Annotated in this window: 111 protein-coding genes, 5 tRNA genes, 2 other RNA genes and 1 riboswitch (2 of these 119 running past the window's edge); of the genes, 86 read left to right on the top strand and 32 right to left on the bottom strand. The window is 51.8% G+C overall.

All coding sequences use genetic code 11. From position 1 onward, the window contains the following. From ybgI to nei, 18 genes are all read left to right on the top strand, one after another. Positions 1 to 279: the final stretch of a radiation resistance protein YbgI gene (ybgI, locus tag QEN31_RS15910; RefSeq protein ID WP_000798844.1), read on the top strand. It extends 465 nt beyond the left edge of the window; 279 of the gene's 744 nt are visible here — the last part of the coding sequence; the start codon falls outside the window, past its left edge; its stop codon occupies positions 277 to 279. A gap of 15 nt (positions 280 to 294) precedes the next feature. After that, complete coding sequence (gene pxpB / locus QEN31_RS15905) at positions 295 to 951, top strand: 5-oxoprolinase subunit PxpB (RefSeq protein WP_001188371.1); 657 nt, start codon at positions 295 to 297, stop codon at positions 949 to 951. Beyond that, positions 945 to 1,877: a 5-oxoprolinase subunit PxpC gene (gene pxpC, locus QEN31_RS15900; RefSeq protein ID WP_000932044.1), complete on the top strand. Its 933-nt coding sequence runs from the start codon at positions 945 to 947 to the stop codon at positions 1,875 to 1,877. Before pxpB ends, pxpC begins: the two co-directional genes overlap by 7 nt. Then, entirely contained in the window at positions 1,867 to 2,601 is a 735-nt protein-coding gene (pxpA, locus tag QEN31_RS15895; protein ID WP_001017922.1) for a 5-oxoprolinase subunit PxpA, read from the top strand. The genes pxpC and pxpA overlap by 11 nt, the downstream gene beginning before the upstream one ends. 323 nt (positions 2,602 to 2,924) lie before the next feature. Then, positions 2,925 to 3,056, top strand: coding sequence for a hypothetical protein (locus QEN31_RS15890; protein ID WP_001521652.1), 132 nt, complete (start codon positions 2,925 to 2,927; stop codon positions 3,054 to 3,056). A gap of 59 nt (positions 3,057 to 3,115) precedes the next feature. Beyond that, positions 3,116 to 3,682, top strand: coding sequence for a tyrosine-type DNA invertase (locus QEN31_RS15885; RefSeq protein ID WP_000824704.1), 567 nt, complete (start codon positions 3,116 to 3,118; stop codon positions 3,680 to 3,682). A 459-nt stretch (positions 3,683 to 4,141) separates the two neighbouring features. Further along, positions 4,142 to 4,477, top strand: coding sequence for a hypothetical protein (locus QEN31_RS15880; RefSeq protein WP_001182680.1), 336 nt, complete (start codon positions 4,142 to 4,144; stop codon positions 4,475 to 4,477). Position 4,478: 1 nt separating this feature from the next. Next, entirely contained in the window at positions 4,479 to 5,219 is a 741-nt protein-coding gene (locus QEN31_RS15875; RefSeq protein WP_001194237.1) for a hypothetical protein, read from the top strand. A gap of 285 nt (positions 5,220 to 5,504) precedes the next feature. Then, positions 5,505 to 6,656, top strand: a complete 1,152-nt coding sequence (glf, locus tag QEN31_RS15870; protein ID WP_001524621.1) for a UDP-galactopyranose mutase — start codon at positions 5,505 to 5,507, stop codon at positions 6,654 to 6,656. Next, positions 6,653 to 7,549 carry a glycosyltransferase gene (locus tag QEN31_RS15865; protein ID WP_000973922.1) on the top strand — a complete coding sequence of 299 codons (897 nt, stop codon included), beginning with the start codon at positions 6,653 to 6,655 and terminating at the stop codon, positions 7,547 to 7,549. Before glf ends, QEN31_RS15865 begins: the two co-directional genes overlap by 4 nt. Before the next feature lie 12 nt (positions 7,550 to 7,561). Then, the gene (locus tag QEN31_RS15860) at positions 7,562 to 8,695 is read left to right on the top strand and encodes a glycosyltransferase family 4 protein (RefSeq protein ID WP_064239923.1); all 1,134 of its coding nucleotides are present in this window, start codon (positions 7,562 to 7,564) and stop codon (positions 8,693 to 8,695) included. 128 nt (positions 8,696 to 8,823) lie between these two features. Beyond that, the gene (locus QEN31_RS15855; protein WP_000998823.1) at positions 8,824 to 9,594 is read left to right on the top strand and encodes an ABC transporter permease; all 771 of its coding nucleotides are present in this window, start codon (positions 8,824 to 8,826) and stop codon (positions 9,592 to 9,594) included. A gap of 3 nt (positions 9,595 to 9,597) precedes the next feature. Continuing rightward, the gene (locus tag QEN31_RS15850) at positions 9,598 to 10,308 is read left to right on the top strand and encodes an ABC transporter ATP-binding protein (protein WP_000702849.1); all 711 of its coding nucleotides are present in this window, start codon (positions 9,598 to 9,600) and stop codon (positions 10,306 to 10,308) included. Positions 10,309 to 10,401: 93 nt separating this feature from the next. After that, complete coding sequence (locus QEN31_RS15845; RefSeq protein ID WP_000273746.1) at positions 10,402 to 12,180, top strand: glycosyltransferase; 1,779 nt, start codon at positions 10,402 to 10,404, stop codon at positions 12,178 to 12,180. Between the two features lie 192 nt (positions 12,181 to 12,372). Further along, entirely contained in the window at positions 12,373 to 13,206 is an 834-nt protein-coding gene (locus QEN31_RS15840; RefSeq protein ID WP_001667936.1) for a glycosyltransferase family A protein, read from the top strand. Between the two features lie 57 nt (positions 13,207 to 13,263). Continuing rightward, positions 13,264 to 15,159, top strand: coding sequence for an HAD family hydrolase (locus QEN31_RS15835; protein WP_010988981.1), 1,896 nt, complete (start codon positions 13,264 to 13,266; stop codon positions 15,157 to 15,159). 67 nt (positions 15,160 to 15,226) lie between these two features. Then, positions 15,227 to 15,364: a hypothetical protein gene (locus QEN31_RS15830; protein ID WP_001519950.1), complete on the top strand. Its 138-nt coding sequence runs from the start codon at positions 15,227 to 15,229 to the stop codon at positions 15,362 to 15,364. A gap of 48 nt (positions 15,365 to 15,412) precedes the next feature. Continuing rightward, on the top strand, positions 15,413 to 16,204 hold the full coding sequence (gene nei, locus QEN31_RS15825; RefSeq protein WP_001113970.1) for an endonuclease VIII: 792 nt from the start codon (positions 15,413 to 15,415) through the stop codon (positions 16,202 to 16,204). Between the two features lie 54 nt (positions 16,205 to 16,258). Here the strand turns inward: nei and QEN31_RS15820 are convergent, their stop codons facing one another. The 3 genes from QEN31_RS15820 to QEN31_RS25445 form a co-directional block, all read right to left on the bottom strand. Beyond that, complete coding sequence (locus tag QEN31_RS15820; RefSeq protein ID WP_001122057.1) at positions 16,259 to 17,305, bottom strand: AbrB family transcriptional regulator; 1,047 nt, start codon at positions 17,303 to 17,305, stop codon at positions 16,259 to 16,261. A gap of 136 nt (positions 17,306 to 17,441) precedes the next feature. Continuing rightward, entirely contained in the window at positions 17,442 to 18,725 is a 1,284-nt protein-coding gene (locus tag QEN31_RS15815; RefSeq protein WP_000785811.1) for a citrate synthase, read from the bottom strand. A gap of 225 nt (positions 18,726 to 18,950) precedes the next feature. Then, positions 18,951 to 19,082 carry a hypothetical protein gene (locus tag QEN31_RS25445; protein WP_418142699.1) on the bottom strand — a complete coding sequence of 44 codons (132 nt, stop codon included), beginning with the start codon at positions 19,080 to 19,082 and terminating at the stop codon, positions 18,951 to 18,953. Between the two features lie 382 nt (positions 19,083 to 19,464). On the opposite strand from QEN31_RS25445, the gene sdhC reads away from it, so the two are divergent. The 28 genes from sdhC to pnuC all read left to right on the top strand — a co-directional run bounded on the left by sdhC (position 19,465) and on the right by pnuC (position 43,185). Further along, the gene (gene sdhC / locus QEN31_RS15805) at positions 19,465 to 19,869 is read left to right on the top strand and encodes a succinate dehydrogenase cytochrome b556 subunit (RefSeq protein ID WP_000263340.1); all 405 of its coding nucleotides are present in this window, start codon (positions 19,465 to 19,467) and stop codon (positions 19,867 to 19,869) included. Beyond that, positions 19,863 to 20,210, top strand: coding sequence for a succinate dehydrogenase membrane anchor subunit (gene sdhD, locus QEN31_RS15800; protein WP_000254356.1), 348 nt, complete (start codon positions 19,863 to 19,865; stop codon positions 20,208 to 20,210). The genes sdhC and sdhD overlap by 7 nt, the downstream gene beginning before the upstream one ends. Continuing rightward, positions 20,210 to 21,976 carry a succinate dehydrogenase flavoprotein subunit gene (gene sdhA, locus QEN31_RS15795; protein ID WP_000775561.1) on the top strand — a complete coding sequence of 589 codons (1,767 nt, stop codon included), beginning with the start codon at positions 20,210 to 20,212 and terminating at the stop codon, positions 21,974 to 21,976. The genes sdhD and sdhA overlap by 1 nt, the downstream gene beginning before the upstream one ends. A 16-nt stretch (positions 21,977 to 21,992) precedes the next feature. Further along, a complete protein-coding gene (gene sdhB, locus QEN31_RS15790) occupies positions 21,993 to 22,709 on the top strand; it encodes a succinate dehydrogenase iron-sulfur subunit SdhB (RefSeq protein ID WP_001537859.1) in 717 nt (238 codons plus the stop codon). A 525-nt stretch (positions 22,710 to 23,234) separates the two neighbouring features. Next, positions 23,235 to 26,036, top strand: coding sequence for a 2-oxoglutarate dehydrogenase E1 component (gene sucA / locus QEN31_RS15785; RefSeq protein ID WP_001181501.1), 2,802 nt, complete (start codon positions 23,235 to 23,237; stop codon positions 26,034 to 26,036). 14 nt (positions 26,037 to 26,050) lie between these two features. Then, positions 26,051 to 27,259: a 2-oxoglutarate dehydrogenase complex dihydrolipoyllysine-residue succinyltransferase gene (gene odhB, locus QEN31_RS15780; protein WP_000099858.1), complete on the top strand. Its 1,209-nt coding sequence runs from the start codon at positions 26,051 to 26,053 to the stop codon at positions 27,257 to 27,259. Between the two features lie 141 nt (positions 27,260 to 27,400). Beyond that, positions 27,401 to 28,567, top strand: a complete 1,167-nt coding sequence (sucC, locus tag QEN31_RS15775) for an ADP-forming succinate--CoA ligase subunit beta (protein WP_001048590.1) — start codon at positions 27,401 to 27,403, stop codon at positions 28,565 to 28,567. Then, positions 28,567 to 29,436: a succinate--CoA ligase subunit alpha gene (sucD, locus tag QEN31_RS15770; RefSeq protein ID WP_000114631.1), complete on the top strand. Its 870-nt coding sequence runs from the start codon at positions 28,567 to 28,569 to the stop codon at positions 29,434 to 29,436. The genes sucC and sucD overlap by 1 nt, the downstream gene beginning before the upstream one ends. Positions 29,437 to 31,018: 1,582 nt before the next feature. Continuing rightward, the gene (gene cydA, locus QEN31_RS15765) at positions 31,019 to 32,587 is read left to right on the top strand and encodes a cytochrome ubiquinol oxidase subunit I (RefSeq protein WP_064240008.1); all 1,569 of its coding nucleotides are present in this window, start codon (positions 31,019 to 31,021) and stop codon (positions 32,585 to 32,587) included. A gap of 15 nt (positions 32,588 to 32,602) precedes the next feature. Further along, positions 32,603 to 33,742: a cytochrome d ubiquinol oxidase subunit II gene (gene cydB, locus QEN31_RS15760; protein ID WP_000568258.1), complete on the top strand. Its 1,140-nt coding sequence runs from the start codon at positions 32,603 to 32,605 to the stop codon at positions 33,740 to 33,742. Between the two features lie 14 nt (positions 33,743 to 33,756). Beyond that, positions 33,757 to 33,870 carry a cytochrome bd-I oxidase subunit CydX gene (cydX, locus tag QEN31_RS15755; RefSeq protein WP_000270278.1) on the top strand — a complete coding sequence of 38 codons (114 nt, stop codon included), beginning with the start codon at positions 33,757 to 33,759 and terminating at the stop codon, positions 33,868 to 33,870. Beyond that, a complete protein-coding gene (ybgE, locus tag QEN31_RS15750; RefSeq protein ID WP_000148790.1) occupies positions 33,870 to 34,163 on the top strand; it encodes a cyd operon protein YbgE in 294 nt (97 codons plus the stop codon). Before cydX ends, ybgE begins: the two co-directional genes overlap by 1 nt. A gap of 228 nt (positions 34,164 to 34,391) precedes the next feature. Then, complete coding sequence (gene ybgC, locus QEN31_RS15745; RefSeq protein WP_001046240.1) at positions 34,392 to 34,796, top strand: tol-pal system-associated acyl-CoA thioesterase; 405 nt, start codon at positions 34,392 to 34,394, stop codon at positions 34,794 to 34,796. Beyond that, positions 34,793 to 35,485, top strand: a complete 693-nt coding sequence (gene tolQ / locus QEN31_RS15740; RefSeq protein ID WP_000131318.1) for a Tol-Pal system protein TolQ — start codon at positions 34,793 to 34,795, stop codon at positions 35,483 to 35,485. Before ybgC ends, tolQ begins: the two co-directional genes overlap by 4 nt. A gap of 3 nt (positions 35,486 to 35,488) precedes the next feature. Beyond that, entirely contained in the window at positions 35,489 to 35,917 is a 429-nt protein-coding gene (tolR, locus tag QEN31_RS15735) for a colicin uptake protein TolR (protein WP_000124676.1), read from the top strand. A gap of 64 nt (positions 35,918 to 35,981) precedes the next feature. After that, a complete protein-coding gene (tolA, locus tag QEN31_RS15730; RefSeq protein ID WP_000030589.1) occupies positions 35,982 to 37,160 on the top strand; it encodes a cell envelope integrity protein TolA in 1,179 nt (392 codons plus the stop codon). Between the two features lie 123 nt (positions 37,161 to 37,283). Then, positions 37,284 to 38,576, top strand: a complete 1,293-nt coding sequence (tolB, locus tag QEN31_RS15725) for a Tol-Pal system beta propeller repeat protein TolB (RefSeq protein WP_001562341.1) — start codon at positions 37,284 to 37,286, stop codon at positions 38,574 to 38,576. 34 nt (positions 38,577 to 38,610) lie between these two features. Continuing rightward, a complete protein-coding gene (gene pal / locus QEN31_RS15720) occupies positions 38,611 to 39,135 on the top strand; it encodes a peptidoglycan-associated lipoprotein Pal (RefSeq protein WP_001176621.1) in 525 nt (174 codons plus the stop codon). Between the two features lie 9 nt (positions 39,136 to 39,144). Then, positions 39,145 to 39,933: a cell division protein CpoB gene (gene cpoB, locus QEN31_RS15715; RefSeq protein ID WP_000097552.1), complete on the top strand. Its 789-nt coding sequence runs from the start codon at positions 39,145 to 39,147 to the stop codon at positions 39,931 to 39,933. 164 nt (positions 39,934 to 40,097) lie between these two features. After that, positions 40,098 to 40,173 (top strand) — tRNA-Lys (locus QEN31_RS15710). 131 nt (positions 40,174 to 40,304) lie between these two features. Continuing rightward, positions 40,305 to 40,380: transfer RNA gene (locus tag QEN31_RS15705), tRNA-Val, on the top strand. 3 nt (positions 40,381 to 40,383) lie between these two features. Continuing rightward, positions 40,384 to 40,459 (top strand) — tRNA-Lys (locus QEN31_RS15700). Between the two features lie 49 nt (positions 40,460 to 40,508). Further along, positions 40,509 to 40,584, top strand: a tRNA-Lys gene (locus QEN31_RS15695). 134 nt (positions 40,585 to 40,718) lie between these two features. Continuing rightward, a tRNA-Lys gene (locus tag QEN31_RS15690) sits at positions 40,719 to 40,794 on the top strand. A 29-nt stretch (positions 40,795 to 40,823) separates the two neighbouring features. Then, positions 40,824 to 40,949: non-coding RNA, RtT sRNA (locus tag QEN31_RS15685), on the top strand. Positions 40,950 to 40,978: 29 nt separating this feature from the next. After that, positions 40,979 to 41,103, top strand: a non-coding RNA gene (locus QEN31_RS15680) — RtT sRNA. A gap of 294 nt (positions 41,104 to 41,397) precedes the next feature. Then, the gene (nadA, locus tag QEN31_RS15675) at positions 41,398 to 42,441 is read left to right on the top strand and encodes a quinolinate synthase NadA (protein ID WP_000115347.1); all 1,044 of its coding nucleotides are present in this window, start codon (positions 41,398 to 41,400) and stop codon (positions 42,439 to 42,441) included. A gap of 24 nt (positions 42,442 to 42,465) precedes the next feature. Further along, positions 42,466 to 43,185, top strand: a complete 720-nt coding sequence (gene pnuC, locus QEN31_RS15670) for a nicotinamide riboside transporter PnuC (protein WP_064239919.1) — start codon at positions 42,466 to 42,468, stop codon at positions 43,183 to 43,185. Here pnuC and zitB read toward each other — a convergent pair. Together zitB and QEN31_RS15660 are read right to left on the bottom strand one after the other, a co-directional pair. Then, complete coding sequence (zitB, locus tag QEN31_RS15665) at positions 43,182 to 44,120, bottom strand: CDF family zinc transporter ZitB (RefSeq protein ID WP_000951241.1); 939 nt, start codon at positions 44,118 to 44,120, stop codon at positions 43,182 to 43,184. The two genes, pnuC and zitB, sit on opposite strands and share 4 nt — an antisense overlap. Before the next feature lie 110 nt (positions 44,121 to 44,230). Continuing rightward, a complete protein-coding gene (locus QEN31_RS15660) occupies positions 44,231 to 44,617 on the bottom strand; it encodes a YbgS-like family protein (RefSeq protein WP_001623199.1) in 387 nt (128 codons plus the stop codon). 319 nt (positions 44,618 to 44,936) lie between these two features. Here QEN31_RS15660 and aroG point away from each other — a divergent pair, with 319 nt between their 5' ends. After that, positions 44,937 to 45,989 (top strand): 3-deoxy-7-phosphoheptulonate synthase AroG, encoded by a 1,053-nt coding sequence (gene aroG, locus QEN31_RS15655; RefSeq protein ID WP_001109234.1) that lies wholly within the window; start codon positions 44,937 to 44,939, stop codon positions 45,987 to 45,989. 93 nt (positions 45,990 to 46,082) lie between these two features. Here aroG and QEN31_RS15650 read toward each other — a convergent pair whose 3' ends face one another. Continuing rightward, entirely contained in the window at positions 46,083 to 46,628 is a 546-nt protein-coding gene (locus QEN31_RS15650) for a FumA C-terminus/TtdB family hydratase beta subunit (RefSeq protein ID WP_000970374.1), read from the bottom strand. 14 nt (positions 46,629 to 46,642) lie between these two features. Further along, positions 46,643 to 47,488, bottom strand: coding sequence for a fumarate hydratase (locus QEN31_RS15645; protein ID WP_000086830.1), 846 nt, complete (start codon positions 47,486 to 47,488; stop codon positions 46,643 to 46,645). 129 nt (positions 47,489 to 47,617) lie between these two features. On the opposite strand from QEN31_RS15645, the gene QEN31_RS15640 reads away from it, so the two are divergent. Then, positions 47,618 to 48,508 carry a LysR family transcriptional regulator gene (locus tag QEN31_RS15640; protein ID WP_000405924.1) on the top strand — a complete coding sequence of 297 codons (891 nt, stop codon included), beginning with the start codon at positions 47,618 to 47,620 and terminating at the stop codon, positions 48,506 to 48,508. Here QEN31_RS15640 and QEN31_RS15635 read toward each other — a convergent pair whose 3' ends face one another. Beyond that, a complete protein-coding gene (locus tag QEN31_RS15635) occupies positions 48,509 to 49,492 on the bottom strand; it encodes a LysR family transcriptional regulator (RefSeq protein WP_021294400.1) in 984 nt (327 codons plus the stop codon). Positions 49,493 to 49,714: 222 nt separating this feature from the next. Here QEN31_RS15635 and QEN31_RS15630 point away from each other — a divergent pair, with 222 nt between their 5' ends. From QEN31_RS15630 to QEN31_RS15600, 7 genes are all read left to right on the top strand, one after another. Next, positions 49,715 to 50,983 carry an SLC13 family permease gene (locus tag QEN31_RS15630; RefSeq protein WP_000074128.1) on the top strand — a complete coding sequence of 423 codons (1,269 nt, stop codon included), beginning with the start codon at positions 49,715 to 49,717 and terminating at the stop codon, positions 50,981 to 50,983. Positions 50,984 to 51,032: 49 nt separating this feature from the next. Continuing rightward, complete coding sequence (locus QEN31_RS15625; RefSeq protein WP_001736189.1) at positions 51,033 to 51,275, top strand: oxaloacetate decarboxylase subunit gamma; 243 nt, start codon at positions 51,033 to 51,035, stop codon at positions 51,273 to 51,275. A 15-nt stretch (positions 51,276 to 51,290) separates the two neighbouring features. Continuing rightward, positions 51,291 to 53,066 (top strand): sodium-extruding oxaloacetate decarboxylase subunit alpha, encoded by a 1,776-nt coding sequence (gene oadA / locus QEN31_RS15620; RefSeq protein WP_099949691.1) that lies wholly within the window; start codon positions 51,291 to 51,293, stop codon positions 53,064 to 53,066. Between the two features lie 12 nt (positions 53,067 to 53,078). After that, on the top strand, positions 53,079 to 54,380 hold the full coding sequence (locus tag QEN31_RS15615; protein WP_076735466.1) for an oxalacetate decarboxylase subunit beta: 1,302 nt from the start codon (positions 53,079 to 53,081) through the stop codon (positions 54,378 to 54,380). 118 nt (positions 54,381 to 54,498) lie between these two features. Further along, on the top strand, positions 54,499 to 55,197 hold the full coding sequence (locus QEN31_RS15610) for a triphosphoribosyl-dephospho-CoA synthase (RefSeq protein WP_017441912.1): 699 nt from the start codon (positions 54,499 to 54,501) through the stop codon (positions 55,195 to 55,197). A gap of 379 nt (positions 55,198 to 55,576) precedes the next feature. Continuing rightward, positions 55,577 to 56,656, top strand: coding sequence for a FecCD family ABC transporter permease (locus QEN31_RS15605; RefSeq protein WP_000128327.1), 1,080 nt, complete (start codon positions 55,577 to 55,579; stop codon positions 56,654 to 56,656). Further along, positions 56,656 to 57,432 carry an ABC transporter ATP-binding protein gene (locus QEN31_RS15600; protein WP_001214707.1) on the top strand — a complete coding sequence of 259 codons (777 nt, stop codon included), beginning with the start codon at positions 56,656 to 56,658 and terminating at the stop codon, positions 57,430 to 57,432. Before QEN31_RS15605 ends, QEN31_RS15600 begins: the two co-directional genes overlap by 1 nt. 90 nt (positions 57,433 to 57,522) lie before the next feature. Here QEN31_RS15600 and gpmA read toward each other — a convergent pair whose 3' ends face one another. From gpmA to modE, 8 genes are all read right to left on the bottom strand, one after another. Next, a complete protein-coding gene (gpmA, locus tag QEN31_RS15595) occupies positions 57,523 to 58,275 on the bottom strand; it encodes a 2,3-diphosphoglycerate-dependent phosphoglycerate mutase (RefSeq protein ID WP_000301554.1) in 753 nt (250 codons plus the stop codon). Between the two features lie 223 nt (positions 58,276 to 58,498). Beyond that, a complete protein-coding gene (galM, locus tag QEN31_RS15590) occupies positions 58,499 to 59,539 on the bottom strand; it encodes a galactose-1-epimerase (RefSeq protein ID WP_000931428.1) in 1,041 nt (346 codons plus the stop codon). Continuing rightward, complete coding sequence (galK, locus tag QEN31_RS15585) at positions 59,533 to 60,681, bottom strand: galactokinase (RefSeq protein ID WP_001049356.1); 1,149 nt, start codon at positions 60,679 to 60,681, stop codon at positions 59,533 to 59,535. The genes galM and galK overlap by 7 nt, the downstream gene beginning before the upstream one ends. Positions 60,682 to 60,683: 2 nt before the next feature. Further along, positions 60,684 to 61,730, bottom strand: coding sequence for a galactose-1-phosphate uridylyltransferase (gene galT / locus QEN31_RS15580; RefSeq protein WP_000187471.1), 1,047 nt, complete (start codon positions 61,728 to 61,730; stop codon positions 60,684 to 60,686). A gap of 10 nt (positions 61,731 to 61,740) precedes the next feature. Then, positions 61,741 to 62,757, bottom strand: a complete 1,017-nt coding sequence (gene galE / locus QEN31_RS15575) for a UDP-glucose 4-epimerase GalE (RefSeq protein ID WP_001265465.1) — start codon at positions 62,755 to 62,757, stop codon at positions 61,741 to 61,743. Between the two features lie 222 nt (positions 62,758 to 62,979). Further along, positions 62,980 to 63,888, bottom strand: coding sequence for a DUF2167 domain-containing protein (locus QEN31_RS15570; protein ID WP_000885517.1), 909 nt, complete (start codon positions 63,886 to 63,888; stop codon positions 62,980 to 62,982). 170 nt (positions 63,889 to 64,058) lie between these two features. Then, a complete protein-coding gene (gene modF / locus QEN31_RS15565; RefSeq protein WP_064239885.1) occupies positions 64,059 to 65,534 on the bottom strand; it encodes a molybdate ABC transporter ATP-binding protein ModF in 1,476 nt (491 codons plus the stop codon). A 67-nt stretch (positions 65,535 to 65,601) separates the two neighbouring features. Continuing rightward, positions 65,602 to 66,390, bottom strand: coding sequence for a molybdenum-dependent transcriptional regulator (gene modE / locus QEN31_RS15560; RefSeq protein WP_001147418.1), 789 nt, complete (start codon positions 66,388 to 66,390; stop codon positions 65,602 to 65,604). 128 nt (positions 66,391 to 66,518) lie between these two features. Here modE and QEN31_RS15555 point away from each other — a divergent pair, with 128 nt between their 5' ends. The 4 genes from QEN31_RS15555 (at position 66,519) to modC (ending at position 69,359) form a co-directional block, all read left to right on the top strand. Then, positions 66,519 to 66,668 carry an AcrZ family multidrug efflux pump-associated protein gene (locus tag QEN31_RS15555; RefSeq protein ID WP_000891513.1) on the top strand — a complete coding sequence of 50 codons (150 nt, stop codon included), beginning with the start codon at positions 66,519 to 66,521 and terminating at the stop codon, positions 66,666 to 66,668. Positions 66,669 to 66,835: 167 nt separating this feature from the next. After that, complete coding sequence (gene modA / locus QEN31_RS15550) at positions 66,836 to 67,609, top strand: molybdate ABC transporter substrate-binding protein (RefSeq protein WP_000951416.1); 774 nt, start codon at positions 66,836 to 66,838, stop codon at positions 67,607 to 67,609. Continuing rightward, positions 67,609 to 68,298 carry a molybdate ABC transporter permease subunit gene (gene modB / locus QEN31_RS15545; protein ID WP_099949690.1) on the top strand — a complete coding sequence of 230 codons (690 nt, stop codon included), beginning with the start codon at positions 67,609 to 67,611 and terminating at the stop codon, positions 68,296 to 68,298. Before modA ends, modB begins: the two co-directional genes overlap by 1 nt. A 2-nt stretch (positions 68,299 to 68,300) precedes the next feature. Next, the gene (gene modC, locus QEN31_RS15540) at positions 68,301 to 69,359 is read left to right on the top strand and encodes a molybdenum ABC transporter ATP-binding protein ModC (RefSeq protein WP_000891710.1); all 1,059 of its coding nucleotides are present in this window, start codon (positions 68,301 to 68,303) and stop codon (positions 69,357 to 69,359) included. Here the strand turns inward: modC and QEN31_RS15535 are convergent, their stop codons facing one another. Continuing rightward, positions 69,360 to 70,178: a pyridoxal phosphatase gene (locus QEN31_RS15535; RefSeq protein ID WP_099949744.1), complete on the bottom strand. Its 819-nt coding sequence runs from the start codon at positions 70,176 to 70,178 to the stop codon at positions 69,360 to 69,362. Positions 70,179 to 70,341: 163 nt separating this feature from the next. On the opposite strand from QEN31_RS15535, the gene pgl reads away from it, so the two are divergent. Continuing rightward, positions 70,342 to 71,337, top strand: coding sequence for a 6-phosphogluconolactonase (gene pgl / locus QEN31_RS15530; RefSeq protein WP_000815468.1), 996 nt, complete (start codon positions 70,342 to 70,344; stop codon positions 71,335 to 71,337). 143 nt (positions 71,338 to 71,480) lie between these two features. Here pgl and QEN31_RS15525 read toward each other — a convergent pair whose 3' ends face one another. Then, entirely contained in the window at positions 71,481 to 72,764 is a 1,284-nt protein-coding gene (locus QEN31_RS15525; RefSeq protein WP_001094776.1) for a putative acyl-CoA thioester hydrolase, read from the bottom strand. Positions 72,765 to 73,001: 237 nt separating this feature from the next. On the opposite strand from QEN31_RS15525, the gene hutI reads away from it, so the two are divergent. From hutI to hutH, 5 genes are all read left to right on the top strand, one after another. Then, a complete protein-coding gene (gene hutI / locus QEN31_RS15520; protein ID WP_099949689.1) occupies positions 73,002 to 74,225 on the top strand; it encodes an imidazolonepropionase in 1,224 nt (407 codons plus the stop codon). After that, positions 74,222 to 75,163, top strand: coding sequence for a formimidoylglutamase (gene hutG / locus QEN31_RS15515; protein ID WP_064239886.1), 942 nt, complete (start codon positions 74,222 to 74,224; stop codon positions 75,161 to 75,163). Before hutI ends, hutG begins: the two co-directional genes overlap by 4 nt. A gap of 44 nt (positions 75,164 to 75,207) precedes the next feature. Next, complete coding sequence (locus QEN31_RS15510; protein ID WP_000287407.1) at positions 75,208 to 75,933, top strand: histidine utilization repressor; 726 nt, start codon at positions 75,208 to 75,210, stop codon at positions 75,931 to 75,933. A gap of 196 nt (positions 75,934 to 76,129) precedes the next feature. Then, on the top strand, positions 76,130 to 77,815 hold the full coding sequence (gene hutU / locus QEN31_RS15505; RefSeq protein WP_001115209.1) for a urocanate hydratase: 1,686 nt from the start codon (positions 76,130 to 76,132) through the stop codon (positions 77,813 to 77,815). A 1-nt stretch (position 77,816) separates the two neighbouring features. Beyond that, on the top strand, positions 77,817 to 79,337 hold the full coding sequence (gene hutH / locus QEN31_RS15500) for a histidine ammonia-lyase (protein ID WP_064239888.1): 1,521 nt from the start codon (positions 77,817 to 77,819) through the stop codon (positions 79,335 to 79,337). A gap of 84 nt (positions 79,338 to 79,421) precedes the next feature. Here hutH and QEN31_RS15495 read toward each other — a convergent pair whose 3' ends face one another. Together QEN31_RS15495 and bioA are read right to left on the bottom strand one after the other, a co-directional pair. Continuing rightward, positions 79,422 to 79,898: a kinase inhibitor gene (locus QEN31_RS15495; protein ID WP_000767419.1), complete on the bottom strand. Its 477-nt coding sequence runs from the start codon at positions 79,896 to 79,898 to the stop codon at positions 79,422 to 79,424. A gap of 57 nt (positions 79,899 to 79,955) precedes the next feature. After that, positions 79,956 to 81,245 (bottom strand): adenosylmethionine--8-amino-7-oxononanoate transaminase, encoded by a 1,290-nt coding sequence (gene bioA, locus QEN31_RS15490; RefSeq protein WP_000205518.1) that lies wholly within the window; start codon positions 81,243 to 81,245, stop codon positions 79,956 to 79,958. A gap of 86 nt (positions 81,246 to 81,331) precedes the next feature. Between bioA and bioB the strand changes: the two genes are divergently transcribed. The 7 genes from bioB (at position 81,332) to slrP (ending at position 90,373) form a co-directional block, all read left to right on the top strand. After that, positions 81,332 to 82,372, top strand: coding sequence for a biotin synthase BioB (gene bioB / locus QEN31_RS15485; RefSeq protein ID WP_000090729.1), 1,041 nt, complete (start codon positions 81,332 to 81,334; stop codon positions 82,370 to 82,372). Further along, entirely contained in the window at positions 82,369 to 83,526 is a 1,158-nt protein-coding gene (gene bioF, locus QEN31_RS15480; protein WP_000118953.1) for an 8-amino-7-oxononanoate synthase, read from the top strand. The genes bioB and bioF overlap by 4 nt, the downstream gene beginning before the upstream one ends. Continuing rightward, positions 83,510 to 84,265 (top strand): malonyl-ACP O-methyltransferase BioC, encoded by a 756-nt coding sequence (bioC, locus tag QEN31_RS15475; RefSeq protein WP_000079909.1) that lies wholly within the window; start codon positions 83,510 to 83,512, stop codon positions 84,263 to 84,265. Before bioF ends, bioC begins: the two co-directional genes overlap by 17 nt. Further along, the gene (gene bioD / locus QEN31_RS15470) at positions 84,258 to 84,944 is read left to right on the top strand and encodes a dethiobiotin synthase (RefSeq protein ID WP_000167222.1); all 687 of its coding nucleotides are present in this window, start codon (positions 84,258 to 84,260) and stop codon (positions 84,942 to 84,944) included. The genes bioC and bioD overlap by 8 nt, the downstream gene beginning before the upstream one ends. A 650-nt stretch (positions 84,945 to 85,594) precedes the next feature. Next, on the top strand, positions 85,595 to 87,616 hold the full coding sequence (gene uvrB, locus QEN31_RS15465; RefSeq protein WP_000042502.1) for an excinuclease ABC subunit UvrB: 2,022 nt from the start codon (positions 85,595 to 85,597) through the stop codon (positions 87,614 to 87,616). 308 nt (positions 87,617 to 87,924) lie between these two features. Further along, on the top strand, positions 87,925 to 88,098 hold the full coding sequence (locus QEN31_RS15460; protein ID WP_001616936.1) for a hypothetical protein: 174 nt from the start codon (positions 87,925 to 87,927) through the stop codon (positions 88,096 to 88,098). Positions 88,099 to 88,105: 7 nt separating this feature from the next. Further along, complete coding sequence (gene slrP, locus QEN31_RS15455) at positions 88,106 to 90,373, top strand: SPI-1 type III secretion system effector E3 ubiquitin transferase SlrP (protein WP_000481998.1); 2,268 nt, start codon at positions 88,106 to 88,108, stop codon at positions 90,371 to 90,373. Positions 90,374 to 90,464: 91 nt separating this feature from the next. On the opposite strand, the gene yvcK is transcribed toward slrP, so the two are convergent. Next, positions 90,465 to 91,373: a uridine diphosphate-N-acetylglucosamine-binding protein YvcK gene (yvcK, locus tag QEN31_RS15450; protein WP_001246037.1), complete on the bottom strand. Its 909-nt coding sequence runs from the start codon at positions 91,371 to 91,373 to the stop codon at positions 90,465 to 90,467. Positions 91,374 to 91,637: 264 nt separating this feature from the next. After that, positions 91,638 to 91,782, top strand: a riboswitch (molybdenum cofactor riboswitch). On the opposite strand from yvcK, the gene moaA reads away from it, so the two are divergent. The 9 genes from moaA to QEN31_RS15405 all read left to right on the top strand — a co-directional run bounded on the left by moaA (position 91,770) and on the right by QEN31_RS15405 (position 97,279). Beyond that, entirely contained in the window at positions 91,770 to 92,759 is a 990-nt protein-coding gene (gene moaA / locus QEN31_RS15445; RefSeq protein ID WP_000168180.1) for a GTP 3',8-cyclase MoaA, read from the top strand. Its footprint overlaps the riboswitch before it by 13 nt. 21 nt (positions 92,760 to 92,780) lie before the next feature. Then, positions 92,781 to 93,293, top strand: a complete 513-nt coding sequence (moaB, locus tag QEN31_RS15440) for a molybdenum cofactor biosynthesis protein B (RefSeq protein WP_000084604.1) — start codon at positions 92,781 to 92,783, stop codon at positions 93,291 to 93,293. 2 nt (positions 93,294 to 93,295) lie between these two features. Next, entirely contained in the window at positions 93,296 to 93,781 is a 486-nt protein-coding gene (gene moaC / locus QEN31_RS15435) for a cyclic pyranopterin monophosphate synthase MoaC (RefSeq protein ID WP_000080897.1), read from the top strand. Next, positions 93,774 to 94,019: a molybdopterin synthase sulfur carrier subunit gene (moaD, locus tag QEN31_RS15430; RefSeq protein WP_000598596.1), complete on the top strand. Its 246-nt coding sequence runs from the start codon at positions 93,774 to 93,776 to the stop codon at positions 94,017 to 94,019. The genes moaC and moaD overlap by 8 nt, the downstream gene beginning before the upstream one ends. A gap of 1 nt (position 94,020) precedes the next feature. Continuing rightward, positions 94,021 to 94,473, top strand: coding sequence for a molybdopterin synthase catalytic subunit MoaE (gene moaE, locus QEN31_RS15425; protein WP_001209384.1), 453 nt, complete (start codon positions 94,021 to 94,023; stop codon positions 94,471 to 94,473). 47 nt (positions 94,474 to 94,520) lie between these two features. After that, on the top strand, positions 94,521 to 95,225 hold the full coding sequence (locus QEN31_RS15420) for a Bax inhibitor-1/YccA family protein (protein ID WP_000373611.1): 705 nt from the start codon (positions 94,521 to 94,523) through the stop codon (positions 95,223 to 95,225). Positions 95,226 to 95,371: 146 nt separating this feature from the next. Further along, complete coding sequence (locus QEN31_RS15415; RefSeq protein WP_000529050.1) at positions 95,372 to 96,079, top strand: Bax inhibitor-1 family protein; 708 nt, start codon at positions 95,372 to 95,374, stop codon at positions 96,077 to 96,079. Between the two features lie 23 nt (positions 96,080 to 96,102). Beyond that, positions 96,103 to 96,711, top strand: coding sequence for a hypothetical protein (locus QEN31_RS15410; RefSeq protein WP_077905105.1), 609 nt, complete (start codon positions 96,103 to 96,105; stop codon positions 96,709 to 96,711). Positions 96,712 to 96,718: 7 nt separating this feature from the next. Further along, positions 96,719 to 97,279, top strand: coding sequence for a hypothetical protein (locus tag QEN31_RS15405; protein WP_001052196.1), 561 nt, complete (start codon positions 96,719 to 96,721; stop codon positions 97,277 to 97,279). 2 nt (positions 97,280 to 97,281) lie between these two features. Here QEN31_RS15405 and QEN31_RS15400 read toward each other — a convergent pair whose 3' ends face one another. The 3 genes from QEN31_RS15400 to QEN31_RS15390 are packed head-to-tail and all read right to left on the bottom strand — an operon-like array spanning position 97,282 to position 100,240. After that, complete coding sequence (locus tag QEN31_RS15400; protein WP_001129817.1) at positions 97,282 to 98,244, bottom strand: lysylphosphatidylglycerol synthase transmembrane domain-containing protein; 963 nt, start codon at positions 98,242 to 98,244, stop codon at positions 97,282 to 97,284. Beyond that, positions 98,244 to 99,485, bottom strand: a complete 1,242-nt coding sequence (gene clsB, locus QEN31_RS15395) for a cardiolipin synthase ClsB (protein ID WP_064239889.1) — start codon at positions 99,483 to 99,485, stop codon at positions 98,244 to 98,246. The genes QEN31_RS15400 and clsB overlap by 1 nt, the downstream gene beginning before the upstream one ends. Continuing rightward, positions 99,482 to 100,240 (bottom strand): endonuclease/exonuclease/phosphatase family protein, encoded by a 759-nt coding sequence (locus QEN31_RS15390; RefSeq protein ID WP_020839465.1) that lies wholly within the window; start codon positions 100,238 to 100,240, stop codon positions 99,482 to 99,484. Before QEN31_RS15390 ends, clsB begins: the two co-directional genes overlap by 4 nt. Before the next feature lie 132 nt (positions 100,241 to 100,372). On the opposite strand from QEN31_RS15390, the gene QEN31_RS15385 reads away from it, so the two are divergent. Next, positions 100,373 to 100,783, top strand: a complete 411-nt coding sequence (locus QEN31_RS15385) for a YbhQ family protein (RefSeq protein ID WP_000871970.1) — start codon at positions 100,373 to 100,375, stop codon at positions 100,781 to 100,783. Here QEN31_RS15385 and QEN31_RS15380 read toward each other — a convergent pair. The 5 genes from QEN31_RS15380 to cecR all read right to left on the bottom strand — a co-directional run bounded on the left by QEN31_RS15380 (position 100,745) and on the right by cecR (position 106,488). Then, positions 100,745 to 101,851: an ABC transporter permease gene (locus QEN31_RS15380; RefSeq protein WP_000469050.1), complete on the bottom strand. Its 1,107-nt coding sequence runs from the start codon at positions 101,849 to 101,851 to the stop codon at positions 100,745 to 100,747. The two genes, QEN31_RS15385 and QEN31_RS15380, sit on opposite strands and share 39 nt — an antisense overlap. 115 nt (positions 101,852 to 101,966) lie before the next feature. After that, positions 101,967 to 103,097: an ABC transporter permease gene (locus tag QEN31_RS15375; protein WP_000045765.1), complete on the bottom strand. Its 1,131-nt coding sequence runs from the start codon at positions 103,095 to 103,097 to the stop codon at positions 101,967 to 101,969. After that, positions 103,090 to 104,826 (bottom strand): ATP-binding cassette domain-containing protein, encoded by a 1,737-nt coding sequence (locus QEN31_RS15370; RefSeq protein WP_001287616.1) that lies wholly within the window; start codon positions 104,824 to 104,826, stop codon positions 103,090 to 103,092. Before QEN31_RS15370 ends, QEN31_RS15375 begins: the two co-directional genes overlap by 8 nt. Further along, a complete protein-coding gene (hlyD, locus tag QEN31_RS15365) occupies positions 104,819 to 105,814 on the bottom strand; it encodes a secretion protein HlyD (RefSeq protein ID WP_000743434.1) in 996 nt (331 codons plus the stop codon). The genes QEN31_RS15370 and hlyD overlap by 8 nt, the downstream gene beginning before the upstream one ends. Then, positions 105,814 to 106,488, bottom strand: a complete 675-nt coding sequence (cecR, locus tag QEN31_RS15360; RefSeq protein WP_001025254.1) for a transcriptional regulator CecR — start codon at positions 106,486 to 106,488, stop codon at positions 105,814 to 105,816. Before cecR ends, hlyD begins: the two co-directional genes overlap by 1 nt. Before the next feature lie 229 nt (positions 106,489 to 106,717). Here cecR and rhlE point away from each other — a divergent pair, with 229 nt between their 5' ends. The 3 genes from rhlE to ybiB all read left to right on the top strand — a co-directional run bounded on the left by rhlE (position 106,718) and on the right by ybiB (position 111,435). Continuing rightward, positions 106,718 to 108,079, top strand: coding sequence for an ATP-dependent RNA helicase RhlE (gene rhlE / locus QEN31_RS15355; RefSeq protein WP_000007065.1), 1,362 nt, complete (start codon positions 106,718 to 106,720; stop codon positions 108,077 to 108,079). 207 nt (positions 108,080 to 108,286) lie between these two features. Next, a complete protein-coding gene (dinG, locus tag QEN31_RS15350; protein WP_001218630.1) occupies positions 108,287 to 110,431 on the top strand; it encodes an ATP-dependent DNA helicase DinG in 2,145 nt (714 codons plus the stop codon). A gap of 29 nt (positions 110,432 to 110,460) precedes the next feature. Next, positions 110,461 to 111,435 carry a DNA-binding protein YbiB gene (gene ybiB / locus QEN31_RS15345; RefSeq protein ID WP_327258339.1) on the top strand — a complete coding sequence of 325 codons (975 nt, stop codon included), beginning with the start codon at positions 110,461 to 110,463 and terminating at the stop codon, positions 111,433 to 111,435. Positions 111,436 to 111,590: 155 nt separating this feature from the next. Here the strand turns inward: ybiB and ybiJ are convergent, their stop codons facing one another. Both ybiJ and QEN31_RS15335 read right to left on the bottom strand, forming a co-directional pair. Then, entirely contained in the window at positions 111,591 to 111,851 is a 261-nt protein-coding gene (gene ybiJ, locus QEN31_RS15340) for a DUF1471 family protein YbiJ (protein WP_000849089.1), read from the bottom strand. A 284-nt stretch (positions 111,852 to 112,135) separates the two neighbouring features. After that, a complete protein-coding gene (locus tag QEN31_RS15335) occupies positions 112,136 to 112,402 on the bottom strand; it encodes a DksA/TraR family C4-type zinc finger protein (RefSeq protein WP_000146330.1) in 267 nt (88 codons plus the stop codon). A 204-nt stretch (positions 112,403 to 112,606) separates the two neighbouring features. Between QEN31_RS15335 and rlmF the strand changes: the two genes are divergently transcribed. Beyond that, complete coding sequence (rlmF, locus tag QEN31_RS15330; RefSeq protein ID WP_001275962.1) at positions 112,607 to 113,533, top strand: 23S rRNA (adenine(1618)-N(6))-methyltransferase RlmF; 927 nt, start codon at positions 112,607 to 112,609, stop codon at positions 113,531 to 113,533. Here the strand turns inward: rlmF and ybiO are convergent. Continuing rightward, on the bottom strand, positions 113,530 to 114,435 hold the 3' end of the coding sequence (gene ybiO, locus QEN31_RS15325) for a mechanosensitive channel protein (RefSeq protein ID WP_058653247.1). 1,317 nt of this gene lie beyond the right edge of the window; the window shows 906 of its 2,223 coding nt (coding positions 1,318-2,223); its start codon lies off the right edge, out of view; the stop codon is at positions 113,530 to 113,532. The two genes, rlmF and ybiO, sit on opposite strands and share 4 nt — an antisense overlap.

The following is a 114,435-nucleotide window of genomic DNA, read 5'->3' as shown; positions in this document are numbered from 1 at the left end:
TGGTGCGGCGATACCGGGCCAGAGAATGTGCAGCGTGTCGCCTGGTGTACCGGCGGCGGACAAAGTTTTATTGATAGCGCCGCCCGCTTCGGCGTGGATGCTTTTATTACCGGCGAGGTGTCTGAACAGACCATTCATTCCGCACGCGAACAGGGGCTGCATTTTTATGCCGCCGGGCACCATGCCACTGAACGCGGCGGTATTCGCGCCCTGAGCGAATGGTTGAACGAAAACACGGCGTTGGATGTGACGTTTATTGATATCCCTAACCCGGCATAACTGAGAGGTAATAAAGTGCAGCGAGCGCGTTGTTATCTGTTAGGCGAAACGGCAGTCGTCCTGGAACTTGAACCGCCGATTACGCTGGCGAGCCAGAAACGCATCTGGCGTCTGACGCAGCGTCTGGTCGATATGCCGAACGTGGTGGAAGCCATTCCCGGGATGAACAATATCACCGTGATCTTGCGGGAACCGCAAACCCTGGCGCTGGATGCGATTGAGCGTCTGCAGCGCTGGTGGGAAGAGAGCGAGGCGCTGGAGCCGGACTCGCGTTCGGTTGAGATCCCGGTGATCTATGGCGGCGCAGGCGGGCCGGATCTGGCGGCGGTGGCACGGCACAGCGGTTTGAGTGAAAAGCAGGTCGTGGAGCTACATGCCTCCGTTGAGTATGTCGTCTGGTTTTTAGGCTTTCAGCCTGGCTTTCCCTATCTTGGGAATTTACCAGAACCGCTCCATATGCCCAGACGCGCGGAGCCGCGCCTGCAGGTTCCGGCCGGTTCTGTCGGCATCGGCGGCGCGCAGACGGGTATTTATCCATTATCCACGCCGGGCGGCTGGCAGCTGATCGGCCTCACGCCGTTGAAGTTATTCGATCCGATGCGGGAGCCCCCGGTTCTGCTACGCCCTGGCGATAGCGTACGCTTTGTGCCGCAAAAGGAGGGAATATGCTGAATATTATTCGCGCGGGGATTTATACCTCCGTGCAGGATAGCGGGCGTCACGGCTTTCGTCAGTCGGGGCTGAGTCACTGCGGTGCGCTGGATAAACCCGCCTTTCAGACCGCTAATCTCCTGGTCGGGAACGATGCGAATGCCCCGGCGCTGGAAATCACTCTCGGTCAACTGGTTGTCGAATTTGAAAATGAGACCTGGTTCGCTCTTACCGGCGCAGGCTGCGAGGCGCAGTTGGATGATCAACCGGTCTGGACCGGCTGGCGATTGCCGGTAAAAGCGGGTCAGCGTCTTACGCTGCATCGACCGCTTCACGGGATGCGTAGCTATCTGGCGGTGGCGGGCGGTATTGCTGTGCCGGAGGTGATGGGATCGTGTAGTACCGATCTGAAGTCCGGCATCGGTGGGCTGGAAGGACGGCTGCTAAAAGATGGCGATCGGCTGGCGACGGGTAAACCATCGCGACAGTTTAGCGGGCCGCAGGGCGTGAAGCAGTTACTGTGGGGGAATCGCATCCGTGCGCTACCGGGGCCGGAATACCGTGAGTTCGATCGCGCCTCGCAAGAAGCGTTCTGGCGTTCGCCGTGGCAGCTCAGTCCGCAAAGTAATCGCATGGGCTATCGTTTGCAGGGACAATCGTTAACGCGGACAACGGATCGCGAACTGCTGTCGCACGGTTTGCTGCCCGGTGTCGTGCAGGTGCCTTACAACGGCCAACCTATTGTGTTAATGAATGATGCCCAGACAACTGGCGGCTATCCGCGCATTGCCTGCATCATCGAGGCAGATATGTACCATCTGGCGCAGATCCCGCTAGGACAACCGATCCATTTTGTGCAATGTTCGCTGGAAGAGGCGCTCAACGCGCGCCGCGAGCGTCAGCGCTATCTGGAACAGCTTACCTGGCGACTTCAGCATGAACATTGATTTAAATGCGGATGTGGGCGAAGGTTGCGCCAGCGACAGCGAATTATTAACGCTGGTCTCCTCCGCCAATATCGCCTGTGGTTTTCACGCCGGTGATGCGCAAACCATGCTGACCTGTGTGCGCGAGGCGCTGAAAAACGGCGTGGCGATCGGCGCGCATCCCAGCTTTCCGGATCGGGATAATTTTGGGCGGACGGCGATGGTTTTGCCGCCGGAAACGGTATACGCCCAGACGCTGTACCAAATCGGCGCGCTGGGGGCGATTGTCCAGGCGCAAGGCGGCGTGATGCGCCATGTCAAACCGCACGGTATGCTCTATAACCAGGCGGCGAAAGATCCTCATCTGGCACAGGCGATTGCGAAAGCGGTACACGACTATGATCCGTCACTGATACTGGTTGGACTGGCGGGAAGTGAGCTGATCCGGGCCGGTGAGCGCCATCGCCTGGTGACGCGGCAGGAGGTGTTTGCCGATCGCGGCTATCAGGCCGACGGTAGCCTGGTGCCGCGCATGCAACCTGGCGCGCTGATTCACGATGAAGAGCAGGCGCTGGCGCAAACGCTGGATATGGTACAAGCCGGGAGAGTGAAAAGCGTTACTGGCGTGTGGACGACTGTCACGGCGCAAACGGTGTGCATTCATGGCGACGGCGAGTATGCGCTTGCATTCGCTCGCAGGCTACGCGCCGCGTTCAATGCGCGTAATATACACGTTATTGCCTGAGAGCCCGACGATTGAAGCTATTATATTACGGCTGCTAAAAATTATCGTGTTCTGTTCTCTTAATGTCAGGAAGAGGGATTTATTCAATACTATATAAATCCCCTTATAATATATTATTTTAAAAATAACCAAGTGATGCTGTAATAGCCAGTATGATGAGCTTATTGCTGTTAGCAGCAGAGTTTTTGAAAATCATTATGATATTGTTAGCTATCGCCATCTAATCAAACCTCCGGGGCGGGTAAACTACCTGACTCTTTATTACCCCTTTCTGATTGATTTACCTCACGATAGCCTCATTTTTAGCATTTATATTCCTCATCATGACGACTTATCAGGAGATTGAAGCCAGATTGATTCGCTGTTTCACTATCACGTCATGGATAGCGTGCCAGATTGCCAGCTATATGGATTTTAAGCTGTTTACGCATAGCAACTTTTTTAGCGAAAATTAAACTCATCTGATCAGTGATTTTTTAGTATATTACTCATTTTGTTATGATGGATTTGTTTTGTGAAAAGAAAATATCTTACGCAAGAAGAGATTGAAAAACTGCTGTCAGCGACCGACAGAATGCCCTTCCCGGAAAGAAACCGCTGCTTAATCCTGATGGCGTTTATTCACGGCTTCCGGGCCAGTGAGCTGCTGGGGCTGCGCTTGTCGGATATTGATCTTGCAGGAAGACAGCTTTATATCCGGCGCCTCAAAAATGGCTTTTCAACGTGTCACCCCCTCCTTCCCGATGAGTATAACGTACTGAAAAGCTGGCTCAGGGCCAGGAAGTATCTTGAGAAAGGGGCTGACGGAGACTGGCTGTTCCTGTCGCTACGACGGCATCCGCTCAGCAGGCAACAATTTTTTTACATACTTCGTGAGGCAGGGCGGTTGGCCGAATTAACGATAGCGCCACATCCTCATATGCTGCGACATGCCTGCGGCTACGCCCTTGCTGATAAAGGGATTGATACACGACTCATACAGGACTATCTGGGGCACAGGAATATCCAGCACACCGTAAGATACACCGCAAGTAACGCCGGGCGTTTTCATGGAATATGGCGAAAAAAACGTCGAGTATAACCGTACGTTCTGATTCAAAAAGTTAAGTCCGCTTCGCGCTTTCATCATCCTCTCAGATTTACCCCTTCCACACAAGAGTCATGCAATCGTAATCTCTTGCTTATTAAGGAGTTATCCATATAACAATAAAAAAACTAAGGGAAAATTCACCTGGTCCAACCAGCACTATGCTGTATCCATTTTTGTCCTGCCTGCACAAAATGTTAATTTTAAGTATTAAAAAAACGTATTAAATAATATTTAATGCTGATTAATTATCATATCAAAGAATTAAATCCTTTATTTTACTTTTTGAATCATATTGTTAAATCACAGAGAAATCTGTTCAGGGAAAGCTGATTTACATAATCAACATATAAATCAATAGATTACTGTGTTTTCTATTTGTCATTTTGTACTCCGCACAGGGCAGAATTACCCTGCGGCAGGAGCATTTACTACCAGGGGGACTGACGGCCTGTGCAGCCGAAAAGCAGAACCGGACAGGGTGTCAGAGTGCTGTGTTTAGATAGGGCCAGACGTCATTTTTCATACAGACATGGAATGGCTCCCGGTCCACGAAAGGGTGCGGACATGTTGTTTCCACAACACGAAGCTGCCGTTGCTGGCGCAGTGCCGGGTCGGCAATGGCCAGAGGAGAACAATCTGATGACGCAAGAATATGCGGAAATATCCACCGGAAGGGGGGGCACCAGTAAGTGCCGGTACAGTATGGGGGCGAAAATATTTTTGCTCCTGCTGGCGGTCTCCACCGTCGCAGCGTTGTTCAGCCTGTATCAGGTTCTGACGTACTGATATGCAGACGTTAACCAGAGTACTGCCGCCTCTCCGGCTGATTATGTTTTGTCAGTCAGGCGAAAATCCTGCGCAGTTTCCGGATACCGGTGGCCTTTGCGTGGAGGACTGCGTTCGTCTCAGGACACCAGAAGGGCTGCTGGATCGGTTGCGTCGGTGGCCCGGCGCGATGGTGATATCCGCCGGACGGCCATCAACCCAGCTTCTGCTGTGGCAACAGGTTTTTCAGCGTTATCCGCGGACAGTGGTTTTTTGCAGCAGTAACGCGTTTTTACCGGTTGACGTCAGCGTGGAAGGTTACTTCCGCCATCTGAGGCTGATTAAACGCGCCATGTCGGTAAGGGTTCTGGCCAGAATGGCTGAGCTTGCCATATGGTCATCACTACAGACATCGCCTTACGAGGAGGAGATGAAAAGCGCGTTGAGCGTGCCGGAGCTGGTGATGGAGATAAACAGCCGCACGCTGGTCAGGTTACTGTCAGAGCGTCTGCCAAAACAGGGACGGCGGGTGCTGGGATTACTGTTGTCAGGCTGTAGCCCGGAAATGACGGCCCGTATGCTGGGAACCGGCGTGAGGCAGGTCTGGCTCGCGGAGCAGACGCTGAAACAACGCTGGGATATCCCGACAGGAGTACCGCTATCTGATGCGGTAAGAATAAGGATACCGGACGTCGGTCCGGACATCAGTCAACAGAGTGGGTTGGTAAAAACTGGGGCCGGTAACGCACCGGATTTATGCTGACAGCATATTTACATCATGCCGCGCGGTATTCAGACCCATAATGTTGCGTTCTGAATGAGTTATCTTCACAAAATAAATATGGCAATCATCGTTGTCCGGAAATACCGCATAACGTGTGACATTAATGAATCTGTAATCAGTGCGAGGGTTTACGCGCTGTGGCGGTAGCGTGGAATTATCTGGATGCGTTGAGTAAATTTCACTTTACCCTTCTGATATAAATGAAAATGGTTCTGGATAAACTATCTAATATTATCTGTGTCTGCGAACAGAGTGACAAAAATAATGCAACGTAAAAAGATACTAATTGTAGGTGCGGGCCTTTCAGGCGCAGTAATAGCACGCCAGTTAGCCGAGCAGGGACATGTAGTCAATATTATTGATCAACGTTCGCATATCGGTGGTAACGCTTATGATGCCCGAGATGAGCACACGGGTATTATGGTGCACGTTTATGGTCCTCATATTTTTCATACTGATAATGAAACTGTATGGAATTATGTAAATAAATACGCTGAGATGATGCCTTATATCAATAAGGTTAAGGCCACAGTAAATGGTCAGGTATTTTCTCTACCTATCAATCTTCATACCATCAATCAATTTTTTGGTGTCGCCTGCTCACCTGATGACGCCAGGAAATTACTGCTTCAAAAATGTGATAGCACCATTCTGGAACCACAAAATTTTGAGCAACAGGCCTTGCGTTTCATTGGTAAAGAGTTATATGAAGCCTTTTTTAAAGGTTATACCATTAAACAATGGGGGCTTCATCCTTCCGCGTTACCCGCTTCTGTATTGAAACGTATCCCTGTTCGTTTTAATTATGATGATAACTATTTCAATCATAAGTTTCAGGGAATACCAAAATTTGGTTATACACAAATGGTCAAGTCCATTGTCGAACACGAAAATATCGCTGTTGAACTATGTCGCTCCTTCACTCAGGAAATGCGGACAAATTATGATCATGTTTTTTTCAGTGGCGCGCTGGATGCCTTTTACTCCTGTCAATATGGCCGACTGGAATATCGTACATTAGACTTTAAAAAAATAATTTGCCAGAGTGATTATCAAGGATGCGCAGTAATGAATTATTGTTCAATAGATACTCCTTATACTCGGATTACTGAGCACAAATATTTTTCTCCGTGGGAGAGACATGAAGCTTCAATATGTTATCAAGAATATAGTCGGGAATGTGAAGCTGGTGATATACCCTACTATCCTGTTCGCAGGGCAGATAAAATGGATTTACTGAATAAATATCTGTCGCGGGCTAAAAAAGAAAAAAATATTACTTTCATTGGTCGTCTTGGCACTTATCGTTATCTCGATATGGACATCACGATAGCTGAAGCATTACAGACGGCGGACGTATACTTAACGTCGCTATATGAACAAAAAGAAATGCCAGCTTTTACAGTTACCGTTTGATGAAGTGTACAGCGCTAATCGTAACTTTTAATCGTCTTGAAAAATTAAAAAAAAGTGTGCGAGAGACTGTTAAGGCGGGTTTTTCCTCTATTGTTATCGTTAATAATGGCTCAAGCGACGGTACCAGGGAATGGCTTTCTTCATTAAGTGAACCTGGCATCACGATACTTAATCTTAAAGATAATCTTGGTGGTGCTGGCGGATTTAAAGTAGGTAGTCAATATATATGCTCATATAGTAATGCCGATTGGGTATTTTTCTATGATGATGATGCTTACCCGGAAATTAATATTTTAAAGCATTTCTCGTTATTAGATACATCAAGTTACCGTATATTTGCGTCGCGAGTTCAGGACACCTATGGGCGGTCTTGTCGGATGAATTTGCCTTTCATTAGGGTCCCATCTACGGTGTTTGAGACTATTTATTATGCGATGCGCCCAGAGAGGTTTTCTCCAGTAAGAACTCAGGTTACTGATGTTCAAACTGTGTCATTCGTTGGTATGATTATTGATCGAAAGGTATTGAATAACCATCTTAACGATATCCATGATGAACTTTTCCTTTATTATGATGATTTTTTCTTTGGTTATAAGCTAGTATTGTCCGGGCAGAAAATTCGTTACTCCCCAGAAATTAAATTTATTCATGATATCTCTATTCATGGAAGGTGTATCTGCCCCGAATGGAAAGTATATTATCTTTGTAGAAATTTGTTGCTGCTGAGAAAACTTTTACCCGTTCCCAGGATATTCAGTGTTCTTTCTATAGTATTACGCCTCTCTAAATATCTCGCCATATTACCATGGCAGCGTAAGAAATTTCGTTATCTATATTTTATCTGGCAGGGAATACTTCATGGACTTAAAGGTATTAGTGGGAAATATCATTAGCAGGACGAAGAGATGAAAAGGTTATGTTATTTTGTGAATTCAGACTGGTACTTTGATTTACACTGGACAGAACGTGCGATAGCGGCAAGGGATGCGGGTTATGAAATTCATATCATAAGTCATTTTATTGGTGAAGAGATTATAAAAAAATTCAAAACGCTTGGTTTTATTTGTCACAATGTGTCTCTTGTTGCTCAGTCATTTAATATGTTTGTTTTTTTTAGAGCATTCCTTAACGCTCGGAAAATTATTAAGGAGATTAATCCTGACTTATTGCATTGTATTACGCTCAAACCTTGCCTGATTGGTGGAGTTAGCGCCAGAAGAAGTAATAGTCCAGTTGTTATCAGCTTTGTCGGACTTGGTCGAATCTTTTTATATAATACCGTGCCAATGAGAATATTGCGTGCGTTAACCGTTTTGGTTTACAAATATATTGCCGGTAATAAGCGTGGTGTTTTTATTTTTGAACATGATAAAGATCGACGAAAAATATCGCATTTAGTAGGTATTGATTATCATAAAACTATCGTTATCGAAGGTGCTGGAATTAACCCGGATATTTATAAATTCTCTATAGAGAAAAAACATGAGATACCGATAGTCCTTTTTGCAAGCCGAATGTTATGGAGTAAAGGTCTTGGCGATCTCATTGAAGCAAAAAAGATCCTCAGACAAAAAAATATTCATTTTGTTTTAAATGTTGCAGGTATATTGGCCGAGGACGATAAAGATGCTATCCCTTTGGAGCTCATTCATCACTGGCATAATGAAGGACTAATTAACTGGCTGGGACGCTCTTCGAATGTATATGAGCTTATTCAGAAATCGAATATCGTTGCATTACCATCTATTTATCCGGAAGGAGTACCACGGCTTTTATTAGAGGCATCATCTGTAGGACGTGCATGTATTGCTTATGATACCGGCGGATGTGATAGCTTAATTATTCATAACTATAATGGGTTGATCGTGAAAAGTAATTCAGCTCAGGAGTTAGCGGTAGAATTAGAGTATTTGTTAAAAAATCCACAGATTCGCTTAGAGATGGGGGCGAATGGAAGAAAACGTGTAAAGGAATTGTTTTCCAGCATATTAGTCATTAATAAGACATTGCAAATTTATAAAGACACTATTGGTTGCTAACACCATAAAGTGCTTATGAAGTAGGTCAGTGTTTAGATAAATAGTATGTAAATATTATAGAAAATAAATAAGTTATATTTTCATATCGTTAAAGAATAAGTTCTTCAGGTAAAGGTGACACGGAAACAATGAATGATTTGAAAGAAGCTCTGGCCAGGCACCAACTTTGGATTTCGCTAGGTTGGAATGATGTCCTGGGACGATACCGGCGATCGGTGTTAGGGCCTTTTTGGATAACGATTTCGATGGGGGTCACCATATCAGCAATGGGACCTCTTTACGGTTCGCTGTTCAGTTCTGGTTCCGAAAATTTTATCATGCATCTTACTTTAGGTATGATCTTTTGGGCCTTTCTATCAGCAACTATTAATGAATCATGTGGAATATTTAATGAGTCCGCATCAATTATTAAACAGTCTGACCTTCCGCTATATTTATATATATTACGTGTTTTCTATCGGCAGTTTATGATTATGTTGCATAATTTTATCATTATACCTTTCGTGATTTTTTTTACCAATACATCGGTAAATCTTGATATTCTCCTTTTTATACCTGCAATTGTAATAACATCCATCTCATTAATTTCTACAGGTATGATTCTCGCCATTTTTTGCACAAGATATCGTGATATGGGACCGGTTGTTCAAAGTGTGGTAACGTTGTGTTTTTTTATAACTCCCATCATTTGGACATCGGAACAATTACCAAAGGGAAGAAAGGAATTTGTTGATTATAATATTTTTTATTACTTTATGGAGATGCTCAGGAAACCATTAATGGGAACTGTACCAGATGTAACTATATGGTTTTACACAATAATAACCTCTATTATTATGTTGATGGTCTCAACCTTAGTGTTGACTAAATATCGCTCAAGAATCGTATACTGGTTATAATTAATGAAAATCTCTTGCAAAAACGTTGGCGTAATACTCCCTATATTTAACTCCAGCCACCGTTCATTTAAAAAAACTTTTCTACAGGCTGCTTCAGGTGGACGAATTGGCTCATCGAATACCGGGATTATTGAAGTAGAGGCATTAAAAAAAATTGATTTTACGCTTACCGAAGGTAACCGTCTTGCGCTTATCGGACACAATGGTTCGGGCAAAACCACTCTTCTGAGAGTACTTGCAGGGGCCTATAAACCAACTTCAGGGAAGTATGAATGTATCGGTCGAGTCACCAGCCTCATTGATCCCATGATGGGAATGGATGGTGAGCTTACAGGCCTGGAAAATATAAAACTGAGGGGACTATTTCTCGGTCTGTCAAAAAATGAAATAAAAAATATTACAGAAGATGTCATCGAGTTCAGCGAGTTAGGTGATTTTATTAAAATCCCCGTTAGAACGTATTCTAGTGGTATGGTTCTGAGGCTTGGTTTTTCTATTTCTACTGCAATTAATCCTGAAATTTTACTGATGGATGAATGGATGAGCGTGGGTGATAGTGATTTTAAAAGAAAAGCAGAGATGAGATTAAATAGCTTTATCTCTAAAGCGGGCATTATGGTAATGGCCACTCACGATGATGAACTGGCTAAATCTGTATGTAATAAGTTCATCAGGCTTGAGCACGGTGAGATAGTTAGCAAAGGCGGATTTTAATATTCTTATTGCAGTATTTATATCACTACGCGGTGAGTAATTTACTATTTTATAATAGCGTTACCCCAGATAATATAAATTTATAGGTTCGTTATGTATTTTTTACTTCAAAAAGTAATTTTACCAAACATTGATCTATGCACGGAAGAGCAGCTTTATTTCAGAACTCAGGGCGGGAAGTATAACTATACCTCACGTAACTTACTTGTTCCGCGTCATAAGGTTGCATATTTTGATACTTTTTTTAATGCATTCTCAATTAAGAAATGGAAAAAATATACAACCTTAACATCACTTTTTTTGCGGGTTAATATAATTGGTCGCGGAACTATAACTGTAAGGCATAAAGAGAATGGTGTCATTAGAGTATTAAAGCAAATTGATTTTAACTCGTCATGTAATATTAGTGATGAGATTGAAATTGATATATCAAAAATAAATTTTGGATATATCTATGTGGAGTGGCAATCAGACGAAGACTCTGTTTTAAATGGATTTGAATTTCTGACTAAAGATCATGTTAGTAAATCATCTATGGCTTTAGTTATAACAACTTATAATAGAAAAGAAGCTGTTACTAAAACAATCAATAGAATTAATAAAACACTCTTAACCCAGAGCGAATTTAAAGATCGTTTTAAATTGATTGTCGTTAATAATGGCGAGGCGATTAATCACCCGTCAGGAAACGGCATTATGGTTATCAATAATGAAAACCTCGGTGGGTCAGGCGGGTTTATGAGAGGTTTGATAGAGGCAGGGAAAATCAACGATATCAAACATGTCATATTTATGGATGACGACGGCTCATGTGAAATTGAATCGATTTGTCGAACTCATGCTTTTTTACTGATGGCTAAAGACAAAAATACAGTTGTTACTGGCTGTATGCTTTTTGAAGATAACCCGGCAATCATACATGAATCTGGTGCCATATGGCATAGAGATTTTTTACATTACCCGGATAAACATTATCTGGATGCTCGGGAAATAGATTCTTTAGATACTTTTGATAATGAAAGAAAAATAGGCTACGGTGGATGGTGGTTTTTTGCCTTTAATATTAACGCTATTGAATATTACTCATTTCCTTTCTTTGTTCGTGGTGATGACCTGCTATTTGGATATATGCATAAAAAACATAATATTGTCACACTTAATGGTGTGGCTTCGTGGCAAATGGATTTTGAAAGAAAAATATCGGTTCTAAATAGCTATTTGAACTTCAGGACTGTTGCTGTACCTGCATTAATTAGTAAAAGAAAGTTTGCTGCACTACTGTTAAGTGTTTTCTTTGTGCGGGAAGTCTTTCTTGCGAGTTTTTCATGCCGCTATGAACTTGCCAGAGCAATGATTATGTCATATAACGATTGTCTTTCTGGACGGGAGTTTTGGGAAGATAATGTAGATCTTCTGGAGATAAGAAAAAGAATTAATGCAATAACTCATAATGAAAAATTCAATGTAGAAGGTATTGATATTGTTAATGGTTGTGTTGATTACCCATGTTCTGGTAAAGAAAAAGCCATCTACAAATTTTTTAGATGCATAACCCTTAATGGACACTTAATTCCAGCTTTCTTTTTAATTAAAAAACCAATCGTGGTTGATTATCGTCATTATCACCCTACTAAGTTTTCATTCCGGAGAATTACTATCTATCATTTAAATATAGAAAATGGCAAATTATTAAAACTTACCCACTCAAAAATGGAGTTTTTTAAAGTTATTATTAATGGTTTGTTTACGGCAGTCAAAAATTTTTATCGGTTTAAATCTGCAAAAAAAGAGATGAAAAATAGTTTGCCCTATCTTACCTCAAAGCTCTTTTGGTATAAAAAATTCAATAAAAAATCTGAAGATAAATATTAAACATGATGTAAGTGGTGTTGATGAGAATTATACCGATTTTTTAATTATATGACTATGATAATCTTAGGTATGGTTCTGTTGCTACACCTTATCTGGTGTCAGTCTAATAAAATATTATAATCCTTACCCAATGTCAGCATTTATTCATAGGGTGTTAATTTTTATATATACCGTAAAACGCGAAATCAGAATATGGAAAAGAGTCTTTTAGTTATTGTCCGACATAAACCTGGGCGTACTCGTCTATTAATGCGGGCCTTGCAATCCATTAATGACCAGACGTTCAAAAAAATAAATATCATCATTTTCTGCATGGAGGAAGAATTGAAATGTCACAATGTGGATGATTTTTATCTGAAAGAACTGTCAAATATATATAGTGTTATCTACGACGAAAGCTGTATCTTTAATGCTATTAAGATGTCTGAATCTAATTATTTATGCTTTATGGATGATGACGATTCTTGGGCCCCTGAATATGTGTCAAGGCTACTCAGTGTTTTGGCGAATATACAGTCAACGTATTCATCTGTAAATGCAATAGCATGCCATACAAATAAAGTTGCTGAGATTGCGGAAAATAATAGAATAATTATAAATTCAACGCAACCATGGAACCACTATTTAAATGCTGGCCCTGTTAGTTTTGATGTTATTTATTACAGGAATTCTATTCCACTTTCCTCGTGTTTATTCGATAAAAATTCTGTTATCGATATGATTGAAAGTCATAAATTATCCTCTCCTGCATTTTTCTGGCCTTTTTTTATTCATTACCTTGCAGAAAATGATGTTTGGATCTTACCTGAAGCACTGGCATTTTATCATTTCAGAGAAAATGATGACTTTGAATTTGGCAATTATACCGTAATTAACAATGAGTTATTTGATATAGAATGCAAAATTGCAGAAAATAAAATGATGAGAAGTATTGATGACTCATCATTGCTCAATGTGTTACTTTCAAATATTGCTAACAATAGTCTTTTTCATAAAATTTCTTATATTGAAAATAAGATTAAATAAAATATGGATATGAACTTTAAAAAATACAAGACCGTAAGCTTTGATATCTTTGATACATTGGTTAGCCGGAGGATTTACCGTCCCAGAGATTTGTTTTCATTAATGCAATCAACTTTAGCAACTGAGAAATTTTTTATATCAGCGTACGAGATTGGTATTATTGATAATTTCCCAGAGATAAGAGTTCAGGCGGAAGTAAGTGCCAGAGAGAATAGGGTCAGGCGTTTTGGCGGCGAGCCGGAAATACTTATATCTGAAATATACGATGAAATTTTAAAAAAGCATCCGCAGCTTTCACCAGCGACAGTAAAAAAGATAATCGATCTGGAAATACAAATGGAGAAGATTGTTTTATATAAAAATGCGCGTGGAAGCTGTTTGTTTGAAAAGGCTATTAGTGATGGTTGCAAAGTCATTTTAATTAGTGACATGTACCTTCCATCAGCAATATTAAAGGAGTTGTTAACATCATGTGGCTATGATATCAGTAACATTCCAGTTTATTCATCTGGCGAAGAGCGGTACTCTAAAAATAGTGGTAAATTATTTTCAATAGTCAAGAAAAATGAAAATGTAGATATTGCATCGTGGATGCATGTTGGCGACAATGTTCATGCTGATATTCTGAATGCTAAAAAACTCGGCATAAATACTCTCCATGCTGATTGGTCAGAGTATAATCATGGGATATCTAATCATTGGAAAGCTAAAGATATTATTGGTGAATCTATTTGTAAGACTTTATTACTTAAACAAGTTTCTGCTTTCCATCAAAATGATCCTTTAAACGAGATAGGATTTAAAGTATTTGGTCCATTATTATTAGGTTATGTATCCTGGTTAGCGAATCAGTTAAAGATTCATAAAATTGATAAAGCGCTTTTTTTAGCACGCGATGCTCACTTAATCTATAAAATTTATAATGAATACTTTTCAGAAGAACATGTAAAATGTGAATATTTATATATATCCCGCGCATCAGCTTATATGGTGGGGATGACTGATTGGCCGATGCACAGGATTTGGCATCTTTTTGGTGGTAAGAATAAGAAAAGTATTAAAAAGATACTTGCTATCGCGGGGTTAGATGCGAGTGAGCATATTTCAGATATACATCATGTTGGTTTTCCTGACGAGGAGTATATTCCTGTTTCAGGAGAGGAACATAAGGTTCACTGGCTTATAAATAAATTATTTCCATATATTTTATTAAAAAATACTCAGCACAGGGAAGTTTACGCTGATTACTTTAAAACGGCCTGTGAAGGTTATAAAAATATAGCACTTATCGATGTAGGATGGATGGGTAATATTCAATCAGTATTTGCTCGTTCTTTAGGTGCGCAATGGGCAGAAAAACAAATACATGGGTTTTATTTGGCAACTTTTGCTGGCGCCAATGATAACCGATCTATTTATAATAAGATGTTTGGTTGGCTAACCAACTATGGCCATCCCAACGATAAGTGTGATCTTTTCTTATCAGGAGGGGTGGAAATAATGGAGTTCGCTATGGCTGACAATACTGGGTCAACAATTGGCTATAAAAAAACGGATAATGGAATAATTCCTGTACGTGAAGATAGCAGTGGTTCTGAAATTGAGTATTTAAAAAAAGCAGCAAGATTGCAATCAGGGATTATTTCTTTTTTTGAGTACGTCAAACCGCTCATACAAAAAGGAAATTATGCAGCACTTAGTAGTGTTGTATTGTCAGAACCTTTTTTTGAATTGATAGCCAGACCCTCAAGCGCTCAACTGGACGCCTTATCTTCCCTCACACATTCAGAGTCCGCGGGATCTAACGCAGAAAGAATCGTGCTAGCCAAGAAACTGCCTTTAAAGGATAAACTTTTTCCCGGAGAAAATTATATCAAAGAGTTGAATGCCAGTTATTGGAAAGAAGGCTTTAAAAGGATCAACAGAAAAAAATTTTGGGCAAAATATAACTAAGCGTCATTTAATTCCGGTAGGCAGACAATCATTATTGGGCGCTCGCCCGACAAGGGCTGAGTCGATTATGCCCTGGCGCGATCATGTTAACCCTGACGGGGAAGTGGTCTCGTGCTGCGATAATGTTATTATCACTGGATACCACCGCCTGTTTGTCCATCCGCTGTGGATGTTCATTATGGTGTTCGATGTGCATTCCAGATAGTCAGAGGCGGTGTAGTCCATTAATCAACTGTTAACAAAGGATATTATCATGCCTGAAGGCCCGGAAATTCGTCGTGCGGCGGATAATCTGGAGGCGGCAATCAAAGGCAAACCCTTAACCGATGTCTGGTTTGCCTTTGCACAGTTAAAACCGTATGAATCGCAGCTTACCGGTCAACTTGTTACCCGGATAGAGACGCGGGGAAAAGCGTTATTGACCCACTTTTCAAATGGCCTGACGCTCTACAGCCACAACCAACTCTATGGCGTATGGCGGGTGATCGATACTGGTGAAATACCGCAGACCACGCGTATATTGCGCGTCAGGCTACAAACGGCGGATAAAACTATTCTGCTTTATAGCGCGTCTGATATCGAAATGCTGACAGCAGAGCAGCTCACGACGCACCCCTTTTTACAGCGAGTCGGTCCGGATGTGCTGGACGCGCGTCTCACTCCGGAAGAGGTTAAAGCTCGATTGCTGTCGCCGCGTTTTCGCAACCGACAATTTTCCGGGCTGTTGCTGGATCAGTCCTTTCTGGCGGGACTGGGGAATTATCTGCGCGTTGAAATCCTCTGGCAGGTAGGATTAACCGGACAGCATAAAGCGAAAGATCTCAACGAGGCGCAACTGAATGCGCTTTCTCACGCGCTGTTGGATATTCCGCGCCTTTCCTACACTACTCGCGGTCAGGCGGATGAGAACAAGCATCATGGCGCACTGTTTCGCTTTAAGCTTTTCCACCGTGACGGCGAAGCGTGTGAGCGGTGCGGCGGCATTATTGAAAAGACAACACTGTCCTCACGCCCGTTTTACTGGTGCCCGCATTGCCAGAAATAGCCGGAACCGACATCGGCGAGCGGCTATTGCCTGATGGCGCGACGCTTATCAGCCCTACAAAGGTTGTTTGGGCGCATAGGTTGATATAAAACGGGCCACTGCTGGCCCAGTTAACAGAATGCTGAACAGCCGTAGGGTTTGCATTGCCATGATGAGCGCCATATCGGCACTGCTTCCTGCCGCGATCGCGGCAACCGTATCCAGACCACCGGGACTGGTGGCAAGATAAGCCGTCATAAAATCAATCTGCATGTAGTAAGCCATTCCCCACGCCATCGCGGCGCAAATCGCCATCAGCGCGAAAATTGACAATAAGATTTGCGGCAATGGCCGCAGCGCCATAAAAAACACCTGTCTGTCAAAACCCAGCCCAATACGCCAGCCTATCGCCATATACGCCACGGCCAGCAGCCATTCGGGTAATTCAATCTCAATGATGCCTTGCGAATGGAGAAGCGCGCCTGCCAACATGGGGAGCAGCATCGTGCCGGAAGGGATACGCATCAGGCGACCGGCAATGCCCGCCACGATCGCTAATAACAGCGTCGTCAATACATTACCGCTAAGCGGCGGAAACCAGATCACCTGTTGGCTGACCGCTGCCGCGCTGTCGCCGAGTATCAGGCGTGTCACCAGCACCGCCGCGCCAGCCACAAACAGTACCCGTAGATACTGCATAAACGCCACCAGGCGGATATCCGCCCCGTAATCTTGCGCCATCGCTACCATTGCCGCCGCGCCGCCCGGCGAAGACCCCCATGCGCCGGTGTTGCCGGGCAGTGAGCTGTAACGTACCAGCAGCCAGCCGACTACCGCGCTGGAAAGCAGCGTCACCAGCAACACTAAAAGCACGACCGGCCAGTAGAGGGCGAGGGTGGTCAATATCGAACCGGTTAGATTTTGGGCGATCATACAGCCGAGAATTGCCTGCGCGGCGAGAAAAATACCGCGCGGAAGTTGTAGCGTACTACCTCGCAAACTCAACACGATACCCGCAATCATTGGACCGAGCAGCATTGCCGCCGGAAGGTGCAGATAGAGAAAAATAAGGGAAATGAGCAGCGATAACAGGAACAACAAAAACCACTGCAGAATCGGCATTCCATGCTCCCTGAATGATATTTAGCGAAACCTTAATTAATCATAGAGAGTAACGGGGTAAGAATAAAATAATGAGGATAAGAAAAAAGGGAAAATGTACCGGATGGCGAGGGTTGCGTCGCCATCCGGTTGTCAATTAACGCTTCAGCGCCGATTTAAAATCGCGTTTATCGTAGCCGGTATACAGCTGACGAGGACGGGCGATTTTCATGCCGTCAGTGTGCATTTCATTCCAGTGTGCAATCCAGCCAACGGTACGCGCCATGGCGAAGATCACGGTGAACATGGAGGACGGAATGCCCATCGCTTTCAGAATGATGCCGGAGTAGAAGTCTACGTTCGGGTACAGTTTCTTCTCGATGAAGTACGGGTCGTTGAGCGCAATGTGCTCAAGCTCCATCGCCACTTCCAGCAGATCGTCTTTGGTGCCCAGCTCTTTCAGCACTTCGTGGCAGGTTTCACGCATCACGGTGGCGCGCGGATCGTAGTTTTTGTAAACACGGTGACCGAAGCCCATCAGGCGGAAAGAATCATTCTTGTCTTTCGCACGGCGAACAAATTCCGGAATGTGTTTAACAGAGCTGATTTCTTCCAGCATTTTCAGCGCGGCTTCGTTGGCGCCGCCGTGCGCGGGTCCCCACAGGGAGGCGATCCCGGCGGCAATGCAGGCGAATGGGTTGGCGCCGCTTGAACCTGCGGTACGTACCGTTGACGTTGAGGCGTTCTGCTCATGGTCAGCGTGCAGGATCAGAATACGGTCCATCGCGCGCTCTAGTACCGGATTCACTTCATAGGTTTCACACGGCGTGGAGAACATCATGTTCAGGAAGTTACCGGCGTAGGAAAGGTCGTTGCGCGGATAAACAAACGGCTGACCGATTGAATATTTGTAACACATCGCCGCCATGGTCGGCATTTTGGACAGCAGGCGGAACGCCGCGATTTCACGGTGGCGCGGATTGTTCACATCCAGCGAGTCGTGGTAGAACGCTGCCAGCGCGCCAGTGATCCCGCACATTACCGCCATCGGATGTGAGTCGCGACGGAAAGCATGGAACAGGCGAGTGATTTGCTCATGGATCATCGTATGGCGGGTGACTGTCGTTCTGAACTCGTCATACTCTTCCTGCGTCGGTTTTTCGCCGTACAGCAGGATGTAACAGACTTCCAGATAGTTGGAATCGGTAGCAAGCTGGTCAATCGGGAAACCGCGATGCAACAAAATGCCTTCGTCGCCGTCGATGAAGGTGATTTTAGATTCGCAGGATGCGGTAGAGGTGAAACCAGGGTCAAAAGTAAAAACTCCTTTTGAACCGAGACTACGAATATCAATAACATCTTGACCGAGTGTACCTTTTAGCACATCCAGTTCAATAGCAGTGTCACCAGTAAGGGTGATTTTTGCCTTTGTATCAGCCATTTACGGTCTCCTTAGCGCCTTATTGCTTAAGACTGCCGGAACTCAGACTTGCCTTCTCCACGTCATCTTCCTCGTCGTTAGTGCAGGGAAGATTCTGTGTATGCATCAATCAACCGTTACCAGTTTGTTATTTGGCTCGCCGCTCTGTGAAAGAGGGGATGACCTGGGTACAGAGCAATGGGCGCTTGCAGGTAACGACTTGATTAATTTCGAATTAGCAGCAAATCAGGAACGTAGCAATCCGAGTAATGTAACCTGTCTATCACTAATAACTGTCCTGAAAGAATGGGTCAATATCATTGTACTGTTGCATAACTTATTAACAGGTGAAAGAGTGACCCCATAACTTTTACGCATTATATGCTTTTTCTGGTGTCGTTTGTAACAATTTTGTTTAATGTTTGTCAAATCAGATGATTGAAAATTAAAAAAATGTTGTTATCGTGACCTGTGTCACTGTTCAGGATAAAACCCGACAAACTATATGTAGGTTAATTGTAATGATTTTGTGAACGTCCTATACTGCCGCCAGGTCTCCGGAATACCCTGCAATCCCGAGCCACCCAGCGTTGTAACGTGTCGTTTTAGCTACTGGAAGCAGTGTTTTACATGACGCGCAGTTATAGAAAGGACGCTGTCTGACCCGCACGCAGACCGGAGGAAGGAAATCCCGTCGTCTTTCTGGCTACAGGTAGATTCACCTCTGTAACCGAAGTCTTAAGGGAATAATAAGAACAGCATGTGGGCGTTATTCATGATAAGAAATGTGAAAAAACAAAGACCTGTCAATCTGGATCTACAAACGATTCGGTTCCCCATCACAGCGATAGCGTCCATTCTCCATCGCGTATCCGGTGTGATTACTTTCATCGCCGTCGGCATACTACTGTGGCTACTGGGCACCAGCCTCTCTTCTCCGGAAGGATTCCAGCAGGCCGCCGACATCATGGACGGCTTCATCGTTAAATTTATCATGTGGGGCATCCTTACCGCGCTGGCGTATCACGTCATCGTGGGAATTCGTCACATGTTAATGGATTTTGGCTATCTGGAAGAAACATTCGAAGCGGGTCAACGCTCTGCCAAAATCTCTTTTGTTATCACTGTCGTGCTTTCACTTCTCGCAGGAGTCCTCGTATGGTAAGCAACGCCTCCGCATTAGGACGCAATGGCGTACATGACTTCATCCTGGTCCGTGCTACCGCTATCGTTCTGACGTTATACATCATCTACATGGTGGGTTTTTTCGCCACGAGCGGCGAACTGACCTTTGAAGCCTGGACCGGTTTCTTCTCATCGGCCTTCACCAAAGTCTTCACCCTGCTGGCGCTTTTTTCCATCTTGATTCATGCCTGGATCGGCATGTGGCAGGTGTTAACCGACTACGTTAAACCACTGGCAGTGCGTCTGATACTGCAACTCGTTATCGTTGTTGCGCTGGTGGTTTACGTCATCTATGGATTTGTTGTGGTGTGGGGTGTGTAATGAAACTGCCAGTCAGAGAATTTGATGCTGTTGTGATTGGTGCCGGTGGCGCAGGTATGCGCGCGGCGCTGCAAATTTCCCAGAGCGGCCAAACCTGTGCGCTGCTCTCGAAAGTCTTCCCGACCCGTTCCCATACCGTTTCCGCGCAGGGCGGTATCACCGTGGCGCTCGGCAATACCCATGAAGATAACTGGGAATGGCACATGTACGACACCGTAAAAGGGTCGGACTACATTGGTGACCAGGATGCCATCGAATATATGTGTAAGACCGGACCGGAAGCGATTCTGGAACTGGAGCACATGGGGCTACCGTTCTCCCGTCTTGATGATGGACGTATCTATCAGCGCCCGTTCGGCGGCCAGTCGAAAAACTTTGGCGGCGAGCAGGCGGCACGTACCGCGGCGGCGGCTGACCGTACCGGTCACGCCTTGCTACATACGCTGTATCAACAGAATTTGAAAAACCACACCACGATTTTCTCCGAATGGTATGCGCTGGATCTGGTGAAAAACCAGGATGGCGCGGTGGTGGGATGTACCGCACTGTGCATCGAAACCGGTGAAGTGGTGTACTTCAAAGCCCGCGCGACGGTGCTGGCGACCGGCGGCGCAGGCCGTATCTACCAGTCCACCACCAACGCTCACATCAACACCGGTGACGGTGTCGGTATGGCGCTGCGTGCCGGTGTCCCGGTGCAGGACATGGAAATGTGGCAGTTCCACCCGACCGGCATCGCCGGGGCGGGCGTGCTGGTGACAGAAGGCTGCCGCGGCGAAGGCGGTTACCTGCTGAACAAACACGGCGAGCGCTTTATGGAGCGTTATGCGCCGAACGCCAAAGACCTTGCGGGTCGTGACGTGGTGGCGCGTTCCATCATGATCGAAATCCGTGAAGGCCGCGGCTGCGACGGTCCGTGGGGGCCGCACGCTAAACTGAAACTGGATCACCTGGGTAAAGAGGTGCTGGAATCTCGCCTGCCGGGTATCCTGGAACTGTCCCGTACTTTCGCCCACGTTGACCCGGTGAAAGAGCCGATTCCGGTTATCCCGACCTGCCACTACATGATGGGCGGTATTCCGACTAAAGTGACCGGTCAGGCGCTGACCGTGAACGAGCAGGGCGAAGACGTGGTCATTCCGGGGCTGTTTGCGGTAGGCGAAATCGCCTGTGTATCGGTTCACGGCGCCAACCGTCTGGGCGGTAACTCACTGCTGGATCTGGTGGTCTTTGGCCGCGCGGCGGGGCTGCATTTACAGGAATCCATCGCCGAGCAGGGCGTGCTGCGCGACGCCAGCGAGTCTGACGTTGAAGGTTCTCTGGAGCGCCTGAATCGCTGGAACAATAACCGCAATGGCGAAGATCCGGTGGCTATCCGCAAAGCGTTGCAGGAGTGTATGCAGCATAACTTCTCCGTATTCCGTGAAGGCGACGCGATGGCGAAAGGGCTTGAGCAGTTGAAAGTGATCCGCGAGCGTCTGAAAAACGCCCGTCTGGATGACACGTCCAGCGAGTTTAATACCCAGCGTGTGGAGTGTCTGGAGCTGGATAACCTGATGGAAACTGCCTACGCCACTGCCGTATCAGCCAACTTCCGGACGGAAAGCCGCGGCGCGCATAGCCGCTTCGATTTCCCGGAGCGTGATGATGCCAACTGGTTGTGTCATACCCTGTATCAGCCGCAAACGGAATCCATGACGCGCCGAAGCGTCAATATGGAACCGAAACTGCGTCCGGCGTTCCCGCCGAAGATTCGTACTTATTAATTGCGGAGACAGGATGATGAAACTCGAATTTTCGATTTATCGTTATAACCCGGATGTCGATAACGCTCCGCGTATGCAGGATTACACCCTGGAAGGCGAAGAAGGGCGCGACATGATGCTGCTGGATGCGTTAATCCAGCTTAAAGAAAAAGATCCCAGCCTTTCTTTCCGCCGTTCCTGCCGCGAAGGTGTGTGTGGTTCTGATGGTTTGAATATGAACGGTAAGAATGGTCTGGCCTGTATTACCCCTATTTCGGCGCTGACTCAGCCGGGTAAGAAGATTGTGATTCGCCCGCTGCCCGGTTTGCCGGTGATCCGCGATTTGGTGGTAGACATGGGGCAATTCTACGCACAATATGAGAAGATTAAGCCTTACTTATTGAATAATGGGCAAAATCCACCGGCACGTGAGCATTTACAGATGCCGGAGCAGCGTGAAAAACTCGATGGGCTGTATGAATGTATTCTTTGCGCCTGTTGCTCAACATCCTGCCCGTCATTCTGGTGGAACCCGGATAAGTTTATCGGTCCGGCGGGGCTGCTCGCGGCGTATCGATTCCTGATCGATAGTCGTGATACCGAGACTGACAGTCGTCTGGAAGGGATGAGCGATGCATTCAGCGTATTCCGCTGTCACAGCATTATGAACTGCGTCAGTGTATGTCCTAAGGGACTGAACCCGACGCGCGCTATCGGCCATATTAAGTCGATGCTGTTGCAGCGTAGCGCGTAAGTAGTTGTAGTGGTTGCCGGATGGCGACGTACCGTCTTATCCGGCCTACGGGTTACGTATTCTGTAGGCCTGATAAGCCAGGCGCCATCGGGCAATAGAAGTGCAGGAAACCTCTAAAAACTGCCATATGATTAGTAATAATCGAGATGTTCAGAGCGAGACAAGGCGCGGTCTGAACGAATCTTCGGGAGCATAGTTAACTATGTGACCGGAGTGAGCGAAGGCCGCAAAGCAGTCGTAGCCTGAACAGCGAAGATTATTAGACAGTTTTTAAAGGTTCCTTAGCGGACGCAGATGACACGACAGTCCGCAACAAGTGAACCCCGGCACGCATACAGCGTATGCGTGGTTAGTATCCACGGCGAAATACTCGTCATAGTTCACGTTGCATGTGCGTTGGCTGCACTTGCTCACCCCGGTCACTTACTGGATGTAAGCTCCCTGGGATTCGCAAGCTTGCCGCCTTCCTGAAACGTGACCTATTTAGAGTATTAAATAAGCAGAAAAGATGCTTAAGGGATCACGATGCAGAACAGCGCTTTGAAAGCCTGGTTGGACTCTTCTTACCTCTCTGGTTCGAATCAGAGCTGGATAGAACAGCTCTATGAAGACTTCTTAACCGATCCTGACTCGGTAGACGCTAACTGGCGTTTGACGTTCCAGCAGTTACCTGGTACCGGAGTCAAACCGGATCAACTCCATTCAAAAACACGTGAATATTTCCGGCGGCAGGCGTTGGCTGGCTCACGTCACTCTTCTACGATTTCCGACCCTGACACCAATGTGAAGCAGGTTAAAGTCCTGCAGCTTATTAACGCTTATCGTTTCCGTGGCCATCAGCATGCAAACCTCGATCCGCTGGGTCTTTGGAAACAAGAACGCGTGGCGGATCTGGACCCTTCTTTCCATGATTTGACCGAGGCCGATTTCCAGGAAACCTTCAATGTCGGCTCCTTTGCCAGCGGCAAAGAGACGATGAAGCTGGGCGAGCTGCTCGACGCGCTCAAACAGACCTACTGCGGCCCGATTGGCGCTGAGTATATGCACATCACCAGCACCGAAGAGAAACGCTGGATCCAACAGCGCATCGAATCCGGTCGTGCGGCCTTTAGCGCTGACGAGAAAAAACGCTTCCTGAACGAACTGACCGCCGCTGAAGGGCTGGAACGTTATCTGGGCGCCAAATTCCCGGGTGCGAAACGTTTCTCGCTTGAGGGGGGAGATGCGCTGATACCCATGCTGAAAGAGATGGTTCGCCATGCGGGTAACAGCGGCACTCGCGAAGTGGTGCTGGGGATGGCGCACCGCGGTCGCCTGAACGTGCTGATCAACGTACTGGGTAAAAAACCGCAGGATCTGTTCGACGAATTTGCCGGTAAGCATAAAGAACATCTGGGTACCGGCGACGTGAAGTATCACATGGGCTTCTCGTCAGATATCGAAACCGAAGGCGGTCTGGTTCACCTGGCGCTGGCGTTTAACCCATCGCACCTGGAAATTGTGAGCCCGGTGGTGATGGGCTCCGTGCGTGCCCGTCTGGACCGACTGGACGAACCGAGCAGCAACAAAGTGTTGCCGATCACTATTCACGGCGACGCCGCGGTGACCGGCCAGGGCGTGGTTCAGGAAACCCTGAACATGTCGAAAGCGCGCGGTTACGAAGTGGGCGGTACGGTACGTATCGTTATCAACAACCAGGTGGGTTTCACCACCTCTAACCCACTGGATGCGCGTTCAACGCCTTACTGCACCGATATCGGTAAAATGGTCCAGGCGCCGATTTTCCACGTCAATGCGGACGATCCGGAAGCCGTCGCTTTTGTGACCCGTCTGGCGCTGGACTTCCGTAACACCTTTAAACGTGATGTGTTCATCGATCTGGTGTGCTACCGCCGTCACGGCCACAACGAAGCCGACGAGCCAAGCGCAACCCAGCCGCTGATGTACCAGAAAATCAAAAAGCATCCGACGCCGCGTAAAATCTACGCCGACAAGCTGGAAGCGGACAAAGTCGCGACGCTGGAAGATGCCACCGAAATGGTTAACCTCTATCGCGATGCGCTGGATGCAGGCGAATGCGTGGTGAAAGAGTGGCGTCCGATGAATATGCACTCGTTCACCTGGTCGCCGTATCTAAACCACGAATGGGATGAAGCATACCCGAACAAGGTAGAAATGAAGCGTCTGCAGGAGCTGGCAAAACGTATCAGCACCGTGCCGGAAGCCATTGAAATGCAGTCTCGCGTGGCGAAAATTTATGGCGACCGTCAGGCAATGGCGGCAGGCGAGAAATTGTTTGACTGGGGCGGCGCGGAAAATCTGGCTTACGCCACGCTGGTCGATGAAGGCATTCCGGTGCGCCTGTCCGGGGAAGACTCCGGTCGCGGCACCTTCTTCCATCGTCATGCGGTGATCCACAACCAGACGAACGGCTCAACGTATACGCCGTTGCAGCATATTCACAGCGGTCAGGGACAGTTTAAAGTCTGGGACTCCGTGCTGTCTGAAGAAGCGGTACTGGCTTTTGAATACGGTTATGCCACGGCGGAACCACGTACCCTGACTATCTGGGAAGCGCAGTTTGGCGATTTTGCCAACGGCGCGCAGGTAGTGATTGACCAGTTCATCTCCTCCGGCGAGCAGAAATGGGGCCGGATGTGCGGTCTGGTGATGCTGTTGCCGCACGGCTATGAAGGGCAGGGCCCGGAGCACTCTTCCGCGCGTCTGGAACGTTATCTGCAACTTTGCGCCGAGCAGAATATGCAGGTTTGCGTGCCGTCCACCCCGGCGCAGGTCTACCATATGCTGCGCCGTCAGGCGCTGCGCGGGATGCGTCGTCCGCTGGTGGTGATGTCGCCGAAATCGCTGCTGCGTCACCCGCTGGCGGTTTCCACGCTTGATGAACTGGCGAACGGTTCCTTCCAGCCGGCCATTGGCGAAATTGACGAGCTGGACCCTAAAGCCGTAAAACGCGTGGTAATGTGTTCTGGTAAGGTTTATTACGACCTGCTGGAACAACGTCGCAAAAACGACCAGAAAGATGTCGCTATCGTGCGCATCGAACAGCTCTATCCGTTCCCGCATAAAGCGGTGCAGGAAGCGCTGCAACCATACGCTCACGTCCATGATTTTGTCTGGTGCCAGGAAGAGCCGCTCAACCAGGGCGCATGGTACTGCAGTCAGCATCATTTCCGTGAAGTGACTCCGTTTGGGGCCGCTCTGCGTTATGCAGGTCGCCCGGCCTCCGCCTCTCCGGCGGTAGGGTATATGTCCGTTCACCAGAAACAGCAACAAGATCTGGTTAATGACGCGCTGAACGTCGATTAAATAAAGGATAAATAATGAGTAGCGTAGATATTCTTGTTCCCGACCTGCCTGAGTCCGTAGCGGACGCGACCGTCGCCACCTGGCATAAAAAACCGGGCGATGCGGTTGTTCGTGACGAAGTGCTGGTAGAAATCGAAACTGACAAAGTGGTACTGGAAGTACCGGCATCAGCGGACGGCATTCTGGATGCGGTTCTGGAAGAGGAGGGGACGACTGTCACCTCTCGCCAGATCCTGGGTCGCCTGCGTGAAGGAAACAGCGCGGGTAAAGAGACCAGCGCGAAATCTGAAGAGAAAGCGTCTACGCCGGCACAGCGCCAGCAGGCGTCGCTGGAAGAACAAAACAACGATGCGCTCAGCCCGGCGATCCGTCGCCTGCTGGCTGAACACAATCTGGAAGCCAGCGCCATTAAAGGCACTGGTGTGGGTGGGCGTCTGACCCGTGAAGATGTGGAAAAACATCTGGCGAAAGGCGAGTCTAAAGCACCCGCTGTTGAACCTGCAGCACAACCCGCTCTGGGCGCGCGCGGCGAAAAACGCGTGCCAATGACCCGCCTGCGCAAGCGCGTGGCCGAGCGTCTACTGGAAGCGAAAAATTCCACCGCCATGCTGACGACCTTCAATGAAGTCAACATGAAGCCGATTATGGATTTGCGTAAGCAGTATGGCGAAGTGTTTGAAAAACGTCATGGTATCCGCCTGGGCTTTATGTCCTTCTACGTGAAAGCGGTAGTGGAAGCGCTGAAGCGTTATCCGGAAGTGAACGCCTCTATCGACGGCGATGACGTGGTGTATCACAACTACTTTGATGTGAGCATGGCGGTGTCTACGCCGCGCGGCCTGGTCACGCCGGTCCTGCGTGACGTGGATACGCTGGGCATGGCTGACATCGAGAAAAAAATTAAAGAACTGGCTGTCAAAGGCCGCGACGGCAAGCTGACCGTAGAAGACCTGACCGGTGGTAACTTTACCATTACCAACGGCGGCGTATTCGGTTCGCTGATGTCTACCCCGATCATCAACCCGCCGCAGAGCGCGATTCTGGGAATGCATGCTATTAAAGACAGGCCGATGGCGGTGGATGGCAAGGTGGAAATCCTGCCGATGATGTACCTGGCGCTCTCTTACGATCATCGCCTGATCGATGGTCGCGAATCCGTGGGCTTCCTGGTCACCATCAAAGAGTTGCTGGAAGATCCGACCCGTCTGCTGTTGGACGTGTAGTCAGCAAGAGCATCACCTGCTACCTGTAGGCCGGATAAGGCGTTCACGCCGCCATCCGGCGATGGTGTAATGCCTGATGGCGCGCAGCTTTCAGGCCTACAGGTCTAAAGATAACGATTACCTGAAGGATGGACAGAACACATGAACTTACATGAATATCAGGCAAAACAACTTTTTGCCCGCTATGGCTTACCGGCGCCGGTGGGTTATGCCTGTACTACTCCGCGTGAAGCCGAAGAAGCCGCGTCTAAAATCGGCGCTGGCCCGTGGGTAGTGAAATGTCAGGTTCACGCTGGCGGCCGCGGCAAAGCGGGCGGTGTGAAGGTAGTAAAAAGCAAAGAAGAGATTCGCGCCTTCGCGGAAAACTGGCTGGGCAAACGTCTGGTGACCTATCAAACAGACGCTAATGGCCAACCGGTAAACCAGATTCTGGTTGAAGCGGCGACCGACATCGGCAAAGAACTGTACCTCGGCGCGGTAGTTGACCGTAGTTCTCGTCGCGTGGTCTTTATGGCGTCTACCGAAGGTGGCGTAGAGATCGAAAAAGTCGCGGAGGAAACCCCGCATCTGATCCATAAAGTCGCGCTCGATCCGCTGACCGGCCCGATGCCGTATCAGGGACGGGAACTGGCGTTCAAATTGGGTCTGGAAGGTAAACTGGTGCAGCAGTTCACCAAAATCTTTATGGGTCTGGCAACCATTTTCCTTGAGCGCGACCTGGCGCTGATCGAAATCAACCCGCTGGTGATTACTAAGCAGGGCGATCTGATTTGCCTCGACGGCAAGCTGGGCGCTGACGGCAACGCGCTGTTCCGCCAGCCGGATCTGCGTGAAATGCGTGACCAGTCTCAGGAAGACCCGCGTGAAGCGCAGGCAGCGCAGTGGGAACTGAACTACGTCGCGCTGGACGGCAACATCGGTTGCATGGTGAACGGCGCGGGTCTGGCGATGGGCACCATGGACATCGTTAAGCTGCATGGCGGCGAACCGGCTAACTTCCTTGACGTGGGCGGCGGCGCAACCAAAGAGCGCGTCACCGAAGCGTTTAAAATTATCCTCTCGGATGACAACGTGAAAGCGGTTCTGGTTAACATCTTCGGCGGTATCGTCCGTTGTGACCTGATTGCCGACGGTATCATCGGCGCGGTGGAAGAAGTGGGCGTGAACGTTCCGGTGGTGGTGCGTCTGGAAGGCAACAACGCCGAACTCGGCGCGAAGAAACTGGCTGACAGTGGCCTGAATATTATTGCAGCGAAAAGTCTGACGGATGCAGCTCAGCAGGTTGTTGCCGCAGTGGAGGGGAAATAATGTCCGTTTTAATTAATAAAGATACCAAGGTTATCTGCCAGGGCTTCACCGGTAGCCAGGGGACTTTCCACTCCGAACAGGCGATTGCTTACGGTACGCAGATGGTGGGCGGCGTAACGCCGGGCAAAGGCGGCACCACGCATCTGGGGCTGCCGGTGTTCAACACCGTGCGCGAAGCGGTAGAAGCTACCGGTGCGACCGCATCCGTTATCTACGTCCCGGCGCCGTTCTGCAAAGACTCCATCCTGGAAGCGATTGACGCAGGCATCAAACTGATTATCACCATCACCGAAGGTATTCCGACGCTGGATATGCTGACCGTGAAAGTGAAGCTGGACGAAGCAGGCGTGCGCATGATCGGCCCGAACTGCCCAGGTGTGATCACCCCGGGCGAATGCAAAATCGGCATCATGCCGGGTCACATTCATAAGCCGGGTAAAGTGGGTATCGTTTCCCGTTCCGGCACGCTGACCTACGAAGCGGTTAAGCAGACCACCGACTACGGTTTCGGCCAGTCCACCTGCGTGGGTATCGGCGGCGACCCGATTCCGGGCTCTAACTTTATCGATATCCTGAAACTGTTCCAGGAAGATCCGCAGACTGAAGCGATCGTGATGATCGGTGAGATCGGCGGTAGTGCAGAAGAAGAAGCGGCGGCTTACATTAAAGACCACGTGACCAAGCCGGTTGTTGGCTATATCGCGGGTGTTACCGCGCCGAAAGGCAAGCGTATGGGCCACGCGGGCGCCATCATTGCCGGTGGTAAAGGCACTGCGGATGAAAAATTCGCAGCGCTGGAAGCCGCGGGCGTGAAAACCGTTCGCAGCCTGGCCGATATCGGCGAAGCGCTGAAAGCAATTATAAAATAAAACTCGCTGTTCCTGCGGGAACAGATAAATGTCCGTTTTCGACATGGTTGGCCACCTTTACGGTGGCCTTTTTTATGGCTTTATTGTTTGTGGCAAAGTACGGGTGAAGCATCCGGGATATAAAATTATTGGCTTTGTAAATACTGAACTATAGGAAAATAATGCCTCATTAAAAAAACATGGTGGAGTCTAAAAATAATTGATAATAACCGTCTGGCAGCGGCAGTAAATTTACTCAGTTTGCTGGTTAACTCTTTTGCAGCAAATACAGATGCTGTCTTAGTGAAATACCTGCCGACCTCATCGGAGACGGATTATGCGCTTTCCGCCATGAAAAAAACGCATTGCAGCATTACACTATGTTGATGCTAACTTCTATAGTAAATTGACGCTTGACTCTGTGGCCGCGCATGTTTGCCTGAGCGCGAACTACACGTCTCCTCAGATGTATCGCGCTTACACAGACTGCTTGTTTAATGGCAGAATAAAACAGCTATTTTAATCATAAGGGTACCGGCATTATTTTCCTGAAGTATTAAAGATATCGTTTAATAAATTATGTGAACTTTTGCTGGTTAAAAGAGGTCAACTTGAAAAATTATTAAGAACTTATTGACACTATGCGTTCGTGATTAATCATGTTTAAAGGGTATTTATAGCTGCGAATAAACAGAATTATCACTATGAGTGACGTAGAAATTGAGGGTAAATCTGTGAAGGTGATAACAGAATCTTCACTATAATAATTATAGAGAGGCAAATACGGTGTTATTGAAATAAAGAAAAAGTAGCGAATAAAATGTTTGTTTCTGGCTATCTGGAAAGCTTATTAGCGATAATTAAGACGATAACCTGGCAAGATGATCCTGGCCATTAGTCGTCGGGAAAGGGAAGTTGGGACAGGGTAATCCCGGTGGGATGATGGCGCGTGTGCAATGAGATAGTTTCTTTGCGGTGTTAATTATAAGTAAAATAAAAATAGACTAAATGTATAAAATAATAAGTGTTGATAACCTGCAGAAAAAATCTGTGAGCTATTTAGCAATAATTGAACATCAATGTGGAATGTTTTTTACTGGATGCGGGGCAGTAAAAAACGCACAAAATGTTTAGCCTTATCGAATAAGCCTCTTTTTACAGGGGGTTTGAAATTACTCTTTGCAAAAACAAAAAGTTAACAAAAAATTCACCATGCATTCAATGAATAAACATTATTAACATTAACTTCAAAAATTGATTTTAATCAATATTTAAATGTTGGAAAAGAGCATCAAAACTGGTTAAATTGTCCGTGATCAAATTCCCTGAAAAGCGATAGATTAGCCATAAATTGATCGCTGTCGAAAAAAGCAAATCTGACCCACTAAAAACCTGTTTATTGTAAGGGTTTTACGGCGTAATATATTTGCGGGATCAATTTGGGTTTTTTATTAACATGTTTGTAACTTTTCATCATTACTGTTTCCTTCCCGAGGGGATAGTACGATGGAAGGCCGCAAATAAATTTGTATTGGGGCATGCGTGTGACCCTTTCTAACGGGGTTCACTCTCGGAGTCTTCATGCGATGAGCAAGGAGTCATGATGTTAGATATAGTCGAACTGTCGCGCTTACAGTTTGCCTTGACCGCGATGTACCACTTCCTGTTTGTGCCGCTAACGCTCGGTATGGCGTTCCTGCTGGCCATTATGGAAACGGTCTACGTCCTTTCCGGCAAACAGATTTATAAAGATATGACCAAGTTCTGGGGCAAGTTGTTTGGTATCAACTTCGCTCTGGGTGTGGCTACCGGTCTGACCATGGAGTTCCAGTTCGGGACTAACTGGTCTTACTATTCCCACTATGTAGGGGATATTTTCGGTGCGCCGCTGGCTATCGAAGGTTTGATGGCCTTCTTCCTCGAATCCACCTTTGTAGGTCTGTTCTTCTTCGGTTGGGATCGTTTGGGTAAAGTCCAGCATATGTGCGTCACCTGGCTGGTGGCACTGGGTTCTAACCTGTCCGCACTGTGGATTCTGGTTGCGAACGGCTGGATGCAAAACCCAATCGCCGCGGATTTCAACTTCGAAACCATGCGTATGGAGATGCTGAGCTTCTCCGAACTGGTGCTCAACCCGGTTGCCCAGGTGAAATTTGTTCACACGGTGGCATCGGGGTATGTCACTGGCGCGATGTTCATTCTTGGCATCAGTGCTTATTACATGCTGAAAGGCCGTGACTTTGCATTCGCAAAACGCTCCTTCGCGATTGCTGCCAGCTTCGGTATGGCTGCCGTACTGTCCGTTATCGTACTCGGTGACGAATCCGGTTACGAAATGGGCGACGTGCAGAAAACCAAGCTCGCTGCGATTGAAGCTGAATGGGAAACGCAACCTGCTCCGGCCTCCTTTACCCTGTTCGGCATTCCTGACCAGGACAAACAGGAAAACCATCTGGCGATTCAGATCCCTTATGCGCTCGGCATTATCGCTACGCGTTCCGTGGACACGCCGGTTATTGGCCTGAAAGATCTCATGGTGCAGCATGAAGAGCGTATCCGTAACGGGATGAAAGCCTATGAACTGCTGGAACAACTGCGCGCCGGTTCTACCGACCAGGCCGTTCGCGACCAGTTTAACAGCATGAAGAAAGATCTCGGTTACGGCCTGCTGCTGAAACGCTATACGCCTAATGTGACTGACGCGACCGAAGCGCAGATCCAGCAAGCGACGAAAGATTCCATTCCTCGCGTTGCGCCGCTGTACTTCGCTTTCCGTATCATGGTGGCGTGCGGCTTCCTGCTGCTGGCGATCATCGCACTTTCCTTCTGGAGCGTGATTCGTAACCGCATCGGTGAGAAAAAATGGCTGCTGCGCGCGGCGCTGTACGGTATTCCACTGCCGTGGATTGCGGTTGAAGCAGGTTGGTTCGTCGCCGAATATGGTCGTCAGCCGTGGGCGATCGGCGAAGTGTTGCCGACAGCCGTGGCGAACTCATCGCTGACCGTGGGCGATCTGCTGTTCTCCATGTTCCTGATTTGCGGCCTGTATACCCTGTTCCTGGTGGCAGAATTGTTCCTGATGTTCAAATTTGCACGCCTTGGCCCAAGCAGCCTGAAAACCGGTCGCTATCACTTTGAGCAGTCCACCGTGACTTCTCAGCCGGCACGCTAAGACAGGAGTCGTCAAATGATCGATTATGAAGTACTACGTTTTATCTGGTGGCTGCTGGTTGGCATTTTGCTAATTGGTTTCGCTGTCACCGATGGGTTCGACATGGGGGTGGGGATGCTCACCCGTTTCCTCGGTCGTAACGACACCGAACGTCGAATTATGATTAACTCTATCGCCCCGCACTGGGACGGTAACCAGGTGTGGTTGATCACCGCGGGCGGCGCGTTGTTTGCTGCCTGGCCGATGGTTTACGCTGCGGCGTTCTCCGGTTTCTATGTGGCGATGATCCTGGTGCTGGCGTCTTTGTTCTTCCGTCCGGTCGGTTTTGATTACCGTTCCAAGATTGAAGACCCGCGCTGGCGCAACATGTGGGACTGGGGCGTGTTCATCGGTAGCTTTGTGCCGCCGCTGGTGATTGGCGTGGCCTTTGGCAACCTGTTGCAGGGCGTACCGTTCCACGTGGATGAGTATCTGCGTCTGTACTACACCGGTAACTTCTTCCAGTTGCTGAACCCGTTTGGTCTGCTGGCGGGCATCGTAAGCGTAGGGATGATCATCACGCAGGGGGCGACTTACCTGCAAATGCGTACCGTTGGCGAACTGCACCTGCGCGCGCGCGCCACCTCGCAGATTGCGGCGCTGGTGACATTAGTGTGCTTTGCGCTGGCGGGCGTTTGGGTAATGTATGGTATTGATGGTTATGTCGTGACATCCGCGATTGATCATCATGCCGCCTCTAACCCGCTGACTAAAGAAGTGGCGCGCGAAGCCGGCGCCTGGCTGGTGAACTTTAATAATGCTCCGATCCTGTGGTTGGTTCCGGCTCTGGGCGTGGTTCTGCCGCTGCTGACTATCCTGACTTCCCGTATGGAGAAAGGCGCGTGGGCATTCCTGTTCTCTTCGCTGACCCTGGCCTGCATTATTCTGACGGCGGGTATCGCTATGTTCCCATTTGTGATGCCGTCCAGCACGATGATGAATGCCAGTCTGACCATGTGGGATGCAACATCCAGCCAGATGACGCTGAACCTGATGACCTGGGTTGCGGCGGTGTTCGTACCGATCATTCTGATCTACACCAGCTGGTGTTACTGGAAAATGTTCGGTCGTATCACTAAAGAACATATTGAAAGCAACACCCACTCTCTGTACTAAGTAAGGAGCTTAAAATGTGGTATTTCGCATGGATTCTGGGAACGCTTCTTGCCTGTGCATTCGGGATCATTACCGCCCTGGCGCTTGAGCACGTTGAAGCGGGTAAAACCGGTCAAGAAGAAAGCTAATGACCCATATTATCGCAAAACTGTATGCGGTAATGGACAAGCGCCCGTTAAGGGCGCTTTCCTTCGTGATGGCGATAGTGCTGGCAGGATGTATGTTCTGGGACCCGTCACGGTTTGCCGCCAGGACCAGCACGCTTGAAATCTGGCACGGATTATTGCTGATGTGGGCGGTTTGCGCAGGCATAATCCACGGCGTGGGTTTTCGCCCTGAATCCGTACACTGGCAAGGGATTTTTTGTCCGCTCCTTGCGGATATCGTCCTTATCGTCGGCCTGATTTTCTTCTTCTTGTGAATAAGAAACCTCCTTAAAAATATAGGGGCTTGCATAAGCCCATATATTTTTACTCTCCCTTAACTTCCCCCCATTCCCAAGCCTCATTCCCACGCGTATAGTAGCAACGTTTAAAAGCTCTACTTTTGTTGCATTACCGGGATGTAAAGTGAATACAAGGCGATATACAACGGCATTCTTGAGGCATTACGGCGGCAAGCGGATGACGCCAACAAAGAGGCTGCAGGGATGAATAAGTATATGTTTCGATGGCCAATTCGAGTTTATTACGAAGACACGGACGCCGGCGGTGTGGTTTATCACGCCAGCTATGTCGCTTTTTATGAAAGAGCGCGCACGGAGATGCTGCGTCACCATCACTTCAGCCAACAGGTGCTGCTGGCGGAGCGGGTCGCCTTTGTGGTGCGCAAGATGACGCTGGAATACTATGCGCCTGCGCGGCTCGACGATATGCTTGAAGTTCAAACAGAAATTACGTCAATGCGTGGCACCGCTTTGGTTTTCACGCAACGCATTGTCAACGCAGAGAACACGCTGCTAAATGAAGCAGAGGTTCTGATTGTTTGCGTTGATCCACTCAAAATGAAGCCTCGTGCGCTTCCTAAGTCTATTGTCGCGGAGTTTAAGCAGTGACTGACATGAATATCCTTGATTTGTTCCTGAAGGCAAGCCTTCTGGTTAAACTTATCATGTTGATTTTGATTGGTTTTTCAATAGCATCCTGGGCCATCATTATCCAGCGAACGCGTATCCTGAACGCCGCTGCGCGTGAGGCGGAAGCGTTTGAAGATAAATTCTGGTCCGGAATCGAACTATCGCGTCTGTACCAGGAAAGCCAGGGGAGACGCGATAGTCTGTCGGGCTCGGAACAAATCTTTTATAGCGGGTTCAAAGAGTTTGTCCGGCTCCATCGCGCCAACAGCCATGCGCCGGAGGCAGTGGTAGAGGGGGCGTCGCGTGCGATGCGCATCTCCATGAACCGAGAGCTGGAAACGCTGGAAACGCATATCCCGTTTCTTGGCACGGTAGGCTCTATCAGTCCTTATATCGGTCTGTTTGGCACCGTATGGGGGATTATGCATGCGTTTATCGCCCTGGGCGCGGTGAAACAGGCGACTCTGCAAATGGTTGCACCGGGTATTGCCGAAGCATTGATTGCCACGGCGATTGGTCTGTTTGCCGCTATCCCTGCGGTTATGGCTTACAACCGACTGAATCAGCGCGTGAACAAGCTGGAACTGAATTACGACAACTTTATGGAAGAGTTCACCGCGATTCTGCACCGCCAGGCGTTTACCGTAAGCGAAAGCAACAAGGGGTAAGCCATGGCCAGAACGCGTGGACGAGGTCGTCGCGAACTTAAGTCCGAAATCAATATCGTACCGCTACTCGACGTACTGTTGGTGCTGCTGCTGATCTTTATGGCAACCGCGCCGATCATTACCCAGAGCGTGGAAGTCGACTTACCGGAGGCGAATCAGTCGCAGGCGGTCAGTAGTAACGACGATCCACCGGTCATTATTGAGGTTTCCGGAGTAGGGCAATACAGCGTAGTGGTTGATAAAGATCGAATGGATCAACTGCCGTCTGAACAGGTGATCGCAGAAGTAAAGCGTCATCTGCAGGCTAATCCGAAAACAGTCTTTTTAATCGGCGGCGCGAAAGAGGTGCCGTACGATGAAATAATTAAAGCGCTGAACTTGTTACACAGCGCGGGCGTAAAATCGGTTGGCTTAATGACGCAGCCAATCTGAAGTCTGCGTCCCGTTGGCTTGAAAGACGGCGAGTAACAGGCGAACAGTTTTTTGGGAACCGAGAGTGTCAAAGGCAACCGAACAAAACGACAAGCTCAAACGGGCGATAATTATTTCAGCCGTGCTGCATATCATCTTATTTGCAGTGCTGATCTGGAGTTCGTTTGATGAGCATATAGAGGCTTCTGCCGGCGGCGGCGGTGGTTCCGCTATCGACGCGGTGATGGTCGATCCTGGCGCCGTTGTGCAGCAGTACAACCGTCAGCAGGATCAACAGGCCAGCGCCAGACGCGCGGAAGAAGAGCGTAAAAAGCTGCAACAGCAGCAAGCAGAGGAGCTGCAGCAGAAGCAGGCTGCCGAACAGGAGCGGTTGAAACAACTTGAGAAAGAACGTTTAGCGGCTCAGGAGCAGCAAAAGCAGGCTGAAGAAGCAGCAAAACTGGCGCAACAGCAGCAGCAACAGGCCGAAGAAGCGGCGAAAGCGGCGGCGGACGCGAAGAAAAAAGCGGAGGCCGAGGCGGCGAAAGCGGCGGCGGACGCGAAGAAGAAAGCAGAGGCCGAGGCGGTAAAAGCGGCAGCGGACGCGAAGAAGAAAGCGGAAGCCGAAGCGGCGAAAGCAGCGGCGGACGCGAAGAAGAAAGCAGAGGCCGAAGCGGCGAAAGCAGCGGCGGAGGCGAAGAAGAAAGCGGAGGCCGAAGCGGCGAAAGCAGCGGCGGAGGCGAAGAAGAAAGCGGATGCCGAGGCGGCGAAAGCGGCGGCGGAGGCGAAGAAGAAAGCGGATGCCGCGGCGGCGAAAGCAGCGGCGGACGCTAAGAAGAAAGCGGCTGCCGAAAAAGCGGCCGCCGCAGAAGGCGTCGATGATCTGCTTGGCGATCTCAGCTCGGGTAAGAATGCGCCGAAAACCGGCGGCGGCGCGAAAGGGAATGGCCAGCCATCGAAAGATAGCGGTACATCGGGCGCTAACGGTGGGGCGACAGGCGCTGATATCAGCGCCTACGCGAAACAGATTCAGGTCGCCATTCAGAGCCGTCTGTATGATGCGAGCCTGTATCAGGGCAAACAATGTGTCTTGCATATTAGCCTGGCGCCGGATGGCTCATTAAAAAGCATTACGTCTGAGGGCGGCGATCCGGCGCTTTGTCAGGCGGCGTTAATGGCGGCAAAAACCGCGAAAATTCCTAAACCGCCAAGCCAGGCTGTTTATGAGAAAATAAAGGATGCCAAACTAGACTTTAAACTGTAGATACTTTTCTTTATGGAAGTTGGAGCAGTTGAGTTGTTACTGGTCCTGGTGGTTTTGTGTATTTGAGTTTGTTAACATTCTGCTAAATTATCGTGGGTCGCAGGCCCAGGTATGGGAGATATGATGAAGCAGGCATTACGAGTAGCATTTGGTTTTCTGATGCTGTGGGCGGCGGTGCTGCACGCAGAAGTCCGTATCGAGATCACCCAGGGGGTGGACTCGGCGCGACCGATTGGCGTTGTGCCTTTTAAATGGGCCGGGCCGGGCGCTGCGCCTGAAGATATCGGCGGCATCGTGGCGGCAGATTTACGCAACAGCGGTAAATTTAATCCGTTAGACCGGTCCCGACTGCCGCAGCAGCCAGCCACCGCTCAGGAAGTTCAGCCTACCGCATGGTCTGCGCTGGGTATTGATGCCGTCGTCGTTGGGCAGGTAACGCCGAATCCGGACGGTTCCTACAATGTTGCTTATCAGCTGGTTGACACTGGCGGCGCGCCGGGAACTGTACTGGCGCAAAACTCTTATAAAGTGAACAAGCAGTGGCTGCGTTATGCAGGCCATACCGCCAGTGACGAAGTCTTTGAAAAACTGACGGGCATTAAGGGCGCGTTCCGTACTCGTATCGCCTATGTGGTACAGACTAACGGCGGTCAGTTCCCGTATGAACTGCGTGTGTCGGATTACGATGGTTACAATCAGTTTGTGGTGCACCGTTCTCCGCAGCCGTTGATGTCTCCGGCGTGGTCTCCGGACGGCTCAAAACTGGCTTACGTGACATTTGAAAGCGGTCGCTCCGCGCTGGTTATCCAGACGCTGGCAAACGGCGCAGTGCGTCAGGTTGCGTCCTTCCCGCGTCACAACGGCGCGCCGGCCTTCTCGCCGGATGGGACGAAACTGGCGTTCGCGTTATCGAAAACCGGAAGTCTGAACCTGTACGTTATGGATCTCGCCTCCGGTCAGATTCGTCAGATAACGGACGGCCGTAGCAACAATACGGAGCCGACCTGGTTCCCGGACAGCCAGACTCTGGCCTTTACTTCTGACCAGGCTGGACGTCCGCAAGTGTATAAAATGAACATTAACGGCGGTGCGGCGCAGCGTATTACCTGGGAAGGTTCGCAAAACCAGGATGCGGATGTCAGCAGCGACGGTAAATTTATGGTAATGGTAAGCTCAAATAACGGGCAGCAGCACATTGCCAAACAAGATCTGGTGACGGGTGGCGTACAGGTTCTGTCGTCAACGTTCCTGGATGAAACGCCAAGTCTGGCACCTAACGGCACGATGGTAATCTACAGCTCTTCTCAGGGGATGGGATCTGTGCTGAATTTGGTTTCTACAGATGGGCGTTTCAAAGCGCGTCTTCCGGCAACTGATGGTCAGGTGAAATCGCCTGCCTGGTCGCCGTATCTGTGATAATAATTAATTGATTACTAAAGGAATTAAAGAAATGCAACTGAACAAAGTGCTGAAGGGCCTGATGATTGCCCTGCCTGTTATGGCAATCGCGGCATGTTCTTCCAACAAGAACGCCAGCAATGACGGTAGCGAAGGCGGCATGCTGAACGGCGCCGGCACTGGTATGGACGCTAACGGCAACGGCAACATGTCATCTGAAGAGCAAGCGCGTCTGCAGATGCAGCAGCTGCAGCAGAACAACATCGTTTACTTCGATCTCGACAAGTACGATATCCGTTCTGACTTCGCGGCAATGCTGGATGCGCACGCTAACTTCCTGCGTAGCAACCCGTCTTACAAAGTCACCGTAGAAGGTCACGCGGACGAACGTGGTACGCCTGAGTACAACATCTCCCTGGGCGAACGTCGTGCTAACGCCGTTAAAATGTACCTGCAGGGTAAAGGCGTTTCCGCTGACCAGATCTCCATCGTTTCTTACGGTAAAGAAAAACCTGCCGTACTGGGCCACGACGAAGCGGCTTACGCTAAGAACCGTCGCGCTGTACTGGTTTACTAAGAGAATTGCATGAGCAGTAACTTCAGACATCACCTGTTGAGTCTGTCGTTACTGGTTGGCATAGCGGCCCCCTGGGCCGCTTTTGCTCAGGCGCCAATCAGTAGTGTCGGCTCAGGCTCGGTCGAAGACCGCGTCACTCAACTTGAGCGTATCTCTAACGCTCACAGCCAGCTTTTAACCCAACTTCAGCAGCAGCTCTCCGATAATCAGTCCGATATCGATTCTTTGCGCGGCCAAATCCAGGAAAATCAGTATCAACTGAATCAGGTGATGGAGCGCCAGAAGCAAATTATGCTGCAGCTGGGGAGCTTAAATAATGGCGGCGCAGCGCAGCCAGCAGCTGGTGACCAGAGCGGGGCGGCAACCACTGCGACCCCCGCCCCGGATGCCGGTACGGCAACCTCAGGGGCGCCGGTACAAAGTGGCGATGCGAATACCGATTACAATGCGGCAATTGCGCTGGTGCAGGATAAGTCTCGCCAGGATGATGCGATTGTGGCGTTTCAGAACTTCATCAAGAAATACCCTGATTCTACTTATCAGCCGAACGCCAATTATTGGCTGGGCCAGTTGAATTACAACAAGGGTAAAAAAGATGACGCCGCCTATTATTTCGCCTCGGTAGTAAAAAACTATCCTAAGTCGCCGAAGGCTGCGGACGCGATGTACAAAGTTGGCGTTATCATGCAGGACAAAGGTGATACGGCAAAAGCGAAAGCAGTTTATCAGCAGGTGATTAACAAATATCCAGGCACTGATGGCGCGAAACAGGCGCAGAAGCGTCTTAACGCGATGTAATGCGTACCATGCGACCAGAAAACGCCTTTTTTCTGGTCGCGTCGTGCGATTCCTAAGCAGTTGAGCCCTCTGCGTCGAAATTTTTGTTGCGCTCAAATCTGAAATCAGTAATATATGCCGCCGTTGCCACGGGATATTAAACAACTCGAAAGCAACGCAAAAGTGGGTCGTTAGCTCAGTTGGTAGAGCAGTTGACTTTTAATCAATTGGTCGCAGGTTCGAATCCTGCACGACCCACCAATCGTTCGGTGGAAACGAGAATAAAACGTGAAGGATGACGTTGCGTCAGCAACGGCCTGTAGGGCGAGGCGAAGCCGAGTCATCCTGCACACCACTAACTTCGGTTAGTCAGTAATATCCAGCGTAGTATCGGGTGATTAGCTCAGCTGGGAGAGCACCTCCCTTACAAGGAGGGGGTCGGCGGTTCGATCCCGTCATCACCCACCACTCGGGTCGTTAGCTCAGTTGGTAGAGCAGTTGACTTTTAATCAATTGGTCGCAGGTTCGAATCCTGCACGACCCACCAATTTTCTAATTGGTGCCGAGTAAAAATATTTCAGGTAGTCCCACCGTATGGGTCGTTAGCTCAGTTGGTAGAGCAGTTGACTTTTAATCAATTGGTCGCAGGTTCGAATCCTGCACGACCCACCAATATACAAGGTGGTAACTGGTAGAGAACGTGAAGGTTAACGTTGCTTTAGCAACGGCCCGAAGGGCGAGGCGAAGCCGAGTCATCCTGCACGACCCACCATCCTGAATGATTGAAGCAGTAACCCTTATCCAAGGGGTCGTTAGCTCAGTTGGTAGAGCAGTTGACTTTTAATCAATTGGTCGCAGGTTCGAATCCTGCACGACCCACCAATGTAAAAAAGCGCCCTAAAGGCGCTTTTTTGCTATCTGCGATATGGAAGATTCGAACCTGCCGCAGGTTCGGGTCTCACGTAGTGAGACAACGGAGCCGCTTGCGGCGACGGCCCGAAGGGCGAGCAAAGCGAGTCATCCTGCACGACCCACCAATGTAAAAAAGCGCCCTAAAGGCGCTTTTTTGCTATCTGCAATATGAAGATTCGAACCTGCCGCAGGTTCGGGTCTCATGCAGTGAGACAACGGAGCCGTTTACGGCGACGGCCCGAAGGGCGAGCGAAGCGAGTCATCCTGCACGACCCACCAATGTAAAAGAGGGCGCTGGCGGCGCCTTTTTGCTATCTGCAATATGGAAGATTCGAACCTGTCGCAGGTTCGGGTCTTGCCTGATGCGCTGCGCTTATCAGGCCTACAGACGGCACCGCTCACGTAGGCCAGATAAGACGTTACGCCGCCATCAGATACGGGGCTACGTAATTATTGTGACTTTCCTTATTGAATCAGCTATCTTGTTTAGCATATAAAACAAATTAACCGATTGTGGCGTTTATTACGCTTTCATTCGGTTGTTTCGTTAAGTCAGTAAAACGAGAAGCCACGATGAGCGTAATGTTTGACCCACAAGCCGCAATCTACCCGTTCCCGCCGAAACCAACGCCGTTGAACGACGACGAAAAGCAATTTTATCGTGAGAAAATCAAGCGGTTGCTCAAAGAGCGCAATGCCGTCATGGTGGCGCACTACTACACCGATCCGGAAATTCAACAGTTAGCAGAAGAAACCGGCGGCTGTATTTCCGACTCACTGGAAATGGCCCGTTTCGGCACGAAGCACGCCGCATCCACGCTGCTGGTAGCGGGCGTACGGTTTATGGGGGAAACCGCCAAAATCCTCAGCCCGGAAAAGACCATTCTTATGCCTACCCTGGCGGCGGAATGTTCGCTGGATTTAGGCTGCCCAATAGACGAATTTAGCGCTTTTTGTGATGCGCACCCTGACAGAACCGTAGTGGTCTATGCTAACACCTCGGCTGCTGTTAAAGCGCGTGCGGACTGGGTTGTGACCTCCAGTATCGCCGTAGAACTGATTGAGCATCTGGATAGTTTGGGGGAAAAAATTATCTGGGCGCCGGACAGACACCTGGGGAATTACGTGCAAAAACAGACCGGGGCCGATGTACTGTGCTGGCAAGGAGCGTGTATCGTGCATGACGAGTTTAAAACTCAGGCGTTGACCCGTTTAAAAAAAATCTATCCCGATGCCGCTCTTCTGGTTCACCCTGAATCGCCGCAGTCCATTGTCGAGATGGCCGATGCGGTGGGCTCCACCAGTCAGCTTATTAAGGCGGCAAAAACGCTGCCGCACAGACAGCTTATCGTGGCGACCGATCGCGGCATCTTCTACAAAATGCAGCAGGCGGTGCCTGAAAAAGAACTGCTTGAAGCGCCCACGGCTGGCGAGGGGGCGACCTGCCGTAGCTGCGCGCACTGTCCGTGGATGGCGATGAATGGCCTGAAAGCCATTGCTGAAGGGCTGGAGCAGGGAGGCGCGGCGCATGAAATACAGGTTGATGCGGCGCTACGCGAGGGCGCATTACTGCCGCTAAACCGGATGCTGGATTTTGCGGCTACACTTCGGGCGTAAAGACGGAAATCTTTGGGGGAGAGAATGGATTTTTTTAGTACGCACAACATACTGATTCATATTCCGATTGGCGCTGGCGGGTACGATCTCTCGTGGATCGAAGCGGTAGGAACCATCGCCGGCCTGCTCTGTATTTGGCTTGCCAGTCTGGAGAAGATCAGCAACTACTTTTTTGGACTGGTTAACGTTACCCTGTTTGCGATTATTTTCTTTCAGATCCAGCTTTATGCCAGCCTGTTGCTGCAACTCTTTTTCTTTGCCGCCAATATTTATGGCTGGTATGCGTGGTCGCGGCAAACAAAGGATAATCAAGCCGAGCTTAAAATCCGCTGGCTGCCGTTGCCAAAAGCAATGGCATGGCTGGCGATATGTGTGATAGCTATCGGTTTGATGACGCGATATATCGATCCCGTATTCGCCGTCCTGACGCGCGTGGCCGTCGCCATTATGCAGATGCTGGGGTTACAGGTGACAATGCCTGTACTGCAACCGGACGCTTTCCCGTTCTGGGACTCTTGCATGATGGTGCTGTCTATCGTGGCGATGATTTTGATGACACGCAAATATGTCGAAAACTGGCTCCTGTGGGTGATAATCAACGTAATCAGTGTGGTGATTTTTGCTTTGCAGGGCGTCTATGCGATGTCGCTGGAATATCTGATCCTGACATTGATCGCCGTGAACGGTAGTCGCCTGTGGATAAACAGCGCGCGGGAGCGAGGATCGCGCGCGCTTTCCCGTTAATGGTGATGAACATGCCCGGATGGCGTCTGATTCAGATGACAGTCCGGGCCGTGACACACTTGATATTCCATCTGAATCGTAGCGTGCGCAATATGGTATTCGTGCATCAGGAAATCCTGGATACGTTCCAGCAGCGCATCATGGTCGTGTGGCGGAATGACCTGAGCGTGCAATGTCATGACCGGTTTTTCGCCGACCATCCAGACATGCACATGGTGTACGTTACGGACTTCGGGGATTTCCCGGCTTAAATGGCGCTGTAAGGCATTAATATCCAGCGAAACCGGCGCGCCTTCCAGCAATTCGTTGACGCTATCTTTTAACAAACGCCAGGCGCTGCGTAACACCAGTACCGAAACCAGAATAGAGAGAATCGGGTCCGCTGGCGTCCAGCCCGTCCAGATAATGATCAGCGCGGCGACTATTGCGCCGACGGAACCCAGCAAATCGCCCATCACATGTAGCGCGGCAGCGCGCACGTTCAGGTTTTTTTCATCGCTTCCCCGATGGAGAATCCAGAACGCAAACAGGTTCGCCAACAGACCCGCAACCGCAATCACCATCATCAGATTGCCCGCCACCGGACGTGGCGTGTAAAAGCGCTCTATCGCTTCCCAGACAATGAGAAGGGTAATGACCACCAACGCAATGGCATTCACAAAAGCCGCCAGTGTGGTGAGTCTTAGCCAGCCAAAAGTGTGGCGAACAGTCGGGGGACGACGGGAAAATTGAACCGCCAGCAGCGCAAAGAGAAGGGCCGCCGCGTCGGTGAGCATATGTCCCGCATCCGCCAACAACGCCAGAGAGCCGGAGAATATCCCGCCCACCACCTCAAGGAGCATAAATCCGGCAGTGACGATAAAGGCGAAAAGCAGGCGACGAGCATTATTATCTTTCGGCAGGTGTGAATCGGCATGAGAGTGTGAGTGCGCCATAACGTCATTCCTTTGTTATTCTCATCAATACTGTAGACATCATACTGATTTTTCGCTGACAAAATAAAAAGGAGAGCGAAAGCTCTCCCGTTATCAGACTTTTTTCTGCATTACTGTGTGGTACCGTCGGTTTTGGTATTCACGTCATTATTGACGCCATTACCGGTTTCCACTTTTTTATTAATATCCGGGCAGCGACCGTCTTTACACATGGTATTTTTATGCTCTTCATCCTTGGTCATTCCGTCATGATTCATGGTTGAACCGTCTGGATGCTGCATCGTGCTGTTAGTGTTGCCGTTGGTATTGATGTCGTTGTTATTCACATCATTCGGCGCCACATTCTGGCGGGCGCCCGGGGCAACCTGACCGGCATTTGCCGCCGAGTTCGCCTGGCCATTACTGGATTGCGCGTTAGATTCAGCAGCTAACGCTGCGCCGCTGGCAAGGCCGAGGGTAGCGGTGAGTAAAAGCGTAGTCAGTTTTGTCATTTTCATAAGATGCTCCTGTTATGGTGGATATGTCGGATAACCTCTTCCAACAGTGCACGTGTCAGTCAAATCCTCAAATAAGGGATAAAAAACGTTCGCCGCCGCGGGTTAACGCAGCAGAGAATCTTGCAATAATTCATAAACAGAGTGGTTACAGTTAAAAAGTGTAGGTTAGATCCCATTTTTCGCTACATTTGTGCGTTTTTTTCCTGAATTCCAGGATTATTCCGTTCAAAGTGTAAAAGCCCGTTTACACTATTTAATTGAAGAGATAGATTGGAGGGATTGCATTCATTGGGATAAGTACGGCAACACTGGAATAAACATGAATTATCAGAACGACGATTTACGCATTAAAGAAATCAACGAGTTATTACCTCCGGTCGCGCTGCTGGAAAAGTTTCCCGCCACGGAAAATGCAGCAAATACCGTTGCTCACGCGCGCAAAGCCATCCATAAAATTCTCAAAGGCAATGACGATCGTCTGCTGGTGGTGATCGGTCCTTGTTCAATTCATGATCCGGCAGCGGCGAAAGAGTATGCCGCCCGTTTGCTGGCGCTACGCGATGAGCTTCAAGGCGAGCTTGAAATTGTCATGCGCGTCTATTTTGAGAAACCGCGTACCACCGTCGGCTGGAAAGGGCTGATTAACGATCCGCACATGGATAACAGCTTCCAGATTAACGACGGTCTGCGTATTGCGCGCAAACTGCTGCTGGATATTAACGACAGCGGTCTGCCTGCCGCCGGCGAATTCCTCGATATGATCACGCCGCAATATCTGGCCGATCTGATGAGCTGGGGCGCCATTGGCGCGCGGACTACTGAATCCCAGGTTCATCGCGAACTGGCGTCTGGCCTCTCTTGTCCGGTCGGTTTTAAAAATGGTACTGATGGCACGATTAAAGTCGCCATTGACGCCATCAACGCCGCCGGCGCGCCGCATTGCTTCCTCTCCGTCACTAAATGGGGTCATTCGGCGATTGTGAATACCAGCGGCAACGGCGACTGCCATATCATTCTGCGCGGCGGTAAAGCGCCAAACTATAGCGCGCAGCATGTTGCTGAGGTGAAAGAAGGCCTCACCAAAGCGGGACTGACGCCGCAGGTCATGATCGATTTCAGCCATGCCAACTCCTGTAAGCAATTTCAAAAGCAGATGGAGGTTTGCGCCGATGTCTGTCAGCAGATAGCGGGCGGTGAAAAAGCGATTATTGGCGTGATGGTAGAGAGTCATCTGGTAGAAGGAAACCAGAGTCTGGAAAGCGGTCAGCCGCTGACCTACGGTAAAAGCATTACTGACGCCTGTATTGGCTGGGAAGATACCGATGCGCTGCTTCGTCAGTTGTCGGCAGCGGTAAAAGCCCGTCGCGGCTAAGTTTAGTTTCTATCCTGTAGTGAAGTGCAGGATAGAAAACATATCGGTCCGGTAACAGCCTACCGGACCGGTATTGCCAATATTAATGTATTATTATTTGGCGTACTTAGGTACTTCCTGCTTCTGGAGGGTATTTCCTTCCGAATCAATTCCTACAATGACTCTATAGCGGTCAAAATATAACTTCTTAATGGATTCTGTTCCTAATTCTTCGTAGGCAACAATTTCTACTGATTTAACATGTTTTGTATTAATTGCAGACGCTCCTCCAATCCCGAGTAGCGAAACCCCACCGTATTTTTTACAAAGCTCAGCGACATAATCAGCACGATCGCCTTTGCCAAGAAACGCAGTTGCCCCTTGTTGAAACATCATTTCTACAAATGGGTCCATACGCGCGGCCGTTGTAGGACCGTTGGAGCCAATAGGTAAACCAGGTCTGGCAGGGCAGGGGCCAGCATAGTAAATCGTTTGGTTTTGAAAATCGACCGGTGATTTTTCTCCGTTACTAAGCGCTACTTCGATTTTTTTATGCGCGGCGTCACGGCAGGTGTAAGCAAATCCAGTGAGAAATAATATATCGCCGACCTTAAGAGTTTTCGCTTTCTCTTTAGTCAATGGTAATGTTAATTCCATCATAGCTTCTCCAGGTATTAAATGATTTCACTAGCGTGGCGGCTTGCATTACATTGGAAATTGATTGCGACTGGCAGTGCAGTGATATGGCAAGGATAGTAATCGACATGCACGCCTAACGCCGTAATACGCCCGCCCATACCTAAAGGGCCGATCCCTGTATTATTCACGGCCTCTAATAATTCAGCTTCGAGCTGGGCATAAAGTGGTTTAGCATTGAACTCACCAAGAGGGCGTAATAATGCTTTCTTCGCCATCCACGAACAGTGATCCATCGTACCGCCAATGCCGATACCAATAATATAAGGAGGGCATGGATTGCCTCCTACACGACGGACAGTTTCCAGAACAAAATCTTTTATACCATCAATACCATCGCCGGGAAGCAATGTTTTAAAAGTTCCCATATTTTCGCTACCGCCGCCCTTTGGCATAACGGTAATTGTCACTCGGTCACCATCAACAATTTCAGTATGTAAAATTGCAGGAGTATTATCATTAGTATTAATACGTTCTAATGGATCTGCAACCATGGATTTTCTTAAGTATCCATTTTCATAGCCCTGGCGAACACCCTGGTTCACCTGATCTTTAAGCGGCTTACCTTCCCAGCATACATGTTGTCCAATTTCCATTATAACGATACAAGTGCCGGTATCATGGCAGCATGCAAGTTGTTCTTTTTTTGCATACTCTCCATTATCAATTAATATCTTAATGGTTTCCTTGCCGATCTTTGACTCTTCTTTATCATATGCTTTACGAAAAGAACACATGAGATTATCATCCAGTTCATAACAAGCTTTTTTTACAAGTTTTTCGATAACCGGAATGATAATTTCTGTATTTAATATACGACTCATACTCCCTCCAGTGCTATGTTGCATTGTTTTATCCATTGATCACATTTTCATGATATTCGTATTCATTGTAGGAAGGAAATATGTTATTTTTATTAAATGATAAATTTTATTTATAGTAGTGGAAAATAGATGGAAATTAGACAATTAGAATATTTTGTAAGCGCTTCTTTGTTAGGTAACTTAACCAGAGTTGCTGAGCGGCATTTTGTTTCTCAACCTAATATCACCATTGCTATTAAGAAGTTAGAGACTGAATTAGGGGTGACATTATTTGATAGAAAGAAAAATAAACTTGTCCTTACTGAGGAGGGCATGTTTTTCTTACAAAAAATTGAACCTATCCTTATTGCGTTAAAAAATAGCGTAGCGGAAATGAAAGATTATCGTAATGAAAATGGTGGCATAGTAACTTTGGGGATCCCACCGATGATAAGTTTGTTTCTTTTTTCACCGCTCTTCAAGCATTTCCGGGAGATTTATCCAGAGATGGAACTCTCTCTTGTTGAAGAGGGGACTTTTGGTTTACATGATAAACTTTCTGCTGGAGAGCTGGATCTTGCTATTGTTATTATTAATGACTGTCCAAAAGAATTAGTTACGGTACCATTAATGACTCAGCAGCACGTGGTATGTATGTCAGATAAACATCCCCTGGCAAAAAAGGATAGTATCGATTGGGAAGATCTACAATATGAGCCATTGATACTAATGAAAAAAGATTCCTGGCATAGAAAAACGATTATTGAAGAATGTACAAAGCGAGGAATTCATACACATATTTTTCTATCATCAAACAGGATTCAAACCAACATAGATCTGGTTGCTAAAAATGAAGGAATTTCTTTCATTTTGGACGCTGTCGATCTTAAAGCCGAAAAAGTAATAACCAAGGCCATGACTGAGCCGACTTATGTTACGATTGGTTTGGCCTGGAAGAAAGATAAATATTTATCATATGCAACCAGAGCGTTAATTAAATTCATTGAGGATTATATTAAAGAACATTTTACAATTAAATAATTATATTTGTTCTTCAACAAAAATTTCCCATAGCTCTTCGGCATCTGGAGGCATTCTTTTGGCTGGTCTATAAAGTCTTATTTCTATGGGTACCCATAAATTGCTTTCTTTTTCCGCTGCAGTAACAATAGTTTTAGCCTCTATATCTTGCCTGGCAAGGCTTTGAGGTATCCAGGCAACACCATCGCCAGATCTGACCATTGCCAATAGTGTTGCTGCCAGATCGGCCACAAAGGCAACATTTATATTATGGGTAATTTTGTTAATAGACGCTGTATTTGCTATTATTCTTCCCAGACCTGATTGTGATGAAAAAGAAAGGTAAGGGAATTGAATCTTATTATTTATATTCCACAACGGTTTTAACGTTTCTGAGTCTGGTTTACTGAATGGAATTAATGTATCAAACCCAAGACGAATGCTCATAAAGTTATTTTTATTTAAATTTAGATGCATATGTGGGTGATGGTGACACAGCAAAAATTGTGAATCTCCCTGCCGCATCATTTTTTCGCACGCATTCAATGAGTCAGATAAAAGACGAAATGAACCAAATTTTGCAATTTTATCACTTTGCTTTAACAAGTGCGGTACAAAAGAGAAAGACAAAGCATGCGTTGCTGAAAAAACAAGACTAGGTTGTTTATTACCTGCAGCCTCAAGGGTATCACTTTTCAATGTGTACAAGGAGTGGATCAGTTCGGGAAGCTGGTCTGTAAATACTTCTCCGGCCTTGGTAAGGGTGACTCCCCGTTTACTTCTTTCAAAAAGGGGCGTACCCACCCATTCTTCGAGAGATTGTATCCGACGACTAAATGCGGGTTGAGTCACATATCTTGAGGCAGACGCTTTTGAGAAATTCAACGTTTCTTTTAGAGCCAGACAGTCTTCGAGCCATGTTAGTTCGAGGTGATGCCGATATTGCATAAGCTGCAACCTTATTAGCATTGGATGAGTTTCATTTATATAAGTAGCATTATACACAGACAGATTTTAAGAGGAAATTATTTGATTAAACAGAAACAAAAGCAGTAAGAATATGTTATGCCTTTGTCGGGTAAGTGTTGTTATTTATGTGAGTGTATTCTTTCTCAATAGAAATTAATTAGATGTAATTTTAGTATAACATGTGATTTATGCTTGTTGCAGTTGTATTCATGACTGTAATGAGTTGTTTTTGTACCCTAATAATATAAGGACGTATACATGTCACCAGCGATTATTACTTTGTTGGTTTTAGTGGTTGCAATAATTATCTTTGTTAGCGATCGTCTTCCTATGGGATTAGTTGCATTTATGGTCCCAATGGCACTTTATTTTACCGGTGTTATCGATGCTAAGGATATTTTTGCTTCAATCGTAAATGCGAATGTTATTCTTATCGTCGCCATGTGTGTACTCGGTGCGGCATTTTTTAAAACAGGTTTGGCATGGCAATCAAGTAAAATTTTACTAAAATATGCTAAAACAGAAAGAAGCCTTAGTGTATTGATTTTTCTTATTGGTGGAGTTATGTCTGCCTTTGTTTCTAATAGCGGAACAGTTGCTGTGCTAATTCCTATTGTTTTAGGTATTGCCGCCAGTAGTCAGATTAAGCCTATTAAACTTCTTATGCCTCTGGTTTTTGGGGCAACAATCGGTGCTGACATTTCTATTATCGGTTCGCCAGGAAATCTGATTGCTAAAAATACTATTGAAACTTTTAGTAAGGGAAGTCTGTCGGTGCCATTTTTCGAATACGCTAAAATTGGTATTCCTTTGCTGATTGCATGCTCTATATTTCTCTATTTCTTCGGTTCAAAACTCATCGCAGATCGTGATGGAAATACACAATCTGATTCTCAAATGGATTATAGCCAAATTCCGGCCTGGCATAGAAATTTAACTTTAGCCGTTTTTATTCTGTCTATCGCTGGAATGGTGGCAACTGATTATATTAAGTTTCTGCCTCCAATGCATATTATTGCATGTTGTGCGGCTATTGTTCTTGTATTCGCTGGCGTTTTAACACAAAAGGAAACTTTTAATTCTTTTGAAACGCTAACTGTTTTCATGCTTGCGTTTATGATGCCTTTAGGTGCCGCGCTTAATTCTACTGGTGCTGGAGAAATGATTGCCAATGCCGTTATTTCAGTAACCGGAGATTCTGGCGTTATGATTATTATGGCGTCATTGTGGATACTTACATGGGCTTTGACTCAAGTAATGAGTAACACTGCAGCATGTACGTTGTTATGCCCGGTAGGATGGACTATCGCACAATCTATTGGCGCAGACCCTCGTGCAGTTGTTATTGCTGTTTTTATTGCGAGTAGTGTTGCTGTTTGTACCCCAATGGCTATTCCAGCAAACTCAATGATTATTGGCCCGGGGAATGTTAAATTTAAAGATTTCTTAAAACCCGGATTGGCGATTAGTTTGGTTTGTTTTATCGTTAGTATGATTTTACTACCGATATTTTATCCCTTCTATTAATGCCTGATATTACTTTTCTATTTTAGATTATTAAATTTGAGACTTTATTATGAATAGTTCGGTGCTATTAGGTGAAGGCTTCACCCTGATGTTCCTCGGCATGGGGTTCGTGCTGGCGTTTCTGTTCCTGCTGATTTTCGCCATCCGCGGCATGTCCGCCGCCGTCAACCGCTTCTTCCCTGAACCGGTCCCGGTACCGAAGGCGGCACCCGCCGCCGCGCCCGCGGACGACTTCGCCCGCTTAAAGCCGGTGATTGCCGCCGCCATTCACCATCACCGCCTTAACGCTTAATTCCCGGAGGGATCCATGACTATTGCCATTACCGACGTCGTCCTGCGTGACGCCCACCAGTCCCTGTTCGCCACCCGCCTGCGTCTTGACGATATGCTGCCGATTGCCGCCCAGCTCGACGACGTGGGCTACGGCTCCCTCGAATGCTGGGGCGGCGCCACCTTTGACGCCTGCATCCGTTTCCTCGGCGAGGACCCGTGGCTGCGCCTGCGCGAACTCAAAAAAGCCATGCCCAAAACCCCGCTGCAGATGCTGCTGCGCGGCCAGAACCTGCTCGGCTACCGCCACTACGCCGATGACGTGGTGGAGCGCTTCGTCGAACGCGCGGTGAAAAACGGCATGGACGTGTTCCGCGTCTTCGATGCCATGAACGACCCGCGCAATATGAAGGCCGCCCTGCAGGCGGTGCGCAGCCACGGCGCGCACGCCCAGGGCACACTCTCCTACACCACCAGTCCGGCGCACACGTTGCAGACCTGGCTGGATTTAACAGAGCAACTGCTGGAAACCGGCGTTGACTCGATTGCCATCAAGGATATGTCCGGCATTCTTACACCGATGGCGGCGTATGAGCTGGTCAGCGAAATCAAAAAACGTTTTGAGGTGCGCCTGCACCTGCACTGTCACGCCACCACCGGGATGGCGGAGATGGCCCTGCTGAAGGCTATCGAGGCGGGTGTTGACGGCGTGGACACGGCGATTTCCTCCATGAGCGCCACCTACGGCCACCCGGCCACCGAGGCGCTGGTGGCGACGTTGGCAGGTACTGAGCACGACACCGGGCTGGATATCCTGAAGCTGGAAAACATCGCCGCCTACTTCCGCGAGGTGCGCAAAAAATACCATGCCTTTGAAGGCCAGCTGAAAGGCTGTGACAGCCGTATTCTGGTGGCCCAGGTGCCGGGCGGAATGCTCACTAACCTCGAAGGCCAGCTGAAGCAGCAGAACGCGGCGGACAAGCTGGACCAGGTGCTGGCGGAAATCCCCCGCGTGCGCGAGGACCTCGGCTTTATCCCGCTGGTGACCCCGACCTCGCAGATTGTCGGCACCCAGGCGGTGCTCAACGTCCTGACCGGCGAGCGCTACAAAACCATCGCCAAAGAAACCGCCGGGATACTGAAGGGCGAATACGGCCACACGCCGGTGCCGGTCAACGCCGGGTTACAGGCCCGCGTGCTGGAAGGGGGCGCTCCGGTGACCTGCCGTCCGGCGGATTTACTCAAACCGGAACTGGCTGAACTGGAAGCGGACGTCAGGCGCCAGGCGCAGGAGAAGGGCATTACTCTGGCGGGAAACGCTATCGACGACGTGCTCACCGTGGCGCTGTTCCCGCAAATCGGCCTCAAATTCCTTGAGAACCGCCATAATCCGGCGGCGTTTGAGCCACTGCCGCAGGCGGAAGCCGCGCAGCCGGTGGCAAAAGCAGAGAAGCCTGCCGCCTCCGGTATCTACACCGTGGAAGTGGAAGGCAAAGCCTTTGTGGTGAAGGTCAGCGACGGCGGCGATATCAGCCAGCTCACTGCGGCTGTTCCGGCGGCCTCTTCCGCACCGGTTCAGGCTGCCGCCCCGGCAGGCGCCGGCACCCCGGTCACCGCGCCGCTGGCGGGGAATATCTGGAAGGTGATTGCCACCGAGGGCCAGACGGTGGCCGAAGGCGACGTGCTGCTGATTCTGGAAGCCATGAAGATGGAAACCGAAATCCGCGCCGCGCAGGCCGGGACGGTACGCGGTATCGCGGTGAAGTCCGGGGACGCGGTCTCCGTCGGCGACACCCTGATGACGCTGGCGTAACGGAGAACTGAAATGGAAAGTCTGAACGCCCTGCTTCAGGGCATGGGGCTGATGCACCTTGGCGCAGGCCAGGCCATCATGCTGCTGGTGAGCCTGCTGCTGCTGTGGCTGGCGATTGCGAAGAAGTTCGAGCCGTTACTGCTGCTGCCAATTGGCTTCGGCGGGCTGCTCTCCAACATCCCGGAAGCGGGTATGGCGCTGACCGCGCTGGAAAGCCTGCTGGCGCACCACGACGCCGGGCAACTGGCGGTGATTGCCGCGAAGCTGAACTGCGCGCCGGACGTGCATGCCATTAAAGAGGCGTTAGCGCTGGCGCTACCGTCGGTGCAGGGCCAGATGGAGAACCTGGCGGTGGACATGGGCTACACGCCTGGCGTACTGGCGCTGTTCTACAAAGTGGCGATTGGTTCCGGTGTCGCGCCGCTGGTCATCTTCATGGGCGTCGGCGCGATGACCGACTTCGGCCCGCTGCTGGCCAACCCGCGCACCCTGCTGCTGGGGGCGGCGGCGCAGTTCGGTATCTTCGCCACGGTGCTCGGGGCGCTGACGCTGAACTACTTCGGCCTTATCAGCTTCACCCTGCCGCAGGCGGCGGCCATCGGCATTATCGGCGGCGCGGACGGCCCGACGGCGATTTACCTGTCGGGCAAGCTGGCGCCGGAGCTGCTGGGGGCCATCGCGGTGGCGGCGTACTCGTATATGGCGCTGGTGCCGTTAATCCAGCCGCCGATTATGCGCGCGCTGACCAGCGAGAAAGAGCGGAAAATCCGCATGGTGCAGCTGCGCACGGTGAGTAAGCGGGAAAAAATCCTCTTCCCGGTGGTGCTGTTACTACTGGTGGCGCTGCTGCTGCCGGACGCCGCGCCGCTGCTGGGGATGTTCTGCTTTGGCAATCTGATGCGCGAAAGCGGCGTGGTGGAGCGTCTGAGCGACACGGTACAGAACGGGCTGATTAATATCGTGACCATTTTCCTCGGGCTGTCGGTGGGCGCGAAGCTGGTCGCGGATAAGTTCCTGCAGCCGCAGACGCTGGGCATTCTGCTGCTGGGTGTGATTGCGTTCGGGATTGGGACGGCGGCCGGGGTGCTGATGGCGAAGCTGATGAACCTGTGCAGTAAGAACAAAATCAACCCGCTGATTGGCTCCGCCGGCGTGTCGGCGGTGCCGATGGCGGCCCGCGTATCGAACAAGGTGGGCCTGGAATCAGACGCGCAGAACTTCCTGCTGATGCACGCGATGGGGCCGAACGTGGCCGGGGTGATTGGCTCGGCGATAGCCGCCGGGGTGATGCTGAAGTACGTGTTGGCGATGTAAATCTGTTCCTTTCCCGGAGGCGGCGCGTTGCGCCTGTCCGGGCTACCGGATTGCATGGATCTGTAGCCCGGACAGATGCGCAGCATCGTCTCCGGGAATGTCCCATAAGGAGACTTTGATGAATGAAACCATAGCATTTCGTCCGGAAGGCCGGGCATCGATAAAAGATGTGGTTGTCAATTATACGCTGGCATCACTGGACGAGCTTGAACAACTGCACCCGGCGCTGAATCTGCTGGCGCACCCGTCAATTGTCCGTGGCAGCCATGATTTCTTTGTCCGTTGTTATGACGCGGGCGTACAGCATGCGCAGGCCGGGGCGGCTGAAACGGTAGCGGTTTTGCCTGATTCGCTGCCACAAGAACGGCAAAGGAGCGGGCTGCTGTGTGCCGCAGCAGGTCGTCTGGATGCCCTGCGCCAGCCGCTGACGCACAATCGTTTATGTGACCTGGCCAGTCAGTTCTGTGCTGGCATGGCAGATGTTGACAGCGAAACCCGCAGCGGTTTTTATACCGTGCGCAGCATATCGCTGCCGGTTTACCGGCGGCTGTTGCGGGATCAACATTCTCACGGTGTCTGCCTGCAGCAGGCTCTGCTGCACCTGCTGGCCTGGAAGAGCGATTCTCCCTGGGCGCGGCAGCAGGCGCAGCGGCTGCTCTGGCAGGGCGGCGTGCTGGGCGATAAAGGTGAGTTTGCGCTTATGACGCTGGATGATGAACTGCGGGAGCGCCAGATTGAGTGGCCCGGGTTGTGGTCGCTGCTGGCCGTCACCGGGTTTCTGGCGAAATTCCCTGCCGGGCCGATATTTGCTGACTGAAAAATGAGGACTGCTGACAATTATCTGTTGTGTTGGCATTTCTGCGAGAGGCAGCTAGCGCTTTGCCTGACTTACGAAATGAGAATATCAACAGATTACGTACTTTTTGTAGGTCCGTGGTTGGAACATTGCCACCTGGTTACACGTTGTCAGCAGCCTCAAGCGTGGATGGCTCCACGCTTTTTTTGTCTATGGAAAACCCCCAGCCAGGCTCTGTCTCTTGATCAGGAGATCTGATCAAGAGACAGAGCTATGCCGGAGGATATTTATTGGAAACCGATGAGATAGGCCACCGTGTCATCAATCGAAATATAAATAAATATATAACGAAATAATTCGGCGCTATAATTCTCCTCTGATTAATAACGTAGCCCGAGCCATGACCTGTCAGGACAAATCACTTTTAGCCCCCGCTCTCGCTTCCACGCCCGTCATTCCGCGCTATCGCCAGATCATACGCAAACGGGCTGTGCTCATGTTAGCTATTGCGCTGGCGATGATGGCTTCACTGATGGTGGATGTAACCTGTGGGTCTTCGGGTTTACCGCTCAGTGCGCTGTGGCAGGCGCTTTTCCAGCCGGAAAAGGTGAATGCGGGCATACACGTTATTGTCTGGGATATTCGTTTACCCTATGCCCTGATGGCCCTACTGGTGGGCATGGCGTTAGGGTTAGCGGGCGCCGAAATGCAAACCATTTTAAATAATCCGCTGGCGACGCCGTTTACCCTTGGCGTATCGTCCGCAGCGGCTTTTGGCGCTGCGCTGGCGATTGTGTTGGGGATCGGTATTCCCGGTATTCCTGCCGCCTGGTTTATCCCGGCCAATGCGTTCATCTTTGCGCTTTTATCCGCGTTACTCCTGGACGGTATTACCCGTTGGACAGGCGTCGCCGCATCCGGAGTGGTGTTGTTCGGTATTGCGCTGGTATTCACCTTTAACGCGTTGGTCGCCATTATGCAGTTTGTGGCTGATGAAGATACGCTGCAGGGGCTGGTATTCTGGACGATGGGGAGCCTGGTCCGCGCGTCGTGGGAAAAATTGGGCGTACTGGCCGTGGTGTTTATTGCTGTGCTTTTTTGCGCGTTACGAAGCGCCTGGCAACTCACGGCATTACGTCTGGGCGAAGAGAGGGCGATGAGCTTTGGGATTCATGTCCGCCGTTTACGCCTGCTGTCATTGTTGCGTATCAGCTTGTTATCAGCGCTGGCGGTAGCTTTCGTCGGGCCGATTGGTTTTATTGGTCTCGTTGCGCCGCACATTGCGCGAATACTGTTGGGGGAAGATCACCGTTTCTACCTTCCGGGCAGCGTGCTGATAGGCGGGCTGGTGTTATCGCTGGCCTCTATTGCGGCGAAAAATAGTATTCCGGGCGTCATGGTGCCGGTGGGGATTGTCACCTCGCTGGTCGGGGTTCCGTTCTTTTTAAGCATTGTATTGCGACATCGGGGGAGTCTCTGATGCGCGGGTTAATGCTCCGCTCATTTAGCGCCGGCTATTCCACTCAGCCGGTTATTGCAGATCTCAACGTTCCCTTACTGCCGCGCGGGAAAATTACCATTTTGCTGGGGCCGAACGGCTGTGGTAAATCGACGTTACTACGTTCGCTGGCCGGGCTGAATAACGCCGACGGCGAGGCGCTGCTTGATGGCGAAGATCTCATGTCGTTATCGTTTGCCGAGCGGGCGCAGAAAGTTGTGTTTTTGCCGCAGTCATTACCGCAGGGCGTACATCTGCATGTACTGGAGTCGATTATCGTGGTACTGCGGGCATCAGGCGGCAGAGACAATGCGCAGGGCAGAGCGCAGATACTGGCTATCCTTGAGCAATTGGGCATAACGCATCTGGCGTTGCAGTATCTCGACCAGCTTTCCGGCGGTCAGCGGCAGTTAGTGGGTCTGGCGCAATCACTGATTCGTCGCCCTGAACTTCTGTTGCTGGATGAGCCGCTCAGCGCGCTGGATTTAAACTATCAGTTTCACGTAATGGATCTCGTGCGTCGGGATACCCTGGCGCAAAATAGGGTAACGATAGTCGTGGCGCATGACATTAATATTGCCCTGCGTCATGGTGACCATGTCCTGATGCTAAAAGACGGCAGGCTGGTCGCCAGCGGCGCGCCGGAGACGGTGATTACTGCGGAGCGTCTGGCTGAAGTGTACCGGGTACGAGGACGCGTGGAGCGCTGTTCGCAGGGGAAATTGCAGGTGGTGCTGGACGGCGTGATCGCTGTTTAAGACATATTGCCTGATGGCGCTGCGCTTATCCGGCCTACCCATTGCTCGTAGGCCGGATAAGGCAGTTATACCGCCATCCGGCAAAGGTGATTACTTCGCTTTACCCTGATTCGCCACGGCAGCCGCTTTCGCGGCGATTTCGTCAGCGTTGCCCAGATAGTAATGTTTGATCGGCTTGAAGTTTTCGTCGAACTCATACACCAGCGGCACGCCGGTCGGGATGTTTAACTCAAGGATCTCATCTTCACTCATGTTATCCAGGTATTTCACCAGCGCACGCAATGAGTTACCGTGAGCGGCGATGATCACGCGCTCACCGCTCTTCATACGCGGCAGGATGGTGTCGTTCCAGTAAGGAATAACGCGGTCGATGGTCAGCGCCAGACTTTCGGTCAACGGCAGCTCTTTCTCGCTCAGTTTGGCATAACGTGGATCGTGACCCGGATAACGCTCATCATCTTTGGTCAGTTCCGGCGGCGTCACGGCAAAACCGCGGCGCCACTGCTTAACCTGCTCGTCACCATATTTTTCTGCCGTTTCCGCTTTATTCAGCCCCTGCAACGCGCCATAGTGACGTTCATTGAGTTTCCAGGATTTTTCCACCGGCAGCCACGCCTGATCCAGTTCATCCAGTACGTTCCACAGCGTATGGATAGCGCGTTTCAGTACGGAAGTGTAGGCAAAATCAAAGCTGAAACCTTCTTCTTTTAGCAGTTTACCCGCTGCTTTTGCTTCGCTTACGCCTTTTTCAGACAGGTCAACATCATACCAGCCGGTGAAACGGTTCTCTTTGTTCCATTGACTTTCACCGTGACGTACCAGAACCAGCTTAGTTACAGCCATACTCTCACTCCTATAAATCATATGTAATGATAATAATTCTCATTATATTGCCGCGAGATGTTGGCGGCAATGCTTACGCATAACCATAGCGAAAATAGTGGCGCAGTGTAAGGTTCTTGTGAACTCAGAGTTGCGATTTTGTCTTTAAGTGGTGGAGGTTTGAGCAGGGCAATGGCGCGTAGGCCCGATAAGCTTGCGTCATCGGGCATGTAGCGGCATATCGTTAGAACGGAATAAACTGATACTCGGTCAGGCTGGCGTACTCCTCGCCAGGGCGAAGGATACAGTCAGGCTGCGGCCATTCAGGATGATTCGGGCTGTCCGGCAGCAGTTCGCTTTCCAGCGCCAGCCCTTGCCAGTCGGCATAAGGTTCCGGTCCGCGGGAAGGTGTACCCGCCAGATAATTGCCGGAATAAAACTGTAGCGCCGGGGCGGTGGTGTAAACCATCATTTGTAGCTTTCCATCCTGTGACCACAGACGGGCCGCCGGCTTTTTGCCATCACCCTGCGTCTGTAGCAGGAAAGCATGATCGTAGCCTTTAACCTTGCGCTGATCGTCATCGGCGAGAAACTCGCTGGCAATGACTTTTGGCATCCGGAAGTCAAACGAGGTATTGGCTACCGATTTTAGCCCCTGGCGTGGAATACCGGATTCATCTACCGGCAGATACTCATCCGCCAGAATTTGCAGCTTATGTTGGCGCACGTCGGTCCGATCGCCGTCCAGATTAAAATAGACGTGGTTGGTCAAATTCACCGGACAGGGTTTATCGACCGTCGCCCGGTAGGTGATGGAGATTCTATTGTCATCGGTCAGACGATATTGCGCCGTGGCGCAAAGATGGCCAGGAAAGCCCTGGTCGCCGTCATCAGAGGTGAGCGCGAATAATACCTGGCGATCGTTTTGGTTCACAATTTGCCAGCGGCGCTTGTCAAAGCCTTCCGGTCCGCCGTGTAGCTGGTTCTCGCCCTGGCTTGGGCTTAACTGTACGGTTTCGCCGGCAAACGTATAGCGGCTATTGGCGATACGGTTCGCGTAACGGCCAATAGAGGCGCCGAGGAATGACGTCTGTTCAGGGTAGTGTTCCGGGCTGGCGCAGCCCAGCAATGCTTCCCGAACGCTGCCGTCAGACAGCGGAATACGGGCGGAAAGAAGAGTGGCTCCCCAGTCCATCAGCGTTACCACCATCCCTGCGCTGTTGCGCAGGGTTAGCAGGCGGTACGGTTGACCATCGGGGGCCAGTGCGGGCGTTTCATTTAGCACTGTCCTGCTCCTTGTGACGGTTTGCATACATAAAAGGTTTCTTTGATTCCGGTTTTCGCTTCGTACTGTTGCGCAACGGCCTGCCGAACAGCGGGAACCAGATCTTCCGGGATCAGTGCGACAACACACCCGCCAAAGCCGCCGCCGGTCATGCGCACGCCGCCTCGATCGCCGATGGTCGCTTTGACAATGTCTACCAGCGTGTCTATCTGCGGGACGGTAATTTCGAAATCATCGCGCATTGAGGCATGGGACTCCGCCATCAGTTGGCCCATACGTTGCAAATCACCTTTCTCCAGCGCGCTTGCCGCTTCAACGGTGCGCGCATTTTCGCTCAATACATGGCGAACGCGTTTTGCGACTACCGGGTCCAGTTCGCTGGCAACGGCATTGAACGCCTCAAGGCTGACATCGCGCAGGGCCGGCTGCTGGAAGAAACGGGCGCCGGTTTCGCACTGTTCACGGCGGGTATTATACTCGCTGCCCACCAGCGTGCGCTTAAAGTTACTATTGATGATCACCACGGCGACACCTTTCGGCATGGAAACCGCTTTGGCGCCGAGCGTACGGCAATCAATCAGCAACGCATGATCTTTTTTGCCGAGCGCAGAGATGAGCTGATCCATAATGCCGCAGTTACAGCCAACAAACTGGTTCTCGGCCTCTTGTCCGTTGAGCGCAATTTGCGCGCCGTCCAGCGGCAGGTGATAAAGCTGCTGGAAGACGGTGCCCACCGCCACTTCCAGCGAGGCGGAGGAGCTTAACCCGGCGCCCTGCGGCACATTGCCGCTGATGACCATATCCACGCCGCCAAACGCGTTGTTACGCTGCTGCAGGTGTTTCACTACGCCGCGCACATAGTTTGACCACTGCTGGCTATCGTGGGTCACGATCGGCGCATCCAGTGAAAATTCGTCCGCCTGATTGTCGTAATCGGCGGCAATCACCCGTACGGTACGATCGTCGCGCGGCGCACAGCTAATTACGGTCTGGTAATCAATAGCGCAGGGCAGAACAAAACCATCATTGTAATCAGTGTGCTCGCCGATCAGATTGACGCGGCCTGGCGCCTGAATCGTGTGGGTGGCAGGGTAGCCGAAAATTTCAGCAAACAGCGCGCGCGTTTTCTCTTTCAGATTCATTTTTATACTCCGGATTCGCGAAAATGGATGTCGCTGACCGCGCGCAGGCGTTCAGCCGCTTGTTCTGCGGTTAAATCACGCTGGGTTTCCGCCAGCATTTCATAGCCGACCATAAATTTACGGACGGTCGCAGAGCGCAGCAGCGGCGGATAAAAGTGCGCGTGCAACTGCCAGTGTGCGTTTTCTTCACCGTTAAACGGCGCGCCGTGCCAGCCCATTGAGTAGGGGAAGGAACACTGGAACAGGTTGTCATAACGACTGGTCAGCTTTTTCAACGCCAGCGCCAGAGAGTCGCGCTGCTCGTCGTTTAAATCGGTAATGCGCAGGACATGCGTTTTGGGTAACAGGAGCGTTTCGAACGGCCACGCCGCCCAGTAAGGCACCACCGCCAGCCAGTGTTCGGTTTCGACCACGGTGCGGCTGCCGTCCGCCAGTTCTCGCTGGACATAATCCACCAGCATTGGCGAGCGCTGCTCGGCGAAGTAGGCTTTTTGTAAACGATCTTCGCGTTCGGCCTCATTCGGCAGGAAGCTGTTGGCCCAGACCTGTCCATGCGGATGCGGGTTCGAACAGCCCATCGCCGCGCCTTTATTTTCAAAGACCTGCACCCACGGATAGGTTTTGCCTAACTCGGCGGTCTGCGTCTGCCAGGTTCTGACGATTTCCGTCAGCGCGGGCAGGCTCAACTCCGGCAGCGTTTTACTGTGATCGGGAGAAAAGCAGATCACGCGGCTGGTGCCGCGCGCGCTCTGACAGCGCATCAGCGGATCGTGGCTGTCCGGCGCATCCGGCGTATCGGCCATCAGCGCCGCGAAATCGTTAGTAAAGACGTAAGTCCCTTTGTAATCGGGATTTTTATCGCCGGTGACACGCGTATTGCCCGCACACAAGAAGCAGTCCGGATCGTGGGCCGGCAGCATTTGCTGAGACGGCGTTTCCTGCGCCCCCTGCCAGGGGCGTTTTGCGCGATGCGGCGAAACCAGAACCCACTGGCCGGTAAGCGGGTTATAACGGCGATGCGGATGATCGATGGGATTAAATGGGGTCATAACAACGTCCTTAATCTGGGTATCCCTGCGGATGGCGTGACTGCCAGTGCCAGGTGTCCTGCGCCATTTCGTCAAGCGTGCGGGTGACGCGCCAGTTCAGCTCGCGATCGGCTTTGCTGGCATCCGCCCAATACGCCGGGAGATCGCCGTCGCGGCGCGGCGCGAAGTGGTAATTAATGGGTTTACCGCAGGCTTTACTAAAGGCGTTGACCACATCCAGGACGCTACTGCCGACACCCGCGCCGAGGTTATAAATATGTACGCCGGATTTGTCCGCCAGTTTTTCCATCGCCACGACGTGCCCGTCGGCTAAGTCCATAACGTGAATGTAATCGCGTACGCCGGTGCCATCCTCGGTCGGGTAATCGTTGCCGAAAACGGCGAGCGATTCGCGACGACCCACGGCGACCTGGGCGATATAGGGCATCAGGTTATTCGGAATACCTTGCGGATCTTCTCCCATGTCGCCCGACGGGTGCGCGCCGACCGGGTTGAAATAACGCAGCAGCGCAATACTCCACTCCGGCTGGGCTTTTTGCAGATCGGTGAGGATCTGTTCTACCATCAATTTACTTTTGCCGTAGGGGCTTTGCGGCGTGCCGGTAGGAAAACTTTCGACGTAAGGAATTTTGGGCTGATCGCCATAAACGGTGGCAGAGGAGCTAAAAATAAGGTTTTTAACGTTGGCCGCACGCATGGCGCTGACCAACCGTAGCGTACCGTTGACGTTGTTGTCATAGTACTCCAGCGGCCTGGCGACCGATTCGCCGACGGCTTTCAGGCCGGCAAAGTGAATCACGGTATCAATCGCGTGATCGTGCAGAATTTCGGTTATAAGCGCTTCGTTGCGAATATCGCCTTCGACAAAGGTCGGGTGCTTACCGCCCAGACGTTCAATAACGGGCAGCACGCTGCGCTTGCTGTTGCAGAGGTTATCGAGGATGACGACGTCATGACCATTTTGCAGCAATTGTACGCAGGTATGACTTCCAATGTAACCGCTACCACCTGTAACCAATACTCTCATAATTCGCTCCGTTAAGCCTATGGTATGGAATAACCATAGCATAACAAAGATGCGAAAAGTGTGACATGTAATAAATTAGTGGAATCGTTTACACACTGGTGATTTTACGCATTTGTATCGATTAAATGATTACAAATCATCTGGCTTGAGAATGCTTCTGCTTTTTATCCGAAAAAAAGGCGCGTTACGCGCCTGGGAATAAAACGGACGGGGCAGGAGCTGTCAGTCTTTTTTACGCGAGAGTAGCTTCCTGGCGAGCGCCCCGACAGCGACGACGCCGATAGCGGTCACTTTCCAGAATTTAAGTAACGCGATACCGAGCATAGCAAGCAGTCCTACTTTCTTGGCCGCGATACCGCCAATCAGCGCGGCGATCCCATACTCCGCTATTTTGTCCGTTGATTCGTTGAAGTCAGCGTAGCGTTGTCCAGAGTTGAACTTGACGGCACTGAGAATTCTTTTCGCCAGTGGGATTTCATGGTCAACAGAACCTCTGTCAGTCACCAGATTTAAAGAAAAATAACCTTCACGTCCCAGCAGATAGGTGTTGTAGTTCACGCCTTGTTCATTCAGTGGTTCGTTGGTGCCGATATCCTGGATGGCGGCGGACCAGATCAGACGATGATTGGTTGCATCGTAGGTAGGCTTCTCGATCCAGCCAATAATTTCTATCGGCTCAATGCCTTTTGCAATACGATCTTTATTCGCTTCTTTTGTGCCTTTGCGCAGGTTATCCATTAATTCATCGGCATCCCAGTTTTTTGCATCGTCATCTTTTACATAACCAGAATCATCATATTCGATAGAAATAAATCCATTCATTTCCTTTTTAAATACGAGACCGTAAAAATATTCATCGTCAACATAGTTACCAATTTCACGCATAAATACCGCCGCTTCTTTTGCGGGTATCCAGGTAAAACCTTCCGGCAGATTAAGCGTGGCTTTATCACCTAAACTAATTTTTGTCGGACCCGCAACGGCGGCGCGACTCATGCCTTCAACAGCGACCTCAACGGCGGTTTTACGCGCCTCCTGCGCAGCGGTAGGCTTTTGCTCAGCATAACTGCCGGGGCAAAATAACATGGCTGCCAGTAAAAATAGTATTATTTGTGGAAAACGAAAAGCCATAATGAATCCCTTATATTCACATACGACATCATTGTCGAAAATTTCAGGATTATTATGACAATGAGGCGGTCAGCGATTCAAGAGATAGTAAGCTTATCGACCATTATTATTATTCTTAATAAAAGGAGAGTGGTTCCAGAATGGCGCGCGGCGCCATTCTGATAATACATTTAATTATTGCATCGTCCGGAAACGTACTTATAACGTTCGCCCTCTGGTACAAATTCCAGCCGGTGGGTAATACAGGCAGGCGCATCCTCTGCATGATGGGAAACGAACAGCAGTTGGGTCTCTCCCTGGCGAATTAATACATCTACAAAACGGCGTACCAGTTGGCGGTTCAGCGGGTCCAACCCTTGCAGCGGCTCATCCAGAATCAACACTGTCGGATGCTTAACCAGCGCGCGCACGATCAGCGCCAGCCGCTGCTGTCCCCAGGAGAGACTGTGGAAAGGGGCATCCGCCGTACGCTTATCGATTCCCAGAATATCCAGCCACTGTTGCGCCAGTTTTCGTTGCCTGTCTGAAACGGCCTGGTAAATGCCGATAGAATCGAAATAGCCGGAGAGAATGACATTGCGCACCGTGGTACTGACGCGGTAATCCAGATGTAAACTGCTGCTGACGTAGCCGATATGTTTTTTGATATCCCAGATTGTTTCGCCGCTTCCTCGCCGCCGCCCGAACAGCGTAAGATCGTTGCTGTAGCCTTGCGGATGATCGCCAGTAATAAGGCTAAGCAACGTAGACTTACCCGCTCCGTTAGGACCGACGATCTGCCAGTGTTCGCCCGGATTGACTCGCCAGCTTAGGTGGTGGAGGATAGGGCGATCGTTATACGAGACTATGCCATCGTTAAGTACGATCCGTGGTTCGCCATCGGGTAACGCATGGCGGGCGGAAGGTTCGTCCGGTTCGGGTAATTGTACGTCGGTCAGACGCTCGCTGTGCGCGAGTTGAGCGACCAACGCCCGTTGCAGTAACTCTGTCGTCGTTCCGGTCTCCGCCAGCGTACAGTCGGCAAGCACGCCGGCAAACTGCACGAAGTCCGGGATTTCATCAAAACGGTTGAGTACCAGCGCCAGGGTCATACCCGCCTGGTTCAACGCCGTCAGGCGTTGCGCCAGTTGTTGACGGGCGGTCACGTCAAGCCCGTCGAACGGTTCATCAAGGATCAATAACTCCGGCTCAGACATCAGCGCCTGACACAGCAGCGCTTTTCGCGTCTCGCCGGTAGAAAGGTATTTAAAACGCCTGTCGAGTAAAGCGGAAATGCCGAACTGCTGCGCCAGCATCGCACAGCGGGCAGGATGGTGAACTTCATCCTGAATAATTTCCGCGGTAGTGCGCCCGGTATCGTCTTCGCCAGGACTGAGCATATCGGTGTTATTACGTTGCCACTCATCGCTGACCAGCTTTTGCAATTGTTCAAAGGACAGACGAGTAATGCGGGTAAACTGACACTGGCGCTCGCCTGTTAATAACGGCAGTTCACCCGCCAGCGCGCGGGCGAGCGCCGACTTCCCGCTCCCGTTAGCCCCAACGAATGCCCAGCTATCGCCCGCATTGAGCGTCAGCGAATCCAGATGAAGTGTTTTTGTATCGCTCAGACGAAACGTGCCTTGCGAAATTTGCAACGATGACATTTTGCATCCCATTTTTTGCAGCGATGATTGACAGGGATACGTCTTTCGGCAACGGATGTCAATGTGCTTAGCACAACGTTGCAATAATCACTCTGTCCGCATTAAACCAGGCAATCACGTCATCGCCTTCCTTTAACGTGGCGGCATCTGAAGTCGGTATCGTGGCGCACAGCGTCTGACCGTCCGGTAGCGCCATCAACACTTCACACTGTTCCGCGCCGCGCTCGATATGGCTGATCGTTCCCGACAACTGATTGTCAGCGGCGCGCGCAACGGCTGCATCCCGGGTAATGCCAACCCACGGCGCTTTTAGCAGGATCAGCACTTCTTTACCTTCCTCCAGGCCGAGACGCTCGCCGCTTTGTGCCGTCAGCGCGACTTTAAGCCGCGTTTTGCCGTCGGCCAGCAGCACATCGACATGCTGTTGCACCTGATCGCGATCGCGGGCGGTAATGGTGCCGAACCACTGATTTCGGGCGCTGGTTTGCAGTGAAAAGCGGGAAATAGCGGCCAGCAGACTGTCAAGCGGCAGGGCGTCATCGTCGCTTAACACATCGAACGCTTTTTGCTGAATTTGGCCCAGCAAATCGTAAAGCTGGATCAGACGCTGACCATAGCGGGTTAATACCGCGCCGCCGCCGCCTTTGCCGCCCGTTGCGCGCTCAACCAGCATATGTTCGCTAAGCTGGTTCATGTCGTTTATCGCATCCCAGGCGCTCTTATAGCTGATTCCCGCGTCTTTCGCGCCCTGACTAATCGAGCCGGAAAGCGCAATGTGTTTCAGCAGAGAGATACGTCGGGGATCGGCAAAAAGCTTTTGCTGAAGTTTCAGGGTAAGAAGGATTTCGGCCTGCATAACCAGCTCCTGGTAAAAAGACTATTGTGACTGAAAAGCGCGTCAGCGCAAAGCCGACCGCACAAAAGGGGAGTGCTTTTCTGTGTGATGCGGTTAAAATACAAAAAGGACTATATCTGGAGTTGCCCATGTTAGAGTTATTAAAAAGTCTGGTATTCGCCGTCATCATGGTACCGGTAGTGATGGCCATCATCCTCGGTCTGATTTACGGTCTGGGTGAGGTGTTCAACATTTTTTCCGGTATCGGTCAGAAAGACCAGTCCAGACAGAACCGCTGATTTCCCCAAACGCCCGCTCAGTCGGGCGTTTTTGTTTACTCAAGATCCTGCTTTTCCTGCCGATATTTTCTGTGTTTAATCGTTAATGGGTATGAATAACCGCTGGGAAACCCCTGAGATTATCGTTATATTGTCGTTTACATAACGAAACGCACAAGGAGTTACAGATGGCGCATTCCTGGTTACGCCTGGTCGCAGGGGCAACATTATCTTTCGTCATCGCCGGTCATGCGCTGGCGGATGAAGGCAAGATCACCGTATTTGCCGCCGCGTCGCTAACGAACGCGATGCAAGACATTGCGGCAGAATATAAAAAAGAGAAAAATGTGGATGTGGTCTCCTCATTCGCCTCCTCTTCAACGCTGGCGCGCCAGATAGAAGCGGGCGCGCCGGCGGATCTGTTCATCTCTGCTGACCAGAAATGGATGGATTACGCAGCCGATAAAAAAGCGGTGGATACCACGACGCGCGAAACATTGCTTGGCAATAGCCTGGTGGTGGTAGCGCCGAAAGCCAGCGAGCAGAAACCGTTTACCATCGACAACAAAACGGACTGGATTCGTCTGCTGAACGGCGGACGTCTGGCAGTGGGCGATCCGCAACACGTACCGGCGGGAATTTATGCCAAAGAAGCGCTGCAAAAGTTGGGCGCATGGCAAACGCTTGAACCGAAACTGGCGCCGGGCGAGGATGTGCGCGGCGCGTTGGCGCTGGTCGAACGTAACGAAGCGCCTTTGGGCATTGTATACGGTTCTGATGCGGTTGCCAGCAAGGGGGTCAACGTGGTGGCGACGTTCCCGGAAGATTCACATAAAAAAGTGGAATACCCCATCGCTATCGTGGAGGGGCATAAAAATGCGACCGTCAGCGCGTTCTATGATTACCTGAAAGGACCGCAGGCCTCGGCAATCTTTAAACGTTATGGATTTACGACGAAGTAATGATACTGACCGATCCAGAATGGCAGGCTGTCCTTCTTAGCCTGAAAGTGTCTTCCCTGGCCGTGCTGTTTAGCCTGCCGTTTGGGATCTTTTTTGCCTGGTTACTGGTACGATGCCGGTTTCCGGGCAAAGCCTTACTTGATAGCGTCCTGCATCTGCCGCTGGTGCTGCCGCCGGTGGTGGTCGGCTATCTGCTGCTGGTGTCGATGGGGCGACGCGGGTTTATTGGCCAGTGGCTGTATGACTGGTTCGGTTTCACGTTTGCCTTTAGCTGGCGCGGCGCCGTGCTGGCGGCGGCGGTGATGTCCTTCCCGCTGATGGTGCGGGCCATTCGGCTGGCGCTGGAGGGGGTGGATATCAAGCTTGAACAGGCCGCCAGAACGCTGGGCGCCGGGCGCTGGCGCGTTTTTCTGACTATCACCTTACCGCTTACCCTGCCGGGCATTATTGTCGGTACGGTGCTGGCGTTTGCCCGTTCGCTTGGCGAATTTGGCGCGACCATTACCTTTGTTTCTAATATTCCGGGCGAAACCCGCACCATACCTTCCGCCATGTATACTTTGATTCAGACGCCTGGCGGGGAGAGCGCGGCGGCGAGGCTGTGCGTGATTTCGATTGTATTAGCGCTGATTTCGCTGTTGATTTCTGAATGGCTGGCGCGGATTAGCCGTGAACGGACGGGGCGCTAACCATGCTGGAGCTTAATTTTTCCCAGACGCTGGGAACGCACTGTTTAACCCTCAACGAAACGCTGCCAGCCAGTGGGATCACGGCTATCTTTGGCGTCTCCGGCGCGGGAAAAACCTCGCTGATTAATGCCATCAGCGGTTTGACTCGCCCGCAAAAAGGACGCATCGCGCTGAATGGCCGGGTGTTGCATGACGCGGAAAACGGTATCTGTTTAACGCCGGAAAAGCGCCGCATCGGTTATGTTTTCCAGGATGCGCGCCTGTTCCCCCATTACAAAGTACGCGGCAATTTGCGCTACGGCATGGCGAAAAGCATGACCGGCCAGTTTGATAAGCTGGTGTCGCTGCTGGGAATTGAAGCGTTGCTTGATCGCCTGCCGGGGAGCCTGTCCGGCGGAGAAAAACAGCGCGTAGCGATAGGCCGGGCATTGCTCACCGCCCCGGAGTTGCTGCTGTTGGACGAACCGTTGGCCTCGCTGGATATCCCGCGAAAACGCGAATTACTGCCGTACCTGCAACGGCTGGCGCGGGAAATCAATATTCCCATGCTGTATGTCAGCCATTCTCTCGATGAAATTCTCCACCTGGCGGATAAAGTCATGGTGCTGGAGGATGGACAGGTTAAAGCGTTTGGCCCGCTGGAGGAGGTCTGGGGAAGCAGCGTTATGCACCCGTGGCTGCCGAAAGAGCAACAGAGCAGTATTCTGAAAGTTAGCGTGCTGGAGCATCACCCACATTATGCCATGACCGCTTTGGCGCTTGGCGACCAGCACCTGTGGGTAAATAAACTCAATCAGCCGCTGCAATCCACACTGCGTATTCGTATACAGGCGTCGGATGTCTCGCTGGTACTACAGCCGCCGCAGCAGACCAGTATCCGCAACGTATTGCGGGCAAAAGTGGCGAATTGCTATGACGATAACGGGCAGGTGGAAGTCCAGCTTGAGATAGGCGGCAGAACGCTGTGGGCGCGAATAAGCCCGTGGGCCAGGGATGAGCTGAATATCAAGCCTGGCCTGTGGCTTTACGCGCAGGTGAAAAGCGTTTCTATCACCGCCTGACTATAGCAGGTGGGTGTAAATAAATTTGGCGATGCTATCGGTAGTGTTATCGCCGATCACAACGTCAGCGCGCGCTTTCACCGCCTCATCGGCGTTGCCCATCGCAACGCCGGTGCCTGCCGCCTCCAGCATACTGATGTCGTTGTAGTTATCGCCGAAAGCGATCACATTTTTCATTGACCCTCCCTGCGCTTCTATCCACTGGGTAAGGCGCTTGCCTTTACTGTTGCCTTTGCGCGCGATATCCACCTGATCGTGCCATGACCATTCGCACTCCAGGCCAAGCGCCTGTTCAACATGCTGACCGAACCGCTGTAGTCTGGGAATATCTTCATCGGTAAGCGCAAACTTCCACACGGCATTCACGTCGCGCGCCGCCTGCGCTAACGAAGAGACCTGTGTAAAGGTCGGACGTTGTTCCGGCGGCAAGGTCTGCGCCCACCGGGAGGTACGCACGACGTGGCCGGTTGGGTGTTCGTAAAGCATAGCGTCATCAACATACATCAGGCCGTGAATCTGATGCTCATCCAGTAAATCAATCAACTGCAACGCCTTATCCACGGGCATAGGATCGGCATCCATGACAGTTTTAGCTTGATAATCATACAAATAGGTGCCGTTGCAGCAAATAGCAGGTGTTTCCAGCGCCAGCGCCTGATAAAAAGGATGAATAGCAACGTGATGGCGACCAGTGACAATGATAAGTTGAAAGCCCGCCTCTTTGGCGCGTGATAGCGCGTCAAGCGAGGAGGGGAGTAAGGTTTTATGCGGGGTTAATAACGTTCCGTCTAAATCGAGGGCAATCACGCGTGCAGTCATAATTTTTTCCAGATTAAGAGTAATAATTCCGTCTGTCGGCATGGTACACCGGGACGGTAAGCAGACAAAATTCTGCGTCTGAATTCAGCATTCGCCGTCAAAAGCGACTACGTTAAGCTGTGTCCTGTTATTGCAGCTACATGCCATATGCAAAGGAGTATTCATGAAACAAACAGTCTATACCGCCAGCCCTGAGAGTCAGCAAATTCACGTCTGGAGCCTGAACCACGAAGGGACGCTGACGCTGGTGCAGGTCGTGGATGTGCCCGGTCAGGTTCAGCCGATGGTGGTCAGTCCGGATAAACGCTACCTCTATGTCGGCGTGCGCCCGGAGTTTCGTGTCCTGGCGTATCGTATTGCGCCGGATGATGGCGCGCTGACGTTTGCCGCCGAATCCGCCCTGCCGGGTAGCCCGACCCATATTTCTACCGATCATCATGGTCGTTTTGTCTTTGTCGGATCGTATAACGCCGGTAATGTCAGCGTGACGCGCTTACAGGATGGTCTGCCGGTTGAGCTGGTGGATGTGGTGGAAGGGCTGGACGGCTGCCACTCGGCAAATATTACGCCTGATAACCGTACCCTGTGGGTGCCTGCGCTAAAACAGGATCGCATTTGTCTGTTTACGCTAAGCGATGACGGCCATCTGGTGGCCCAGGAGCCGGCGGAAGTAAATACAGTTGAAGGGGCAGGCCCGCGTCATATGGTCTTCCACCCGAATCGACAATATGCGTATTGCGTCAATGAACTGAACAGTTCGGTGGATGTCTGGCAGCTTAAAAATCCGCATGGCGAGATAGAGTGCGTGCAAACGCTGGATATGATGCCCGCCGATTTTTCCGATACCCGCTGGGCGGCGGATATTCATATTACGCCGGATGGACGGCATCTGTATGCCTGTGACCGCACCGCCAGTCTGATTACCGTCTTTAGTGTCTCCGAAGATGGCAGCGTACTGAGCGTTGAAGGCTTCCAGCCGACGGAAGCCCAACCGCGCGGCTTTAATATCGACAATAGCGGAAAATACCTGATTGCAGCGGGTCAAAAATCACATCATATCGCGGTCTATGAAATTACGGGCACTCAGGGGTTGCTGACGGAAAAAGGCCGTTATGCCGTCGGCCAGGGGCCAATGTGGGTTGTAGTGAACGCGTACTAAAGCGCTGTGTGCCGGAGGGCGGCGGGCTGGAGCTCATCAAGGCGGGATGCCTGATTAATTTCAATAAACATCGCTTGCAGTAAAACCACGGGCCGCCACATCTGCTGCGGCGGCCCGTTTATAAGCCTGAACCGGAACGGCGATTACTGCTTAGGTTCCGCCACCACTTTACTGCCTACACCGCGGTTGTTGTATTCCCACATGCGGTTGTAGTTCGTGTCGTTCAGATTACGCTGCACCTCGTCTTTGTCATCCACGGTTCCCGTATTTCCGGCAAACGGACGTTTCGAGATGACCGCGTCGGCCCACGGTTTGGCAACGTTGAAGCCCTCGTTAATCACGCTGTCGCGGATCACGACCTGACCGTTGGTGTTGGCGTCGACATCCAGCGAGCGGCCAAGCTGCGCAACGCCATCGCCGGAGGCGTTAAAGCGGCTGTTGATCGCCAAAAAGCCATAGTAAATATTGGACAGCGTCGCCGGGGCGAAGACGTAGGCTTCCTGCTGTGTGCGGGAGTTGACGACCTGGAAGTTGGTGTTATCGAACACCACGGCGCCTCGTCCGGAAACCATATCCACATCGCCTTCAATATAGCTGTTCGTCACCAGCGTACGTGGCTGGCGATCGGTTTGCAGACGGTTCTGCACGCCGCTGTTGGTCACAAAGAAGGTGTTCTGGCGGCCAAGGATATTGACCTTGTTAATCTGGACTTTGTCGCCATCGGTACGCAGCGCCACCGCCGGATGGTTTCCGGCATCGACGCTGTCGCCCAGCGTGTTCTCGATGGTCAGATTTTGTAGCTGCAGACCGTTATTCTGCGACCAGAACGCGGCAGAACACATCACACCGATCGTCGCGGCGTGTTTGCTTTGGCAGTTATCGAACATATACCAGGCGGGTTTACCAGGCATATATTTCCCGCCGGGATTCACCGCGCGGCGCCAGTCAGCGACGCTCATTTCACCATCAATCGCCATCCCAATTTTCACATCGATCGGTTTTTCACCGGTCCCGTACAGGGTCAGACTTCCCGGCGCGGCGGGAACATACACGGTCCCCTGATAGTCGCCCGGCATAATAGCAATGTACTGGCGTTTGTTCGTGCGTTTAACCATTGCCGCATCGACCGCGGCCTGAATCGAGGTGTGCGTAACGCCTGGCGTACCTGCCGGCCCCACCACAAAGTCAGGCTGTGCGGGCAGGGTAATCGGCGACGGCGACCACGGGGCGGTATTCGGCGTCAGGGAGGCAAAATAGCGCGCCGCAACGAAGTTTTTCGCTTCATTTGCCGACAGAATTGGGCGCGAGGCGGTGCCAGGCGCGGTTTGATCGGAAGGGATCTGATCGGGTGGCGTAGAGCTACAGGCGCTCAGCGTCACGCCAAAAGCCAGTGCCAGCGCCAGACGGGAAACCGATAATGTATTCACAGGTTGCTCCGGGCTTGAAAAAGTTAAATGACATCCATTGAAGCCTGCTTTTTTATACTAAGTTGAACGAAACGGGAAGGCGAAAAGGTAAAAAGTTCCTTTTCAGGCCGGAAACACCTGTAGCATCAGATAGTTTTATCACAATTAAGCAACAACTTTCGCGCTTTGAGTTGACAATCCGGAGCAGAAAGAAAATAAATGTCTATACAACTCATGACAGGCAAGAGAGCGACAGGAATGCGGCAACTTTTACCGGGCGATACTGTCTGGCGAAACATCAGGCTGGCGACAATGGACCCGCAGCGGCAAGCCCCGTACGGGCTGGTGGATAACCAGGCGCTGATTGTACGCGAAGGGCATATTTGCGATATCGTGCCAGAGACGCAGCTTCCTGTCAGTGGGGACAATATCCATGATATGCAGGGACGACTGGTAACCCCGGGACTTATCGATTGCCACACGCATCTGGTGTTTGCCGGTAACCGCGCCGCAGAGTGGGAGCAGCGGCTTAACGGCGCGTCATACCAGCATATTAGCGCTCAGGGCGGCGGCATTAACGCGACGGTATCAGCAACCCGCGCCTGTGCGGAGGAGACGCTCTACCTGCTGGCGCGCGAACGCATGATGCGCCTTGCCAGCGAAGGCGTTACGCTGCTGGAGATTAAATCCGGCTATGGCCTGGAGCTGGCGACAGAAGAAAAGCTGTTGCGCGTTGCTGCAAAACTTGCCGCCGAAAACGCTATCGACATTAGCCCCACGCTATTGGCCGCTCATGCTACGCCAGCGGAGTATCGTGACGACCCGGACGGCTACACCACTCTGGTCTGCGAGACGATGATTCCGCAGCTCTGGCAAAAAGGGTTATTTGATGCGGTAGACCTCTTTTGCGAGAGCGTCGGCTTTAATGTGGCCCAGAGTGAGCGCGTGTTGCAGACGGCGAAGGCGTTAGGTATTCCCGTTAAAGGCCATGTTGAGCAGCTTTCGCTGTTGGGCGGCGCGCAGCTGGTGAGTCGTTATCAGGGTTTATCGGCGGATCATATCGAATATCTTGATGAAGCGGGCGTCGCGGCGATGCGTGACGGCGGTACTGTCGGCGTGTTGTTGCCCGGCGCGTTTTATTTTCTGCGCGAGACGCAGCGCCCGCCGGTTGAACTGCTGCGCCGCTATCAGGTGCCTGTCGCCGTCGCCAGCGATTTCAATCCCGGCACCAGCCCGTTTTGCAGTTTGCATCTGGCGATGAATATGGCCTGCGTACAGTTTGGTCTGACGCCGGAAGAGGCATGGGCGGGCGTTACGCGCCATGCCGCACGCGCGCTGGGAAGACAGGCGACGCATGGGCAGCTCAGGGCCGGCTACCGGGCAGATTTTGTGGTGTGGGATGCTGAACAGCCGGTAGAGATTGTGTATGAGCCGGGGCGTAACCCTTTATATCAGCGGGTATACAGAGGACAAATCTCATGACGCAATGGTATCCGGCTTCTCCGGCGCTCTGGCAGGGGCGCGATGACAGTATAGAAGCGCCGGATGCGCGGCGTCTGTTTCAGACCGTCACGCGCAGCGAGACCTTTTTCCCCGAAAACTGGCAGCAAAAGATCGCGTTAATGGGATTTGCCTGCGACGAGGGGGTAAAACGCAATTCAGGCCGTCCCGGCGCGGCAGGCGCCCCGGATGCGTTGCGTAAAGCGCTGGCGAATATGGCCAGCCACCAGGGACATGAACGGCTGGTGGATTTAGGCAATTGGGTTGCGCCGACGCCCGATCTGGAAGGCGCGCAGCAGGCCTTGCGCGATGCGGTAAGCCGCTGTCTGCGGGCCGGGATGCGCACGCTGGTACTGGGCGGCGGGCATGAAACCGCGTTTGGACACGGCGCGGGGGTGCTGGACGCGTTTGCGCAGGAAAGCGTAGGGATCATTAATCTTGATGCGCATCTGGATCTCCGTCAGACCGACCGGGCAACATCCGGGACGCCGTTTCGTCAACTGGCGCAGCTATGCGACGCGCAGAGCCGCGCGTTTCATTATGCCTGTTTCGGCGTGAGCCGTGCGGCGAATACGCAGGCATTGTGGCGGGAAGCGCAGTGGCGGAATGTTACCGTGGTGGAGGATCTGGACTGCCATGACGCGCTGGCACAGATGACGCAGTTTATCAACAAGGTGGATAAAATTTATCTGACTATCGATCTCGACGTATTGCCTGTCTGGGAAATGCCGGCCGTCTCCGCTCCCGCAGCGCTGGGCGTGCCGCTGATACAGGTTCTGCGTTTAATTGAGCCGGTTTGCCGCAGCGGAAAATTACAGGCGGCGGATCTGGTTGAATTTAATCCACGCTTTGATGAAGATGGCGCAGCGGCGCGCGTGGCGGCGCGGCTTGGCTGGCAAATCGCGCACTGGTGGCGTTAATCTGTCATCCAGAAAACACTCTCCGCATAAGGAAGGCTTCACGCATGTATTCATCCCGCTCCCGTTCTGCGCCTGCGCCTTTTTACGAAACGGTGAAACAGGACATCTGTAAAAAAATAGCCGACGGCGTCTGGCAGCCGCACGATCGCATTCCGTCGGAAGCAGAACTGGTCGCCCAGTATGGCTTTAGCCGAATGACCATCAACCGGGCGCTGCGTGAGTTGACGGATGAAGGGTGGCTGGTGCGTTTACAGGGCGTGGGGACGTTTGTCGCCGAACCGAAAGGCCAGTCCGCGCTGTTTGAAGTCCGCAGTATCGCCGAGGAGATTGCCGCCCGCCGTCATCAGCATCGTTGTGAGGTGCTCACGCTGGAGCGCGTGCGGGCAAACGCCATCCAGGCCAGCGCTCTCAACGTCAATGAGAGCGATGTCATTTTCCATTCCATCATGGTGCATTATGAAAACGATCTGCCGGTACAAATTGAAGATCGCTGCGTGAATGCGGATATTGCCGTGGATTACCTGACGCAGGATTACCGTCAGACCACGCCGCACGCTTATTTGTCGCGGATCGCGCCGCTAACGGAAGGGGAACATATTGTGGAGGCGGTGCGCGCCACGGCGCAAGAGTGCGCGTGGTTAACTATCAAAGAGCATGAGCCCTGTCTGCTCATTCGGCGTACGACCTGGTCCGCGTCGCGGATTGTTTCTCACGCCCGCTTACTTTTCCCCGGGTCGCGCTACCGGCTACAGGGACGATTTATCTCCTGAGCGGGCCGCTGCCGGAAAACGTGATTGCTGACACAATATAACAAAATTGTATCATTTTTGTTAATTCTATTCTTGTGCTTACTTGTATAGACAAGTATATGTCTGATTCTTATCTGTGGGTCTGCGGCGGTGCCTGATAGTAGCGTTTTTGCGTTATTTGGCGATGGCAGACCGATAATAATGAGGAGTCATTGCTATGCCTGAAAGCAAGTATCGTCAGCAGACTATCCGCGCGCCCAGAGGCACGGTATTAACGGCGAAAAGCTGGCTGACAGAAGCCCCGCTGCGGATGTTAATGAATAATCTCGATCCTGACGTGGCGGAAAATCCGCATGAGCTGGTGGTCTACGGCGGGATTGGTCGCGCCGCGCGCAACTGGGAATGCTATGACGCTATTGTTGATGCGCTCACCCGGCTGGAGGCGGACGAAACGTTGCTTATTCAGTCTGGCAAACCGGTCGGCGTATTTAAAACGCACGACAACGCGCCGCGGGTATTAATCGCCAACTCCAACCTGGTTCCCCACTGGGCGACATGGGAACATTTTAACGAACTGGATGCGAAAGGGCTGGCGATGTACGGTCAGATGACGGCCGGAAGCTGGATCTATATCGGCAGCCAGGGAATCGTGCAGGGAACATACGAAACCTTTGTCGAGGCGGGGCGTCAGCACTATAACGGCACGCTGGCGGGACGCTGGGTGCTGACTGCCGGGCTGGGCGGCATGGGCGGCGCGCAACCGCTAGCCGCGACGCTGGCCGGAGCGTGTTCGCTGACGATTGAATGCCAGCAAAGCCGTATCGATTTTCGTCTGCGTACTCGTTACGTGGATGAGCAGGCCGCCACGCTGGATGACGCGCTGGCCCGCATTACGCGCTACACCCGCGAGGGGAAAGCCGTGTCCGTCGCCCTGTGCGCGAACGCGGCGGATATCCTGCCGGAACTGGTTAATCGCGGCGTGCGCCCGGACCTGGTGACCGATCAGACCAGCGCCCACGATCCGCTACATGGCTATTTACCCTCCGGCTGGCGCTGGGAGGAGTATCAGAAAAACGCGCAATCCGATCCCCACGGGACGATGCAGGCAGCGAAACGTTCCATGGCGGCGCATGTTCGGGCGATGCTGGCGTTCAGTAAAATGGGCGTGCCGACCTTTGACTATGGCAACAATATTCGTCAGATGGCGAAAGAGATGGGGGTGGAAAACGCCTTTGATTTTCCGGGATTTGTGCCAGCCTATATTCGTCCGCTGTTCTGTCGTGGCATCGGGCCGTTTCGCTGGGTGGCGCTGTCCGGCGATCCGCAGGATATCTATAAAACCGATGCCAAAGTCAAAGAGATAGTGGCTGAGGATAAACATCTGCATCACTGGCTGGATATGGCGCGTGAGCGCATTCATTTTCAGGGGCTACCGGCGCGTATCTGCTGGGTAGGCCTGGAGTGGCGGCAAAAACTGGGGCTGGCGTTCAACGAAATGGTGCGTTGCGGCGAGGTATCCGCGCCCATTGTGATTGGCCGCGATCACCTGGATTCCGGTTCTGTCGCCAGCCCTAACCGTGAAACCGAAGCGATGCGCGACGGTTCCGACGCGGTTTCCGACTGGCCGCTGTTAAATGCGTTGCTGAATACCGCCAGCGGGGCGACATGGGTATCGCTCCATCATGGCGGCGGGGTGGGGATGGGTTTTTCGCAACACGCCGGTATGGTGATTGTCTGTGATGGCACTGACGAGGCCGCCGCGCGTATTCGCCGCGTGTTACACAACGATCCGGCGACGGGCGTCATGCGCCATGCCGATGCCGGATATGATCTCGCGGTGGAATGCGCTGTTGAGCAAGGTCTGAATTTACCGATGGTTGCGGCGACGCAGGGGAAAGGCTGATATGAACACCATGACACTCACTCCGGGGCAGTTAAGTCTCTCTCAACTGTACGATATCTGGCGTCATCCGGTACAGCTTCGGCTGGACGCCAGCGCCATTGACGGCATTAACGCCAGCGTCGCGTGCGTCAATGATATCGTTGCCGAAGGGCGTACCGCCTACGGCATCAACACCGGTTTCGGCCTGCTGGCGCAGACGCGCATCGCTGATGAAGACTTGCAAAATCTACAGCGATCGTTGGTGCTGTCTCACGCCGCGGGCGTAGGCGACCCACTGGATGACGCGATGGTGCGTCTGATCATGGTATTGAAAATCAATAGCCTGGCGCGCGGGTTTTCCGGGATTCGGTTGAGCGTGATAGAAGCGCTCATCGCTCTGGTGAATGCCGGCGTGTATCCGCTGATTCCGGCAAAAGGCTCGGTTGGCGCGTCGGGCGACTTAGCGCCGCTGGCGCATCTGTCGCTGACGCTGCTTGGCGAAGGAAAAGCGCGCTGGCAGGGCGAATGGCTTCCGGCGCAGACGGCGCTAAAAAAGGCCGGACTGGAGCCTGTCGCGTTGGCGGCCAAAGAGGGGCTGGCGCTGCTTAACGGCACCCAGGCGTCAACGGCCTTCGTGCTGCGCGGTTTGTTTGAGGCACAGGAGTTATTTGCCTCCGCCGTTGTCTGCGGCGCGCTGACCACCGAAGCCGTACTGGGATCGCGCCGTCCTTTTGATGCGCGCATTCATGCCGCGCGCGGACAACAGGGGCAAATTGACGTCGCGCGGTTGTTCCGGCATCTGCTGACCGATACCAGTGCTATTGCTGAATCACATCACCACTGTCATAAAGTTCAGGACCCGTATTCCCTTCGCTGCCAGCCGCAGGTAATGGGCGCTTGTCTGACCCAGTTACGTCAGACGAAAGAGGTACTGCTGGCTGAGGCCAACGCGGTGTCCGATAATCCGCTGGTCTTTGCCGATGCGGGGGAGGTGATCTCCGGCGGTAACTTCCATGCTGAACCGGTTGCCATGGCGGCGGATAATCTGGCGCTGGCGATAGCGGAAATCGGCGCGCTATCGGAGCGGCGCATCGCGCTGATGATGGATAAACATATGTCGCAGTTACCGCCGTTCCTGGTGAAAAATGGCGGCGTTAATTCCGGTTTTATGATTGCCCAGGTCACCGCCGCGGCGCTCGCCAGCGAGAATAAAGCGCTGGCGCACCCGCACAGCGTGGATAGCCTGCCGACCTCGGCGAATCAGGAAGATCATGTCTCAATGGCCCCGGCGGCAGGACGGCGACTCTGGGAAATGGCGGCGAATACCCGCGGCATCATTGCCGTGGAGTGGCTGGCTGCCTGTCAGGGGATAGATTTACGGGAAGGGTTAACCTCCAGCCCGTTACTGGAACAGGCGCGGCAGACACTGCGCGAGCAGGTGGCGCACTATACGCAGGATCGTTTTTTCGCGCCCGATATTGAGTGTGCGACGGCGCTGCTGGCGCAAGGCGCGTTACAGCGTCTGGTGCCGGACTTTATGTGAATGCTGCCGGATGGAGCGGCGCTTATTCGGCTTACCCAACCCGTTGGCAGGGTAAGACGTTTACGCCGCCATCCGGCACAGCGTTTAACTGAACATCGCCGTGATCGAGGCGCTGGCGAGCGAATGGAAATGCACGTTAAAGCCGACCATCGCGCCGCTGGCGTCTTCATCAACGTCAAGACGCTCGACGTCCAGCGCGTGAACCGTAAAGATATAGCGGTGCGTTTCCCCTTTAGGCGGCGCCGCGCCGCCGTAGCCCGCTTTACCGAAATCGGTACGCGTCTGAATGACGCCGTCTGGTACGGCCACCAGGCCTGAGCCGAACCCCTGGGTCAGTACGCGCGTATCCGCCGGGAGGTTCACCACCACCCAGTGCCACCAGCCGGAGCCGGTCGGCGCGTCGGGATCGTAACAGGTCACGACAAAACTTTTGGTGCCCATCGGCACGTTGTCCCAGGCCAGATGCGGCGAAATATTATCGCCATCATAGCCCATACCGTTAAAAACGTGGCGATGAGGAAGTTTATCTCCATCGCGCAAATCGTTGCTGATAAGTTTCATGCGCTCTCCTTTTGACTCACCAGAAGTGTAGCCAGAAGCAGCATCGCTTACCGCTGATTAATGGCTAAAAAATGTTTCATTGTGTACCGCGTCATTGACCGCCTGGGTCAAACGGCGCAGTTGATCCGGACGAATAATGTAGGGCGGCATCAGGTAGATTAGCTTGCCGAACGGCCTGATCCAGACGCCTTGCCCGACGAAGAAGCGTTGAAGCGCCGCCATATTGACCGGATGCGTGGTTTCAACCACCCCAATCGCGCCCAATACCCGCACATCCGCCACCCAGGGCGAACTTTGCGCGGGGGCTAACTCAGCGCGTAACTGAGACTCGATAGACGCCACCTGCTGACGCCATTCGCCGCTTTCCAGCAGCGTCAGGTTGGCGCAGGCGACGGCGCAGGCCAGCGGATTCCCCATAAACGTCGGGCCATGCATAAAACACCCCGCCTCGCCGTTGCTAATAGTCTCTGCAACCTGGCGTGTCGTGAGCGTTGCCGAGAGGGTCATGGTGCCGCCGGTTAAGGCTTTGCCGAGACACAGAATATCCGGCGCGATCCCGGCGTGCTCGCAGGCGAACAGTTTGCCGGTACGGCCAAACCCGGTGGCTATTTCATCGGCAATCAGCAGAATGCCTTCGCGATCGCACATGTTACGAATACGCCTGAGCCATTGTGGATGATATATGCGCATCCCGCCCGCGCCCTGAACGATAGGTTCCAGAATCACGGCGGCTATTTCATGGCGATGCGCGGCCATCAGGCGGGCAAATGGCGCGATGTCGCTTTCATCCCATTCGCCATCCATCCGGCTTTGCGGCGCCGGCGCGAACAGATTTTCCGGCAGATAGCCTTTCCACAAGCTGTGCATGGAGTTATCCGGATCGCACACCGACATCGCGCCGAACGTGTCGCCATGATAACCGTGGCGAAACGTCAGAAAACGCTGACGCGATTCGCCGCGCGCCTGCCAGTATTGCAGCGCCATCTTCATGGCCACTTCCACCGACACCGACCCGGAGTCGGCCAGAAAGACACACTCCAGCGGCTCAGGCGTTATCGCGACCAGCTTACGGCACAGATTCACCGCAGGTTGATGGGTTATGCCGCCGAACATGACATGCGACATGGCGTCAATTTGCGCTTTCATCGCCGCGTTCAATTGCGGGTGGTTATAACCATGAATGGCCGCCCACCAGGAGGACATCCCCTCAATCAGGCGTTTGCCCGAGGCGAGAACCAGCTCGCAGCCTTCGGCCCGCTCAACGGGATATACCGGCAGCGGCGAGGTCATGGAAGTGTAAGGATGCCAAATATGGCGTTTATCGAAGGCCAGATCGTCCGTTGTCATAATCGACTTGTAAACCAAATTAAAAAGATTTAGGTTTACGAGTCTACACCATATCAAAAACAAACAACATATTTTGGAGAAGCCCGATGGCTCGCCACCCACGCTGGACACTGTCGCAAGTAACCGAATTATTTGAAAAACCACTGCTGGAATTGCTGTTTGAAGCGCAGCAAATTCATCGCCAGCATTTCGATCCGCAGCAGGTACAGGTTAGTACGCTGTTGTCGATCAAAACCGGCGCCTGCCCGGAGGATTGTAAATACTGCCCGCAGAGCTCGCGCTATAAAACCGGGCTGGAAGCCGAGCGTTTAATGGAAGTAGAGCAGGTACTGGACTCCGCCCGTAAAGCGAAAAACGCTGGTTCGACCCGCTTCTGTATGGGGGCGGCCTGGAGGAATCCGCATGAACGCGATATGCCTTATCTGGAGAAGATTGTACAGGGCGTCAAAGCGATGGGGCTGGAAACCTGTATGACGCTCGGCATGTTGAACGAGAGCCAGGCGCAGCGTCTGGCTAACGCCGGGCTGGATTACTACAACCACAACCTCGATACCTCGCCGGAGTTTTACGGCAATATCATCACTACCCGTACCTATCAGGAGCGCCTCGACACGCTGGAAAAAGTCCGTGAAGCAGGGATTAAAGTGTGCTCCGGCGGCATTGTGGGTCTGGGCGAAACGGTTACCGATCGCGCCGGACTGTTGTTGCAGTTGGCGAACCTGCCGACACCGCCGGAAAGCGTGCCAATCAACATGCTGGTGAAGGTAAAAGGCACGCCGCTTGCGGATAACGATGACGTGGATGCGTTTGATTTTATTCGTACTATCGCCGTGGCGCGCATCATGATGCCGACCTCATACGTGCGTCTTTCCGCAGGGCGTGAACAGATGAACGAGCAGACCCAGGCGATGTGCTTTATGGCCGGGGCGAACTCGATTTTCTATGGCTGCAAATTGTTAACTACGCCAAATCCGGCAGAGGACAAGGATCTGCAGTTATTCCGTAAGCTGGGGCTGAATCCGCAGCAGACCAGGGTGCTGGCGGGCGATAACGAGCAGCAGCAACGTCTGGAGCAGACGCTGATGACGCCTGACACCGATGATTATTACAACGCGGCAGCCTTATGAGTTGGCAACAACGCGTCGACGATGCGCTGACGGCGCGTCGGGTGACGGATACGTTGCGCCGCCGCTATGTGGTATCGCAGGGTGCCGGACGCTGGCTGGTAGCGAACGGGCGACAGTATCTTAACTTTTCCAGCAATGATTACCTCGGCTTAAGTCAACATCCGCAGATTATTCGCGCCTGGCAACAGGCAGCGACGCGTTTTGGCGTCGGCAGCGGCGGGTCGGGTCATATCAGCGGTTATTCCGTGGCGCACCAGGCGTTAGAGGAGGAACTGGCGCAATGGTTAGGATATCCACGCGCGCTGCTGTTTATCTCTGGCTTTGCGGCGAATCAGGCGGTCATTACCGCCTTAATGAAAAAAAATGACCGGATTGTGGCCGACAGGTTGAGTCATGCTTCCCTGCTGGAGGCCGCTAATCTGAGTCCGGCGCAGCTTCGCCGCTTTATCCATAACGATACGCAGCATCTGTCGCGTTTACTGCAATCGCCCTGCGTGGGTCAGCAACTGGTGGTGACAGAAGGTGTATACAGCATGGACGGCGACAGCGCGCCGCTGGCGGAAATCCAGCACATTGCCCGCAGGCATCATGCCTGGCTGTTGGTTGATGATGCGCACGGCATCGGCGTGACTGGCGATGAGGGGCGGGGCACCTGCTGGCTGCGGGGGGTGAAGCCTGAGTTGCTGGTGGTGACTTTCGGTAAGGGGTTTGGCGTCAGCGGCGCAGCGGTGCTCTGCTCGGAAAGCGTCGCGGATTATCTGCTGCAATTTGCCCGTCATCTGGTTTACAGCACCAGTATGCCGCCCGCCCAGGCGCAGGCGTTAAGCGCCTCGCTGGCGGTGATCCGTAGCGATGAAGGTGGTGAACGGCGCGAAAAACTCGCCGCTCTGGTTCAGCGCTTTCGGGCCGGCGTTAACGCGTCCCGATTTACGCTACTGAATGCCCATAGCGCCATCCAGCCGTTAATCGTGGGCGATAACAGCCGTGCATTGCGCCTGGCGGAGGCGCTGCGTCAACAAGGATGCTGGGCGACGGCGATTCGCCCGCCGACGGTGCCTGTCGGCACGGCGCGCCTGCGCTTAACGTTAACGCAGGCGCATGAAGCGTGTGATATCGACCGTCTGCTGGAGGTGCTGCATGGCGCAGGTGAATAAGCAGGCTATTGCGGCGGCGTTTGGCCGGGCCGCATCGCAATATGAACAGCACGCCTCTTTGCAGCAACACAGCGCGGATGCGCTGCTGACGCTGTTGACAGGCCGCCAGTTTGCCAGTGTGTTGGACGCAGGCTGCGGCCCCGGACGTATGAGTCGTTACTGGCGAGAGCGGGGGAGCGAAGTGACCGCCCTGGATCTTTCTCTGCCGATGCTGCAACAGGCTCGCGATCGTCAGGCGGCGCATCACTATTTGCTGGCGGATATCGAAGCGATTCCCCATGACGCCGAAGTTTTTGACCTGGCCTGGAGCAACCTGGCGGTCCAGTGGTGTGGCGATTTACGCGATGCGTTGAGCGAGTTGTATCGGGTTGTACGGCCCGGCGGCGTGGTGGCGTTTACCACCTTGTGCCAGGGGTCGTTGCCGGAGCTGCGTCAGGCATGGCAGGCCGTCGATAATCGCGCTCACGCGAATAGCTTTTTGCCGGAAGAGGCCATTGACCACGCGCTGCGCGGCTGGCGGGCGTTTCGTCATACTCAGGCGATGACATTGTGGTTTGAGGATGCCCTGAGCGCAATGCGCTCGCTTAAAGGCATTGGCGCCACCCATCTTCATGAAGGGCGGGAGTCGGATGTATTAACCCGCGCCCGGCTTAGACAGATTCAACTGGCATGGCCGCAGCGGCAGGGGAAATATCCGCTGACGTACCATCTTTTTATGGGAGTGATTGAACGTGACTAAACGCTATTTTGTGACCGGTACTGATACTGAAGTCGGTAAAACGGTCGCCAGTTGCGCCTTATTGCAGGCCGCAACGCAGTTAGGTTATCAAACCGTAGGCTATAAGCCCGTCGCTTCCGGCAGCGAAATGACAACCGACGGGCTACGCAATAGCGATGCCCTGGCCTTGCAGCGTAACAGCAGCCTGCCGCAACCTTATTCCGCTATCAATCCTTATACTTTTGCCGAGCCTACCTCTCCCCACATCGTTAGCGCCGACGAAGGCCGGGCGATAGACGCGGCGGTGTTATCACGCGGATTGCGAACGCTGGAGGCGCAGGCAGACTGGGTGTTGACAGAAGGGGCGGGCGGCTGGTTTACACCGCTCTCTGCCACGCTGACGTTTGCCGACTGGGTACAGACGGAGCAGCTGCCGGTGATTCTGGTTGTTGGCGTCAAGCTGGGCTGTATTAATCACGCCATGCTGACGGCGCTGGCGGTAGAACAGGCCGGATTACCGCTTGTCGGATGGATAGCCAACGACATACAGCCGCCAGGCGCGCGTCATGGTGAATATCTCGCGACGCTTCGCCGCGTCATACCGGCCCCGCTATTAGGGGAAATCCCGTGGCTGGGCGTTTCTCCATCGCAGGCGGCGACAGGACAGTATCTGGACCTTAGCCCCCTGGAACGCGCCTGACTGCGCTTAAAAACTGCCTTCTTGCAGGATCAGACGATCCTGCTGTTTTTTCGCCAGACCTTCCTGACGTCGCCATGCTAAAAATGTGCAAAATGTGAGCGTCTACGCCTCAATTTTTCCCTTCTCGTTAGCCAATAATCTGCCAAAAATAGCGATAATTTTTTTTTATCGCCCGGCGAAAACGTCAGGAGCTGATTTTGCCAGGCGGCAGGGGATACGGGCTGGAAGCAGTTATCCACTATTCCTGTGGATAACCTTGTGTATTAGAGTTAGAAAACACAACGTAAGCGAGAGGCGACGCGGCCTGCGACTAAATTGGCGCGAAAGACGGCTTGAGAAAATATCCCTTTTCAGACAGCAAGTTATATAAAATCAATGGTTGTAAAGGAAGGGGGATACGTTGACATAAAACTTTCATCATCCGACTTGACAAATGTTAAAAAAGACTCTGGTCTGGGGATAACCAGCACACTGCTGGAATTTTACCCCGCGACTGTCTATGTTTTACCTCTAAATAGCGTGGGGTATCTGCCGATAGCCATTATACACTGGAGTGTTACTGTTTTTTCATCCAGTATTTTTTATTGGCAATATTCACCGTCGAGAGTAAAATTACACCCCTGCCCGCTCACTCCTTCAGGTAGCCGCTCATGAGTAAACCGTTCAAACTGAATTCCGCTTTTAAACCTTCTGGCGATCAGCCGGACGCTATACGTCGTCTGGAAGAGGGGCTGGAGGACGGGCTGGCGCATCAGACGTTATTGGGCGTGACCGGCTCCGGGAAGACATTCACCATTGCCAACGTCATTGCGGACTTGCAGCGGCCAACGATGGTGCTTGCGCCCAATAAAACCCTGGCGGCGCAGCTCTACGGCGAAATGAAAGAGTTTTTCCCGGAAAACGCGGTCGAGTATTTCGTCTCCTACTATGACTACTATCAGCCGGAAGCGTATGTGCCAAGCTCGGATACGTTTATCGAAAAAGACGCTTCGGTAAACGAACATATTGAGCAAATGCGGTTGTCGGCAACGAAAGCGTTGCTTGAGCGACGCGATGTCGTGGTGGTGGCTTCCGTGTCCGCGATTTACGGTCTGGGCGATCCGGATCTCTACCTGAAAATGATGCTGCATCTGACGGTGGGAATGCTGATTGACCAGCGCGCGATTTTGCGTCGGCTGGCGGAATTGCAATACACCCGTAACGATCAAGCTTTTCAGCGTGGTACCTTTCGCGTGCGCGGCGAAGTGATCGACATCTTCCCGGCTGAATCTGACGACATCGCGCTACGCGTTGAGCTGTTTGATGAAGAAGTGGAACGCCTGTCGCTGTTCGACCCGTTAACCGGGCAGGTAGAGTCAACGGTGCCACGTTATACTATCTATCCCAAAACGCACTACGTAACGCCGCGCGAGCGTATTCTGCAGGCGATGGAAGAGATAAAAGATGAGCTGGCGGACAGGCGTAAGGTCTTGCTGGCGAATAATAAGCTGCTCGAAGAGCAGCGATTAAGCCAGCGCACGCAGTTCGATTTAGAGATGATGAACGAGCTGGGCTACTGCTCAGGCATTGAAAACTATTCCCGCTTTCTGTCGGGCCGCGGGCCGGGCGAACCGCCGCCAACCTTGTTCGATTATCTGCCCGCCGACGGACTGCTGGTGGTTGATGAGTCTCATGTCACCATCCCGCAGATAGGTGGCATGTACCGCGGCGACCGGGCGCGCAAAGAGACGCTGGTCGAGTATGGCTTCCGTCTGCCTTCGGCGCTGGATAACCGTCCGCTGAAGTTTGAGGAGTTTGAAGCCTTAGCGCCGCAAACTATCTATGTTTCCGCCACGCCCGGCAACTATGAGCTGGAAAAATCTGGTGATGAGGTGGTGGATCAGGTCGTGCGACCGACCGGGCTGCTGGACCCGATTATTGAAGTGCGTCCGGTGGCGACCCAGGTGGACGATCTGCTGTCCGAAATTCGTCAGCGTGCGGCCATTAATGAGCGTGTCCTTGTCACTACGCTTACCAAACGGATGGCGGAAGATTTGACCGAATATCTGGAAGAGCACGGCGAGCGCGTGCGTTACCTGCACTCAGATATTGATACCGTGGAGCGCATGGAAATCATCCGCGATTTGCGTCTGGGCGAGTTTGACGTTCTGGTGGGGATTAACCTGCTGCGCGAAGGGCTGGATATGCCGGAAGTCTCGCTGGTGGCGATTCTGGACGCCGATAAAGAGGGCTTCCTGCGCTCCGAGCGCTCCCTGATTCAGACCATAGGGCGCGCGGCGCGTAACGTTAACGGTAAAGCGATTCTGTATGGCGATAAAATCACGCCGTCGATGGCGAAGGCGATTGGCGAAACCGAGCGACGTCGCGAGAAGCAGCAGAAGTACAACGAAGAGCACGGTATCACTCCGCAGGGGCTGAACAAAAAAGTGGTCGACATCCTGGCGCTGGGGCAGAACATTGCGAAAACCAAAGCGAAGGGGAAAGGCAAGGGCCGTTCTACGGCAAAAGCCGGAATTGTCGAACTGGATATGACGCCGAAAGCGTTGCAGCAGAAAATTCATGAACTGGAAGGGCAAATGATGCAGCACGCGCAAAATCTGGAGTTTGAAGAAGCCGCGCAAATTCGCGACCAGTTGCACCAGTTACGCGAGTTGTTTATCGCGGCGTCCTGACAATGTGTCGATCGCCAGCGAGTCATCGTTACCATGGCTCGCTTTTGAGAATTTCAGTGCAATAGTAAGGGCTAAGTCAGTCAGGAATGAAAAACAGTGACAGGCTTTGACTAACGGGATTGTCGAAAAACTCAAAACATCAATGGGGTAGCTAGTTTAATCACAACTGAAGAAAATTAGCGTTGAGGCTGAACCCAACGCTAATTTTCCCTCTCTCCTCGGCTATGAAAAAAAACGCCCCGTATTATCGGTATAGCTATCCTTATGATCGTCATTTTAATCTTATATGAGTTCGTTGAAAGCGTGTCATGGCAACAGATTACATCATTCTACTTAAAAAAGAGGTGATGGAAGCGCGAGCATCTATAAGTCAAGCGCTGCAAATACTGAATGATTTGTCCGAAATAATGACGACTGTGACCTCTTATTTAAAGTTGAGAATATCCTTATCTGTTACTTTAGGTTACGTTCAGATCAGGTAGGGAAAATATGTTTAATATTACTAATATACAATCTACGGCAAGGCATCAAAGTATTAGCAATGAGGCCTCAACAGAGGTGCCTTTAAAAGAAGAGATATGGAATAAAATAAGTGCCTTTTTCTCTTCAGAACATCAGGTTGAAGCACAAAACTGCATCGCTTATCTTTGTCATCCACCTGAAACCGCCTCGCCAGAAGAGATCAAAAGCAAGTTTGAATGTTTAAGGATGTTAGCTTTCCCGGCGTATGCGGATAATATTCAGTATAGTAGAGGAGGGGCAGACCAATACTGTATTTTGAGTGAAAATAGTCAGGAAATTCTGTCTATAGTTTTTAATACAGAGGGCTATACCGTTGAGGGAGGGGGAAAGTCAGTCACCTATACCCGTGTGACAGAAAGCGAGCAGGCGAGTAGCGCTTCCGGCTCCAAAGATGCTGTGAATTATGAGTTAATCTGGTCTGAGTGGGTAAAAGAGGCGCCAGCGAAAGAGGCAGCAAATCGTGAAGAAGCCGTACAACGGATGCGTGACTGCCTGAAAAATAATAAGACGGAACTTCGTCTGAAAATATTAGGACTTACCACTATACCTGCCTATATTCCTGAGCAGATAACTACTCTGATACTCGATAACAATGAACTGAAAAGTTTGCCGGAAAATTTACAGGGAAATATAAAGACCCTGTATGCCAACAGTAATCAGCTAACCAGTATCCCTGCCACGTTACCGGATACCATACAGGAAATGGAGCTGAGCATTAACCGTATTACTGAATTGCCGGAACGTTTGCCTTCAGCGCTTCAATCGCTGGATCTTTTCCATAATAAAATTAGTTGCTTACCTGAAAATCTACCTGAGGAACTTCGGTACCTGAGCGTTTATGATAACAGCATAAGGACACTGCCAGCACATCTTCCGTCAGGGATTACCCATTTGAATGTGCAGAGTAATTCGTTAACCGCTTTGCCTGAAACATTGCCGCCGGGCCTGAAGACTCTGGAGGCCGGCGAAAATGCCTTAACCAGTCTGCCCGCATCGTTACCACCAGAATTACAGGTCCTGGATGTAAGTAAAAATCAGATTACGGTTCTGCCTGAAACACTACCTCCCACGATAACAACGCTGGATGTTTCCCGTAACGCATTGACTAATCTACCGGAAAACTTCCCGGCGGCATTACAAATAATGCAGGCCTCTCGCAATAACCTGGTCCGTCTCCCGGAGTCGTTACCCCATTTTCGTGGTGAAGGACCTCAACCTACAAGAATAATCGTAGAATATAATCCTTTTTCAGAACGAACAATACAGAATATGCAGCGGCTAATGTCCTCTGTAGATTATCAGGGACCCCGGGTATTGTTTGCCATGGGCGACTTTTCAATTGTTCGGGTAACTCGACCACTGCATCAAGCTGTCCAGGGGTGGCTAACCAATCTCGAGGAGGAAGACGTCAACCAATGGCGGGCGTTTGAGGCAGAGGCAAACGCGGCGGCTTTCAGCGGATTCCTGGACTATCTTGGTGATACGCAGAATACCCGACACCCGGATTTTAAGGAACAAGTCTCCGCCTGGCTAATGCGCCTGGCTGATGATAGCGCACTAAGAGAAACCGCATTTATTATAGCGATGGATGCAACGATAAGCTGTGAAGATCGGGTCACACTGACATACCACCAAATGCAGGAAGCGACGTTGGTTCATGATGCTGAAAGAGGCGCCTTTGATAGCCACTTAGCGGAACTGATTATGGCGGGGCGTGAAATCTTTCGGCTGGAGCAAATAGAATCGCTCGCCAGAGAAAAGGTAAAACGGCTGTTTTTTATTGACGAAATCGAAGTATATCTGGGTTTTCAGAATCAGTTACGAGAGTCGCTGTCGCTGACAACAATGACCCAGGATATGCGATTTTATAACGTTTCTGGTATCACTGAGTCTGACCTGGACGAGGCGGAAATAAGGATAAAAATTGCTGAAAATAGGGATTTTCACAAATGGTTTGCGCTGTGGGGGCCGTGGCATAAAGTGCTGGAGCGTATAGCGCCAGAAGAGTGGCGTGAAATGATGGCCAAAAGGGCTGAGTGTATTGAAACGGATGAGTATCAGAGCCGGGTCAATGCTGAACTGGAAGCGTTAGGAATAGCAGGTGATCCTGACGCAGAGCGCATGGCTGGAATGCGGATAATGGAAGAGATCAATCAGACCCTCTTTACTGAGATCATGGAGAATATATTGCTGAAAAAAGAGGTGAGCTCGCTCATGAGCGCCTACTGGCGATAGCTGAACGCAGTTTATCAGAAGAGGGAGAGAGCCTGTTTACCCTTCGGTGTAAACAGGCTTCTGATAAGCGCAGCGTCGTCGGTAAACGGGCTTAACCCAACGCCTGTAGCGCTTTTTCCAGCGCATTATGTAATAACTGACGATCGTGGCGATAGGGGATATCGCTGGCCTCCAGCACTTCCTGAATCACCAGCCGATCGTTCACCGCACTGACGTCAACTTGCGGTCCAACCACCACCGCGTCAATAACCTTTTTGCCAATATATTGCTCCATCATTGCCAGCTTATCGACCAGCGTTAAACTGGCGGCGGGCAGACTCAGTTCGCGACCCAGATTGCCGATATACACCATTGGCGCTGGGGTGCGCCGCAGCGCCTGCGCCAGTTCATCCAGCAACAGGCAAGGCATCAGGCTGGTATAAAAACTGCCAGGGCCAATCAGAATCAGATCCGCGTCATTAATGGCCTGTACCGCTTCCCGCGTCGCCGGAACGTTTGGCGTTAACATGATCTCCTGCGGCGGCGTCGCTAACTGATCGATATTCACCTCGCCATAAATCTCATGCCCCTGTTCGTCAATCGCCATCAGATCTACCGGTAGCTCCGACATCGGGATCAGCTGCGCGTCCACTTTAAGCAGATTACGAATTAAATTAATCGCTTCCAGAGGCCGCACGCTCAGGTGATCTAACGCCTTTAACATCAAATTTCCGAGGTTATGACCAGAAAGTTCGCCATTACCGCCAAAACGATACTCAAACATAGCGGACGCGACGCTAGGTTCGGTAATTAACTGATTCAGACAGTTGCGCATATCGCCCCAGGCGATCCCGCCTTCCGAGCGGCGAATACGGCCAGTTGACCCCCCGTTATCTGTGGTAGTCACAATGCCGGTCAGGCGCGAACCTAATGAAGAAAGCGAGGAGAGGACGCGTCCTAATCCATGCCCTCCGCCGAGGGCAACGACACGATCAAGGTCAGCCAGCGTACGATTGCGCATAAAAATTCCTGAAGTCAAATAAGCAGCGCTACAGTAGCGCAAGTCGCGGGTTTTCAGCAATTAGCCGACCGGCTAAAAGACAATTAATTATTCCCGACTACCCCTTTATAGCGAGGGCGTTACCACGGCTAAATGATATATATCAATGTAAAAGTGTGATTTTCACGTATTCTGTCGCTAAATAGCACGATCATATCGCTATGTATATGTTTATATAGCGAAAGCGTGATGGCGAAATTGTCATTTACACGCTAGTATCGGCGTAACCACAGTAAACACTCTAGCCTCTGCACCTGGGTCATTTTTGATACGGTGCTTTGGCCGTGACAACGTTTAACGTTTGCCACCAGGGCGCAGGAAGAAATGACTCCGCCTCCCGTATTTGGAAAGGTGTACATGGCTTCACAACTTACCGATGCTTTCGCGCGTAAGTTTTACTACTTGCGTTTGTCGATTACCGATGTGTGTAACTTTCGTTGCACCTACTGCCTGCCGGATGGCTACAAACCTGGCGGCGTCACTAACAACGGTTTCCTTACCGTCGATGAAATTCGTCGCGTTACGCGCGCTTTTGCCAGTCTTGGCACGGAGAAGGTGCGTCTTACCGGCGGCGAGCCTTCATTACGCCGCGATTTTACCGACATCATTGCCGCCGTGGGTGAAAATGATGCTATTCGCCAGATTGCGGTGACCACTAACGGTTATCGACTGGCGCGCGATGCCGCGAACTGGCGCGAAGCGGGGCTGACGGGCGTCAATGTTAGCGTGGATAGCCTGGATGCGCGTCAGTTCCATGCGATTACCGGTCAGGACAAATTCCGCCAGGTGATGGCGGGCATCGATGCCGCCTTTGACGCCGGTTTCGAAAAGGTGAAAGTCAACACCGTGCTGATGCGCGACGTGAATCACCATCAGTTGGATACCTTCCTTGCCTGGATTCAGCCTCGCCCCATTCAGCTACGCTTCATTGAACTTATGGAGACGGGCGAGGGGAGCGATCTCTTCCGCAAACATCATATTTCGGGTCAGGTATTACGCGACGAGCTGATTAAGCGCGGTTGGATCCACCAGCTCCGCCAGCGCAGCGATGGCCCGGCGCAGGTTTTTTGTCATCCCGATTACGCCGGTGAGATCGGCCTCATTATGCCGTATGAAAAAGATTTCTGCGCCACCTGTAACCGCCTGCGTGTTTCGTCCGTCGGTAAGCTGCATTTATGTCTGTTTGGCGACGGCGGCGTGAGTTTACGCGACCTGTTACAGGATGACGCGCAGCAATACGCGCTTGAGGAACGTATTTCCGACGCGTTGCGGGAGAAAAAGCAGACCCATTTCCTTCACCAGAGCAATACTGGTATTACGCAAAATTTATCTTACATTGGCGGTTAATCCTTAATAAGGAGATTTCAGATGAGTCAGGTCAGCGCTGAATTTATCCCGACCCGCATCGCTATTCTTACTGTTTCCAGCCGACGCGGCGAAGAAGACGACACCTCCGGTCATTATCTGCGTGATTCGGCGCAGGAGGCCGGGCATGAAGTGGTGGCGAAAGCCATCGTTAAAGAGAACCGTTACGCGATTCGCGCCCAGGTTTCCGCCTGGATCGCCAGTGATGAGGTGCAGGTCGTATTGATAACTGGTGGGACCGGTTTGACCGAAGGCGATCAGGCGCCGGAAGCGCTGTTGCCGCTGTTCGATCGTGAAGTGGAAGGATTTGGCGAAGTGTTTCGCATGCTCTCGTTTGAAGAGATCGGCACCGCAACTCTGCAGTCGCGCGCGGTAGCTGGCGTGGCGAATAACACCTTGATTTTCGCCATGCCGGGCTCCACAAAAGCGTGCAGAACCGCATGGGAGAATATCATTGCGCCGCAGCTGGATGCCCGTACACGCCCATGTAATTTTCACCCTCATTTAAAGAAATAACGATGTCGCAATTAACCCATATAAACGCCGCAGGCGAAGCGCACATGGTGGACGTTTCCGCTAAAGCGGAAACCGTTCGTGAAGCGCGGGCGGAAGCATTCGTTACCATGCGTAGTGAAACGCTGGCGATGATTGTTGATGGCAAACACCACAAGGGCGATGTTTTCGCCACCGCCCGAATTGCCGGTATTCAGGCCGCCAAACGCACCTGGGAGCTGATCCCGCTGTGCCACCCGCTACTGCTAAGTAAAGTGGAGATTCAGCTTCAGGCCGAGCCGGAGTATAACCGCGTGCGTATTGAGTCTCTGTGCCGTCTGACCGGTAAAACCGGCGTCGAAATGGAAGCGTTAACCGCGGCGTCCGTCGCGGCGTTAACCATCTACGACATGTGCAAAGCGGTACAAAAAGATATGGTAATTGGTCCGGTGCGCCTGCTGGCGAAAAGCGGCGGCAAATCGGGGGATTTTAAGGTGGATGCGCATGATTAAGGTGCTTTTCTTCGCCCAGGTTCGCGAGCTTACAGGAACTGATGCGCTGGATCTTCCAGCAGATTTTTCCACCGTTGAGTCGCTGCGACAGCATCTGGCGACAAAGAGCGATCGTTGGGCGCTGGCGCTGGAAGACGGTAAGCTGTTGGCGGCGGTCAACCAGACGCTGGTAAGTTTTGACCATCCGCTGACGGCGGGCGATGAAGTGGCGTTTTTCCCGCCAGTCACGGGGGGCTAACATGCGTGAAACGCGAATTGTAGTCGGCCCTGCGCCGTTTAGCGTCGGGGAGGAATATTCCTGGCTGGCGGCGCGCGACGAAGACGGCGCGGTCGTCACCTTTACCGGAAAAGTGCGCAATCATAACCTGGGCGATAGCGTTAAAGCGCTGACGCTGGAGCATTATCCCGGCATGACTGAGAAAGCTCTGGCGGAGATCGTCGCGAAGGCGCGTTCCCGCTGGCCGCTGGGGCGGGTCACGGTGATTCATCGCGTTGGCGAATTATGGCCGGGCGATGAGATTGTGTTTGTCGGCGTCACCAGCGCGCACCGCAGTAGCGCGTTCGACGCCGGCCAGTTCATTATGGATTATCTGAAAACCCGTGCGCCGTTCTGGAAGCGTGAAGCCACGCCGGAAGGCGATCGCTGGGTCGAAGCGCGCGACAGCGACCAGCAGTTGGCGAAACGTTGGTAGCAGAATGTGATACGCTTTAGGATATCATTTCCACACAGGAGTTCATCATGGACAGATTTCCACGATCTGATTCAATAGTGCAGGCGCGGTCCGGCCTGCAGACCTATATGGCGCAAGTGTATGGCTGGATGACGGTCGGACTGTTACTGACCGCGTTTATCGCGTGGTATGCGGCTAATACGCCAGCCGTCATGATGTTTGTCTTTTCCAGTAAGATCACCTTCTTTGGCTTAATTATTGCCCAGCTTGCGCTGGTGTTTGTTCTGTCGGGACTGGTGCATAAACTTAGCGCCGGAATGGCGACGACGCTGTTTATGCTCTATTCGGCGCTAACCGGATTGACGTTATCCAGTATTTTTATCGTTTACACCTACTCCTCTATCGCCAGCACGTTTGTGGTGACGGGGGGAATGTTTGGCGCCATGAGCCTGTACGGGTACACCACTAAACGCGATCTTAGCGGTTTCGGCAATATGCTGTTTATGGCGCTTATTGGTATCGTTCTGGCGTCGCTGGTCAATTTCTGGCTGAAGAGTGAAGCGCTGATGTGGGCGGTAACCTATATCGGGGTGGTGGTGTTTGTCGGTCTGACCGCCTATGACACGCAGAAACTGAAAAATATCGGCGAGCAAATAGATACCCGCGATAGCGCTAATCTGCGTAAATATTCGATTCTCGGCGCGTTAACGCTGTACCTGGACTTTATCAACCTGTTCCTGATGTTACTGCGTATTTTTGGTAATCGCCGCTAATTATAGCGATCTCTTAAAATCCTGGCCCTGCGCCAGGATTTTTTTTAGGACTTTATTTAGGGCGAAACAGCATAAACATCTTAGAAATATTTTCCTGCGCTTGCCATTCTTATCACCGTGATCATGAGAAGAGTGATAAATGACAAGTGGGACCTCTGGCTGCAATACGTATACGGCAAATAGCATTTATTCCCGCGACAATGTTATCCCTTACCTATTGGTATACTGCGCTGGGACTATGGTGTACCGCCGGCATTATATGGCTAACGTTGTATACTCATTTTTTTATAACCCACGTTCATCCTGTTGTTGTTTTGTGGGTATCAGCACTTTTGCTTGGCCTGGGGTATGGGGCCGTTACCCGTCTTTCCCGCTTTGGCACTGTTGCCGTAACGTTGATATATATTGCCATCATTACGCTTACCGGCGTGTCATTAGCTTACCTTTTCTCAGGTGGCGCGACTATTTTCGTGATTGTTGGAATCATGTTTAGTCTTAATGCCTTATTTATTTTCTACCTGAATATCAGTTCTGGTCTATTCAGGCCGTTAATTTTTATGGCGGTAAGCGGGATCATCGCTGCGATAGTTGTCAATAGCCTGGTGGCCAGTAGCACTCTGGTCTGGATAGTCAGTGTGCTGACGGTATTGGTATGGACATTGATTACAGCACTAGAAAAATCGACACTTCATGGTTATGCCCGCATATTATACCACAGCGAGTTTTCATCCCTGCCTCGTTGCGCTTTATTTGGCGCGCTGACGCTTTACCTTGGCATTATTAATGCTGTGGTTACGCTGTGTCGTTATATCATTTTGATGATTCTGGAAATACTATTATCTTTCAGGCCGTAGGCGTTGCAGGTTTTTTATTCAGGTTGGTGATGATGGGTATAATGAGTAAATTATGTGGCAAACAATTTTGGTTAGCGTTTTGTGAAGCTAAAGACGTCACTCGCGCCATTAAAAATGGCGGCGAGGATTTTAATAAGAAATGCCCGCCAGCGCTGATTTCTCATTTCATTACCGGATTGTCATGGGAACATTCATTACCCAATCCTGCGCCTGTTTGCGCGTTTAGTTTTATGCTTCTTGTGGGAGGTGTGTGTAGTGCGCATTTTGCTTTCGATAAGTTTATCCTGTATTGGCCGCTAAATATAATCATTTATTTTGGCAGTGCTATAGGTATGATGCTATGTGTTATGGCTGAGGTATGGCTTATTGCCAAGGGTTTTATCCTGGGGTTGCGCCTCTGCGTTTTACTGTTTTTATTAAATATTATGCTCTGCGGTACTGGATTATTTGACGTGTTGTGCCATCAAAATAGCGAACTAAAGAGTGATCTTGTTATCGCGATTATTATGGTTGTGCTTTGCCGCTGGGTGATGAATGGCGAAACGTTTACGATGATGATTCGTTTCTGCCTGGGGCGTCGATTAGTGCGAGTCGCATTACAAAAATATCTCACCTCACAGACAAGGAAATGATAAGCCCATGAACCTGATGACGTGGCTAACAGGAAAAACACTGGCGGAGCTGGTGAAAAAAGGGCAGTTGATCCCGCCAGAAATTAAGTTACCTGTGTATCCGGCCAGCCACTACAAAAAAAACTGGTATGAACAAGGTATTCCTCACGGAGGTGTTATTGGGCTTACGGCGATCATGATGACGATGACATGGATCGTCAGTATAAACATGGTTATTGCGCAGTTTGAGCTGCACAATAAAAAGCATCTGGAGCTGGTCTTCTTCCTGGCCGTGGGCTATATCGCTTTTCTTACCCCGTCAAATCAGCTCCTGCTTAAAGGAAGAATGAGCGGGGTCATTATTTACCGCTATGCGTTATTGCTGGCCATTATTTCCGTTACGTTGGCAACGTTCTGTACCCTGTCATCAGTATTCATGGGCGAGTTTCACGAAGTGCTCCTGCTGCTGTTTAGCTGGTCATTGCTGCTTTTTTCCCGCTTACAGATGAATACGTCTTTTTTCTCAGCATATGTTTATTTTTACCGGATAAAACGCGTTGTGCTGGAAAGCGAAAACGCGTCTGCTTAAATTTATTTCGCCATCGCCCGCTCGTTTTTCGCCCGCAGCTTCTTCGCCCGGCTCTCCAGGATCAGATAGCACACCAGCGCCAGCAACAGGGGAATAAAATAGTAAAGCACGCGGTATGCGAGCAGGGCGGCGATAATCGTGCCTTGCGACGTATGTTCGCCCGCCAGCAACGCAAGGAATACGGCCTCCAGCACGCCGATGCCTGCCGGAATATGCACGATGACGCCCGCGATACTGCTCACCAGCAGTACGCCCAGCACAAAGAAATAGTTCACATCCTGACCCATCAGCAGCCAGATGATGGCGCCCATCGCCATCCAGTTCGCGCTGGAGATCGCCATCTGCGCCAGCGCGAATTTCCATGACGGCAGCACCAGTTTCTGTCCTTTAATCGTCATATGCCGCCGCTTCGCAAAGGCGCAAAACCACAGATAGACCGCGATAATCAACAATAAAACGATACCGAGAATACGTAGCGTGCCTTCATCGATATACCAGTGGTCGGGAAGCTGGACAATGCCGAAGGTAAAAATGATGCCGCCAAGCAGAATATAGCCCAGCCAGTTAGTGGTAATGCTGAGTGAGAAAATACGCGTGATAGTACTGCCGGGCAACCCGAGGCGAGAGTACAGTCGGTAACGCATCCCGATCCCGCCGACCCAGGTGCTGAGCGTCAGGTTAAAGGCATAGCAGACGAACGATACCAACATCACCTGTCGCTTCGCCAGCTTATGGCCGCAATAAAGCCGTCCAAGCAGGTCGTAGCAGCCGTACAGAAGATAGCTAACGATCACCAGTCCTACAGCGCTTAAAAGCGCCGTGCGGTTATAGTCACGGATGACGGTCCAGACATCGCCCCAGTCGACCTTTTTAGCATAAACCACCAGCAGAACGACGACCGCAATAAAAAACAGCCAGGTCAGCACTTTTTTAGCCAGCCGCCAGCGCGGATGCGATTTAGCCATTAGGGCTTCACTCCTGTATTTTCTGGATCAACGCGATCCTGGGTTTCCATTTCTGGCTGGGCAGGCGGGGGAACCTGCGCCAGATGCGGGGTATGCGCCGGTAGCCAGCCGACCAGCGCCGGGAAATGGCGTAAAAAGTGGAACGCCAGCACGCTTTTGGTCAGGTTCCACCAGGTGCGTTTCGGCAGCATAGACTCATCGACCTGCTTACAATCGTTCACGATGATGCCTTGTAAGTTATCGCGCAGGGTCTGGTTAAAAGTACGATCGTGAATGATCAGGTTAGCTTCAAGGTTAAGCGACAGGCTGAGCGGATCGAGATTACTCGACCCTACCGTGGCCCAGTGATCGTCCATCAGCGCCACTTTGCCATGCAGCGGACGTCGTCGGTATTCATAAACCTGCACACCGCCCTTCACCAGATAGTTATAGAGCAACCGCGCGCCGACTTTGACTATCGGCATGTCTGGTTCCCCCTGGACAATCAGTTTTACGCTCACGCCACGGCGGGCGGCTTTACGCATTGCGTGGAGCAAGCGATAGCCGGGGAAAAAATAGGCGTTAGCGATAATCACCTCACGCTTTGCCTGGGTCAGCATTTTCAGATAATGACGTTCGATATCGTCGCGGTGCTCTTCGTTATCTCGCCAGACAAACAGCGCCTGCGCTTCGCCGGGGTGACGGTTTTCTTCTGCCTGGTGATGGTGCTTCCACCAGCGGCGCGCGGGGCTTTGCCCCGGCAGATTCTCGACTTCGAATTGCAGGATATCGGCCACAACAGGCCCTTCGACCCGTACCGCGTAGTCTTGTTTCGCCTGCGGGCCGTAATCCGACATATGTTCGGCGGAGTAGTTAATGCCGCCGACAAAGGCAATACGATCATCAATCACCACAATTTTGCGGTGCATTCGGCGGAAGATATTGGTTCGCAACCCCAGTAGACGCGGGCGGGGGTCGTAATAGCGAAAAATCACGCCCGCCGAGGTTAATTCGCCGACAAACGCGTCGCTGAGATCGGGAGAGCCGTATCCGTCGAGTAATACTTCGGCTTTTACGCCGCGCTGTGCGGCTTTTAGCAGAGCGGCATGGAGTTTTTTACCCACCTCATCTTCAAACAAGATAAAGGTTTCCAGAATGATTTTTTGCTGTGCCTGAGCGATAGCCTCAAACACGGCAGGATAGAACTGGTCGCCGTTTTCCAGTAGCTGAATTTGATTACCTTCACGCCAGCCGCATTTCATAGATGGATCTCCGCGCTAAGGGGGGCATGGTCTGATAAATGTCGCCAGTTCCGCAGCGGTAGCGCCCCAGGAGAACTGGCGTTCGCATTCTTGACGTAAATACGATCGAGTCGCAGCAGCGGCATACTCACCGGGAATGTGCGCGCCGGTCGGCCATGGGCACGGGTGAATATCTCCTCCAACCCGGCCGCGTTTAACGGCGGGCCGGCCTTTTGCCGCCAGTCATTAAAGTCTCCGGCCACCAGCACCGGTTCTGATTCCGGCAAGGCATTCACCCATCCCGCCAGCATGGTTAGCTGTGCCTGGCGGTGACTCTCCCGCAGGCCGAGATGTACGCACATGACGTGGATAGGGCGGTTGAGCATGGGCGGCGTAATGCGGCAATAGAGCACGCCGCGTTTTTCGCTACCGCCGACCGAGACGTCGCGATTTTCATAATGTTCAATGGGATAGCGAGAAAGAACCGCGTTACCGTGGTGGCCTTCCGGATAGACCGCATTGCGGCCATAGGCGAAATCGCTCCACATGGTGTCGGCCAAAAATTCATAGTGGGTAGTGTCCGGCCAGTTTTCGATATGCAGCGGATGTACTTCATGCGCGCCCATCACTTCTTGCAGACAGACGATATCGGCGCCGACCGTTCTGACGGCGTCGCGCAGCTCCGGCAGGATGAAGCGTTTATTAAAGGCGGTAAAACCTTTGTGCGTATTAATTGTGAGCACTTTGAATGAAAAATTTCGCGTGTGTTGAGTCATTTTCTTCCTGTCCGCGTCACTATCCTGATTGAAATAGTGTAGTCGTCGTCACAAAAAGATGCGGTCTTACGGAATTTTCCGTAAAGTTCGGTACTCTGAATAATGAGAGAAAAATGCTTCAGGAGAAAAGCCATGAAGTGGCAACAACGCGTTCGTGTCGCAACCGGCCTCGGTTGTTGGCAGATTATGTTGCATTTACTGGTAGTGGCGATGCTGGTAATAGGCTGGATGAGCGGCACATTAGTGCGCGTCGGCCTGGGATTATGCGTGCTTTATGGCGTGACGGTACTGCTGATGCTGGCGTTGCAGCGCCATCATGAGCAACGCTGGCGCGATGTGGCGGATGTGCTGGAAGAGCTGACTACCACCTGGTACTTCGGCACCGCGCTGATTGTCCTCTGGCTGCTATCCCGCGTATTGCAAAACAATGTCTTACTGGCGCTGGCGGGGCTGGCTATCCTGGCCGGGCCCGCCGTGGTCTCGCTACTGGCGAAAGATAAAAAGCTACATCACTTTGCGTCTAAACATCGCATACGCCGCTGAACCCGTGGTGGCCGCTATCACCAATAGCGGCCACAAACTTCCCCAGACAATCCCCAGACTCGCGTCCTTAAGATAAATTTGCTTGGTAATATCAGTAAAGTGGCGGATAGGGTTTATCCACGTCAGGTTTTGCAGCCAGACCGGCATGTTTTCCACCGGCGAGACATAACCCGAGAGCAGAATCGCCGGCATCATAAAGACAAAGACGCCGATAAACGCCTGCTGTTGCGTGGCGCAAAGCGATGATATCAGCAAGCCAAAGCCTACCAGCGACAGCCCGTAAATCACCATCGTGAAATAAAACAGCGCTAACGAACCGGCGAAGGGAATTTGGTATGCCCAAATGCCGATAGCCAGCACGATCGTGGCCTGGAAGGTCGCGACAATCAGCGCCGGCACCGCTTTACCAACGAAAATCTGCCAGGTGGTGAGCGGAGAGACCAGCAGCTGATCCAGAGTGCCTTGTTCACGCTCGCGGGCGACGGACAGCGAAGTGACGATCATCACGCCAATAGTGGTGATCATGGCGATCAGCGAGGGCACTACAAACCACTTGTAGTCCAGATTCGGGTTATACCAGTTGCGTACCACCAGTTCGCTATTGTTGGGCTTTGGCTTGCCGTCCATCAGTGTCTGCTGATACTCCTTGACGATCTGTTGCAGATAATTGGCGGCAATTTGCGCGCTGTTGGAGTTACGTCCATCAAGAATGAGTTGCATCGGCGCAGGCTGGAAGGTATCCAGATTCCGCGAGAAATCCGCCGGGAAGCGTACCAGCAGCAGCGCTTTTTGCGTATCGATAGTCGGCTGGATCTCCTGCGGACTGTTCAGCAATAGCACATGGGTAAACGCTTTCGCGCGGGCAAAGCGCTGGGTAAGTTCTACCGAATGTTTGCCGTTATCTTCGTTATAGATGGCGATAGTCGCGTTAGTGACTTCAAGCGTCGCGGCGAACGGAAACAGGATGACCTGAATCAGCACCGGCAGAATCAGGATCGCGCGCGTTTGCGGTTCGCGTAAAAGCGATTGCAGTTCTTTGCGAATTAACGTCCATAAACGATGAAACATGCCCGTCCTCTCAGTCCAGTTTGCAGGCCTGATAAGCAAAGCGTATCAGGCATAATACCGGATGGCGGCGTGAACGCCTTATCCGGCCTACGACGACAATTATCCATACACATAGTTAATCCAGCCGTCGTTTGGTTTTTAGCCACGTCAGGCCAATAAACATCACCGCCGAGGCGATTAAAAACAGTACGTTAACGCCTAACACGACCGGAATATTGCCGGCCAGAAACAGACTTTGCAGGGTGCTAACAAAATAGCGCGCCGGAATAATATAGGTCACCGCGCGGATCACCGCAGGCATACTGTCTATCTGGAAGATAAACCCGGACAGCATAATCGAGGGTAAAAAGGCGGCGTTCAGCGCCACCTGCGCGGCGTTAAACTGGTTGCGAGTGATGGTGGAAATCAACAGCCCCATCCCCAGCGTACTCAGTAAAAACAGACTGGTGATGATAAACAGAATCACCAGCGAACCGCGATACGGCACGCCGAGAATAAACACCGATACCAGCATACAGAGCAGCATCGCCAGCATACCGAGAAAGTAATAGGGAATAAGCTTACACAGCAGCAGTTCAACACGCGTCACTTCGGTTGAGAGCAGCGCCTCCATCGTGCCGCGTTCCCATTCGCGGGCAACGACCAGCGAGGTGAGGATGGCGCCAATTACCGTCATGATAATGGTCACCGCTCCGGGAATGATAAAATGCTGACTGATCGCCGCCGGGTTAAACCAGTAGCGCGTCTGGACGTCGATGAGCGGTTCAAAGGTGTCGCCGCGATCTTCCGCCCTCTGCTGTTGCCAGATTTGCCAGATGCCTTCAACATAGCCCTGAACGAAGTTGGCGGTATTTGGCTCGCTGCCGTCGGTAATCACCTGAATCGGCGCGCTGTCACCGTCGCGCGCCATTTGCTGCGCAAAATCCACCGGAATCACCACCAGTCCGCGAATGCGTCCGGCCTGCATTTTTTCAATTAATTCATGGCGATTATCGCTAATGGTCGCGTCGATATAGGGTGAACCGGTCATCGCATGAGTGAAATCCAGCGCCTCCTGGCTTTGCTGTTCAAGCAGAATCCCCACCCGCAGCTTACTGGAGTCGAGGTTAATGCCGTAACCAAAAATAAACAGCAACAGCAGCGGGATCACCACCGCAATCAGCCAGCTACTGGGATCGCGCACGATCTGGCGCGTCTCTTTGACGCACAACGCACGCACGCGGCGCCAGGAGAGAGACTTACTCATGCGTATGCTCCTTATCCCAGTCATTGATGAGAGTGATAAAGGCCTGCTCCATCGTCGGATCGGCTTGTTGCTCATCGGCGGCCTGCGCTTTGAGATCGTCCGGCGTACCGCTGGCGATAAGCTTTCCGCGATAAACCAGTCCGATGCGATCGCAATATTCCGCCTCATCCATAAAGTGGGTCGTCACCATTACCGTGACCCCTTTTTCCACCATACTATTAATGTGCAGCCAAAATTCACGGCGGGTGAGGGGATCAACCCCGGACGTTGGTTCATCAAGGAATAAAATATCCGGTTCGTGCATCAGCGAGCAGGCCAGCGCCAGTCGCTGTTTAAAGCCCAGCGGCAGCGCATCGGTGGGATGCGACGCGATGCTTTTCAGACCAAACGCTTCACTCATGCGCTGAATTTTTTCATTTTGCGCGCGGCCCCGCAAACCGTAGACGCCGGAGAAAAAACGCAGGTTCTGCTCAACCGTCAGGTTGCCGTAAAGCGAAAATTTTTGCGCCATATAGCCCAGATGCTGACGGGCTTTGCCGGAGCTGACTTTCAGATCCATATCCAGCACCAGCGCCTTGCCGGACGTCGGCACCAGCAGGCCGCACATCATTTTAAAGGTGGTTGATTTACCCGCGCCGTTCGGGCCGAGCAGGCCAAAAATCTCGCCGCGTTGTACGACGAAATTAACATGGTCCGTGGCCGCGAAATCGCCAAATTTTTTCGTCAGTTCCTGCGCTTCAATCACCGTTTCGCCGGCAGTGCCTTCAACCGTATGCAGGATTGAACCCAGCGGAGACTCCGAGGTTCCCGCTCCGCCAAGCAGATCGATAAACGCATCTTCGAAGCGCGGCGCGGTCTCATTGAGGGTGATTTCCGGCATTCCTTCGGCCTGACGAATATCTGCTGCGGTCGCCTCTTTTTTCAGGATCAGGCGTACCGAACGCCCCTGAATCATGCCGTCGCTCACCTGCGGCAGTCTGAGCGCTCTCTGTAGTAACTTACGGTTGTTTTCCTGTGGACTGCTCATCAGAAAGCTACGACCGGCCATCGTTTGCGTCAGCGCTTTAGGTTCGCCCTGATAGAGCAGCTCGCCTTCATTCATCAGCAGCACATCGCGGCACTGTTCGGCTTCATCCAGATAGGAGGTGCTCCATAAAATCAGCATCCCGTCGCCCGCCAGTTCGTGGACCATTTGCCACAACTCGCGCCGTGAAATCGGGTCAACGCCAACGCCCGGTTCATCCAACAGCAGCACTTTCGGTTCGCCGACCAGCGTACAGGCCAGCCCCAGTTTTTGCTTCATCCCGCCGGACAATTTCCCCGCCAGACGGCCAGTGAAAGGGCCGAGGGCGGTAAATTCCAACAAACGGGCAAAGGTCTTTTCCCGTATCTCGCCGGTAACGCTGCGTAAATCGGCATAGAGATTAAGGTTCTCCATGACGGTAAGATCTTCATACAGACCAAATTTCTGCGGCATATAGCCCAGAACCGCGTGCAGCTCGCTGTCGTTTTGTATCGGGTCGAAGCCCAATACGGACGCGCTGCCGCCATCGGCTTTGAGCAGGCCTGCCAGCATACGCATTAGCGTGGTTTTTCCTGCGCCGTCCGGCCCTACCAGCCCGGTGACATAACCGGAATGAATGGTACAGTCGAGCGGCGCGACGGCGGGTTTATCCATTCCCGCAAAGCGCTTCGTCAGACCGTGCAGCGTAATAACGGCCTCACTCATGCCGTGCCTCGTCATTAAATTTCACCGTGACTGGCATCCCCTGGCGTAACGCATCGTCCGCATCGGTGACGATAATGCGCAGGCGATAGACGAGATCGGTACGCAGATCCGGCGTTTCGACGGTTTTCGGCGTAAATTCCGCGGTGGGCGAAACGAAACCAATCTTGCCGTGGTAAGGTTTGTCAGGACGACCGTCGGTATACAACAGAATGTCGCGCCCCGGTTGCGTCTGACTGAGGTTGCGTTCATCGACATAGGCGCGCACCCAGACGGGGCGGGTCAGCGAGAGCGTTAATACCGTGCTGCCGGCGTTCAGCATACTGCCAGGCTCGACCGCGCGGGTGAGCAAGGTTCCGTTGGCAGGCGCGATAAGCGTGGTGTCCTGCAAATCAAGCTGCGCCTGCGCCAGTTGGGCCCTTGCCTGTTCCAGGCTGGCTTTCGCCTGGGCGATATCCTGTTCACGATTACCGGTACGGTACTGGCTCAGTTTATCCTGCGCGGACTTCAGCGTCGCCTGCGCCTGATCGCGCGATGAGCGGGCGTTTTCCAGATCGTTAGCGGAAATGGTGCGGCTTTTCCACAATCCTTGCTGACGGTTATAAAAGTTTTGCGCGTAGTCATAGGCGGCTTGCGCCTGTCTGACGGCGGCGGCGGCCTGGGCTATCTCTTCATCGCGATAGCCTGCCAGCATCAAATCATATTGCGCCTGCGCGACCGACACGCCAGCTTTCGCCTGCATCAGCGCGTTTTCGTATGGCGCGTGATCCAGTTCGCCGAGCACCTGTCCGGCTTTGATGGCATCGCCTTCATCAACATTCAGCGACGCCAGCCTGCCGCCGACGCGAAAGCTGATATTGACGGTACGGATATCGACATTACCGTATAGCGTCAGCCCATCGTCCTGCCGACTTTGATACCACCAGGTTCCACCGGCAATCACAGCGACGATCGCTGCGATTGCCAGTCCGATAACGACAGGTTTTTTCATCAGTCCAGACTCCTTTGCGTTAAACCGTGCAGAATAAGATCGATGTGGCAGGTTACCGTCTGGTAAATCAGCTCCGCTTTTTCTTCATCAAACTGCGGCCAGCCGGTACGTAACAGAATAGTTTCTTTGCCGAGACGGAACGCCAGCACTTCGCCCAGTAAGGCATGGGTATGCAAAATCATGCGCGTATCATTGGCGTCGCAGCCGGTATAAGCGGCAACCAATCTTGTCAGATGGGTGTGCAACGGATCGATAACCTGTTCATGGACCAATTGATAGGCCGACGTGGGAGAGAGCTGCTCGCGTGAAATAAATTTGCTCAGGTTAACGGTGTCTTCCTGCGTCAGCAGCATAATCATGTTCTTGCAGGCGAGCAGAATGAGTTCGCGTATGGCGTCCCGGTCAGGGGCAGGCTGGCTAAACAGACGCTCCGCTTTTTCAGCATGCGGGCGAAATTTTTCGCCAAGAAAATCGGCAATCCACTGGGCGCAGGCGAGGTATAAATCCTCTTTTGAGCCGAAATAGTAAGTAATGGCGGCAATATTTTGCCCCGCCAGCGCGGCGATATCGCGCGTGGTGGCATGGAGGCCATACTCGCCAAACTGCGCCAGCGCGGCGGCAATGAGCTGACTTTTCGCCTGCTCGCCCTTGGTGGTCGTGGTGGGAATATTCATCACACGCCCTAATTTTTAATCAATCGATTGATTAAGACTATGACTCATAATGGCACTTGTCCAGTGTGGTCGATTAATTTGTCTTTGCTACCTTCCGGGATAATTTATGCGCCGCATCACAAAAACTGCTACACTCCGCCCCTTCATGACATTGTGGTTTTTGTCATTCCAAATTTGAGCATCTCCCTGAAAACTACACCGGCAACGGTCGGGGCGGTCCGGAGTAGTTATGTCTTTTGATTCCCTGGGATTAAACCCTGATATCCTGCGCGCCATTGCCGAGCAGGGTTACCGTGAACCTACCCCTATTCAGCAACAGGCGATTCCCGCCGTGCTGGAAGGCCGCGATCTGATGGCCAGCGCCCAGACCGGAACCGGTAAAACGGCGGGTTTTACCCTGCCATTATTGCAGCACCTGATTACCCATCAGCCGCATGCTAAAGGTCGTCGCCCGGTGCGTGCGTTGATCCTCACGCCAACCCGCGAACTGGCGGCGCAAATTGGCGAAAACGTTAGAGATTACAGTAAATACCTCAATATTCGCTCGCTGGTGGTGTTTGGCGGCGTAAGCATCAATCCGCAGATGATGAAACTGCGCGGCGGCGTGGATGTGCTGGTGGCGACGCCGGGACGTCTGCTCGACCTGGAACATCAAAATGCCGTAAAGCTGGATCAGATTGAGATTCTGGTACTGGATGAAGCCGACCGTATGCTGGATATGGGCTTCATTCACGACATTCGTCGCGTGCTGGCGAAACTGCCGGCGAAGCGTCAGAATCTGCTGTTCTCCGCCACGTTCTCCGACGACATCAAAGCGCTCGCCGAAAAGCTGTTGCGCAACCCGCTGGAAATCGAAGTGGCGCGCCGCAACACGGCCTCAGAGCAGGTGACGCAGCACGTGCACTTTGTCGATAAAAAACGCAAACGTGAACTGTTGTCGCAGATGATTGGCCAGGGCAACTGGCAGCAGGTGTTGGTCTTCACCCGCACCAAGCATGGCGCGAACCATCTGGCGGAACAGCTTAATAAAGACGGTATTCGCAGCGCGGCGATCCACGGTAATAAATCGCAGGGCGCACGTACCCGCGCGCTGGCCGATTTTAAATCCGGCGATATTCGCGTGCTGGTGGCGACGGATATTGCGGCGCGTGGTCTGGATATTGAAGAGCTGCCGCACGTGGTCAACTATGAACTGCCGAACGTGCCGGAAGATTATGTACACCGTATTGGCCGTACCGGTCGCGCGGCGGCAACTGGCGAGGCGCTGTCGCTGGTCTGTGTTGACGAGCATAAACTGTTGCGTGATATCGAAAAATTGCTGAAAAAAGAGATCCCACGCATTACGACGCCGGGCTATGAGCCGGACCCGTCGATTAAAGCGGAGCCGATTCAGAACGGTCGTCAGCAGCGCGGCGGCGGCGGTCGTGGACGCGGACAAAATCAGGGGGGAGCGGGGCGCAGTCAGCAGCCGCGACGTCAGGATAGCGGGGCGGCGAAGGCGAAACCAAAACCGCGCACAGGCGAGGGGAAACCCGCTGGCGACAAAGCACGTCCGCCGCGTCGCCCGCGCAGAATCACGCCTGCCCAGTAAATTTTATCCGGCAACATGCCCGGTAGCGCGACGCTTACCGGGCCTACGGACTATGCAAATACGTAGGCCCGGTAAGGTGCTTGCACCGTCATCCGGCAAAATACACATCGCGTTGCGAGCCGCCTTCCAGAACCGGCAAAAAAGGTACTTCCCGCCCCTGAAATGTGCCACAATAGTGGCTGTTTATACAGTACTTCAGGTTTTCTCATGGCATTGACCGCTGCGCTGAAAGCGCAAATCGCCGCCTGGTATAAGGCGCTTCAGGACCAGATTCCCGACTTTATTCCCCGTGCGCCGCAGCGGCAGATGATTGCTGACGTCGCCAGAACGCTGGCCGGGGAAGAAGGGAGACATCTGGCTATTGAAGCGCCGACCGGCGTCGGGAAAACCCTCTCCTATCTTATTCCCGGTATCGCCATTGCCCGGGAAGAGCAAAAAACACTGGTGGTCAGTACCGCTAACGTGGCGTTACAGGATCAGATCTTTAGCAAGGATTTGCCGCTGCTACGAAAAATCATCCCCGATCTGCGCTTTACCGCCGCCTTTGGCCGCGGGCGTTACGTGTGTCCGCGAAACCTGGCGGCGCTCGCCAGTAGCGAGCCTACGCAGCAGGATCTGCTCGCCTTTCTTGATGACGAACTGACGCCTAACAACCAGGAAGAGCAAAAGCGCTGCGCCAGGCTGAAAGGGGATCTTGACGGTTACAAATGGGATGGTCTGCGGGATCATACCGACATTGCTATTGACGACGATCTGTGGCGGCGATTAAGTACCGATAAAGCCAGTTGTCTGAACCGCAACTGTCACTATTACCGCGAGTGTCCATTCTTTGTCGCCCGACGTGAAATACAAGAAGCGGAAGTCGTGGTGGCGAATCACGCGCTGGTAATGGCGGCGATGGAAAGTGAAGCCGTACTGCCGGAACCAAAGCATCTGCTGTTGGTACTGGATGAAGGTCATCATCTGCCCGATGTCGCTCGCGATGCGCTGGAGATGAGCGCGGAAATTACCGCCTCCTGGTATCGCTTGCAACTGGATCTGTTCAGCAAACTGGTGGCGACCTGCATGGAGCAATTTCGCCCTAAGACCACGCCGCCGTTAGCGAATCCTGAGCGACTTAACGCCCATTGCGAGGAGGTATACGAACTGATCGCCTCGCTCAATGCCATTCTTAATCTGTATATGCCCGCAGCGCAGGAGGCGGAGCACCGTTTTGCAATGGGCGAGTTGCCTGATGAGGTCATGGAAATCTGCCAGCGACTGGCGAAGCTGACCGAGACGCTGCGTGGGCTGGCGGAATCCTTTCTCAACGATCTCAGCGAAAAAACCGGGTCGCACGATATTGTGCGTTTGCATCGGGTGATTTTACAGATGAACCGGGCGCTGGGAATGTTCGAGGCGCAAAGTAAATTATGGCGGCTGGCTTCGATGGCGCAGTCTTCAGGCGCGCCGGTGTCCAAATGGGCGACGCGTGAAATACGCGAAGGGCAACTCCACGTCTGGTTCCATTGTGTCGGTATCCGCGTCAGCGATCAGCTGGAAAGATTGTTATGGCGCAGCGTACCGCACATTATTGTCACCTCGGCGACACTGCGCTCGCTCAATAGCTTTTCGCGCCTGCAGGAAATGAGCGGCTTAAAAGAAAAAGCCGGCGATCGCTTTGTGGCGCTGGATTCGCCGTTTAATCATGTGGAACAGGGGAAACTGGTGATTCCTCAAATGCGCTACGAACCCACCATTGATAACGAAGAGCAGCATATTGCCGAAATGGCGGCCTATTTTCGTGAGCAACTGGAGAGCAAAAAACATCATGGTATGCTGGTACTGTTCGCCAGCGGGCGGGCGATGCAGCGTTTTCTGGAGCATGTCGCTGATGTGCGCTTACTCCTCTTGGTCCAGGGTGACCAGCCGCGTTACCGGCTGGTAGAGCTGCACCGTAAACGGGTGGAGAGCGGCGAACGCAGCGTGCTGGTTGGGCTTCAGTCTTTTGCCGAAGGGCTGGATCTTAAAGGCGAGCTGCTGACGCAGGTCCATATCCATAAAATTGCCTTCCCGCCGATCGACAGCCCGGTCGTGATCACCGAAGGCGAATGGCTAAAAAGTCTGAATCGTTATCCGTTTGAGGTACAAAGTTTACCAAGCGCGTCTTTTAATTTAATTCAGCAGGTAGGGCGATTGATCCGTAGCCATGCCTGTCGGGGAGAAGTGGTCATTTATGATAAGCGGTTGTTGACCAAAAACTACGGACAGCGTTTACTGAATGCCTTACCTGTTTTTCCGATAGAGCAGCCTGCCGTGCCAGACGTTATAGTAAAACCAAAAGCAAAACCTGCACGCCGCCGACGGCGTTAATGCTGTGAGCACACTTCAAGGAGCTTTCAATGGATTATCGCAAGATCATCAAAGAGATCGGGCGAGGTAAAAATCACGCCCGCGATCTGGATCTGGATACCGCGCGCGGTTTGTATACCCGAATGCTGAATGGCGACATCCCCGACCTGGAAATGGGCAGTATATTGATGGCGCTGCGTATTAAAGGCGAAGGCGAAGCCGAAATGCTGGGCTTTTATGAGGCCATGCAGAATCATACCATCAAACTGACACCGCCCGCAGATAGGCCGTTGCCGGTCGTTATTCCCAGCTATAACGGCGCGCGTAAACAGGCGAATTTAACGCCGCTGCTGGCTATCCTGCTGCATAAATTGGGCTTCCCAGTCGTAGTACACGGCGTCAGTGAAGATCCGACCCGCGTACTGACGGAAACTATATTTGAGCTGATGGGGATTATCCCCACCCTACACGGTGGACAAGCGCAGGCCAAACTGGACGGGCGCCAGCCGGTGTTTATCCCGGTGAGCGCGCTCTGCCCGCCGCTGGAAAAACAGCTGGCGATGCGCTGGCGGATGGGCGTGCGTAACAGCGCGCATTCACTGGCCAAGCTGGCGACGCCATTTGCTGAGGATGCCGCGCTGCGTTTATCAAGCGTTTCTCATCCTGAATATGTTCCGCGTGTGGCGATCTTTTTTAGCCGCATTGGCGGGCGGGCTTTGCTGATGCATGGTACCGAAGGCGAAGTCTATGCCAACCCGCAACGCTGTCCGCAAATCAGCCTGATTGATAGCCGCGGCGTGCAGGTACTGCATGAGCGTCAGAGCGACACGCACGACGAGCCGCTTTCACTGCCTGCGACTAAAGATCCTGAAATCACCGCGCGCTGGATTGAGCGCTGCCTTGCCGGCCACGAGCCGGTGCCGCAATCATTAAAAACGCAAATGGCCTGTTGTCTGGTTGCGACGGGAGAGGCGGCGACGTTAGAAGACGGAATTGCGCGCGTCGAACAGGCTTTTAGCGAATAAAAAAAGCCCGTCCAGTGACGGACGGGCAAATAAGGGTAACAAACAGGGTTAATGAGGGTTGGAGCAGTGGGTCTGTTGGCAAACAGACGAGGGTAATACCCGTCAGAATTCAAACAACAGCGATGTTACAGCCTGAAATCTGGCGGGCAGGTAAATTATTTATAAATCACCGCAGTGCCGCTCATTTTGTCGTTACCTACGGCGGAGGTGATGTTATAAGCGCTTGCGCCAGCAGCGGCGGCTTTTTCAGCCAGTTTAGCTTCCAGGCCATCCAGCGTGGTGGCGCCATCGGCAGACACTACGCCGATTTTATGCAGGTTTTGCGTCTGAGACGCGCTAACCGGTTCTGCGGCAAAAGCGCCAAAAGAAAGGGTGGAAAGCGCGATGGCTGCAACAGCATATTTAATGGTTTTCATGATTAATCTCTCGCAGGTTATTCTGTTTATGGGACGATGTTCCGTCGATGTGATGAGTATCACGGTTTTTTGCGAAAGATAAAATCGAATAGAATTGACTGCCTTGCTCAAAATTTTTGAATGACAAATAACCTATTGATTATTAATTAATTCAACGGTTGAATTTACCTTTCTTGTCATCTGGCTTTACAGAGTCGAGGTTAACGGCACATTCTGCGACGCAGAACGCTAAAAAGCATGAGCGTAAAGGAATGGATAATACTGGCGGTTTCGGTAAAGAAAAGTCAGCGTAACTGGCTGTCTTTTGAACCTCTACGATTATATCCTGAAAATGTTGCGTTATGTAAATCTTTCTCCTGTTGGCAGGCTATGCATAACCGAACGCCCGGCACGGCTTTACGCCGCGCTTCAGGGATAGGATCGCCGCAAGATTCGCATTCATCGCGACTTTCGCCGTGGGGAAGTTCGCCGCGAGCGCGGGCAACGGCATCTTCAATGGTATTGTTGATTTGTTCATTCACTGCGTCGTCATTTGCCCAGCCGGATGCCATCACGCTCTCCTGATTTTAGGGTACCTGAGGTTAAGTGTAGCGCCGTCAGGTGAAAAAATCGCATCGCGCGATCTTTTCAGACCATGAGCAGAGCCAATGTCATTCAGATATCCGATCAAACGAGCGAGGCAGGGAATTCGCGGTGGTATATTTACCCCGTGGCGTTATACGGGTATCTTACGCCGCTGCTAAAAGGAGAATGCCATGTCCGCCCAGAAACCGGGGTTACACCCGCGCAACCGCCATCAACACCGTTATGATCTCGCCGCACTGTGTCAGACCACGCCGGAATTGACGTCCTTTCTTATCCGCACGCCCGCCGGTGAACAGAGCGTTGATTTTGCTAATCCGCAAGCGGTAAAAGCGCTCAATAAGGCATTGCTGGCGCATTTTTATGCCGTCACACACTGGGACATTCCGCCAGGGTTTTTATGTCCGCCAGTGCCTGGTCGTGCGGATTATATCCATCATCTGGCGGATCTGCTTGGCGAAACGACAGGGAGTATTCCGGCGCAGGCAACTATTCTGGACGTGGGCGTGGGCGCCAATTGTATTTATCCGCTTATCGGCGTCCATGAATATGGCTGGCGATTTACCGGTAGTGAAGTCAGCGACGCAGCGATGTCCAGCGCGCAGGCTATCATTCAGGCTAATACGGGGTTAAGCCGCGCCATTCGTCTGCGTCGGCAAAAAGATCCGGCGGCCATTTTTACCGGTATTATTCATAAAAATGAATTTTATGACGCAACGCTTTGTAACCCGCCTTTTCACGACTCCGCCGCCGCAGCCCGCGCGGGCAGCGAGCGTAAGCGCCGCAATTTGGGGCAGAATAAAGATGATGCGCTGAACTTTGGCGGTCAACAGCAGGAGCTATGGTGCGAAGGCGGCGAAGTCGCCTTTATTAAAAAAATGATTGCTGAAAGCCAATCCTTCCGCCGTCAGGTGTTGTGGTTTACGACGTTGGTGTCGCGCGGCGAGAATTTACCGCCGCTTTACCGGGCGTTGACGGAGGCTGGCGCGGTGAAAGTGGTGAAAAAAGAGATGGCCCAGGGGCAAAAGCAAAGCCGCTTTATTGCCTGGACCTTTATGGATGACGACCAGCGTCGCCGTTTTATCACCCGTAAACGCTAAATCGTCGGTTCGCGCGGCGGCAGCGAATCAGGCGACGGGCCGCCGACGGGGGCGGGCAGAACCTGATACGTTTGCACCGGCGCGCGCACATTAGCCAGATCAAAATGCTTTTTCACCTGGCTATCAAGGGCAAAACGCACCGTCCACTGCTTGAGCGGTAGCGTGGTGAACGACACGCGTAAAGTAAACGCCGTGTTCGTTAAACCGACAATACCGGCGAACGTGGGTTCGCCGATAATCAGCCCGCGAATATCCTCCGTCTCCATCAGCGCCGTTACCGCGTCTTTCAGCGCCTGATTCGCTTTATCCGCATCTTCATGGCGATCCACGTCATAGTTGGCGACAACTGAGCCGATACCGCGCACAAAGTTGGCGAAAGTGGTGATCGAGGACCACGGGATAATATGGTATGCCCCGGTATCCTGCCGCACGCCGACGGAACGAATCGACATTCTTTCGACCGTCCCCGTCAGCGGGCCTATGGTGACTAAGTCGCCGGTATTCATCCCGTTTTCAAACTGAATAAAGACGCCGGTAATAATATCTTTCACCAGGGTTTGCGAACCGAAAGAGATAGCCAGACCTAACGCCCCCGCGCCAGCCAGCAACGGCGCGATATTGACGCCGATTTCCGATAACACGATCATGATGGTTATGGTACTGATAATCACTGCCAGCGCATTGCGGAACAGCGTCAGCAGCGTGCGCGTGCGGGCGCTGGGTAGCGGGCGACCATGAATATCGGAGGCCAGGCGATTCTCAATCAGACTGGCGAGAATCGTCCATCCCACGGCGGAGAAGAATAAGATTAACGCGATACGGATGAGGATATCGACCATCTTTTCGCCCGCGCCATAATGTAGCCAGTGCCAGAAATCGAATAATCCCCAGGCGTTGAGCAA

The organism is Salmonella sp. SA15303, assembly GCF_029962125.1.
GTDB classification, from domain to species: domain Bacteria; phylum Pseudomonadota; class Gammaproteobacteria; order Enterobacterales; family Enterobacteriaceae; genus Salmonella; species Salmonella enterica.
Note: the sequence above shows the minus strand (reverse complement) of the source record. Positions and strands in the feature narration are given on the sequence as shown.

What these genes read in the sequence shown, in the direction of transcription:
- pxpC (WP_000932044.1), top strand. Translation starts at nt 945, where the DNA reads ATGCTGAATATTATTCGCGCGGGGATTTATACCTCCGTGCAGGATAGC.
- pxpA (WP_001017922.1), top strand. Translation starts at nt 1,867, where the DNA reads ATGAACATTGATTTAAATGCGGATGTGGGCGAAGGTTGCGCCAGCGAC.
- QEN31_RS15890 (WP_001521652.1), top strand. Translation starts at nt 2,925, where the DNA reads ATGACGACTTATCAGGAGATTGAAGCCAGATTGATTCGCTGTTTCACT.
- QEN31_RS15875 (WP_001194237.1), top strand. Translation starts at nt 4,479, where the DNA reads ATGCAGACGTTAACCAGAGTACTGCCGCCTCTCCGGCTGATTATGTTT.
- glf (WP_001524621.1), top strand. Translation starts at nt 5,505, where the DNA reads ATGCAACGTAAAAAGATACTAATTGTAGGTGCGGGCCTTTCAGGCGCA.
- QEN31_RS15860 (WP_064239923.1), top strand. Translation starts at nt 7,562, where the DNA reads ATGAAAAGGTTATGTTATTTTGTGAATTCAGACTGGTACTTTGATTTA.
- QEN31_RS15855 (WP_000998823.1), top strand. Translation starts at nt 8,824, where the DNA reads ATGAATGATTTGAAAGAAGCTCTGGCCAGGCACCAACTTTGGATTTCG.
- QEN31_RS15850 (WP_000702849.1), top strand. Translation starts at nt 9,598, where the DNA reads ATGAAAATCTCTTGCAAAAACGTTGGCGTAATACTCCCTATATTTAAC.
- QEN31_RS15845 (WP_000273746.1), top strand. Translation starts at nt 10,402, where the DNA reads ATGTATTTTTTACTTCAAAAAGTAATTTTACCAAACATTGATCTATGC.
- QEN31_RS15840 (WP_001667936.1), top strand. Translation starts at nt 12,373, where the DNA reads ATGGAAAAGAGTCTTTTAGTTATTGTCCGACATAAACCTGGGCGTACT.
- QEN31_RS15830 (WP_001519950.1), top strand. Translation starts at nt 15,227, where the DNA reads ATGCCCTGGCGCGATCATGTTAACCCTGACGGGGAAGTGGTCTCGTGC.
- nei (WP_001113970.1), top strand. Translation starts at nt 15,413, where the DNA reads ATGCCTGAAGGCCCGGAAATTCGTCGTGCGGCGGATAATCTGGAGGCG.
- QEN31_RS15820 (WP_001122057.1), bottom strand. Translation starts at nt 17,305, where the DNA reads ATGCCGATTCTGCAGTGGTTTTTGTTGTTCCTGTTATCGCTGCTCATT.
- QEN31_RS15815 (WP_000785811.1), bottom strand. Translation starts at nt 18,725, where the DNA reads ATGGCTGATACAAAGGCAAAAATCACCCTTACTGGTGACACTGCTATT.
- QEN31_RS25445 (WP_418142699.1), bottom strand. Translation starts at nt 19,082, where the DNA reads ATGCGTAAAAGTTATGGGGTCACTCTTTCACCTGTTAATAAGTTATGC.
- sdhC (WP_000263340.1), top strand. Translation starts at nt 19,465, where the DNA reads ATGTGGGCGTTATTCATGATAAGAAATGTGAAAAAACAAAGACCTGTC.
- sdhD (WP_000254356.1), top strand. Translation starts at nt 19,863, where the DNA reads ATGGTAAGCAACGCCTCCGCATTAGGACGCAATGGCGTACATGACTTC.
- sdhA (WP_000775561.1), top strand. Translation starts at nt 20,210, where the DNA reads ATGAAACTGCCAGTCAGAGAATTTGATGCTGTTGTGATTGGTGCCGGT.
- sdhB (WP_001537859.1), top strand. Translation starts at nt 21,993, where the DNA reads ATGAAACTCGAATTTTCGATTTATCGTTATAACCCGGATGTCGATAAC.
- sucA (WP_001181501.1), top strand. Translation starts at nt 23,235, where the DNA reads ATGCAGAACAGCGCTTTGAAAGCCTGGTTGGACTCTTCTTACCTCTCT.
- odhB (WP_000099858.1), top strand. Translation starts at nt 26,051, where the DNA reads ATGAGTAGCGTAGATATTCTTGTTCCCGACCTGCCTGAGTCCGTAGCG.
- sucC (WP_001048590.1), top strand. Translation starts at nt 27,401, where the DNA reads ATGAACTTACATGAATATCAGGCAAAACAACTTTTTGCCCGCTATGGC.
- sucD (WP_000114631.1), top strand. Translation starts at nt 28,567, where the DNA reads ATGTCCGTTTTAATTAATAAAGATACCAAGGTTATCTGCCAGGGCTTC.
- cydA (WP_064240008.1), top strand. Translation starts at nt 31,019, where the DNA reads ATGTTAGATATAGTCGAACTGTCGCGCTTACAGTTTGCCTTGACCGCG.
- cydB (WP_000568258.1), top strand. Translation starts at nt 32,603, where the DNA reads ATGATCGATTATGAAGTACTACGTTTTATCTGGTGGCTGCTGGTTGGC.
- cydX (WP_000270278.1), top strand. Translation starts at nt 33,757, where the DNA reads ATGTGGTATTTCGCATGGATTCTGGGAACGCTTCTTGCCTGTGCATTC.
- ybgE (WP_000148790.1), top strand. Translation starts at nt 33,870, where the DNA reads ATGACCCATATTATCGCAAAACTGTATGCGGTAATGGACAAGCGCCCG.
- ybgC (WP_001046240.1), top strand. Translation starts at nt 34,392, where the DNA reads ATGAATAAGTATATGTTTCGATGGCCAATTCGAGTTTATTACGAAGAC.
- tolR (WP_000124676.1), top strand. Translation starts at nt 35,489, where the DNA reads ATGGCCAGAACGCGTGGACGAGGTCGTCGCGAACTTAAGTCCGAAATC.
- tolB (WP_001562341.1), top strand. Translation starts at nt 37,284, where the DNA reads ATGAAGCAGGCATTACGAGTAGCATTTGGTTTTCTGATGCTGTGGGCG.
- pal (WP_001176621.1), top strand. Translation starts at nt 38,611, where the DNA reads ATGCAACTGAACAAAGTGCTGAAGGGCCTGATGATTGCCCTGCCTGTT.
- cpoB (WP_000097552.1), top strand. Translation starts at nt 39,145, where the DNA reads ATGAGCAGTAACTTCAGACATCACCTGTTGAGTCTGTCGTTACTGGTT.
- nadA (WP_000115347.1), top strand. Translation starts at nt 41,398, where the DNA reads ATGAGCGTAATGTTTGACCCACAAGCCGCAATCTACCCGTTCCCGCCG.
- pnuC (WP_064239919.1), top strand. Translation starts at nt 42,466, where the DNA reads ATGGATTTTTTTAGTACGCACAACATACTGATTCATATTCCGATTGGC.
- zitB (WP_000951241.1), bottom strand. Translation starts at nt 44,120, where the DNA reads ATGGCGCACTCACACTCTCATGCCGATTCACACCTGCCGAAAGATAAT.
- QEN31_RS15660 (WP_001623199.1), bottom strand. Translation starts at nt 44,617, where the DNA reads ATGAAAATGACAAAACTGACTACGCTTTTACTCACCGCTACCCTCGGC.
- aroG (WP_001109234.1), top strand. Translation starts at nt 44,937, where the DNA reads ATGAATTATCAGAACGACGATTTACGCATTAAAGAAATCAACGAGTTA.
- QEN31_RS15650 (WP_000970374.1), bottom strand. Translation starts at nt 46,628, where the DNA reads ATGATGGAATTAACATTACCATTGACTAAAGAGAAAGCGAAAACTCTT.
- QEN31_RS15645 (WP_000086830.1), bottom strand. Translation starts at nt 47,488, where the DNA reads ATGAGTCGTATATTAAATACAGAAATTATCATTCCGGTTATCGAAAAA.
- QEN31_RS15640 (WP_000405924.1), top strand. Translation starts at nt 47,618, where the DNA reads ATGGAAATTAGACAATTAGAATATTTTGTAAGCGCTTCTTTGTTAGGT.
- QEN31_RS15630 (WP_000074128.1), top strand. Translation starts at nt 49,715, where the DNA reads ATGTCACCAGCGATTATTACTTTGTTGGTTTTAGTGGTTGCAATAATT.
- QEN31_RS15625 (WP_001736189.1), top strand. Translation starts at nt 51,033, where the DNA reads ATGAATAGTTCGGTGCTATTAGGTGAAGGCTTCACCCTGATGTTCCTC.
- oadA (WP_099949691.1), top strand. Translation starts at nt 51,291, where the DNA reads ATGACTATTGCCATTACCGACGTCGTCCTGCGTGACGCCCACCAGTCC.
- QEN31_RS15615 (WP_076735466.1), top strand. Translation starts at nt 53,079, where the DNA reads ATGGAAAGTCTGAACGCCCTGCTTCAGGGCATGGGGCTGATGCACCTT.
- QEN31_RS15610 (WP_017441912.1), top strand. Translation starts at nt 54,499, where the DNA reads ATGAATGAAACCATAGCATTTCGTCCGGAAGGCCGGGCATCGATAAAA.
- QEN31_RS15605 (WP_000128327.1), top strand. Translation starts at nt 55,577, where the DNA reads ATGACCTGTCAGGACAAATCACTTTTAGCCCCCGCTCTCGCTTCCACG.
- QEN31_RS15600 (WP_001214707.1), top strand. Translation starts at nt 56,656, where the DNA reads ATGCGCGGGTTAATGCTCCGCTCATTTAGCGCCGGCTATTCCACTCAG.
- gpmA (WP_000301554.1), bottom strand. Translation starts at nt 58,275, where the DNA reads ATGGCTGTAACTAAGCTGGTTCTGGTACGTCACGGTGAAAGTCAATGG.
- galK (WP_001049356.1), bottom strand. Translation starts at nt 60,681, where the DNA reads ATGAATCTGAAAGAGAAAACGCGCGCGCTGTTTGCTGAAATTTTCGGC.
- galT (WP_000187471.1), bottom strand. Translation starts at nt 61,730, where the DNA reads ATGACCCCATTTAATCCCATCGATCATCCGCATCGCCGTTATAACCCG.
- galE (WP_001265465.1), bottom strand. Translation starts at nt 62,757, where the DNA reads ATGAGAGTATTGGTTACAGGTGGTAGCGGTTACATTGGAAGTCATACC.
- QEN31_RS15570 (WP_000885517.1), bottom strand. Translation starts at nt 63,888, where the DNA reads ATGGCTTTTCGTTTTCCACAAATAATACTATTTTTACTGGCAGCCATG.
- modF (WP_064239885.1), bottom strand. Translation starts at nt 65,534, where the DNA reads ATGTCATCGTTGCAAATTTCGCAAGGCACGTTTCGTCTGAGCGATACA.
- modE (WP_001147418.1), bottom strand. Translation starts at nt 66,390, where the DNA reads ATGCAGGCCGAAATCCTTCTTACCCTGAAACTTCAGCAAAAGCTTTTT.
- QEN31_RS15555 (WP_000891513.1), top strand. Translation starts at nt 66,519, where the DNA reads ATGTTAGAGTTATTAAAAAGTCTGGTATTCGCCGTCATCATGGTACCG.
- modA (WP_000951416.1), top strand. Translation starts at nt 66,836, where the DNA reads ATGGCGCATTCCTGGTTACGCCTGGTCGCAGGGGCAACATTATCTTTC.
- modB (WP_099949690.1), top strand. Translation starts at nt 67,609, where the DNA reads ATGATACTGACCGATCCAGAATGGCAGGCTGTCCTTCTTAGCCTGAAA.
- modC (WP_000891710.1), top strand. Translation starts at nt 68,301, where the DNA reads ATGCTGGAGCTTAATTTTTCCCAGACGCTGGGAACGCACTGTTTAACC.
- QEN31_RS15535 (WP_099949744.1), bottom strand. Translation starts at nt 70,178, where the DNA reads ATGACTGCACGCGTGATTGCCCTCGATTTAGACGGAACGTTATTAACC.
- pgl (WP_000815468.1), top strand. Translation starts at nt 70,342, where the DNA reads ATGAAACAAACAGTCTATACCGCCAGCCCTGAGAGTCAGCAAATTCAC.
- hutI (WP_099949689.1), top strand. Translation starts at nt 73,002, where the DNA reads ATGCGGCAACTTTTACCGGGCGATACTGTCTGGCGAAACATCAGGCTG.
- hutG (WP_064239886.1), top strand. Translation starts at nt 74,222, where the DNA reads ATGACGCAATGGTATCCGGCTTCTCCGGCGCTCTGGCAGGGGCGCGAT.
- QEN31_RS15510 (WP_000287407.1), top strand. Translation starts at nt 75,208, where the DNA reads ATGTATTCATCCCGCTCCCGTTCTGCGCCTGCGCCTTTTTACGAAACG.
- hutU (WP_001115209.1), top strand. Translation starts at nt 76,130, where the DNA reads ATGCCTGAAAGCAAGTATCGTCAGCAGACTATCCGCGCGCCCAGAGGC.
- hutH (WP_064239888.1), top strand. Translation starts at nt 77,817, where the DNA reads ATGAACACCATGACACTCACTCCGGGGCAGTTAAGTCTCTCTCAACTG.
- QEN31_RS15495 (WP_000767419.1), bottom strand. Translation starts at nt 79,898, where the DNA reads ATGAAACTTATCAGCAACGATTTGCGCGATGGAGATAAACTTCCTCAT.
- bioA (WP_000205518.1), bottom strand. Translation starts at nt 81,245, where the DNA reads ATGACAACGGACGATCTGGCCTTCGATAAACGCCATATTTGGCATCCT.
- bioB (WP_000090729.1), top strand. Translation starts at nt 81,332, where the DNA reads ATGGCTCGCCACCCACGCTGGACACTGTCGCAAGTAACCGAATTATTT.
- bioF (WP_000118953.1), top strand. Translation starts at nt 82,369, where the DNA reads ATGAGTTGGCAACAACGCGTCGACGATGCGCTGACGGCGCGTCGGGTG.
- bioC (WP_000079909.1), top strand. Translation starts at nt 83,510, where the DNA reads ATGGCGCAGGTGAATAAGCAGGCTATTGCGGCGGCGTTTGGCCGGGCC.
- uvrB (WP_000042502.1), top strand. Translation starts at nt 85,595, where the DNA reads ATGAGTAAACCGTTCAAACTGAATTCCGCTTTTAAACCTTCTGGCGAT.
- QEN31_RS15460 (WP_001616936.1), top strand. Translation starts at nt 87,925, where the DNA reads ATGGCAACAGATTACATCATTCTACTTAAAAAAGAGGTGATGGAAGCG.
- slrP (WP_000481998.1), top strand. Translation starts at nt 88,106, where the DNA reads ATGTTTAATATTACTAATATACAATCTACGGCAAGGCATCAAAGTATT.
- yvcK (WP_001246037.1), bottom strand. Translation starts at nt 91,373, where the DNA reads ATGCGCAATCGTACGCTGGCTGACCTTGATCGTGTCGTTGCCCTCGGC.
- moaA (WP_000168180.1), top strand. Translation starts at nt 91,770, where the DNA reads ATGGCTTCACAACTTACCGATGCTTTCGCGCGTAAGTTTTACTACTTG.
- moaB (WP_000084604.1), top strand. Translation starts at nt 92,781, where the DNA reads ATGAGTCAGGTCAGCGCTGAATTTATCCCGACCCGCATCGCTATTCTT.
- moaC (WP_000080897.1), top strand. Translation starts at nt 93,296, where the DNA reads ATGTCGCAATTAACCCATATAAACGCCGCAGGCGAAGCGCACATGGTG.
- moaD (WP_000598596.1), top strand. Translation starts at nt 93,774, where the DNA reads ATGATTAAGGTGCTTTTCTTCGCCCAGGTTCGCGAGCTTACAGGAACT.
- moaE (WP_001209384.1), top strand. Translation starts at nt 94,021, where the DNA reads ATGCGTGAAACGCGAATTGTAGTCGGCCCTGCGCCGTTTAGCGTCGGG.
- QEN31_RS15420 (WP_000373611.1), top strand. Translation starts at nt 94,521, where the DNA reads ATGGACAGATTTCCACGATCTGATTCAATAGTGCAGGCGCGGTCCGGC.
- QEN31_RS15405 (WP_001052196.1), top strand. Translation starts at nt 96,719, where the DNA reads ATGAACCTGATGACGTGGCTAACAGGAAAAACACTGGCGGAGCTGGTG.
- QEN31_RS15400 (WP_001129817.1), bottom strand. Translation starts at nt 98,244, where the DNA reads ATGGCTAAATCGCATCCGCGCTGGCGGCTGGCTAAAAAAGTGCTGACC.
- clsB (WP_064239889.1), bottom strand. Translation starts at nt 99,485, where the DNA reads ATGAAATGCGGCTGGCGTGAAGGTAATCAAATTCAGCTACTGGAAAAC.
- QEN31_RS15390 (WP_020839465.1), bottom strand. Translation starts at nt 100,240, where the DNA reads ATGACTCAACACACGCGAAATTTTTCATTCAAAGTGCTCACAATTAAT.
- QEN31_RS15385 (WP_000871970.1), top strand. Translation starts at nt 100,373, where the DNA reads ATGAAGTGGCAACAACGCGTTCGTGTCGCAACCGGCCTCGGTTGTTGG.
- QEN31_RS15380 (WP_000469050.1), bottom strand. Translation starts at nt 101,851, where the DNA reads ATGTTTCATCGTTTATGGACGTTAATTCGCAAAGAACTGCAATCGCTT.
- QEN31_RS15375 (WP_000045765.1), bottom strand. Translation starts at nt 103,097, where the DNA reads ATGAGTAAGTCTCTCTCCTGGCGCCGCGTGCGTGCGTTGTGCGTCAAA.
- QEN31_RS15370 (WP_001287616.1), bottom strand. Translation starts at nt 104,826, where the DNA reads ATGAGTGAGGCCGTTATTACGCTGCACGGTCTGACGAAGCGCTTTGCG.
- hlyD (WP_000743434.1), bottom strand. Translation starts at nt 105,814, where the DNA reads ATGAAAAAACCTGTCGTTATCGGACTGGCAATCGCAGCGATCGTCGCT.
- cecR (WP_001025254.1), bottom strand. Translation starts at nt 106,488, where the DNA reads ATGAATATTCCCACCACGACCACCAAGGGCGAGCAGGCGAAAAGTCAG.
- rhlE (WP_000007065.1), top strand. Translation starts at nt 106,718, where the DNA reads ATGTCTTTTGATTCCCTGGGATTAAACCCTGATATCCTGCGCGCCATT.
- dinG (WP_001218630.1), top strand. Translation starts at nt 108,287, where the DNA reads ATGGCATTGACCGCTGCGCTGAAAGCGCAAATCGCCGCCTGGTATAAG.
- ybiB (WP_327258339.1), top strand. Translation starts at nt 110,461, where the DNA reads ATGGATTATCGCAAGATCATCAAAGAGATCGGGCGAGGTAAAAATCAC.
- ybiJ (WP_000849089.1), bottom strand. Translation starts at nt 111,851, where the DNA reads ATGAAAACCATTAAATATGCTGTTGCAGCCATCGCGCTTTCCACCCTT.
- QEN31_RS15335 (WP_000146330.1), bottom strand. Translation starts at nt 112,402, where the DNA reads ATGGCATCCGGCTGGGCAAATGACGACGCAGTGAATGAACAAATCAAC.
- rlmF (WP_001275962.1), top strand. Translation starts at nt 112,607, where the DNA reads ATGTCCGCCCAGAAACCGGGGTTACACCCGCGCAACCGCCATCAACAC.